This is a genomic window from Streptomyces sp. NBRC 110035 (genome assembly GCF_000829695.1).
Lineage (GTDB): Bacteria > Actinomycetota > Actinomycetes > Streptomycetales > Streptomycetaceae > Streptomyces.
Map to the genome: position 1 here is coordinate 1 of NZ_BBNN01000019.1, position 113278 is coordinate 113278.

Sequence of the window (113278 nt, forward strand, 5' to 3'; positions counted from 1 at the left end):
CTGGTGCACGTCGACATCAAGAAGCTGGGCAACATCCCCGACGGCGGCGGACACAAGGTCCTGGGCCGGCAAGCAGGCCGCAAGAACCGCAAGAACGCCGGTTACAGCTACCTGCACACCGCCGTCGACGACCACTCCCGCCTCGCCTACAGCGAGATCCATACAGACGAGAAGAAGGAGACCGCCACCGGCTTTTGGACCCGGGCCCAGGCGTTCTTCACCGAGTGCGGGATCACCGTCGAGCGCGTGCTGACCGACAACGGCTCCTGCTACCGCTCACGCGACTGGCGCGACCTGCTCACCGCGGCCGGGATCACCCACAAACGCACCCGGCCCTACCGCCCGCAGACCAACGGCAAGGTCGAACGCTTCAACCGCACCCTCCTCGACGAATGGGCCTACGCCCGCCCCTACCGGTCAGAAGCCGAGCGCCGCGAAGCGTTCCCGCAGTGGCTGCACACCTACAATCACCACCGCGGACACACCGCGCTGAAGGGCCAACCACCCGCCAGCCGCGTCCCCAACCTCACAGGGCAATACATCTAGGTCCCCCTCCCACCCCCGGGTCAACAACCACACCGGAAACCGCGGGCGACACGGTGAAGTCCGCCCGTGTGCGGGGCAGCCCGCAGGGCGGCGGGACCGGCGGGCGGTGACCCGACGCGGGGGAACCGCGGTGCGGTGGGTGGGGACTGCGGTGCGGGACACGGGGTGCCCGTACCCCGCGGACCGAACCGGCCGGGGTCAGCCGACAGGTCGGGGCAGGACGCCGCCCTCCTGCTCGCGCACCGCGTCGAGGGCTGCCCACTGCTCGGTGCCGAGGGTCGCGAGCGCGGCCGGGAAGACGCCGTCCTGTTCCTTGAGGATGTGGTCGCGCAGTACCGCCATCGCTTCCATCAGCCGGTCCGGCCAGGCCGGGTCGCCGGCGGTGCCCCCGTCGGCGGCCTGGGCCAGCACCTCGTCGACGTGCCGGTGTTCCGCCTCCAGGGCGGCGATCTGCTCGGGGAAGTCCTCGGCCATGGAGGGAAACAGGCCGCGCTCCTCCACCCGGGTGTGCGGGCCCAGCACGGCCTCGATCTCCCGGGCCACCCGTGTCATCCGGGGCACGTCGCCGGCCTCGTGGGCGGGGCGCAGGTGGCTGATGAGGCGGACGACCTCGTCGTGCTCACGCGTCAGCTCGTCGATCGACGCCAGGGACTGGCAGCCGCAGTACTCGCACACGGGTCTTCTCCTCTGCCTCTTCCTCGGTCCTGGCGACGGCTTCGGCGGATCCGTGAGGTCGGGGTCCGCCGGGGTCCGCTTCCTATGCGGCGGACCTGGCGTGGCGGCTCCCGGCCGGCGGCTTGTCCCGGTGCCCCTCGGCCGCGGCGCGGACACCGGTGAGGGTGTAGGCCAGCGCGGCGGCGGACACGACCGCGAGCAGCACCAGGCCTGCGGCGTACGTCCCGTAGGCGCCGTACAGGGAGCCCATCACCAGCGGCGGCAGGAAGCCGCCGAGGCCTCCGGCGGCGCCGACGACGCCCGTGACGGAGCCGACCTGGCTGGCCGGTGTCAGCTGTGCCACCAGGGCGAAGGTCGCCCCGCTGCCCGCTCCGAGCGCGGCCGCCATGGCCAGGAAGGCGAGGGTCCCGGCCGGCGCCAGCGGCGGGGTGAACGACTGGACGAGCGCACCGGCCACGACCACGGCGAGGGAGCCGGCCAGCACCCGGACCGTGCCCAGCCGGTCGGACAGCCAGCCGCCCATCGGGCGCATCGCCACCGCGAGCAGGACGAACCCGGCCATGCGGTTGGCGGCGTCGGCCTGGGTGAGGTCGTAACCGGTCTTGAGGTACACCGGCAGGTAGACGGAGAAGGCGACATAGCCGCCGAACGCGACCGCGTAGAGCGCGGACGCCTGCCAGGTGATGCCGAGCCTCATGGTGCCGGCCAGGCGGCGGGCCGGCGGCTCGGTCGGGACGGTGCGGCCCGGGGCGTCCCGCATCAGCAGCCAGGCGATCACGGCGTACGCGGCCAGCACCGCGGCGGTGATCAGGAACGGTGTCTCCATGCTGCTCGCGTCGACCAGCTTCACGGTGGTGAGGGCGCTGATGGCGGTGCCGCCCATGCCGGCGCCGAAGACGCCGATGGCCAGGCCGCGCCGCTCGGGCGGGAACCAGGCGTTGACGAACGGCACCCCGACGGCGAAGGCGGTGCCGCCGATGCCGAGGAAGAAGCCGCCGATCAGCAGCGCGGCAAGGGAGGAGTGCCCGGCCAGGCCCAGATGAAGAACGGGCACGATGGTGGTCGCCGAGACGATCGGGAACATCACGCGGCCGCCGAACCGGTCGGTGAGCGCGCCGACCGGGATGCGTCCCAGGGAGCCGACCACGACCGGTACCGCGACGAGCAGCGACTGCTCGAACGACGTCAGGTCGAGGCTGTCCTGGAAGCGCGGGGCGAGCGGGCTGAGCAGGGCCCACGCCCAGAAGTTGACGGCGAAACCGACGGTGGCCAGAGCCAGCATCAGCCAGGCCCGGCCGGACACCGGGGCGCCCGACGGCGGGCTGCCGTTCTTCGACTTCGACGGCTGGACCATGCTGTCCGTCCCTTCCCTCTCACGGTGGTGCCGGGGCACCGGGGTCGCACGGAGCCCGCAGGCCCTTCGCCTGCGGGCCGGAGCCCCGGGAACCACTGTCCGGGGACGGAGCCCTGCGTCCCCAGGGACCATGGGTCCCTGCCGTCCCGGCAGAGGGTCCCTCCGGTCGGGCCCGGTCGTCCCGTCGTCCCGCGTCCGGCGTCCCTGCACCGATGCGCCCACCAGTTCCCTCCGGGGTGGTCCGTGAAACAACGGCCGTGACCGGTCACGGCCGTTGGTGGACCGGGCGGCGCGGACGTGAGACCTGCACAGGGCCGAACGGACCTGCGCAGGTGCCGGTCAGTGCCCCTGCCCGGGATCCGGGCCGGGATCCGGGCCGGTGCCGGAAACCGGGTGGGCCGACGCGCGCGGTGTGCGGCCGCCGCCGATGCCCGGGCCGGTGCCGTAACCGAAGCGGATCAGCAGCTGCGGGCGGCACCGCTCTCTCGTTCCCGCCATGGCCGCCCGCAGGTCCGGCCACTCCATGGCCTGGTGCAGCATCGAGGTGCGCACTCCGCGCCGGGTCGCCGTGAGCAGGACACGTTCCAGGGCCTGCCCCGCCCTCAGCCAGTCCTCCGGCCGGTCGTGGGAGGTCCACAGCAGGGCGACCTGCGCATGGCGTTCGAACCGTACGGCCGGGAGTCTCGGCACGGGCAGCACGCCGGTGAAGTCGCGCACCGGCATCCTGCCGGACGCGTCCTGCGGTCCCAGGGCGGTCAGGGGGATGCCGTAGGGGGTGCGTTCCCCCGGGGGCGTGACCCAGGTGCGCATTTCGTCGGTGCTGGCCGGGTCGGTGGCGTTGCGGATCTCGGCGGCCTCCGTCAGGTGCAGCAGGCGTCGGGTGCCCATGATGTCGGGGACGTCCAGGTGGGCCCCCTCGGCGCGGGCCGCGCCGGTCATCTCGGTCACGACCGGGTCCGGCACCGGGCGGCCGGTGAACGGCATCCTGCTGGTGTGGCGGCGTTCGACCGCCTCGTACAGCTCGCGCAGGGAGAGCTGTACGTCCGTGGTGGGGGCGGTGAGTTGCACCGTGGCCAGCAGGTCCGGATCGTCCGCGGCGGGGCGCAGCCGGACGACGGGAACCCAGCCGAGGTGTTCCGCGGCCACCCGGAGGTTGAACACGGCCGCGCCCACCGACATGTGCTGGGCGCGTCGCAGGGGGTCCGCGGCCGGCAGCCGGCGCCGGCGGTCGGCCCGGACCTGGACCGTCCCGCTGTCCGGGTCCAGGCCGAACCGCCAGGGCTGCGTGTTGTGGATCGACGGGGCCGCCACGGCTGCGGCCAGCAGGGCGTGCACGGCTGCGGCGTCGAGTTCCCGGGTCTGCATCATGGCATCACGGCTCCTTCACAACGGATCCTCGGGAAAACTCTCCCTCTCCTGGGTCAACCCTGTGCCGGAGAACCGCCCCGGGAGGAGGGTTGACCGGCCCCACAACGCGGGCCGTACGGCCTGGTCGGGCGGCGGGCGGCGGTGTCCGGCTCCCGCGGGTCGCGGTCGGGCACGGCCTCGGCACGGCAGTGGAGGCAGGCCGGAGGACAGGCCCGGGTGGTCTCCCGGATGACGGTGAACGGCCGCTCCCCGGCGGCGGGTCGCGGCCCGGACCGCGGTGCCCACCGGGTGCCCGCTCACGGTGCGTCCCCTCCCCGCACCCGGGGTTCCGGGCCGCCCCGAGCACTGCGTCCGGCCGCCCTGGAGTCGGGGCAGACGAGGCGGGCGGCCGGACCGTGGCCTCGCCGGACCGTGCGCGCCCGGCGTCGCGGGCGACAGCGGTGGAATCGCCCTCCGGAACCCGGCCTGGGACGGTCGATGTGGTCGTGCACGGGACACCTCCGGATCGGTCGCCGTCAGCATCCACCCGCCGCCTCGGCCGGCAGGGCGGCCACGGGTCTTCGCCGGCAGGGCCGTTGGTCCCTGTCCCGGGTGTGCTCCGAGGGCCGTACGGTCCCCCGGTGGGGCCCTCCGGGCCCAGGTGGCCGAGGTGCGCGCGGCCTAGCGTTCGTGACCATGGAGAACGATCGAAACGCAGGGCCGCATCGGTCACGTGCCGCCCGTGACTGGCCGTTGGCGACCCGTCGGCTGCTGACCCGCCGGGAGGTGTCGGCCGACGGCCGTGCCGTGTTCGGCGAGGGCGACCCGCGGTGGGAGGGCTTCTACCGGGACCGGTGGTCGCACGACAAGGTGGTGCGCTCCACCCACGGCGTCAACTGCACGGGGTCCTGCTCGTGGATGGTGTACGTCAAGGACGGCATCATCACCTGGGAGCACCAGGCCACCGACTACCCGTCGATCGGCACGGACTGCCCCGAGTACGAGCCGCGCGGCTGCCCGCGCGGGGCGTCGTTCTCCTGGTACACCTACTCGCCGAGCCGGGTCCGTTACCCGTACGTGCGCGGCGCACTGCTGAAACCGTGGCGCGAGGCGCGGAAGCGACTCGGTGATCCGGTGGCGGCGTGGGCGGAGATCACCGGTGATCCGTCGAAGGCGCGGGCCTACAAGCGGGCCCGCGGCAAGGGCGGTCTGGTGCGCGCCGACTGGGACGAGGTCGCCGAGCTGGTCGCCGCCGCCCAGGTGCACACCGTCAAGGCGTACGGCCCCGACCGCGTCGCGGGCTTCTCGCCGATCCCGGCGATGTCGATGGCGTCCTTCGCGGCCGGGGCCCGGTACCACTCGCTGATCGGCGGCACTCTGCTGTCGTTCTACGACTGGTACGCCGACCTGCCCATCGCCTCGCCGCAGGTGTTCGGCGACCAGACGGACGTGCCGGAGGCCGCCGACTGGTGGAACGCCGGTTACCTGATCATGTGGGGTTCCAACATCCCCGTCACCCGCACACCCGACGCGCACTTCCTGACCGAGACCCGCTACAACGGCACCAAGGTCGTCGCCGTCAGCCCGGACTACGCCGACAACGTCAAGCACGCCGACGAGTGGCTCGCCCCGCACCCGGGCACCGACGGGGCACTGGCGATGGCCATGGGCCACGTGGTCCTGCGCGAGTTCCTGGTCGACCGCGAGGTGCCCTACTTCCAGGACTACCTGCGCACGTTCACCGACGCGCCGTTCCTGGTCACCCTGCGCGAGCACCCGGAGGGCGGTCTCGTCCCGGACGGGTTCCTGACCGCCGCCGACCTCGGTCACGAGGTGGAGAACGCCGACTCCAAGACCGTCCTGCTGGACGCGGCGACGGGTGAACCCGTGGTCCCGGGCGGCTCGCTGGGTTTCCGCTGGGCCAAGGCCGAGCAGGGCCGCTGGAACCTCGACCTGGGCGACGTGGTGCCCGGTCTGAGCCTGCTGGAGCGGGCCGAGGAGACGGCGACGGTCGCACTGCCGCGCTTCGACGAGGGCGCCACCGAGGGCGGCGGCAGCATGGTCCGCGGCGTCCCCGTGCGCCGGGTCGGCGGGCGCCGGGTCACGACCGTCTTCGACCTGATGCTCGCCCAGTACGGGGTCGAGCGGCCCGGTCTGCCGGGCCACTGGCCGTCCTCGTACGAGGACGCGGACCAGCCGTACACCCCGGCCTGGCAGGAGACGATCACCTCCGTCCCCGCCGAGCAGGCGGCCCGGATCGCCCGCGAGTTCGCCCGCAACGCCGAGCGCACCAAGGGCCGTTCGATGATCGCTCTCGGGGCGGGCACCAACCACTGGTTCCATTCCGACACCATCTACCGGGCCTTCCTGGCGCTGACGACCATGACCGGCTGCCAGGGCGTCAACGGCGGCGGCTGGGCGCACTACGTCGGCCAGGAGAAGGTCCGCCCGGTGACCGGGTTGCAGCACCTGGCCTTCGCGTTCGACTGGCAGCGGCCCACCCGGCACATGGCGGGCACGTCGTACTGGTACCTGAACTCCGACCAGTGGCGCTACGAGGCGTTCGGGCCCGACGAGCTGGCCTCCCCGCTGGGTGAGGGTCGGTTCAAGGGGAAGGCGTTCGCCGACTGCCTGGCGCAGGCGGTGCGGCTGGGCTGGACGCCGGGGCATCCGGGTTTCAACCGCAACCCGCTCGACCTGACGGACGAGGCGAGGGCAGCGGACCGGCCGGTCGCCGAGCACATCGTGGACGAGCTGAAGTCGGGGCGGCTGCGGTTCGCCGCCGAGGACCCCGACGACCCGGCCAACTTCCCCCGTGTCCTGACCGTGTGGCGGGCCAACCTGCTGGGCTCCTCCGGCAAGGGCAACGAGTACTTCCTGCGCCACCTGCTGGGCACGGACGCGGCCGTCCGCTCCGAGGAGACCCCGCCCGAGGGGCGTCCGAAGGAGGTGGTGTGGCACGACGAGGCACCCGAGGGCAAGCTCGACCTCCTGGTCACCATGGACTTCCGGATGACCTCCACCGGCCTGCTCTCCGACGTGGTCCTGCCGGCCGCCACCTGGTACGAGAAGGACGACCTGTCCAGCACGGACATGCATCCCTTCGTGCACGCCTTCACCCCGGCCATCGCGCCGCCCTGGCAGGCCCGCACCGACTACGACAGCTTCCTCACCCTCGCCGACCGGTTCAGCGACCTGGCCGCCGAACACCTCGGCACCCGCACCGACGTCCTGCCGGTGCCGCTGCTGCACGACACCCCCGACGAACTGGCCCAGCCCGGCGGGGTGGTCCGGGACTGGAGGGCCGGGGAGTGCGAACCGGTCCCCGGCCGCACCATGCCCAAGCTGGCCGTCGTCGAGCGGGACTACACCGCGATCGCGCAGAAGATGCGCGCCGTCGGCCCGCTGCTCGACACCCTGGGTACCACCACCAAGGGGGTCACCGTCCACCCCGACCAGGAGGTCGACGAGCTGCGCCGCCGCTGCGGCACCGTCCGTGACGGAGTGGCCGCCGGTCGGCCGTCGCTGGCCACCGCCTCCGACATGTGCGAGGCCATCCTGGCCCTGTCCGGCACCACCAACGGGCGTCTGGCCACCGTGGGCTTCCGCGAACTGGAGCGGCAGACCGGCAGCACGGGCCTGGTGGAGCTGTCCGCCGAGCGCGAGGCCGAGCGGATCACCTTCGCCGACACCCGCACCCAGCCGCGCTCCGTCATCACCTCGTACGAGTGGTCGGGCTCGGAGACCGGCGGACGCCGCTACTCCCCCTTCGTCATCAACACCGAGCACAAGAAGCCCTGGCACACCCTCACCGGACGCCAGCACTTCTTCGTCCAGCACGACTGGATGACCGAACTCGGCGAGCAACTGCCCGTCTACCGGCCCCCCCTGAACACACCGCGGCACTACGGCGACGAGCACCTGCGCCAGGACGGCCGGGCCGAGGTCACGGTCCGCTACCTGACCCCGCACTCGAAGTGGTCCATCCACTCCAACTACCAGGACAACAAGTACATGCTCGACCTGTCCCGCGGCGGCCCCACGATCTGGATGTCCCTCCAGGACGCCGAGAAGATCGGCGTCAAGGACAACGAGTGGATCGAGGCGTACAACCGCAACGGCGTCGTCGCCTGCCGGGCCGTGGTCACCCACCGGATGCCCGAGGGCACCGTGTACATGTACCACGCCCAGGACCGCAACGTGAACGTGCCCAGGACCGAGGTCAGCGGCAAGCGCGGCGGCATCCACAACTCCTTGACCCGGCTGCTGCTCAAGCCGACCCATCTCGCCGGCGGCTACGCGCAGTTCACCTACGCCTTCAACTACTACGGCCCGACCGGAAACCAGCGCGACGAGGTCACCGTCATTCGCCGCCGCAGCCAGCAAGTGGAGTACTGACATGCCCCGTGGCGAAGCCACCGTCGGACGAGTGATGGCCCAGGTCGCGATGGTGATGAACCTCGACAAGTGCATCGGGTGCCACACCTGCTCGGTCACCTGCAAGCAGACGTGGACCAACCGCACCGGCGTCGAGTACGCCTGGTTCAACAACGTCGAGACCAAGCCCGGTGTCGGTTACCCCCGCCGCTACGAGGACCAGGAGCAGTGGAAGGGCGGCTGGATGCTCGACAGGCGCGGTCGGCTGGTGCTGCGCTCCGGCGGCCGGGTCAAGCGGCTGCTGTCGCTGTTCTCCAACCCCGACCTGCCGTCCATCGAGGACTACTACGAGCCGGTCACCTACGACTACGACAACCTGATCACCGCCCCCGCCGGGCCCGACATGCCCGTCGCCCGGCCCCGCTCGGTCCTCACCGGCAAGCCCACCGAGATCACCTGGGGGGCCAACTGGGAGGACGGACTCGGCGGTGCCCCTCAGAACGCCGGCGCCGACCCCAACCTGTCGGGCGAGTGGGCCGAGAAGGTCAAGTTCGAGTTCGAGCAGACCTTCCTCTTCCACCTGCCCCGGCTGTGCGAGCACTGCCTCAACCCCGCCTGCGTCTCCGCCTGCCCGTCGGGCGCCATGTACAAGCGGGTGGAGGACGGCATCGTCCTGGTCGACCAGGACAAGTGCCGCGGCTGGCGGATGTGCGTGACGGCGTGCCCGTACAAGAAGGTGTACGTCAACCACGCCACCGGCAAGGCCGAGAAGTGCACCTTCTGCTTCCCGCGCATCGAGGCCGGCCAGCCCACCGTCTGCTCCGAGACCTGCGTCGGCCGGCTGCGCTACCTCGGCCTGGTCCTGTACGACGCCGACCGTGTCGGTGAGGCGGCGGCCACCCCGGACGGGAGGGACCTGCTGGATGCCCAGCGCGACGTCTTCCTCGACCCGTCCGACCCCGGGGTGATCGCGGCAGCCCGCGCGTCCGGCATCCCCGAGGACTGGCTGGACGCGGCCCGGCGCTCCCCGGTGCACGCGCTGGTGTCGAAGTACAGGGTGGCGCTGCCGCTGCACCCGGAGTACCGCACCCTGCCGATGGTCTGGTACGTGCCTCCGCTCTCTCCCGTGCTCGACGCGGTCGACGCGGCCGGCGGCAACCAGGACGACCCCGACCACGTCTTCGCCGCCGTCACCCGGCTGCGCATCCCGCTGGAGTATCTGGCGGAACTGTTCACCGCCGGGGACACCGATGTCGTCGCCGGGGTGCTGATGAAGCTCACCGCGCTGCGCTCGTACATGCGTGAGCGCACCCTCGGTGAGGAGGGCGACGAGGGTGCGCTGAAGGCCGTGGGACTCACCGCACGGGAGGCACAGGACCTGCACCGGCTGCTGGCCGTCGCCAAGTACGGGGACCGCTACGTCGTTCCCGCCGCCCACAAGGAGGACGCGGCGGCGATCTCCGCCGTGGAGGACCGCTGCCCCGTGGAGACCCCGGGCGAGGCAAAGGCCGGTGAAGGCCGCCGCGTCATGCTCGGTATCCCCTCCCTGCGACGCCGCACCACCGATGCTCCCGCCGGAGGCCGTCCGTGACCCCGCTGCGCGCCCTGATCCGTCCCTCCGCCCGCCGCCGCCCCGCGCCGATGACGCCCGAGGAGACGGAGCAACGAGCCCTGCTGCTGCGGCTGGTGTCGCTGCTGCTGCAGTACCCGGACGCCGAGCTCGCCGCCGCCCGGCGGGTGCTCGCCGCCACCGTCGAGGCGCTGGAGCCGTCGCCCGCCGCCGAGCGCCTGGCCGAGTTCACCGCCTGGTTCACCGGCCAGGAGCCGGACGCTCTCCAGCGGCACTACGTCGAGACCTTCGACCTGCGCCGCAGGAGCAGCCTCTATCTCACCTACTACCTGCACGGCGACACCCGCCGCCGGGGCATGGCCCTGCTGACGCTGGCCCAGCGGTTCCGTGCGGCGGGCTGGGACACCGACGGCGGCGAACTCCCCGACCACCTCCCCGTCGTCCTGGAGTTCGCCTCGCTCGCCGGGCCGGGTGCCGGCGAGGCACCGCTGCGGCAGCACCGCCGCGGCCTGGAACTGATCCACCACGCGCTGACCGACTCGGACTCGCCCTACCGGCACGTGCTGGCCGCGCTGCTCACCCTGCTCCCGCCGCCCACCGGGGCCGACCTGCGGGCGGTGGCCGAACTCGCCGCCCAGGGCCCACCCGACGAGGACGTGGGCCTCGACCCTTACGGGGCCGGGGAGTTCGCGCCGCCGGACGCGCTCGTCCCGCCCGCGCAGGCCGACCCCACGTTCGTGCCGCCGGTGCCGTCGCCGCCCGTCCAGGTCCCGCCCGTCCCGCCCCGCCGTCCCGAAGGTTCGCGATGAACGCCTCCGCAGCCGACCTCCTCCTGTGGGTCGCCGTCCCCTACGTCTGCTTCGCCGTGTTCGCCGTCGGCCACGTCTGGCGCTACCGGCAGGACCAGTTCGGCTGGACCTCGCGCACCAGCCAGCTCCTGGAGCACCGCTGGCTGCGCTGGGGCAGCCCGCTCTTCCACCTCGGCGCGTTCATGGTGATCGGCGGGCACGTCGTGGGGCTCGCCGTCCCGGCGTCGTGGACCGAGGCCGTCGGCATCGACGAGCACACCTACCACAACGTCGCCGTGTGGGCGGGTTCGGTGGCCGGCGTCGCCATGGTCGTCGGGCTGGGCATGCTGTCCGCCCGGCGGTTGCTGGCCCCGCGGATCCGCCCCACCACCGACCGCAGTGACAAGGTTCTCTTCCCGCTGCTCGCGGCGACCGTCCTGCTCGGCATCGCCGCCACCGCCGCGCACAACGTCCTCGGAGAGGGCTACGACTACCGCTCCACCCTCTCCGTCTGGTTCCGCGGCCTGTTCGCTCTCACCCCGAAGCCCGAGGCGATCTCCGGCGCCCCGCTGCTCTTCCAGCTGCACGCCCTGACCGCCTGCCTGCTCTTCGCGGCCTGGCCGTTCACCCGCCTGGTGCACGTGTGGAGCGCGCCGATCGGCTACCTCATCCGCCCGTACGTGGTCTACCGCCGCCGCACCGGCCGCCCGGTTGCCGCCGCCGCGCCGGGCACCCGGCGGCGGTCCCGTACCCGCCCCTCCGGGCGTGCGGCGTGAGCCGCGAACCGGACACCGCTCCTCCGGCGGTGTCCGCCGGCCCGGCCCGCCCGACCGGCGCGGGCCGGCGGGCCAGCGGGGACATGCCGGTCACCGGGACCGTCGGCCGGCCCGCCTCGTTCCGGCTCACCGTGGACGACTGGCGGACGCCGACGGATCCGTCGTACGTGCCGGCGTGCGGCATCAGCCCGGTCGTCGGCTGCGGCAGTGTCATGTCCGGTCCGCAGAAGAGCCTGTTCGGCTTTCCCGTCATGCTGCTCGGACGGGGCGCGTTCGCCGCCGTGGCCGCCCTGGGCGTCGCCGCCCTCACCGGCACCCGCTTCCACCGGGCACGGTGGCTCGCGCGGGGCACCGGGGCGGCGGCCGGCGTGGTCTTCGTCCACTGGCCGACCGCTCAGTCACTGCACGAACTCGACAAGCTCCGTCCCTCCTGTGCCGTGGCCTGGGTCGTCACCATCGCCCTGTTCCGGTACGTCGCCGTGCACTGCCTGGACCGGGGCCTCGTCCCGGCGCCCCGGCTGGTGCGGGAGGTCGTCCGGGACACGCACCGGATGCTGCCGGGCGCCTGGTACGGCGTGGTCGCCGTACTCGTCCCCACCCGCTTCCGGCCGTACCGGAGCACCTTGCCGTAGTGCTCGGACTCCCCCGGTCCGTCACCGGGCCGGATGCGCGGATCCCCGCCGATCAGTACGGTGACGTCCGGGTGTTCGACCTTGGAGACCCTGGAGAGAGTGGCCCGACCGCCGATGGCGCGGGTCACCGGGTGGTGGAGGCGGCGGCATGGCCGGCAAGAAGGTGACGAAGCTGTCCCGTGCGGCGTACGAGAGCGAGCTGCTGCGGCTGCAGACGGAGCTGGTGAAGCTCCAGGAGTGGGTGCGGGCGGAGGGGGCCCGGCTGGTCGTCGTCTTCGAGGGCCGGGACGCCGCGGGCAAGGGCGGCACCATCAAGCGGGTCACGGAGCACCTCAACCCGCGCGTGGCACGCATCGCGGCCCTGCCCAGGCCGACCGAGCGCCAGCGCACCCAGTGGTACTTCCAGCGCTATGTCGAGCACCTGCCGGCCGCCGGCGAGATCGTGCTGTTCGACCGCTCCTGGTACAACCGCGCCGGCGTCGAGCGGGTCATGGACTTCTGCACGAAGGAGGAGTACCAGCGCTTTCTGCGCCAGTGCCCGATCTTCGAGCGGATGCTGGTGGAGGACGGGATCCTGCTGCGCAAGTACTGGTTCTCGGTGAGCGACACCGAGCAGGAGGCACGGTTCCGCAAGCGGCTGGAGGATCCGCTGCGCCGCTGGAAGCTGTCGCCGATGGACCTCGAGTCGATCAACCGCTGGGAGGCGTACTCCCGGGCCAAGGACGCGATGCTGGTGCACACCGACATCGCCGAGGTGCCGTGGTACATCGTGGAGAGCGACGACAAGCGCCGCGCGCGACTGAACATGATCGCCCACCTGCTGGGCACGGTGCCCTACCAGGAGGTGGAGCCGCCGGTCATCGAGCTGCCGGAGCGTCCGCCGTCCACCGGCTACCAGCGCCCGCCCCGCGACCTCCAGACGTACGTCCCGGACCACACGGCCGGGCTCTGACCCGGGACCGGACGACGTGACCGGGTGACGCCCCCGGCTGTCCGGGCCTTCACCCTCTTCGTGCATGATCGGTGCCAGCCCCTCGACCTTCATGACGGGGAGGCGACCCACCGGACCTCGAAGGAGATGGCCTTGTCCCTCTGGGAGGCGCTGGCGGTCTTCGCCGCCGGAATCGGCGCCGGCACCATCAACACCATCGTCGGCTCGGGCACGCTGATCACGTTTCCCGTCCTGCTCGCCACCGGGCTGCCCCCGGTGACCGCCACCGTGTCCAACGCCCTCGGGCTGATCCCCGGTTCGGTCAGCGGCGCCATAGGCTACCGGGCGGAACTCAGGGGCCGGCGCCGTCTCGTCCTGCGGCTCGGCGCGGCCTCGGTGGTCGGCGGACTCGCCGGGGCGATGCTGCTGCTCACGCTCCCCGCGACCGCCTTCGAGACGATCGTCCCCGTGCTGGTCGCGCTCGCGCTGGTCCTCGTCGTGCTCCAGCCCCGTATCTCCGCCCGCGTCCAGCGCCGCCGTGCGCGCACGGGCACGGCCGCCAAGGCCGACGGCGGCCCCGTCCTCTTCGGCGGGCTCCTGCTCGCCAGCGTCTACGGCGGCTACTTCACGGCGGCCCAGGGGATCATCTACCTCTCCCTGATGGGCATGCTGCTCGACGACACCCTCCAGCGTCTGAACGCCGTCAAGAACGTCCTCTCCGCCGTCGTGAACAGCATCGCGGCCCTGTTCTTCCTGTTCGTCGCCGACTTCGAGTGGACCGCCGTCCTGCTCATCGCCGTGGGCTCGGCGATCGGCGGCCAGGTCGGCGCGAAGGTGGGGCGCCGGCTTTCCCCGCGCATCCTGCGGACCTTCGTCCTCGTGGTCGGTACCGTCGCCATCGTCCAACTGCTCCTGCGCTGAACCGCCACATGGCGCCACTTGACACCGTCCGGCACCACTCCATGGCCTCCAAGGCTTCACGAGCAGGCAGGGCGCCCCCACGAACCGAGTCATCCTCTTCACGTTTCCGCAGGCAGGAACACCAGACTCGGACCCTCCGTCCCGCAAAGCGCCACCCGGGCTTGCGTGTGGCGCCATCGTGATGTCACGACGACGCCATGGATCTCACCCCGTACGTCGACACCATCCGCCGCGAACTCGCGGTGGCCGCCGAGGCCGGCGGCGACGAAGCCCGCGAGCTGGCCGAGAGGCTCACCGCTCCCCTGGGGTCGGCGGCCCGACTGACCCTGCTCAACGTGCTCTCCGCCGCGATGGACGAGATCACCCGTGAACTCGCTCCCGGCTCGGTCGACGTACGGCTGCGCGGGCTCGACCCCGACTTCGTGGTGACACCGCCGCCCACCGACGACGGCGCCCCCGCGGAGCCGGCCGCGCCCGTGGAACCGCCCAGGGCACCGGCCCCGGCCGACGGCGACGAGGGCGGCACCGCCCGCGTCAACCTCCGCCTGCCGGCCCACCTCAAGGCCCGTGCAGAGGAGGCCGCGGCCCACGAGGGCCTGTCGGTCAACGCGTGGCTGGTGCGCGCCGTGTCGGCCGCGGTCGACGGCGGCACCCGGCCACGCACGACGGAGACGACCAGGACCGTCGGGCAGAGCTTCACGGGCTGGGTGCGCTGACTGCGCCCCACCCGCACCACCCCACCGCGCCACTCCACCCCATCAGCGGGGACGGTCCGAAGACCCAAGAGGACGGGACAGCCATGCCTTCTTTCGACACTTCCGAACCGATCTCGGCCACGGCGCGCGTGGAGGCCGGTTCCATCCGGTTCACCGCGGGCGACCGAGCGGACACCGTCGTCGAGGTGCACCCCCGCGCCCCGAAACGGACCAGGACGTCCGGGCGGCCGACCAGACCGAGGTCACGTACGCGAGCGGCGTACTGACCGTCAGGACCCCCCAAGCCCAACCTGCTCGGCCGTACCGGCACCGTCGACGTGACGGTCGAACTGCCCGCGGGCTCGCGCGTCGACATGACCGGCGCCTGGGCCCAGGTGCTCGGCGAGGGCCGGCTCGGCGAGGTCCGTGTGAAGGTCTCGTCCGGCGACGTCCGCCTCGACACGACCGGGCCGCTGCAGCTGACCGCGTCGCACGGCTCGATCACCGTGGAGCGGGTCGAGGGCACGGCCGAGATCACCACCAGCTCCGGCAGCCTGCGCGTCGGCCCGGTCGACGGCCCCGCCGTCCTGAAGAACTCGCACGGCACCACGACCGTCGGCGCCGCGACCGGCGAACTGCGGGTGAGGGGCGCCAACGGCGACATCGAGATCCGGCGCGCCGAGGACTCGGTCACCGCCACCACCGCCCACGGCACCTTGCGCGTGGGCGAAGTGGCCTGCGGCACGGTTTCACCGACCCGGCCGCGTACCGGTCGGCCGCCGTCGCCCTGCGCGAGGCCACACGGGACGACGAGGCGCTGGCCCTGCGGATCTCCAGCAGCGGCAGCCAGCGCGAGCTGCGCTCCGTCCTCGACCGGCTGGACCCGGCCGGCATCGAGGCGGACGAGCTGACCGTGCACACCCCCGACCTCGACGACGTGTTCTTCGCCCTGACCGGCCCGGCCGACGTCACCGACCAGCCCAAGGAGAACGTCCGACGAGCACCCTCTCCCTCGCCCTCCGCGACTCGAACACGATGCTGCGCCGCAACCTGCTGCACGCGCGCCGCTACCCGTCCATGACCCTGAACCTGCTGCTCACGCCGATCATGCTGCTGCTCTTCGTCTACGTCTTCGGCGGCGTGATGAGCGCGGGCATCGGCGGCGGCGCCGACCGCTCCGAGTACATCGCCTACATCGTCCCGGGCATCCTGCTGATGACCATCGGCAGCACCGTCATCGGGGCCGCGGTGTACATCTCCATGGACATGACCGAGGGCCTCGTCGCCCGCTTCCGCACCATGGCGGTCCACCGCGGTTCCGTGCTCGTCGGGCGCGTCGCCGGCAGCGTGCTGCAGGCGGTCGTCGGCGTGGTCCTCGTCGGTGCCGTCGGCGTGGCCATCGGCTTCCGGTCCACCGACGCCACGGCCCTGGAGTGGCTGGCGGCGTTCGGGCTGCTCGCGCTGTTCGCCCTGGCGTTCACCTGGATCGCGGTCGGCATGGGCCTGGTCGGCCCGAACGCCGAGGCAGCCAGCAACAACGCGATGCCGCTGATCTTCCTGCCGCTCGTCTCCAGCGCCTTCGTCCCGGTCGGCGCGATGCCGTGCTGGTTCCGGCCCGTCGCCGAGTACCAGCCCTTCACCCCGGCCATCGAGACCCTGCGCGGACTGCTGCTCGGCACCCAGATCGGCAACAACGGCTGGATCGCGATCGCCTGGTGCGTCGGCCTGTCCGTCCTCGGTCACCGCTGGTCGAAGGCGGTGTTCGGCCGCGACCCGAAGTGACCGCGCGGACGGCCTCCCGCGGTTCGTCCCACCTGCCCGGGGGCGGCGTACTCCGACACCGCGTCGGTGTACGCCGCCTCTCCGGCGTTCTCGACGCCCACCCCGGCGCAGACCTCGAACAGGGCCTTCCCGGGCCTCTCCCAGGACCCCTGGGGCGCTCCAGGCGCAGCACCTCGTGCGTGAACGAGCGCCGGGGCCGACGGACCGGTCACCCGTCCGAACGGGCTGGGCAGGGCTTGGGGGGCGGGCGGTCGCCGGGACGGGAAGTGCGGTGCTGCCCATGGCCCACGGGGGAGGGAGAGGGACCCACGGGCACCTGCCCCCCGGGGTCCCGAGCGGGACGGTCCACGGCGACAACCGGCTTCGGCCCTCTCCCGCGGAGCCGGTCACGTCGCAGCAAGGGCCGTTCGACGAGGAGGTACGAGGCGAGGGCCGCCGCGACCGTCACCGCGAAGCCCGCCGGGAGCAGCCGGCCGCCCTCCACCCCGAGGTCGTGGAGCAGCCGGATGACGGGGTAGTGCCACAGGTACATCCCGTAGCTGAGGTTGCGTCCCACCCATGCCGGCGCGGAGACCGACAGCAGACGGGAGGGCCACGACCGGGGACACAGTTCCATGGCTGCCACCACACCGGCCGTCAGAACGGCGGCGGCCAGGAATCCGACCGTGTACCACACGGGGTTCCACGCGCTCGCCCCGGTGATCGGGACCTGCCAGGCGATCAGCCCCAGCAGCGCGAGCGCGGGCCAGCACAGCCGCCCCGCCCATCGGCGCAACAGCGCCAGCCGGGGATCGTCTGCGCGCAGCCGGGCCAGGACCAGGGCCAGCAGGGCACCGACGAGGAGCTGGTCGACGCGGGTGTCGGGGCCGTTGTAGATGCGGTGCGCCGCCGTGGGATCCCAGAGCACCGTCCGCCAGAGCACCGGCAGGACGCACAGCACCGCGACCCAGCCCAGCACCGTCCGCGCCCCGGTGCGCCGCAGCAGCACCAGCAGCAGGAGCGGCCAGACCAGATAGAACTGTTCCTCCACCCCCAGGGACCAGGTGTGGCTGAGCGCCGCGGTGAGGTCCGAGTACGGCCCGGGTTCCCCGGCCCGGACGAGATTGACCACCGAGGCCGCGGCCAGCACGGCCGCCGTCCACGCCCCGTCGAACAACGGCAGGGGGAACGCCACCGACAGCAGAGCGGTGACCGCGCACACCACCAGCAGTGCCGGCCCCAGTCGCAGCCAGCGCCGACGGTAGAAGGACCGCAGGCCGATGCGACCGGTTCGCGCGTACTCGGCCACCAGCAGCCGGGTGATGACAAAGCCGCTGAGCGTGAAGAAGACGTCCACGGCCACCGCGCCTCCGGGCACCGCGCCCGGCTCCACGTGATAGACGATCACCAACACCACCGCGACCGCCCGCAACCCGTCCAGCCCTGCCACCCGCCCGCCCCGCGGTGCCGACGGAAAACCCCGCCCGCCGCCTCCTCGCCGCTCCGCCGACGAGGGAACGCGGGCCGGCGACGCTCGCGTGCCCTGGCTCCGCTCCGTGGCCCCGTACGCCGCGCTCGGATGGGGAATGCTCATCAAAGCGGCGTCTGCCCAGGCCCGGCGGAGAGCACACCTTTTTCTCGCCTCCCCCACCCGATCGACGCCGCCCCTCCTCACCGCACGGGGTGGTTTCCGCCCGGGTCAGACGTGTGCCGCGGGCCGGCCCGGCGTGAGCGGCCGCGGCGTTCCGGGACGGTCCGGCGGCCGGCCCTCAGGTTCCCCCGGCGTCGACGCCCCGGTCATCGGCGACGGGTTCGCCGGTACCGTCCGCTCGTGTGCCCTCGTCGGGCCGTTCGCCGGTGCCGTCCCCGGCCGGTCCTCCCACGTCGGGAACCTCCTGCCGTATCTTCTCGTCAAGGGATTCACCCTCGTACTGCTCGGACGCCGTGGTGCCGGTTTTGGTGACACCCAGCGGTCCTTCCGGCGGGGAGTAGCCCTCGTCCAGCATGTCGTCGTAGGTCCGCTCGCCCACGGCGTTCTGCAGGTCCAGCGGGGACGCGTCCTCCTGCTCCTCATTGCCGCCGGTGGGCTGGTGGACGTCGTCCGCCATGTTCTGATCGCTCATGTTCGCCTTCCGCCCGTGATCGGTTCACGCTTCCGTCAGGGACAGCGAGTACCCGGCCCATGGCCCCTGTAGCGTGATCGTCCCGGGAGCGACGTGCCGTCGCCGCCGGTTGGGCGTGCTGTCCGCATATGAGTGATGTTGGGTGTGGCGCACCGGCGGCAGGCCGCCGAGGGCGCGCGGCGAAGCACGGCCGTCACCCAGCGGAGGACCGGGCTCTCCTCGGCTGTGCGGGCGGAAGCGGGCCGGCCTCCTCCCCCCCCTGTGTGGTGGGTGAACCTCCGATGGATGCCGCGATGGCCGCCCTGCTCGGGGACAGTGGCGCGTTCGGGGGGCTGCTGTACGTGCTGCCACCGGGCGGAGATGCTCTGTGGCTGGTGATGGTGGCCGGGATTCCGCAGGAGTTCGCGGCTCCGTGGAGGCGGGTCGCGCTGACCGATCCGATGCCGGTGGCGGACGCCGTGCACGAGCGGCGCCTGGTGTGGATCGCCGGTCAGGAGGACATGACCCGCCGATACCCGCGGCCGGCGCTCGTACTGCCGTACGACTTCACACTGTCGGCCGCCCCGGTCGCTTCCGGCACGGCGCTTCAAGGCGGACTGGTACTGCTGTTGCCCGGGGAGCGCCCACCGCAGCCCAGCACTCAGGAGCGCGACATCATCGAGACGGGCTGCCGCCGCTTGGGCACCCTCCTGCAACAGGCGGCGGACCGCGACGATCCGCTCCTGTCCGCCGGCCGGCCGCGGACACTCCCGCCGCCGGCCGGGCCCGCTGCCTCCTCCGCCGAGGAGGCAGCGGCCTCGGCCTTCGCCGACCGTCTGCCGGGCGGATCCTGCGGACTGGACATCAACGGCCGCATCACCTTCATCACCCGGGCCGGGGCCGACCTCGTCGGTGCCGACCGGGCCGACCTGGTGGGTTCCCTGCCCTGGGAGGTGTTGCCGTGGACGGACGTCCCCCAGGTCGAGGACCGCTACCGGGCGGCCCTGGTCAGCCGTCGGCCACAGGCGTTCACCGTCCTGCGCCCGCCGGATGTGTGGCTGGACTTCGAGCTGTACCCGGACGCTTCCGGCATCAGCGTCCGCATCGCTCGCGGTGACCCGTCCGGCGATGCTCCCCCGCCGCGGTCCGTGGCCGCCGCCGGTCCCAGTCGTGCCAGCGTGCTGTACCACCTGATGCATCTGGCCGCCACCCTCACCGAGGCGGCGGGCGTGCAGGATGTGGTCGAGCAGACCGCCGACCAGTTGCTGCCCGCTCTGGGCGCGCAGGGCATGGTGCTGATGGCTGCCGAGGACGGCCGCCTGAGGGTCCTCGGTCACCGGGGCTACCGCGCCCGGCTCGTGGACCGTTTCGATGCCGTTCCGCTGAGCTCGGACATTCCCGGCAGCAAGGTTCTGACCACCGGTGTCCCGGATTTCTTCGCGGACTTCGCCGGCCTGCGGCGCGCCTACCCGCTCACCGTGCACGAGGACGGGATGGCCTCCTGGGCCTTTTTGCCGCTGATCGCGTCCGGCCGTCCCATCGGCTCCCTCCTCCTCGCCTACAGCCGGCCCCGTCTCTTCCCGCCCGCCGAGCGCGCCGTTCTCACCTCACTGGCCGGTCTGGTGGGGCAGGCCCTGGACCGTGCCAGGCTCTACGACGCCAAACACCGGCTCGCCCGCCGCCTGCAGTCCGACCTGCTGCCGCGCGCTGCCCCGGGTCGCCGGTCTGAAGGTCGCCGCCCGCTATCTGCCCGCTGCCCGGGGCCTGGGCATCGGCGGCGACTTCTACGACCTGATCCGCCTCGACGCGCACACCGCCGGCGCCACCATCGGCGACGTGCAGGGTCACAACGTGGACGCCGCGGCGCTCATGGGGCAGGTCCGCACCGCCGTCCACGCCCACGCCACCGTGGGCGCCTCCCCCGACCACGTGCTGGCCGGCGCCAACCGTCTGCTCACCGACCTGGACCCCGGCCTGTTACGAGCTGTGTCTACGTGCACCTCGACCTCGCCACCCACCGTGCGGGCCTGGCCACCGCCGGCCACCCGCCTCCCCTTCTGCGCCACGCCGACGGACGCACCGAACTCATCGACGTCCCCCCGGGCCTCCTGCTCGGCATCGCCCCCGACGTCCTTTACCCGACACGGGAGTTCCCCCTGCCGCCCGGCTGTGTGCTCGCCCTGTACACCGACGGGCTCGTCGAGGCCCCCGGCGTCGACCTCGACGACGCGACCGCGGCCCTCGCCGGGCTCCTGGAAGACACCGATCCCACCGACCTCGACGCCATGGCCGATGCCCTCATGCGGCATGCTCCCAGCCCTGACGACGACATCGCCCTGCTCCTCATCGGCATCGGCGAATGACGCGAGGACCACCGCGTCGTCCTCGGTGTCCCGCCCACCGGCGCCCGTCCCAGCCGTGTCCGTCGCACCAGCCGGTCGGGCCGCGGTGGTGCCGGCGTTCAAGGCGTCGCCAGGCCGCCCGTGAGCTTCCGGAGGAGGGCTCAGCCGGGCCGCCGGCCCGTTCGTCCGCCCGGCACCGCAGGTGTGCCGGTGCGACGACGAGGGCGGCGACGTCCACCCTGCTCGGACGGCCACGCTCCACGCGGAGGCGGGGAACGGATCCTGCCGGCACCGGCGCGGGCGCCTCCCCTCGTCGGGCCGGACGGGTGCCGGAAGGCCGACCCGTCTGACGCCGGGACCGGCCCACGGTCACGGACCACGCCCGTTCACGGATCGACGGACGACGGGGCACCTCACCCGCGTGAGACGAGCTGCGGCGCCGAAGCGACGGACCGCACCACGCCGCCGCCCGAAGGACGAACCGGGCGGCGGCGTGGTGGGGTCGGTCAGGCCGCGGCGGCCGCCGGCGTGCAGCGCTCGGCGTCGTCCAGCCACTCGATCAGCGAGGTGCGGGCGCGGGCGACGCGTGAGCGCACCGTGCCGATGGGGCAGTCGCTGACACTCGCCGCCTCCGCGTAGGGAAGGCCCACCACCTGGGTGAGGACGAATGCCTCCCGGCGGTCGTCCGGAAGCGTTTCCAGGAGTTCGACGAGGGCGATGCCGTCGTCGAAGCCGGGCAGGCCGCGCGGCTGGGTGCGTTCGGCGGCCGACTGCCAGTCGTCCGTGTCCGCCAGGCGCGGCCGGGAGGACGCGTGGCGAATGCTGTCGACCACCGCACGGCGGGCGATGGACAGCAGCCAGGTGCGGGCCGAGGAGCGGCCCTCGAAGCGGTGCAGGCCGCCCAGGGCCCGCAGGAACGTGTCCTGGGCCAGATCGTCGGCGCTTTGGGGGTCGGCGCCGAGGAACGTCACGTAGTGGCGGACGTCCCGGTGCAGGGCGCGGACGAAGCGTTCGACAGCGTCGGGGTCGCCGCTGCGGGCGGCGAGCGCCCATGCGGTGATCGAGTCGTCTCTCGGCACTTCTCCTGATTCTTCGCGTGCTGAAGACAGGGCAGGTGTGATCACCTGGTGTCTCTCCTTCTCGGGGATCCGGGGACCGGCGTCCGTACCGGCGCGCGGAACAGCGGGCGGCACGGTGCAATCCGGTGAAGGGGTGGACGGCCGGGCGCGGGAGTGCGCGGCCGATGCCCGAGGCGGGAGCCGACGGCTCGTCGTCCTCGTGGACGGCCTCGGGAAGCCGGCTGTCATCAGGCGACAGCGGTCTCCACGGGCGGTCCCCGGGAAATGATCACGTGGGTGAGGAGGAGCCGTCGCGGCGCGTGGCCCGAGCGGCCCCGGCGGGCGCGGACGCGCGGCCGGTGCGGCGGCTCGGGCAGCCGCAGGATCAGGCGCAGCGGCGCGACGAGCCGGCCCGCGAGCACCCGCAGGATGCGGAAGGCGGCACGCTCGCCGTGGGCGAGCCACAGGCCGCACAGCAGCGCGGCCAGCAGGTGGGCGGCGAGCATGCCGGTCGAGGACATGCCGCCCGTGCCGTGGTCCGGAAAGTGCGCCGCCCCCGTGTGGTCCGCCGACGCCATGGAGTGCAGGGCACCCGTCGGGTGCTGCGTGGGTCCCATGGAGGCCGGCATCGTCTCGCGCTCCGCGCCCGGCCCCCCGTGCGAACCGCCCACCAGGTGGTCCAGCCACCGCCGGACGAGCGTTCCGCCACGGGACGTTTCCGGATGGACGGCTGCCTGCGTGAGCGAGAACCACGCGTGGAGTACGGCCTGTGCGGCGACCGTGAGGGACCCGACCAGGGCCGGCCCGCGCTCCCGGCCGGCCGCCAGGCCTTGCCGCCGGTGGCCGCCGCCCCCACGGCCATGGCCCACCAGGGCACCGCGGTCTTCGACATCATGACGTGGCCCAGGGAGGTGAGCAGCACGCAGACGGCCGCGAACACGGCGGCCCTGAGCGCGCGAGAACACCCCCAGCAGTCATGGCGGCCTCATCCTCGCAGTCCGGGTCTCACGCGTCACGAGAAGGTACGCAAAGGCCCCCGGGTCCCGACTCAACCCGGTCACCGTGACACAGGCCACAGCGACCGGCCGGACCTCACGGGTCGTTCCTGCCGCCTCCTGCTGAGGGCCCGGGAAGCGCCGCCGGGACGAAGCGTCGCCGGGGAGGGAGGCCGGCGGCGGAGTGGGGTCCGGGCTACGGACGAAAGCCGCTCGGCGAGGACGGACGCGGACATGACCGCGCTGCTGACGTGCGCCGTGGCCTTCTCCACGGGGCGGCTGCCCCTGCTCGGCGCCCGCGGACCGCGCCCGGTGGACGACCCGGACGTGTCGCCGGCCGGGCCTGGCCTGACCACGACCACCGGCTTCGGCGCGGCGGCCGTGCTCCCACCGCCCGGTGGCCGCCCGGTCGATGGCTCGCAGGCCGGACTCGGAGCCGTCGGCGCCGGCGACCGGGGGCGGGTCACCCCGTCCTCAGAGGGCGTTCATCCAGATTTTCTCCTGAATGCGGCTTTCATTGCTGCCCTAATTTGGGGCCTTTGATCGCGTGCGCAACATTTACACTGCATCCGACAGGGAGGAGCGGTATCCATCTCATCCGCTTCCATGCTTGGAAGTACGTCTGATTTGAGAATGCCCCGGACTCTCCCAACGATCGGCGGAACGCTGCCTTCCGAGCATCGATGTGATCGATCTTGGGCGTGAGTCAGCGCAAGCCGTACCCCAGCGACCTGTCCGACGCCCGATGGGCCTTGATCGAGCCGACCTTGACGGCCTGGCGACAGGCCCGGCTCGACCGCCGGCCCACGGGTGCGCCGGCCAAAGTCGAACTGCGCGATGTGTTCAACGCGATCCTCTACGCGAACCGCACCGGAATCCCCTGGAAATACCTCCCCCACGACTTCCCGAGCCACGGCACCGCCTACTTCTACTACGCCGCCTGGCGCGACGAGGGAATATTCGAACAGCTCAACTACGACCTCGTCGGCCTCGCCCGGGTGAAGGATGGGCGCAAGCCCGAACCGACGGCCTCCGTGATCGACACCCAGAGCGTGAAGACCTCCTCCAACGTGCCTGTGACCAGCCAGGGAACGGATGCGGCGAAGAAGATCGTCGGCAGGGAGCGAGGCATCCTCACCGACACGATCGGGCTCCTCCTCGCCGTGACCGTCACCGCCGCGAGCCTCTCCGAGAACGCTGTAGGAATTCGCCTTCTCGACCGGGCCAAGGAGGCCTATCCGACCATCTCCAAAAGCTGGGTCGACACCGGCTTCAAGAACGCCGTCATCGAGCACGGAGCCGGCCTCGGAATCGACGTCGAAGTCGTCAACAGAAACCCAGGCGTTCGCGGATTTCACGTAGTCAAAAAGGCGCTGGGTAGTGGAGCGAAGCATCGGATGGATCATGATGCACCGCCGCCTTGCCCGCGACTACGAGACGCTGCCCTCCAGCTCCAAAGCCATGATCCACATCGCCTCGATCGACAACCTCGTCAAGCGTATAACGGGCGAAGTCACACCCACCTGGCGAGGAGCCTACTAGGAGATAAAGGGCAATTCATCTAGATCAAACGCCCTCTCAGTCTCCCGTGCCGAGGTCGAAGACGATGCGGGCCTTGACATGACCGCGCAGGACCTCGTCGATGGATTCGTTGACGGCGGTGAGCGGGCGGGTCTCCTGGATGACCTTCGTCCGGTCGGCCGCGTGGAGCTGGAAGACCTCGGCGAGGTCCTGGCGGGTACCGACGATGGAGCCGATCACGGAGGTGCCGTTGAGCACGGTGTCGAAGATCGGGACCTGGATGGTGCCGTGGGCGGGCAGGGCGACCATGACGAGCTTTCCGCCGCGTCGCAGGCCGGAGTTGACGGCTTCGAAGGCGGCCGGGTTCACGGCGAGGGCGAGGGCGGCGTGGGCGCCGCCGTGCCGCTTCAGCTCCGCGCCGACGTCCTGGGTGCGGGCGTCGATGAGGATGTCGGCGCCCAGCTCCCGGGCGAGTTCGAGCTTGTCGTCGGTGACGTCGATGGCGGCGACGGTGGCGCCGGCGATCTTCGCGTACTGCACCGCCAGGTGGCCCAGTCCGCCGACGCCGGAGATGGCGACGAGCTGGGCGGGCCGGACACCGGCGACCTTCAGGGCCTTGTAGGTGGTGACGCCCGCGCAGGTCAGCGGGGCGGCGTCGACGGCGCTGACGCCCTCGGGCACGGGCTGGGCGAAATCGGCCCGGGCCAGCATCTTCTCGGCGTACCCACCGTCACAGCCGTAGCCGGTGTTGACCTGACTCTCGCACAGCGTCTCCCAGCCGGACAGGCAGTGCTCGCACCTTCCGCACGCGCTGCCGAGCCACGGCACGGCGACCCGCTGACCGACGGCGAGGTGGGTGACGCCCTCGCCGAGCTCCTCGACGAGGCCGACGCCTTCGTGGCCGGGTACGAAGGGCGGGGTGGGCTTGACGGGCCAGTCGCCGTGCGCGGCGTGGATGTCGGTGTGGCACAGCCCGGACGCCTCGACGCGGACGCGGATCTGCCCGGGGCCGGGCTCGGGGTCGGGACGCTCCTCGATGACCAGGGGCTTACCGAATTCCCGTACGACCGCTGCCTTCATGATGTCCTCGCTTCTCTTTCGGGGTGAGAGTGCCTCAGCCGTGTGCGACAACGGCGACGGGCGCAGTGGAGTGGTGCAGCACCGCGTGGGTGACGGCACCGATGTGGACGCCGGCGGGGTTGCGGCGCACGCGCCGGCCGACGACGACGAGGGAGGCGTCCCGGGAGGCGTCGATCAGGAGGTCGGCGGCGCTGCCCGGGCGGGACACTTCCACGACCTCGACGTCCGGGTACTTCTGCCGCCAGGGACGCAACGCCTCGGCGAGTACGCCGGCCCTCTCGCGGGCGAACTCCTCGTGGGGCTCGAAGCCCGATCCCCTGGTGTAGACGGCATAGGGCGACGTGTTCCAGCCCTGCACGACGTGCAGCCCGGTGGTGCGGCGCTGTGCCTCCTGGAAGGCGAAGGCGATGACGGTGTCGTCGGGGCTGCCGGTGTCGAGGCCGAGGACGACGGGCCGGAAGGCGGTGGCGGCGGACGGAACGCCGGCGGGGCCCACGACGTGCTCGTCGGCGGCCTGTTCCCCGGTGCGCACGAGGACCACGGGCACCTCGGTGCGGGCGACCACGGACTGCCCGACGGACCCGACCAGGAAACCACCGAGCCCGCTCAGCGCGCGGGAACCGAGGGCCAGCAGTTCGGCGTCGCGGGCGGCTTCCACGAGGACGTCGGAGGGCGTACCGGCGCGTTGCTCGGTGCTCACCTCGACTCCGGGGTGGCTCAGCCGCAGGTTCTCGGCGGACTCGCGGGGGATGCGCTCGGTCCAGTGCTGGTGGGCCTCGGCACCCGGGACCGGGGCTTGCGCCATGGCTTCCGGCACCGGCTGCCACACGTGGACCAGCCTGACCGGCAGGCCGCGCAGCTTCGCCTCGCGGGCCGCCCATTCGGCGGCGGCCCGGCTCTCGGCGGAGCCGTCGAGCCCTACGGTGATCGTGCGGGCCATGGGGTCCTCCTCCTGTGTCGGGTGGTCTGTTCTCAGCATCTTGTCCGGCGGGCTCTCGGGGCAGGGGCCGCTGGTCCCCGGCGGGGGCCGACCGGCCCCATCGGCACACCGCTGCGGTGACGTTCGGCGCGGCCCTCCGCTGCCGCGGACGAACGGGAGCCAAACCCACAGCCGTCCCGGGCCGGGGGTACCGCCGGCGGAGGTGACGGCGAGGACGACGAGCAGCACGGGTGGACCAGGTGGTGGACGGCGAACGGGTTCGCCGGCCTGCTCGGGGAGCCGTCCGACAGGTGCCGGGCCGGTGGCCACCGGATCCTCCGCATCAGCTGTCGTCCGGCGGACGACAGCGGTGGACACGGGCTGCGCACGACGCCGTTCACACCGTCGCGACCAGACTCCCACTCCGTCGGCACCGGCCGGTGAGGGCTTCCGGGAACCGCTGCTCCCCTTCCCGGAGCAGCTGTCCCGGTGGGGTGCACGGGACCGCACCCGGGCCTTTTGCCCCGGTCAGTGGACCACCAGACCGTGTTCCCGGAACTGGCCGCGGACCCGGTCCACCAGTGCCGCGTCGGGGGCCGGGGTGTCCCGCAGGGGGAAGGGGACGTTCAGGGCGTCGTACTTGGCGGCGCCGAGCTTGTGGAACGGCAGGATGTCGATCCGTTCGACGCTGCCGAGGCCCGCGAGGAAGGCGGCGAGTCCGTCGATCGCCTCCGGGTCGTCGGTCCAGCCGGGCACCAGCACGTACCTGACCCACATGCGCTTGCCCAGCCGGTCGAGGCGGGTGGCGAAGTTCAGGGTGGGGCCGAGTTCGCCGCCGGTCAGCTTCCGGTGGGTCGTGACGTCGAAGGACTTGATGTCCAGCAGCACCAGGTCGGTGTCGGCGAGGAGTTCGTCCGTGGCGCGGGCGCCGAGGAAGCCGGAGGTGTCGAGCGCGGTGTGCAGTCCTGCCTCCTTGCAGCGGCGCAGGACGGCGCCGGTGAGCGCGGGCTGGAGCAGGGGTTCCCCGCCGGTGAGGGTCACCCCTCCTCCGGCGGTGGTGATGAAGGCCCGGTACTTGTCGATCTCGGCCATCACCTCGTCGACGGTGGCCCGCCGGCCGTCGCGCATGTGCCAGGTGTCGGGGTTGGCGCAGTACAGGCAGCGCAGGGGGCAGCCGCTGACGAAGAGGACGAACCGGGTCCCGGGACCGTCCACGCCGGTGGACAGGTCCCAGGAGTGGATCCGGCCGGTGACCGGTCCCGTGGTCATGGCTCTCACAGTGATCCGTGGAAGGTGCGGCTGATCACGTCGAGCTGCTGCTCACGGTTCAGGCGGACGAAGTTGACGGCGTACCCGGAGACCCTGATCGTCAGCTCCGGGTACTTCTCCGGGTGCTCCATGGCGTCCTCCAGCACGGCCCGGTTCAGGACGTTGACGTTCATGTGGAAGCCGCCCGAGGACGTGTAGGCGTCGAGGATGCCGACCAGGTGGCCGGCGCGTTCCTCGGGGACGTGTCCCAGCCCTTCGGGGGTGATGGTGATGGTCAGGGAAATGCCGTCGCGCGCCTCCTCGTACGGCAGCTTGGCCACCGACAGGGCCGAGGCGGCCACCCCGTGCCGGTCGCGGCCGTTCATCGGGTTGGCGCCGGGTGCGAAGGGCTCTCCGGCACGGCGGCCGTCGGGGGTGTTGCCGGTGTGCTTGCCGTAGACGACGTTGGAGGTGATGGTCAGCACGGACTGGGTGTGCTCGGCGTCGCGGTGGGCGGGGTGCTTGCGGACCTTCGCCATGAACGACTCCACCAGGTCGACGGCGAGCGCGTCGACACGGTCGTCGTTGTTGCCGTACGCCGGGAACTCGCCCTCGGTCGCGAAGTCCACGGCCAGTCCCGTCGCGTCGCGGAACACCTTGACCCGCGCGTGCTTGACGGCGGACAGACTGTCCACGGCGACGGAGAGACCGGCGATGCCGCAGGCCATGAAGCGGTGGACCGGATAGTCGTGCAGGGCCATCTCAATGCGCTCGTAGGCGTACTTGTCGTGCATGTAGTGGATGACGTTGAGCGCGTCGACGTATGTCTGCGCGAGCCAGTCCAGGATCCGGTCGTACGCGGCCGACAGCTCGTCGTAGTCGAGGTACTCACCGGTCAGCGGCGGCGTCCTGGGGGCGATCTGGTCGCCGGTCATCTCGTCCCGGCCGCCGTTGACGGCGTAGAGCAGGGCCTTGGCGAGGTTGACACGGGCCCCGAAGAACTGCATCTGCTTCCCGACCGCCATGGCGGAGACACAGCAGGCGATGGCGGTGTCGTCGCCGGTGCGCGGGCGCATCAGGTCGTCCGACTCGTACTGGACGGCGCTGGTGTCGATCGAGACCTGGGCGCAGAACTCCTTGAAGCCGTCGGGCAGCCGGGGCGACCAGAGCACGGTCAGGTTGGGCTCGGGGGCCGGGCCGAGGTTGTACAGGGTCTGCAGGAAGCGGAAGGAGGTGCGGGTGACCAGGGGCCGGCCGTCGGCGCCGAGGCCGCCGATGGACTCCGTCACCCACGTCGGGTCGCCGGAGAACAGCGTGTCGTACTCGGGGGTGCGCAGGAACCGCACGATGCGGAGCTTGATGACGAAGTCGTCGATCAGCTCCTGGGCGCGCCTCTCGTCGAGGAGCCCCTCGTCCAGGTCCCGCTGGAGGTAGACGTCCAGGAAGGTGGAGGTGCGGCCCAGCGACATCGCCGCACCGTTCTGTTCCTTCACCGCGGCGAGGAAACCGAGGTAGAGCCACTGGACCGCCTCGTGCGCGGTGGCCGCGGGCCGGGAGACGTCACAGCCGTACGTCGCCGCCATGCGGGTCAGCTCGCCCAGTGCCCGGATCTGCTCGGCCAGTTCCTCGCGGTCGCGGATGACGTCCGCGGTGGACGGCCGGGCGTCCAGCAGGACGCGTTCGGCGCGCTTGGCCTCGACGAGCCGGTCCGTGCCGTAGAGCGCGACGCGCCGGTAGTCGCCGATGATCCGCCCGCGGCCGTAGGCGTCCGGCAGGCCGGTGATGATGCCGACCTTGCGGGCGGCGCGCATCGTGGGCGTGTAGGCGTCGAAGACGCCGTCGTTGTGGGTCTTGCGGTAGGTCCCGAAGACCTTCGACACGAAGGGGTCGGCCTCGTGGCCGTAGGCCTTCAGACCGTTCTCCACCATACGCAGACCGCCGTTCGGCATGATCGCCCGCTTCAGCGGGGCGTCGGTCTGCAGACCGACGATCAGCTCACGGTCACGGTCGATGAAGCCGGGAGCGTGCGAGGTGATCGTGGACGGGGTGGCGGCGTCCACGTCGAGGATGCCCCTGCGCCGCTCCTCGGGGAACAGGGCGCTGACCTTCTCCCAGACCGCGCGCGTGCGGTCCGTGGGGCCGGTCAGGAAGGAGGCTTCGCCTTCGTAGGGTGTGTAGTTGGCCTGGATGAAGTCGCGCACGTCGATGCGCTCACGCCAACCTCTTCCGGCGAACCGACGCCAGGCGTCGGCGGTCCGGGGGCCGGCTGTCACCGTCGCGGTCATCACAGGTCCTCTCGTCGAACGAACGGTCTTCTCACCGACGATGCTCGCCGTCCGGGCCGACGGCGGGCAGTGCCGGACAGGGCACGGGGCGGGCCCCGTCCGGCCCGGGGCCGCCGGGACCTTCGGCCCCGGGCCGCGCACCGCGGCGCAGGGCTCTCCTCCCCGATCGGCCGCCTTCGGACGTCTTCGTGCTTCCTCTCCGCGAAGGCCGAGGGGCCGCACAGCCCTGCTGTGAGTCCTTTCGCCCCTGCGGGGCAGAGGGCGGCACCGGGGCCGGTCGGCCCCCGGTCGGGACTGCCGGTACCTCGCGCGGAGCATGCCGGTGTTCGACGCTGGAAGGACCACGCCCCACAGCCGAGGAGCGCAGCGTCATGGCTCGTTACGTGTACGACTTCACCGAGGGCGGCCGTGACATGGTCGACCTGCTCGGTGGCAAGGGTTCGAACCTGGCCGAGATGACCCGGCTCGGACTGCCGGTGCCGCCGGGGTTCACCGTCACCACCGAGGCGTGCCGGGCCTTCCTGGCCACCGGCGGCGAGCCTTTGGGCATGTGGGAGGAGATCTCCGAGCACCTGAGGGCTGTCGAGACCGCCGCGGGAAAGCTGCTCGGTCAACCGGACGACCCGCTGCTGCTGTCCGTCCGCTCCGGCGCCAGGTTCTCCATGCCCGGCATGATGGAGACGATCCTCGACATCGGGCTCAACGACGAGTCCGTTCTCGGGCTGGCCGAGGTCTCCGGCAGCGAGCGCTTCGCCTGGGACTCCTACCGCCGTCTCGTGCAGATGTTCGGCAGCACCGTCATGGGCGTCGCCCCCTCCCGGTTCGAGCGGGCCATCACCCTGCTCAAGGACCTGCGCGGGGTCCCGGACGACGTGCACCTGGACGCCGGTGATCTCACCCAGCTCGTGGAGACGTACAAGAACCTCATCCATCTGGAAACCGGCGAGTACTTCCCGCAGTCGCCCGCCGAGCAGCTGCGCCGGGCGGTCCTGGCGGTCTTCGAGTCCTGGAACGGCGAACGCGCCCGGCTGTACCGGCGGCGCGAGCACATCGCCGACGATCTGGGCACCGCCGTGAACGTGCAGCGCATGGTGTTCGGCAACCTCGGGCCGGACTCCGGCAGCGGTGTCGCCTTCACCCGCGACCCGGCCACCGGGCGCCCCGGCCTGTACGGCGACTACCTGCCCGACGCCCAGGGCGAAGACGTCGTCGCCGGGATCCGCAGCACCGCGCCCCTGACCGAGCTGGAGCGCCTGGATCCCGGGTCCTACGGCCGGTTGCGTGCGCACATGGAGACCCTGGAGCGGCACTACCGCGACCTGTGCGACATCGAGTTCACCATCGAGCGCGGCACCCTGTGGATGCTGCAGACCCGGGTGGGCAAGCGCACCGCCGAGGCGGCTTTCGCCCTCGCCGCCGAACTGGCCGACGAGGAACTCATCACTGCGGACGAGGGCCTCACCCGGGTGAGCGGTGAGGGACTCGCCCGGGTGATGTTCCCGCGGTTCGACGCCTCGGCGACCGGTGATCCACTCGCCCGTGGTCTCCCGGCCTCGCCCGGTGCCGCGGTCGGCGTCGCGGTCTTCGACTCCGCCGAGGCGGTTCGACGTGCCGCCGCCGGCGAGAGGGTGGTCCTCGTCCGTCAGGAGACCACCCCCGACGACCTGCCCGGCATGATCGCCGCGCAGGCGGTGCTCACCAGTCGCGGCGGCAAGACGAGCCACGCCGCCGTCGTGGCGCGCGGTATGGGCAAGGTCTGCGTCTGCGGTGCCGAGGAGCTCTCCGTGGACCTCGGGGCTCGGCGCTTCACCGCACCGGACGGCACCGTCGTCGAGGAAGGCACGGTCCTGTCCGTGGACGGCACCACGGGTGCCGTGTACCCGGGATCCGTTCCGCTGGTGGACTCGGCCGTCATGCGTTTCCTGGAGGCCGGTGCGGGCGACCGGGGGACGACCGGTGTGGTCGACGCGGTGGCCCGTGCCCTGGCCAGGGCCGACACCGTGCGGCGGCTGGAGGTGCGGGCCAACGCCGACACCCCTGAGGACGCCGCCCGCGCACGCCGGTTCGGCGCGCAGGGCATCGGCCTGTGCCGCACCGAGCACATGTTCCTCGGCGAACGCCGCAAACTGGTCGAGGAGATGATCCTGGCCGACACGGACGCCCGGCGCGACCGGGCGCTGGCAGCCCTTCTGCCGCTCCAGAGGGAGGACTTCACGGGCATCCTGGAGGCGATGGACGGTCTGCCGGTCACCATCCGTCTGCTGGACCCGCCGCTGCACGAGTTCCTGCCGGACCGCACCGAACTGGCGGTGCGGATCGCCGCCGCCGAGGCCCGGGGCGGCCTGCCGGACGCACACGACGTCGAGCTGCTGACCGCGGTGAACCGCATGCGCGAGGAGAACCCGATGCTCGGGCTGCGGGGCGTGCGCCTCGGCCTGGTGGTCCCCGGCCTGGTCGCCATGCAGGTCCGGGCGATCGGTGAGGCCGTCGCGCACCGTCTTCTCGCCGGTGGCACTCCCCGGGCGGAGATCATGGTCCCGCTGGTCGGGGACGTCCGAGAACTGCGGATCGTCCGGGACGAGGTACAGCGAGTACTGACCGAGGTCTCCGAGACGTCGGGGGTGCCGGTCACATGCCCCGTCGGCACCATGATCGAGCTGCCCAGGGCGGCGCTGACGGCAGGCCGGATCGCCGAGGAGGCGGAGTTCTTCTCCTTCGGCACCAACGATCTCACCCAGACCACCTGGGGGTTCTCCCGTGACGACGTCGAGGCCGAGTTCTTCCCCGCCTACCTCGACAAGGGCGTCTTCCCCGCCTCCCCGTTCGAGACGCTCGACCGGGACGGCGTGGGCCGACTGGTCCGGATCGCCGTCGCGGAAGGCCGCGCCACCCGGCCGGACCTGAAGATCGGCGTCTGCGGCGAGCACGGGGGGGATCCCGACTCGGTGCACTTCTTCCACACCGCCGGACTCGACTACGTCTCCTGTTCCCCCTTCCGGGTCCCGGTGGCACGGCTGGAGGCCGGGCGGGCGGCGCTGGAACGGACCGATGCGAGCGACAGCAGGTGAGCGGGGCTCTCGGCCCCGGTTCCGGGGCCGGCCGCCCCTGGGGCCGGGACACGGCACGCGGCAGGCTTGAGGCGTGCCGGAACGATCACGAGGAGTGGATCGCATGACTGCCAAGGGCATCGGTGTCCGTGGCCTCGACGCCACCGTCCGGGTGCGCGCCGAAGGCGACGTGGACGAGGAGTCCCTCGCCTACGTCCGGGAGAAGGTCGGCGCCGCTCTGGGCCGTCCCGGCCTGCCGCCCGCCAGCGGCGAAGTGCGCGTCGTCAGAGCCACGGCCCACCACGTCGAGCTGCCCTGGTCCGCCGGCGCGGAGATCCGGGTGGGACACCACCTCGTGGTCGTCCATGCCCGCGAGGCGAGCGCCCGGGAACTCGCCGACCGGTTGCAGGACCGGCTGCGCAGCAACACGGACCGTGCCACACACCACGGGGACGCCACCCGCAGGACGGCCACGCCGCCCCCGTGGCGCGGCGGTCCGGAGCAATAGGCGCCTCGGGCGCCCGACCTGGCGGGGAGTCAGGGCCGTCACGGCCCCCTCCCCGCCGTGCTCGTGAAGGAGGAACCACCGTGCCCACTCGCACCATCGGTGAAGTGATGACCAGGAACGTCGTGCAGGCACGCCGGACGACACCGTTCAAGGAAGTCGTCCGGCTGCTCGACCACCACCGGATCAGCGGAGTGCCGGTGCTCGACGCCGACGACAAGGTTCTCGGAGTGGTCTCCGGAACCGACCTGGTGCGCGCACAGGCGCACCGGGCGGGTTCCGGGCCGGTGCGCGCCGTCACGGCGGCGGACGTGATGTCGAGTCCCGCGGTCACCGTGCACCCGGAGCAGACCGTCCCGGACGCGGCCCGGCTGATGGAGCGCCGTGGCGTCGAGCGGCTGCACGTGGTCGACGAGGAGGACCGGCTCATCGGCATCGCCACCCGCCGGGACCTGCTCCGGGTCTTCCTGCGCACGGACGACGACATCCGCCACCAGGTGACCGAGGAGGTCCTCGTCGGTGTCCTGGGACTGCCGGCCGAAGCCGTCCGCGTCTTTGTCCGCGACGGTGTCGTCACCCTCGACGGCCGGGTGGAGCTGCGCAGCCAGGTCCCCGAAGCCGTCCACGCCGCATGGCGGCTGGAGGGCGTCGTCGAAGTGATGAACGCTCTGACGTTCCGCGTCGACGACTGCGCACCGCCCGCCGGGGCCGGTGGCACCGAAGTCCCGTGACCGACTCGGCCGACGGGCATGCGGGCCTGTGCGAGGTCCGGGCCGACAGGCCCTGCCGGCCCGGGCCGGACGGGCTCGGAAGGGGACCTTCGGCGCCTGCGGCGGCACCGGGTTCCACAGGACAGTGGAGTCAGGGAGGGGCACCGGTCCCCTGCGGTGCCCCTCCCGTCCCGACGCCGCCGCATGTGCACGGCGCCATCCGACACCGGAGGCAGACCACCATGACCCGACAGGGCTCGCGGACCGCGGCCACGACCGGCATCGAGGCCCCGTCCGACACCGCGGTCGCCGTGGACCGTCTGGTCACGGCAGGCCTCAAGGCACTCGCCGACTACGAGAGCCTCACCCAGGAGCAGGTCGACCACATCGTGAAGAAGGCGTCGGTCGCCGCCCTGGACCAGCACACCGCGCTGGCCCGCCTGGCGGTGGACGAGACCGGGCGGGGGGTGTTCGAGGACAAGGCGGCCAAGAACATGTTCGCGTGTGAGCACGTCACGCACAGCATGGGCCGCATGAAGACCGTCGGGGTCATCGCCCGCGACGACATCGAGGACATGGTCGAGATCGCGGAACCGGTGGGCGTGGTGTGCGCGATCACTCCCGTCACCAACCCGACCTCCACGACGGTATTCAAGGCGCTGATGGCCCTGAAGACCCGTAACCCGGTCGTGTTCGCCTTCCACCCCTCCGCCCAGCGGTGCAGCGCCGAAGCCGCCCGGGTCGTACGTGACGCGGCCGTCGCCGCGGGAGCGCCGGAGCACTGCGTGCAGTGGGTCGAGCAGCCGTCGGTCGAGGCCACCCGCATGCTGATGCGGCACCCGGGCGTCTCGCTCGTCCTCGCCACCGGAGGCAACGCCATGGTCAAGGCCGCCTACTCGGCCGGCAAGCCCGCCCTCGGTGTGGGTGCCGGCAATGTCCCCGCCTACGTCCACAAGAGCGCGAAGCTGCGCCGGGCCGTCAACGACCTGGTGCTGTCGAAGTCGTTCGACAACGGCATGATCTGCGCCTCCGAGCAGGCCGTCATCCTGGACACCGACATCTACGACGCGGCACTCGCCGAGTTCCGCACCCTCCACGCCCACCTGGCCACCCCGCAGGAGAAGGCGAAGCTGGAGTCCTTCCTGTTCCCCGCCACCGGCGGCTCGGGCGCGGGCTGCGAACCCAAGGTCAACGCCACGGCCGTCGGCCAGAGCCCGGCCTGGATCGCCGAGCAGGCCGGATTCTCCGTACCGGAGGAGACCTCGGTCATCCTGGTCGAGACGGAACGCGTCGGCCCGGACGAGCCGCTGACCAGGGAGAAGCTCTGTCCCGTCCTGGCCGTGCTCCGGGCCGGGGACGAGCAGCAGGGCTTCGGCCTGGCCGCGGACATGGTCGCCTTCCACGGCCAGGGCCACAGCGCCGTCATCCACACCGAGGACCGCGCCCTGGCGGAGGCGTACGGCACGCGCATGAAGACCGTGCGGATCATCGTCAACGCCCCTTCCTCGCAGGGCGCGATCGGCGGCATCTACAACGGCCTGCTGCCGTCGCTGACCCTCGGCTGCGGCTCCTGGGGGAGCACATCGGTGTCGAACAACGTCTCCGCCGCCCAGCTCCTCAACGTCAAGCGGGTCGGTACCCGCCGCAACAACCTGCAGTGGTTCAAGGTCCCGCCGAAGATCTACTTCGAGCCGCAGGCCATCCGCTACCTGACCTCCATGCCGGACGTCCACCGCGTCACGATCGTCACCGACGCGACCATGACCCGCCTCGGCTTCGTCGACCGGATCACGCGGGTGCTGCAGCGGCGTCGTGAGCCGGTGACCGTACAGATCATCGACAACGTCGAACCCGAGCCCAGCATCGACTCCGTGCAGCGCGGTACCGGCCTGATGCGGGACTTCCGCCCCGACACGATCATCGCACTGGGTGGCGGATCGCCCATGGACGCGGCGAAGGTGATGTGGCTGCTGTACGAGCAGCCCGACATCGACTTCGCCGACATGCGGCAGAAGTTCTCCGACATCCGCAAGCGCGCCTTCCGCTTCCCGACCCTGGGCAGGCTGGCCCGCCTGGTGTGCGTGCCCACCACTTCCGGAACCGGCGCCGAGGTCACCCCATTCGCCGTCATCTCCGACCCCGCCACGGGTAAGAAATACCCGCTGGCCGACTACGCGCTCACCCCCAGCGTGGCGATCGTCGACCCCGCTCTCACCGCCGCCCTGCCCCGGGCGCTGGCCGCCGACAGCGGCTTCGACGCCCTCACCCACGCCATCGAGTCGTACGTGTCCGTCTACGCCAACGACTTCACCGACGGCCTCGCGCTGCACGCGATCCGCCTGGTCTTCGAGCACCTGGAAGCGGCCGTCAACGACCGCGACGGGTCACCGGAAGCACGCGAGAAGATGCACAACGCCGGCACCATCGCGGGCATGGCCTTCGGCAACGCCTTCCTCGGCATCGTCCACGCCATGTCCCACACCCTCGGCGCGACCTTCCACATCGCGCACGGCCGCACCAATGCCGTGCTGCTCCCGCGCGTCATCCGCTACAACGGCACCGTCCCGACGAAGCTCACCGGCTGGCCCAAGTACGAGAACTACCGTGCCCCCGAGCGCTTCCAGGACATCGCCCGCACCCTCGGACTGCCGGCCGCCACCCCGGCCGAGGGCGTGGAGTCCCTGGCCGTGGCCGTCGAGCGCCTGCGCGACGCCGTCGGCATCGAGCCGACGTTCGAAGCGCTGGGAGTCGACGAGCGGACCTTCCTGGACGCTCTGCCGCAGCAGGCGCTCAACGCCTACGAGGATCAGTGCGCACCGGCCAACCCCCGCATGCCGATGCTGGACGACATGCAGGGAATCATGCGCAGCGCCTATTACGGCTGAGTGCGGTCGGCCGACGACCGCCGAAGCCGGCCGGGCACCACCCCGCTTCCGTACCGCCTGCCGCCGGCCCGTTCGTGGCAGAAGAAGGCGTGGGCCTGTGCGCGTGCCGTTGGCGGAGATCGCCGACGGACAGTGCCGGCCCCCCGGTCGTACCCGCTGATGACGACATCCGGCTCCTGTCGAGGTCCGCCTGCGGCGAAGACCACCGCGCCGGGGTCCCGGGCGCCGGTGCTCCCCCGGCCCGACGTCAACTGCGGAGCCCGGCCCGCCGACGCCGAGCCGCTGACCGGCCGAGCCGTGAGGGGTCCCGGCCGCCCCTACCGTCCAGTGGGACCGCCGGCCGCGGTGTTCCACGATCACGCCGTGGCCACCCGGACCGACCTGCCGCTCCCGGACCGCCGGCTGTTTCGGCGACGGTCCGTCACAGCCTGGACTCCGACCGGCTCGTGCGTGGTGGACGGTGGCCCGGAAAACGTCGACGGACAGGCGGTCGGAGCGATGCCTGCGGAGCATCCGTCAGGAAGGGTCCTGCTGTGCTGCTCGGCGGGTCGAGCGACGGCGCAGCCACAGGGGGAGGACGTACCAGGACAGCGCGAACCACAGCATCACCGCGCCGACAAGCAGCTTCGCCATGAGGCCCGGCAGGACGACGTGCAGGATCAGCAGCAGGGTGCAGCCGATCGTCACGGCCAGGAGAGCCATGCCGCACATCATGAGCCGGTGCGCCACCTCCACCATCTCGTCCTTCATGCGCTGCCCGGCCAGGAAGCGGTGGATCGACACCGGTGCTATCAGGGATGCGGTCGCCGCCGCGCCCGACACCACCGTGATGACGTAGACGATGTGGTCGAACGTGCCCAAGTCGTGGAACAGGGGCGTGAAGGCGACGCTGAGCAGGAAGCCGAAGAGGATCTGGACTCCCGTCTGCGCGACGCGTGTCTCCTGCATGATCTCGTTCCACCGGCGATTGACGCGCTCACGTGGGGTCTCCGACGCCTCGTCCCCCGGAGAGGTGGCGTGATCGCCGCACCCACCGCATCGGCCGGTCTCCGCTTCCGGCCGATCGGTCGACTCCACCGCCAGGCTCATGTTTCCTCCCGTTCCGAACCTCCGTCTGCCCGCCCTGCTTCGTTGCATGCCGGCAGCAACCGGATGCCACCCGGCCCTGGTCGGGAACGTGAGCAGGCGGACAGGTCGGAAATCCGGCCGGGCCGGAAGCTGCGCGCCTCCCCCGGCACCTACCGCTTCCCGGTGAGTGTGCGGGGCGTCCTGGATGCGGGAGGCGGAGACCCGCCTACCGGCCGCGAGGCCGGCACCCGGCGTCACCGCGCCCGCTCAGGCGCTCCGACCGGGGGCGGCGCGACAGGCTGCCGTCCCGGGTTGCGCTGACTGCGAGTCAGGCTGACCGGGGGACTGCCGCTCGGGCGCGGTGGCGGGGGCCCTGCGCCCAGGTGGGGACGGCGACGTTCATGCCGTTCGTGGCGTGGTGGGCCGGGCGGAGGCAGCGGATGGCTGCCCGCCGGCGCATCACCGGCACCACACGAGGGACTCACGTGGTGCCGGCCCGTCCCTGTTCAAGGCCCTGCTGGCTTGCGGTCCGCCTCCGGCGGTGCCGTGTCGGCGAGGCAGGTCGGCACCGTGACGGTCCAGGCGTTCGAGAACCGCTGGAGTGTTTCGGGTGATGTGCGTGCGCGGCAGCGACGAAGCCGCCGGGAGGATCGCGGGTCGCAGCCGTCTCAGGCCGCTGCCGTGGGGTTCGCCGATTCGGCGGCGCGTCGGTGTTCGGCGTTGATGCGCTGGGCTTCTTCGAGCTGGTCCTCGAGGATGACGATGCGGCAGGCGGCCTCGACGGGGGTGCCCCGGTCGACGAGTTCCCGGGCACGGGCGGCGACGCGCAGTTGGTAGCGGGAGTAGCGGCGATGGCCGCCCGGAGAGCGGAGCGGGGTGATCAGCCGGGCTTCTCCGACGGCGCGGAGGAAGCCCGGGGTGGTGCCGAGTATGTCGGCGGCCCGGCCCATCGTGTAGGCGGGGTAGTCGTCGTCATCGAGACGGCCGAACGAGTCGTCTGCTGTCATCGCACCTCTCTGTGGAATGCATGGAGGGGCCCTGGTGCCAATGGCACCAGGGCCCCGAAGGAACTGCTACACCATCTGCCGGCCCTGGTACTGCGCCGGCCTTCTGTTTCCGCGGACCCGACCTGAGCGCTGCCGGGGGTGCGGGGATCGCGGTTGCTCGACCGGAGACCACCTCACTATCGATGTCCTGCGGTACCCGGGCTCGGACTTCCGCCCGGGCGATCCTGATGGCGCCTGGCTCCTCCGTTTCTTCCCTCTGGGATCGATCACTTACCTGTTGCCGGTACTGCTTTCCTACGTACTGCTGGTGGTGCGAACTGCTCCGGCCTGGAAACCCACTGCCGAACTTCCCGGTGCGCGCGTCCGCAGCCGACGCCTTCACCGAGGTACTGCTCACTGACTTCGCTGCTGGGTACTGCTCACGGCGGCCCCTGATCACCGCGGGCCACCCGGTCCGGTCGTCAGCCCCGTCGCCGTCCTGCAACCGCTCTGGCTTCGGAACTCCACCACCGCACCGTCCTGCGTACGGCAACTGCGTGCACTGCTCCCGCCAGTTCATGTCTGCCGGGCCTTGCCGATCTCGACTACGAGAGAAACCATAGCCACACCACCACCCAATGTCTACTCCCACCGATGCAGATTTCCGCGTGTTCGACGGTGAGGCAATCGAGCCTGCCGGGTTGAGGAGGTGCCGGGGTGGACTGATGGAGGGGACCGACGGTGCGCCGCCCCGCTCGCACCCTGCCGCCTCTTCGCAAGGCGACGGGGAGAACGCCGGACTCCCCCGCCCGCCACCGCCGGCACTCAGGCGGTTGACGGTTCAGCGGAGTCTTCCTCGCGGTTTCAGCGGTACCGGCCGGCAGCTCGGGAGCAGGCAGGGGGGCTCCGTCGTATTTCTCTGCCGATTCAAACCAGGGCGGCGCGATGTGCGACCCCCAGGGGTCGCACATCGCGTTGTGGCCGGTGTGTTATCAGTCCTTGTCGTTGTAGCCGTTGTGATCGCCGTTACCGCCACGACCGTTGCCGTCGTGATCGTTGTGATCACCGTTACCGCCACGACCGTTGCCGTCGCGATCGTCGTGATCACCGTTACCGCCACGACCGTTGCCGTCGCGATCGTCGTGATCACCGTTACCGCCACGACCGTTGCCGTCGTCGCAGTCGTTGTCCCACCCGGAGCGGTCGTCCTCGCAGTACTGGCTGTGACTGTAGCCCTGAGAGGAGGCCGAAGCGGTGCCTGCTGTGCCGACGGCGACACCGCCGGCCATCAGCAGCCCTGCGGCTGACGCCGCGGCGAGGCGCCTCGCGCGTTGTGTTCGCATGGGAAATACCTTTCGCTCCATCGTCTCCCTCGTTCCGAAAGGGAGTACGGGAATGGATGGCCGCAGCCGCAAACAAAAGTTGCGACAGGGGCTTTGCACGTCACTGCATGCCGATCCGGTGCACGGGCTCGACCGCCGATGCCTCCAGGGCGCCCGTCGGTACACGCGGGCGATTACTGTGGCCTTGGTCCGCTCGGTTCGGGAACCAGTCGGCCGGTCGGGCGTGCCGTGCTTACGGCATTCACTCAGTGAGCCTAGTCACGCATCGGCACATCAGCATCTCGGGAGACCCATCGCGTTCAGCCGTCACCGCGGGACCCGGACCACGCCCTTCTGATCACCGAGCCCCCGAAGACCGCCGCTCGCGACGAAGCTGCGAAAGGAGTGCGCCCATCACAGCCGACGAGGCGTCAGGCAAGTCGGCGTCAGGCCGGCAAGAGTACGGGCACGGCCACTCACGGACGGTCGCTCCGGCGACGCCCGACCACCTCCAGCCCACCGACGACCAGAAGTCAAACATTCCCGCAAGGTCAGCGGATTCTCCCTCGCGGTTTCAGTGGCACCGGCGGCAGTTCGGGGGCCGGCAGCGGGGCGCCGTCGTACCCCTTCACCTCGCCGAAGCGGGTGCCTTCCGTCCAGTCCCGGCGGGCCTGTTCGATCTCTTCCTGGGTCCGGCCGATCCAGTTCCAGAACATGATCAGTTCCTCCTCGAACGGCTCGCCGCCCAGGAGCATCACGGACGCGTCGGACTCGGCGCGCAGGGGCAGTGCGTCGCGGCCGCAGCCGAGGTAGAGCATCGAACCCGGCAGTACCGGTACGCCGTCCACATGGACCTCGCCGGACATCGCGAGGACGGCGTACTCGAAGTCGCGCTCCAGCGGCAGGCGGACGTCCGCACCGTCGGACAGGGACAGGTCGGCACCGACGATCGGGGTGTACGCCGTGCCGGGCGAGGTGGCGCCGTCGAGACTGCCGAGAACGAGTGTGGCGTCGGCCCCCGGCGCCGTGACGACCGGCAGGTCGGCGTGGTGTTCGAAGTGGGGGTCGGTGTGACGGTGGCCGTCCGGGAGGGCGACCCAGAGCTGGGCGCCGTGCAGGAAGCGGGCGTGCGGGCGAGGGCTCTCCTCGGAGTGGCTGATCGCCCTGCCGGACGTCATCAGACCCAGTTCGCGCGGGCGGATCATCTGGAGGCTGCCCGTGGAGTCGCGGTGCAGGACCTCGCCCTCGTGCAGCCAGCTCACCGTCTGCAGACCCATGTGCGGGTGCGGGGCCACCTGCATGCCGGGCTCGCCGGCGATGTCGTCGGGACCGTAGTGGTCGACGAAGCACCAGGCGCCGACCATGCGCCGCCCCAGGTTCGGCAGCAGCCGCCGGACCTCACTGGACTCCCCGAGCCCGACCTTTCGGGGACTGAGGAGTTCACGCACCGGCTCTGCCACCACGAAGCCGCGCCCACCGCACAGGGAGGGAACGGCCTCCCGCTCGAGATTGCTCATGCCGCACAACTTAGCCCTGCGGGCCAATGCGTCCATCAGGCGCCGCGCCACGTGGAAGGCGGCGGGAGGCGTTGCGGCAGCCGGTGACCCTCCGGCTCGTCGCCGTGACCGAGGGGGCCGGTCGACCGCGCCCGTCCGGCCGGGGACACCAACGGCGCCCTGAGGGCCGGCCGCCCGGAGGCCGGCGGCGTGATCGACGGGCTGATCGGCGCGGAACCGCCGGCCCCGGACGAGGGCTCTCCGGTGCGGATCACGGATGCCGGCAGGAAACGGTACGACACGACGGACGCCGAGACCAAGGCGATCGCCGCCAGGGTCTACGCCGGCATTCCGTCCGATGAACTCGTTGCCGTCGGACGGGGGCCGGCGCTCCTCACGGGGCGGGTCAGCCGGGAGCCGACCGCCGAGGCCGCCACCCCGGGCCATTAGTGGAATATTCAAGCAACCCCGTCCGTTGTCGGCGGCGAAGGAGGTCACCAGTGGACACCACGTACTACTACGACCACGGGACCCCGGCCGAGCGCTGGGAGCGTGCCGGGCTGTTCTTCGATGCCAAGGACTACACCGCCGCGGCGCGCGTCCTGAGCGGCCTGGTCGAGGAGGTGCAGGAGCAGACCGGACCGCGGCTGCTGTTGGCGCGCTCCTACTACCACTCGGCCCAACTGCGCCGCGCCGAGGCCGAGTTGCGCGTCATCGTGGAGCGCGATCCGGTGGAGCACTACGCCCGGCTGATGCTCGGCCGCACCCTGGAGCGGCAGGGGCTGAGCGAGGAGGCGAATTCCCACCTGCGGATCGCCGCCGCCCTGGCGGGCGACTTCGACGACGACTCCGGCGGCGTCGACCTCGAGTTCGACCCCGCGTAGGCAGCGGGCCCGTGCACGGACCGGCCTTGTGCAGTGAGGTCACGCGCGCCGGTGCCCGGTCCTTCCCCACCGGGGGAGGCCGGGCACCGGCGCGCGCCGGTTCGCCCGGACATACGGTTCGCCAGGATGTGCGCTCCGGCTACTGCGTCCGCGTCGCCCCGGCCGGTTCGCCGCCCTCGACTCCCCCGGCCTTTCCGGCTTCCCCTGCTCCCCCGGCCCCCGCCTTTCTCCGGCCCCTCCGGTGCGCGAGCTCTCCGAGGACGATGTCGACGGCGAGGAAGGCGGCCAGCGGAAGGCCGAGCAGCGGGACGAAGTAGCCGACTGCGGCGGTCGACGCCATGAGGGGGACGAGGATGTACGGCGGGACCTGCTGCCAGGCGCCGCGCGGGATCGGCCGGCCGAAGGACGAGCCCCGGCCGCGCTGCCACCACATCCGGTAGCCCCACAGGATCAGCAGGATCAGCGAGGCGGCGAGCAGCATCAGCGCGATCTGGTTGGGCAGGCCGAAGAGGCTGCCGGTGTGCAGGTCGATGCCCCAGCGGCTGAGCTTGGCGAGCACCGGGAAGTCGGCCCACCGTACGACGTCGGTGACCTGCCCGGTGGCCGGGTCGACTGCGACGGCGTCCTGCTTCTCGGGCCAGCTGCGCTGGATCTGCTTGACGACGTACGCGGAGTCCGCGTCGGCGGGCGGGACGATCTCCACCGGGTTGTCGAGCCGCTCGGCCCGTGCCGCCGCGAGGACCCGGTCGAGGCCGACCCCGTGCGCCGCGTCGCCCCCGGTGCCGCCGGCCGTGTCGTGCTCCGCGTGTTCGCCGCCCGCCGCCGCCGACACCGCGGGCGTTTCCTGGCCGAGCGAGGTGCGCAGGTCGGCGATGTTGGCGCCGGTGTACGTGGACCAGGTCAGCCCGGTCGCGGAGAGGAAGAGGAAGCCGACCGCGACCCAGGCACCGATGCCGCCGTGCAGACCCAGCGTGCGCCGTCGGCCGCTGGTCCCGCGGATCCTGCGCAGGGCGCGGCGGCGGGAGAACCACAGCACCAGGCCGCCGCCGGCGATCACCCACAGCCAGCTGGCCGCGAACTCGCTGTAGAGGCGGCCCGTTTCGCCGAGGTGCAGGTCGCGGTGGAACTCGTCGATCCAGGTGCGCAACGGCAGCGCGCCGCTGGAACCGTACTGCTCGAGCGCACCGCGCACCTCCCCGGTGTACGGATCGACGAACACGGCGAGGGTGTGGTTCGGGTCCACGCCCGCGATGCCGGACAGCATCACCCTGGTCGTCGCGCCCGCCTCGGGCGAGGGACGTACGGCGGAGACCGTGCCCTCGGGGTGGGCCTTGCGGGCGGCGGCGACCTGTTCGGAGATCGGCAGTTCGCGGTCGCCGACGGGGACGGTCAGCTCATAGTCGTAGACGATCTTCTCGGCCTGGAAGGACACGGCGTACAGCAGGCCGGTGAGGGCGGCGACGAGCAGGAACGGGGCCACCACCACGCCCGCGTAGAAGTGCAGGCGCAGAATCAGGGGGCGCAGGGTGCTCCAACCGGTTCCCTGCCGTGCGGGGGCGGGGGGCCGGAGTGCCTCGTCCGTGGTGGTCGAGGGAGTGGTGGTCATCGGTGGGCTTCTCCCGGGGGGGCGACTTGACGGCCGTGATGCTGCTCCAGTGGTCGGAGCGACGGGACACCCGGTTCCCGGAGGGGCGTGTGACCTGCGCCACTCATGACGGCGGCCGTCCGGCCGGCCCATGGCATCCTGGCGCGATGGGAACTCCGAACGATCGTGTGCCCCTGGCCGACCGGGTCGAGCGACTCGTCGCCGGTGACGGGCCGTTGCCCCTCGTCGCGGCCGGGGACCCGGTGCTGCGGCGGGTGTCCGACCCCTTCGACGGCCAGTTGGACTCCGCGCTGCTGGCCCGGTTCGTGCAGGCGCTGCGGGTCACCATGCGCGCCGCGCCGGGGGTCGGGCTGGCCGCGCCGCAGGTCGGGGTGGGGCTGCGGATCGCGGTGATCGAGGATCCGGCGCCCGTCCCCGAGGAGGTGGCGGTGGCGCGCGCTCGGGTGCCCCAGCCGTTCCGGGTGCTGGTCAATCCGGTCTGCACACCGGTCGGCAGCGGACGGGCGGCGTTCTTCGAGGGGTGCCTCAGCGTGCCCGGGTACCAGGCGGTGGTGACGCGGCACGCCGAGGTGAGGCTGACCGGGCAGGACGAGCACGGGCGGTCGGTGGACGAGGTGTTCGGCGGCTGGCCCGCCCGGATCGTGCAGCACGAGACGGATCACCTCGACGGCACGCTCTACCTCGACCGGGCCGAGCCGCGCTCGCTGTCGTCCCATCAGGCGGTTGCGGAGCGCTGGACGCAGCCCACCCCGGCGGATGCCGCGCGGGCACTGGGTTTCGAACTCCCGTGAGCGGGCTCGGGCTCGGGCTCGGGGAGAGGGTGGGGCCCCGGGCCGGGCCCGGGGCGGGGCAGGAGAGCCCGCCCGGGCCCGGCCCGGTCCCTCAGGCGTCCCGGTACGCCTCCAGCAGACGGAGCCACACCTCACTGATCGTCGGATAGGACGGGACCGCGTGCCACAGACGGGCGACCGGCACCTGGGCGGCGACCGCGACGGTGGCCGAGTGGACGAGTTCACCCACGCCGGGGCCGACGAAGGTGACGCCGCGCAGAGTCTCGCTCTCGAGGTCGACGACCATGCGGGCGCGGCCCTTGTAGCCCTCGCCGTACAGACCGGCGCCCGCGACCGAGGCCAGGTCGACGTCGACGGCGCGGACCCGGTGCCCCGCCTCCTCCGCCTCGGCCAGGGAGAGGCCCACCGAGGCCGCCTCCGGATCGGTGAAGACCACCTGGGGGACGGCGTCGTGGTCGGCGGTGGCGGTGTGCGCGCCCCACGCCTGGCCGGCCACCGGCTCCCCCGCTGCCCTGGCGGCGATGGCGGCGCCCGCGACACGTGCCTGGTACTTGCCCTGATGGGTGAGCAGGGCACGCTTGTTGACGTCACCGACCGCGTAGAGCCAGTCCTGACCGGTCACTCGGAGGCTGTCGTCCACGGTGAGCCAGGAGCCGGGTTCCAGGCCGACGGTCTCCAGGCCGATGTCGTCGGTGCGCGGGGCACGGCCGGTGGCGAAGAGGATCTCGTCGGCCTCGATCCGCTCCCCCGTGTCGGTGACGACCACGACGACACCGTTCTCCCTGGTCACCGAGGTGGCGGAGGTGCCGGTACGGAGGTCCACGCCGGCTTCGGTGAGCGCCTCGGCGACCAGTTCCCCGGCGAAGGGCTCCATACGGGGCAGCAGGCCCTTGCCGCGTACCAGGAGTGTGACCCGGGAGCCGAGCCCCTGCCACGCCGTGGCCATCTCGGTGGCGACGACACCGCCACCGACCACGACCAGTCTGCCGGGCACGGCCTGGGCGCTGGTGGCCTCCCTGCTGGTCCAGGGCGCGACCTCGTCGAGTCCGGGCATGCCGGGCAGCAGCGCACGGCTGCCGGTGCAGACGGCGACGGCGTGCCGGGCGGTGAGGACGCGCCGTGTTCCGTCGGCGGCGGTGACGGCCACCGTGCGCGGGCCGGTGAGCCGCCCGACGCCGCGGTGGAGGTCGGCACCGACGGACTCCAGCCACTGCACCTGGCCGTCGTCCTTCCACTGGGAGGTGTACTCGTTGCGGCGGGCCAGGACCGCGCCCGCGTCGAGCGCCCCCTGCACCGACGCGCTCAGGCCGGGAAGGCGGCGGGCGTCGGCGCGCGCGAGGACGGGGCGCAGCAGGGCCTTGCTGGGCATGCACGCCCAGTAGGAGCACTCGCCGCCCACCAGTTCGCTCTCCACGATCGCGGTGGTCAGCCCCGCCGCGCGCGTGCGGTCGGCGACGTTCTCCCCCACGGGCCCGGCACCGAGCACGACGACGTCGTAGTGGAGGGTCTCCGACTCCGGCGATTGCGATTGCGTCTGTGTCATGACGCCAGTCTGGTGGGTGGTGTGGCCGGTGGCCACATGGGTAGGGGCGCGGAATACGTGACCCGACGGCCGTGGTTGTACCGGCATCCCGCCCCGACATCAGGAAGAGGGACATACGCAATGAGCAGGACCGTGGAGCTCACCAAGGAGAACTTCGACCAGTTGGTCACGGAGAACGAGTTCGTTCTGATCGACTTCTGGGCGTCCTGGTGCGGACCGTGCCGTCAGTTCGCGCCGGTGTACGACAAGGCGGCGGAGGAGAACCCGGACCTGGTGTTCGGAAAGGTGGACACGGAGGCGCAGCCGGAGCTGGCCGCGGCCTTCGACATCCAGTCGATCCCGACGCTGATGATCGTCCGCGATCAGGTGGCCGTGTTCGCGCAGCCGGGCGCGCTGCCGGAGGCCGCGCTGACGGACGTCATCGGCCAGGCCCGGAAGCTGGACATGGACGAGGTCCGCAAGTCCATCGCCGAGCAGCAGGCGGCGCAGGGCGACGGCAAGGCGGACACCTAGAACCGGGGCGGGCGACCGCCCCGGTTTTGCGACTAGAACGGGTACCGGGCGACGTCCCCGCGCACGGTGGTCCAGCGCACCTCGGTGAACGCCTCGATGTTGGCGTCTCCTCCGAAGCGGGAACCGGTGCCGGAGGCGGCGACGCCGCCGAACGGGGCAACGGCCTCGTCGTTCACGGTCTGGTCGTTGATGTGCACGATCCCCGTAGGAATGCGCTCCGCCAGGTCCAGGCCGCGGGCCGCGTCCCGGGTGACGATGCCCAGCGAGAGTCCGTAGGGGCTCGCGGCGGCCAGGGCGGCGGCCTCGTCGGCACTGCCGAAGGGCCGTACGGGTGCGACGGGGCCGAAGACCTCCTCCGCGTAGGCGGGTGTGTCGTCGTGGGTGTCCGCGAGGACGGTGGGCCGGTAGAAGAGCCGGTCGTGGGCGCCGCCCGCGGCGAGTGTCGCGCCGCCGGCCGTGCTGGACTCGACGAGGGCGTGCACCTTGTCGAGCTGCCCCTGGTCGATGAGCGGGCCGAGATGGACCCGGTCGCGGTGCGGGTCGCCGACGGCGAGCGAGTTCGCCTTGGCGGCCAGCCGCTCCACGTACTCGTCGTAGAGCGAGGCGTGCACCAGGTGGCGTCCGGTCGTCATGCAGATCTGGCCCTGGTGGAAGAACGATCCCCAGGCGGCCGTGGAGATCACCGCCTCTATGTCGGCGTCCTCGAGCACGACCAGCGCGGAGTTTCCGCCGAGTTCCAGGTGGGCCCGCTTGAGGTGACGGCCTGCGGCCTCGCCGACGTGCCGGCCCGCGCCGGTGGAGCCGGTGAACGAGATGACGGGGATCCGTGGGTCGGCGACGAGTGCCTGGCCGGTTTCGGTGCCGCCCGGCAGGACGTGCAGCAGTCCTTCGGGCAGCCCCGCTTCGGTGAACACCGCGGCGAGCGCGAGTCCGCCGCAGACCGCGGTGCGCGGGTCCGGCTTCAGGACGACCGCGTTGCCGAGCGCGAGGGCCGGTGCGACGGAGCGGATGGACAGGATCAGCGGTGCGTTGAACGGGGCGATGACGCCCACCACACCGACCGGCACCCGCCGCGTGTAGGACAGCCGGGGCCCCTCGGTGGGCAGCACCTGTCCGACCGGGCGGGAGGCCAGGGCCGCGGCCTCGTAGCACTCCTGGGCGGCGACGTGCAGTTCGAAGTCCGCCTTGCCGGGGATGCTGCCGGACTCGCGGACCAGCCATTCCCGCAGCTCGTCGGCGTGCGCGGCGAACAGGTCGCCGGCCTTGCGGAGCACCGCGGCACGCACGAAGTGCGGGGCCCCGGCCCACTCGGTCTGTGCGGCGCGGCCCGCTTCGGCGGCGGCCCCCACATCGTCACCGGTGGCGAGGGTGACGGTGGCCAGCTGTTCGCCGGTGGCGGGTTCGGTGACGATGCGGTCGGGTCCCGAGAGGGGGCGGGCCTGCCAGGTCGTGGGGTCGAGCAACGGCATATGACGGCTCTCCGATCGGTCGCCGGGGCCCCGCGCGAGCGCGAGCCCGGTTGTCCTTGCACCTACCACGTGGTTGAGCACACACCATCCCGGTCACGCCGCATCCGGGGCGCAGGACGTCCGGCCCATGCCCCGGTACGGAGGTGGGCTCCCGTCCACCGGGACGGGCCGGCTTCCCCCCATCATGCGACGAGGTGATCGCGCACCGCATGCCCACCGGCCCCGCACCGGCCCGCGCCGCCCCGTGTCAGCCGGACTCCCGCTGGATCACCGATGCGCCCAGCACCTTGTGCGACTCGGGGGCGGCGGCCGGATCGCGCACCGCGCGGTCGACGAGTTCGGCGAGCTCGGTGCCGGACGGCACCTCGAGGTGGACGGTGGTCAGCCGGGGCCGCAGCAGCCGGCCCAGCATGAGGTTGTCGGCACCGACCACGGCCGTTTCCTCGGGGACGCGGACGCCGGCGTCCTGCAGGGCCCGCATCAGCAGCATCGCGTACTCGTCGTTGTACGTGAACACCGCGTCGAGGCCGAGGGCGCGCCAGCGGGCGGCGAGCCGTGTGGCGGCGCCCTCGTCGTGGGCGAGGGGCAGTTCGGTGACCGTGGCGTCGGTGCCGTGCAGGGCGGCCCGCACTCCCGCGAGCCGGGGCGCGGAGAACGCCTCCAGGCCGGGCTCGCGCGGGACGACGACGCCGATGCGGCGCCGGCCCCGGTCGAACAGGTGGGCTCCGGCGCCGTGGCCGACGACGTCGTGGTCCATCAGCAGGGCGTGCGCACCCTCGACGGTTTCCGGTCCGAGGGTGACCACGGCCCGCGCGCCGGAGCGTTTGAGGACGGCGACGCCCCGGGGGCCGAGTCCTGAACCGGGGACCAGCACGGCCACGGGACGCAGCTCGGCCCAGGCGCGGGCGGCCTCGTCGTCGTGGACGCCGACGGTGCCGTACTGCACGACGGTGTAGTCGAGGCGGCCGAGCGCCACCTGGAGGTCGTTGATGAACTGGCTGTAGACCGGGCCGACCGGGAAGGCCGGGGCAGGCATCAGCACCATGCGGCTGTGCCCGGCGCGTAAGCTGCGGGCCGCCGCGTGCGGCACGTACCCGAGTTCCCTGGCGGCCTCGCGGACACGGCGGCGGGTGGGCTCACTGATCCGGACGGCGTCGGCGTTGTTCAGGACGTAGGAGACGGTCGCGCGCGACACGCCCGCCAGGCGGGCCACGTCGGCGCTCGTGGGCACCGCGCCCGGCAGGGGGCGGGCGGGCACGGGTTGCGCGGGCACGGCACCTGCGGGCACGGAGCACGTCGGTGCGGTGGATGCGGGCGCGGGCGGGTTCGGTATCTGCACCATGACGTAACGCATCCTTGCAGAAGCGTGAACGGGCCCTTCGCCCGGGGGAGTTGAGTGCGTGACGCACCGCGTCCGCCGCAGTTCAGGACGGTCTTGCCGGTCCGGCGGCCGGGCGGACGCGGATGCCCGGCCCCGGGTCAGCGGGCGGCCGCGGCGGGCGCCGTCAGACGGTCGACGACGTCCACCCACGCGGTTTCCAGCCGCGGCAGCGGCATCCCGCACTGCCGGGTCAGGTGGTGCACCAGCGCGGGGTCGAGCTGGGCCATCAGGGTGTGGGCGAGGAGGTCGCAGTCCGCATCAGGGACCGCCGCGCGCAGCAGCAGCGTCACGTGCCGGTGCAGCACACGATAGGGCGGGTTGGTGAAGCGGCGGTCGGCGCAGGGCTGGGCGGCGAGCTGAAGATCCAGCTCGTCGGCCGTGCGGCGCAGCATGGCGGCGCCGAAGGCCCGCAGCCGCTCGGCGGGCGGCGCGCCGGGGCCCAGCGGCGGGGGGCCGCTGAGGAAGGCTGCCTGGAACTTCTTCTCGGAGTGGTCGAGCAGGGCCGTCAGCAGTCCGGTGCGGTCGCCGAAGCGACGGAAGACCGTCCCCTTGCCCACCTGCGCCGCCGCGGCCACCGCCTCCATGGTGAGACCGTCCGCGCCGCGCTCGGCGACCAGCAGAGCGGCGGCCTCCAGGAGCCGGGCACGGTTGCGCGCGGCGTCGGCCCGCAGGCAGGGCTCGTCGGGCTCGACACCGAGTTGCAGCAACTCCTGCGGTCGGACTGGCTCCTGCGGCATCGGGGCGGGCGGCGGGACAGGGGACATGAGGCCAGCGTAAAGCATCGGGAAGAAATTGGACCGCGGTCCGCTTGGAGTGCTAGAAACGTAACCGGACCCCGGTCCGGATGATTGCGGCAATGTTTCGCCGGCGGCCTCGCCCTGCGTTCCACCCGGTGATTCACCCTGCCCGCCGTCCCCCGTGCCACACCTTCACACCCCCAGGAGTTTCGTATGTCTGTTCGCATCCTTGCTCTCGTAGGCAGCCTTCGTTCCGGTTCGCACAACCGTCAGCTCGCGGAGGCCGCGGTCAAGTTCGCGCCCGAGGGCTCCGAGATCGTGCTCCACGAGGGACTTGGGGAGATCCCGTTCTACAACGAGGACATCGACGTCGAGGGCACCGTCCCGGCCGCCGCCGCCCGGCTGCGCGAGGCCGTGGCGGGCGCCGACGCCCTGCTGTTCTTCACTCCCGAGTACAACGGCACGATCCCGGCCGTCCTGAAGAACGCGATCGACTGGCTGTCCCGCCCGTTCGGCGCCTCCGCCCTCGGCCAGAAGCCGGTCGCCGTGGTCGGCACCGCCTTCGGCCAGTACGGCGGTGTCTGGGCGCAGGACGAGGCCCGCAAGGCCCTCGGTATCGCGGGCGGGAAGGTGATCGAGGACATCAAGCTCTCCATTCCCGGCTCCATGACCCGTTTCGCCGGGATCCACCCCGCCGACGACTCCGAGGTGGCAGGCCGGCTCACCGAGGTCGTCGTCCGCCTGAACAGCCACGCCACCGCGGCGACCGCCGCCTGACGGGACCCGGCGTGACCGTGCCCGAGGCGCCCGGAGGGGCCGGAGGGGCCGGAGCCGTGGGACCGCGGCTCCGGCCCCTCTGTGGGCGTGCGTCCTGTCCGGCGCCTCGGTTCAGACCACCACCGCCGCACGTTCCTCGCGGTGGATCGGTGTCCGCGTGCCGGTCAGCGGCGCGCCCGTGCCGCCCCGGCGGGCCGCGACGATCTCCGCCGCGATGGACACGGCGGTCTCCTCCGGCGTGCGCGCCCCGAGATCGAGGCCGATCGGCGACCTGAGCCGGGCCAGCTCCCGCTCGCTCACACCCGCCTCGCGCAGGCGCCGTTCCCGGTCCACGTGGGTACGGCGCGACCCCATCGCCCCGACGAACGCCACCGGCAGCGCCAGCGCCAGCGCCAGCAGCGGCACGTCGAACCTGGCGTCGTGGGTGAGCACGCACAGCACCGTGCGCCCGTCGGTGACGGTGGTACGCAGGTAGCGGTGCGGCCAGTCGACGACGATCTCGTCCGCCTCCGGGAAACGTGCCCGGGTGGCGAACACCGGCCGGGCGTCGCAGAGGGTCACGCGGTAGCCGAGGAACTTGCCGGCCCGCACCAGCGCCGCCGCGAAGTCGACCGCACCGAAGACGATCATGCGGGGCGGCGGCTGCGCCGACTCCACGAACAGGGTCACCCCGCCGGGGCAGTGCGATCCGTCCGCCGAGAGGCCGACGGTGCCGGTGCGTCCGCCGTCCAGCAGGGCCCGTGCCTCGGCCACCGCCGTACGGTCCAGCTCCGGATGTCCGGCGAGGCCGCCCTCGTACGACCCGTCGGGGCGGACGAGCAGCACGCCGCCGAGCAGTTCGGCCGGGCCGCGGACGACCCGGGCGAGCGCCGTGGGCCCGCCGTCGGCCACCGCGGACAGAGCCGAGGAGAGCACCTCGCGGGCGGGGGCGTGCGCGCCGACCGGGGTGACCATGATGTCGATGATCCCGCCGCAGGTCAGACCGACCGCGAAGGCGTCCTCGTCGCTGTACCCGAACCGCTGGACCCGCGTCCCGCCGTCCGCGAGCGCCTCCGCGCACAGCTCGTACACCGCTCCCTCGACGCAGCCGCCGGAGACCGAGCCGATCACCGTTCCCTCATCGTCGACGGCGAGCGCCGCGCCGGGCCCTCGCGGTGCGCTGCCGCTCACGGAGACGACGGTGGCGACGGCGAACTCCCTTCCCTCGGCGAGCCATCGCCGCAGCTCGTCGGCGATGTCAAACATGCGGCCCGCCCGCGGTGAGGATCCGGTCCGGCCGGATGGGCAGGGTCCGGTGCCGCACTCCGGTCGCGTGCCAGACGGCGTTGGCGACGGCCGCCGCGACCCCGACGATGCCGATCTCGCCGATGCCCTTGATGCCGACCGGGTCGTCGGGGTCCGGGTCGTCCACCCAGTACGCCTCGACGAGCGGTACGTCGGCGTGACTGGCGATGTGGTAGCCCGCGAGGTCACCGCAGTAGTGGGAGCCCGAGACCCGGTCGCGGATCCCTTCCTCGTGCAGGGCCATGGAGATGCCCCAGATCATTCCGCCGACGAGCTGGCCACGCGCGGTGAGGGGGTTGACGATCCGCCCGGCGGCGAAGACTCCGAGCAAGCGGCGCACCCGCACCTCGCCGGTGGTGACGTCCACGGCGACCTCGGCGAACTGCGCCCCGAAGGAGTGCCGTTCCACCTGCGCCAGGGCACCGAGGGCCGCGGTGGTGTCGGAGCGTACGGTGATGCCCTCCGGCGGGATGCCCTCCGGGGGAATGCCTGTCCCCGGCGCGAGGCGTTCCCGCAGTTCGTCGGCGGCGACGGTGATCGCCCAGGCCCAGGAGCGGGTTCCCGTGGAACCGCCGGCGATCATCGCGGGACCGAAGTCGCTGTCACCGATCCGCATCCGGATCCGCGCGGGCGCCACCCGGAGCACGTCGGCGGCGACCAGGGTGAGCGCGGTACGGGCCCCGGTGCCGATGTCGGCCGCCGCGATCCGCACGGTGAAGGTGCCGTCCGCCTCTGCCGTCACCGCGGCCGTGGAGGGGCCGGCGCCCGCGGGGAAGGAAGCTGCGGCCGTGCCGGTGCCGATCAGCAGGTTCCCCTCCCGGCGCAGGCCGGGTCGCGGGTCGCGGTCGGCCCAGCCGAAGCGGCGGGCGCCCTCCCGGAAGCAGGCGTCGAGGTTGCGGCCGCTGAACGGCATCCCGGAGACCGGGCCCCGGTCGGGTTCGTTGCGCAGGCGCAGCTCGATCGGGTCGACGCCGCACCGCTCGGCAAGTTCGTCGAGCGCCGCCTCCAGCGCGAAGGCTCCCGGGGCCTCGCCCGGCGCCCGCATCCAGGTCGGTGACGGCACGTTCAGCCGCAGTGCCTCGTTCGCGGTGCGGTGGGCGGGGGCGTCGTACATCACCCGTGCCACGCCGGCGCTGGGCTCGACGAACTCCCAGACCGTCGACGTCTGGCTGAGCGAGCGGTGCTCCAGGGCGCGCAGCCGGCCGTCGGCGCCGGCGCCGAGCCTGATCCGCTGGGCGGTGGGGCTGCGGTAGCCGGTGAGCGAGAACATCTGACGACGGGTCAGGACAACGCGGACCGGGCGCCGCAGCGCGGTGGTGGCCATCACCGCGGACACCTGGTGGGCGCGCAGGCCCTTGCTGCCGAAGCCGCCGCCGATGTGCTCGGAGCGCACCCGCACGGCGGACGGGTCGAGGGAGAACATCCGGGAGAGTTCGTCGGCGACCCAGGTGGTGCCCTGGTTGGAGTCGACGACCTCGAGCCGCCCGCCGTCCCACAGGGCGGTCGCCGCGTGCGGTTCCATCATGCTGTGGTGCTCTTCGGGGGTGGTGTACTCGACGTCCACGACATGGGTGGACGCGGCGAGTTCGGCTTCCAGGTCGCCCTTCTCCGTCACCCCGGGCATGTGGCCGTCCACCGGATACGCCTCGGGGCGCTCCCCGTGGAACTCGATGTCGTGCGGCTCCTGTTCGTACGTCACGACGAGCGCCTCGGCGGCCTCGCGGGCCTGCTCGGAGGTCTCGGCGACGACGAGCGCGACGGGCCAGCCGGCGTGCGGGATCCGGTCGTTCTGGAAGACGGCGGCGGTGGGGTCCGGCGGGACGCCCAGCAGGCCGACGTAGTCGAGGTGGAGGCGCGGGGCGTTGCCGTGGTGCAGCACGGTGAGCACACCGGGCATCGCGAGCACGGGGGCGGTCTCGACGGAGCCGATCCGGCCGCGGGCCACGGTGGACAGCACCAGCCAGCCGTGGGCGAGGCCGGTGAAGGGGATCTCGCCCGCGTAGCGGGCGGCTCCGGTCACCTTGTCACGGCCCTCCACGCGGGTGTGTGCGGTGCCCACCGCGCCCGTGGGGGTGGCCCGGTCGGTTGTGGTGGCGGTCATCGGGCGGTCTCCTCGGCGAGTTCGGACAGGACGGCCACCGCGAGGTTGCGCATGAGGGTCACCTTGTACGCGTTGCCGGGCAGCGTCCGGGCCCCGGCCAGTTCGGCGTCGGCGGCCGCGGCGAAGCGGTCGGCGGACGCCGGGGCCCCGTTCAGCACGTGTTCGGCCGCGTACGCCCGCCACGGCCGGGACGCGACCGCGCCGAAGGCGAGCCGCGCCTCGCGCACGACACCGTCGCTGATGTCGAGGGCGGCGGCGACGGAGCCGATCGCGAAGGCGTACGAGGCGCGTTCGCGCACCTTGCGGTAGCGGGAGCGGGAGGCCGACGGCACGGGCGGCAGCGTGACGCCGGTGATGAGCGCGCCCGGCGGCAGGGCGGTCTCCCGGTGCGGGGTGTCGCCGACGGGCAGGTAGAAGTCGGCGAGAGGCACCTCGCCTGCTCCGTCGGCGGTCCGATACGAGACGACGGCGTCGAACGCGGCCAGTGCCACCCCCATGTCGGAGGGATGGACGGCGACGCAGTGCTCGGAGGCGCCCAGGACGGCGTGGTTGTGGTGCTCGCCCTCGACGGCGGGGCAACCACTGCCGGGGAGGCGCTTGTTGCAGGGCCTGGTCACGTCGGCGAAGTATCCGCAGCGGGTGCGCTGAAGCAGGTTCCCGCCGACGGTGGCCATGTTGCGCAGTTGCCCGGAGGCTCCGGCGAGCACCGCCTGGGCCAGCGCCGGGTAGCGTCGGCGGACCTCGGGGTGGGCGGCGAGATCGCTGTTGGTCACGGTGGCACCGATGCGCAGTCCGCCGTCACCGGTCGACTCGATGTGGTCCAGGGGGAGCCGACGTATGTCGACGAGCCGCGCGGGGCGTTCGACGCCGGTCTTCATCAGGTCGACGAGGTTGGTTCCGCCACCGAGGTAGCGGGCGTCGGGGTCGGCGTCGAGCAGGGCGACCGCGCCGGGGACGTCCTCGGCGCGCCGGTAGTCGAACTCCCTCATGCGGCAGCCTCCTCGGTGGCTCCGGCGGTTGTGACGTCTTCGGGGGCGCCGGCGCCCCCGGGGCTTTCGGCAGCGGCGCGGGCGACGGCCTCGACGATCGAGACGTAGGCGCCGCAGCGGCACAGGTTGCCGCTCATGCGTTCGCGGATCTCCTGCGGGGTCAGCGGCGGCGGTCCCGCTTCGGGCCGTACGTCGTCGGTGACGGCGCTGGGCCAGCCCGCTGCGTGCTCCTCGATGACGGCGACGGCGGAACAGATCTGGCCGGGTGTGCAGTAGCCGCACTGGAGGCCGTCCAGGTCGAGGAAGGCCTGCTGCACGGGGTGCAGCCGCTCCCCCTCGGCGAGGCCTTCCACAGTGGTGATCTCCCGGTCCTCCGCCGCCACGGCCAGTTGCAGGCAGGAGAGGGTCCGACGGCCGTCGACCAGGACCGTGCAGGCGCCGCACTGCCCCTGGTCACAGCCCTTCTTGGTGCCGGTCAGATCGAGGCGCTCACGCAGGGCGTCGAGCAGGGTGGTGCGGGGGTCGACGGACAGCACGTGCTTCTCGCCGTTGATGTTCAGGGTGACGCTGCTGGACGTCGAGGGGGGCATGAACAGCCTTCTTTCGCGGATCCGTGCAGGCCTGCGGGGCCCTCGGGAGGCGGACGGAAAGGAATCGGTCAGAAGGTCGGCAGGGGGATCTTGCACACGGACCGGGAGCGCCGGCGCCGGCCGTCCGCGGGCACACCTGCCCGCTCTCCCGCACCGTCCGCGGTCACCGATACGATGTGCCGAAGCGGACGGTTGTCCGTTACCGGAAATTTAGTGGACAGCTGTCCGCTTAGCAAGGACGGGTTTCGGCCACGCCCGGAAGGAGGACGGACGAATGGGTCAGGACACGGGGCAGACGCCGGGCGGCGAGGACAAGCCTCAGGACAAGCCCGTACCCCCGCGCGCGCAGGCGCCCCTGCGGTCGGACGCGCAGCGCAACCGCGAGCGCATTCTGGAGGTCGCCCTGGTCGAGCTGACCCGGTCGGCCGACACCCCGCTGAGCGTGATCGCCAAGAGGGCGGGCGTCGGCCAGGGCACGCTCTACCGGAACTTCCCCAGCCGGGAGGACCTCGTCCTGGAGATCTACCGCCACGAGATGCGCCAGGTCGCCGACAGCGCTGCCCGGCTGCTGGAGACCCGGGAGCCCGACCATGCCCTGCGCGAGTGGATGGACCGGCTCGCCCGGTTCGCGATGACCAAGGCCGGGCTGGCCGACGCCATCAGGCAGGCCACCGGCGCGCCGGGCGGCCCGGCGAAGCCGGGACCCAGCCCCGTGATCGAGGCGGCCGGCCTTCTGCTGCGCGCCTGCGAGGAGGCGGGAACCATCCGGCCCGGAGTGACCGTGGACGACATGCTGCTCGCGATCGGCGGCCTCTGGCAGCTGGATCCCACCGCGGACTGGCAGCCGAGCGCCACCCGGGTGCTGGACATCGTCATGGACGGGCTGCGCGCCGGGGCGCCCGGACGGCGGTAGGCGCGGACAGCCGGTGACGGCGGGACCGGAGGCCCTCTGCGCGACGTGACGGCCGGAGGCTGTGCGCGTGGCGGGTGCTCCGGCCGGGAGTACGGCCCGGTTCGCGTATCGGCCCCGCCGACATGACCGCCGCCCTCGTCGGCACCGCCCTCGTCCCGGCGGCCTGCGGGAGGTCCTGGAGACAGTCGGCTGCGCCGCGGGAGATGCCCCGTTCCCCTCACGGCCCCTCTCGCATTGCGGGTTCTTCGGCCTGCGGCTGAGATGGACGGCAGGCCACGGCACTCCCGCGGGGTCCGCGGGGCACGGTGCGGGCGCCTCCACGAAGGACCTCGGCCCCGCTCCCCCACGCCGTGCCCGCACGGCGGCCGCCCAGGACCCGGCCGCGGTCCACCGTGATTGCTCCCGCCCGACCGGGATACACGGGTTGCCCCGGGACTCCGCCGGGCCGGATTGGCTCAGCGGCTCCGGGGCACGCGACCTACCGGGGCCGGGCGGTCCGGAGCCGGTGCTCCGGGTCTCCGGGTCCGTGTCGTGCGGAGCCCGGCACGTCACAACCGAACGACGAAAGGCAGACCCATGACGGACACCTCGCCTGCCACCACGACGGACTCCGGTGCCCCGGCGGAGAGTGACGAGCACTCGCTCACCGCGGGCGCGGGAGGTCCGGTACTGCTGCAGGACGCCTACCTGATCGAGCAGATGGCCCAGTTCAACCGGGAGCGGATCCCCGAACGCCAGCCGCATGCGAAGGGAAGCGGCGCTTTCGGCTATTTCGAGGTGACCCACGACGTGAGCGCCTACACGAAGGCGGCCGTCTTCCAGCCGGGCACCCGCACCGACCTGCTCATCCGCTTCTCGACCGTCGCGGGCGAGCGTGGCAGCCCGGACACCTGGCGCGACCCGCGCGGCTTCGCGGTGAAGTTCTACACCAGCCAGGGCAACTACGACATGGTCGGCAACAACACGCCGGTGTTCTTCGTCAAGGATCCGATGAAGTTCCAGCACTTCATCCGGTCGCAGAAGCGCCGGGCGGACAACAACCTGCGCGACCACGACATGCAGTGGGACTTCTGGACCCTCTCACCGGAATCCGCCCATCAGGTCACCTGGCTCATGGGGGACCGCGGCATCCCGCGCACCTGGCGCCACATGAACGGCTACACCTCCCACACCTACATGTGGATCAACGCCGACGGTCAGCGGTTCTGGGTGAAGTACCACTTCAAGACGGACCAGGGCATCGAGTGCTTCACCCAGCACGAGGCCGACCAGATGGCATCCGCCGACACCGACTACCACATGCGGGACCTCTTCGAGCACATCCGTGACGGCGAGTACCCGAGCTGGACCCTGTATGTGCAGGTCATGCCGTACGAGGAAGCCGCGGGTTACCGGTTCAACCCGTTCGACCTGACCAAGGTGTGGCCGCACGGCGACTACCCCCTCGTCCCGGTCGGCCGCATGACACTCGACCGCAACCCGACCGACAACCACGCCGAGATCGAACAGGCCGCCTTCCAGCCCAACAACCTGGTCCCGGGCATCGGCCCGAGCCCGGACCGCATGCTGCTGGCGCGGCTCTTCTCCTACGCCGACGCCCACCGTCACCGGATCGGCGCCAACTACCAGCAGCTCCCCGTCAACGCCCCGGTCGTCGACGTCCACACCTACTCCAAGGACGGCGCGATGGCCTACCGGAAGACGACCGATCCGGTCTACGCGCCGAACTCCAAGGGCGGTCCCGCCGCCGATACCGGGAACTACGGCACCCCGCCCAGCTGGGAGACCGACGGGGCCATCACCCGCACCGCCTATGTCAGCCACGCGGAGGACGACGACTGGGGACAGCCCGGCACCCTGGTGCGCGAGGTCATGGACGACGCCGCACGCGACCGGCTGGTGGACAACGTCGTCGGCCACCTCCTCAACGGCGTGAGCGAGCCCGTACTCCAGCGGGCCTTCGAGTACTGGTCGAACATCGACAAGACCATCGGCGACCGCATTGCCCGGGGCGTGCGCGCGAAGGCGGACGAGAAGGACCCCAAGGCCGCCGCACAGGCCAACCCGGCCCGGAGCTCCATGCAGGACAAGGCCTGACGCCTTCGGCGAAGGGCCAGGGGCCGTCCTGGGGTCCCGCCCCGGTGCGGGGCATGCGCCCGCAGCGCATGTCCCGCACCCGCACACCCCTCACCCTCACCCTCACCTGCACGCACGCGCCGAGGCCGGCACCGCGCAGGAGTACCGGCCTCAGGCGACGGCCGTCGGCGCGAGCTCCCGCAGTTCCCGCAGCGCGGCCTCGACCGCAGGGCGGGCGTGGCCGCCCCCTCGGGTGCAGGTCAGCAGTTTGCGGTGCGGGTCGCCCGCGCAGCGTACGCGGGTGACCGGCAGGTGCGGGGACAGCTGGGCCAGCCGCGGGATCAGGGCGACGCCGAGCCCGTGCGCGACGAGATGAGCGGTGACGTTCCAGTCGAGGGCGTGGTGGACGACGTCCGGGGTGAACCCGGCGGCACCGCAGGCCGACATCACATGCTGCCGGCAGGGGCTCTCCGGCACCGGCACGATCCACGGTTCACGCGCCGCCTCCTCGAGGCCGGCCCGCTCCCGGCCTGCCAGCGGATGCCCTTCGGGAACCACCAGGTCGAACGGGTCGTCCAGCAGCGGTTGTTGGTCGAAGCGCGCGTCGCTCAGCGGCGGGTTGTGCGGGGTGGCCTCGACGATCGCCAGATCGGTGGCCCCCTCGAAGAGCAGGTCGAAGCTCTTCGGTACCTCCGTCTCCAGAATCCGTACCGTCAGCCGCGGGTGGCGGGCGCCCAGCCGGGCCGCCACCGGGGCCAGCAGGACCGAGATCGCCACCGGGAACCCGGTGACCCGCAGCAGTCCGGTGGGGGCGCCATGGTCGGCCCGCAGGTCCAGCTCCGCCTGTTCCCAGCGGGCCTCGATGGCGTCGGCGTGCGCGAGCAGGCTCTCGGCGGCCGGGGAGAGCCGTACACCGCGCCCCTGCGGTTCCAGCAGGTCGACGCCCAGGTCGCGGGCGAGCTGGCGGATCTGCTGCGAGGCGGCGGACGGGGTGAAGTGCAGGGCGCGGGCGGCCGCGGTGACCGTGCCGTAGTGGGCGACCGCCCTGAGGACATGCAGCCGGCGGAGGTCAATCATGTAGCTCAGGCTTAACGGTCGGATCCACAAAGTCAACCTGGACGTGTACGGAGAATGCGACGCACCCTGGTCCGTGTCACGACGGCCCACCGGGCCATGCCGTCCCGGGAGCCGAGCACTTGGGAAGCCGAGGAGCCACCATGACCAGCGCGCACAAAACCACCGGCACGACAGGCGTCGTCTGCCCCTACTGCGGATGGCCGGACGACGCCGAGCCGTTCCAGCTGGTCTCACGGCACGGCACCGCCGACGGCAGCACCGTGTGGACCCGTTGCGGCTGCGGCTCGCTCCAGGTCCGTGCCGTCGACGGCCGCGGCACCCGCGTCGTCACCCGCAGCAGGCCGCCCGCCGGCATCCCGCCGGCCCGGACGTGCGGGACACGCGGCTGAGCGGGCCGGGCCGTCCGGCCCGCTCAGCCGCCCGGCTCCGGACGGATCAGACCGCCCCGGGGACTTCCTCCGTGACGCCGTTGAGGGGGGAGTCGGGGTCGGTGCCGTAGGGGCGGGTGATGACTTCCAGGCCATGGCCCGCCGGATCGGGGAAGTACACGCCGTGGCCGCCGTCGTTGCGGTTGACGCGCCGCGGGTGACGGCCGTGCGGATCGGCCTGGATGGGGATCCCGTCGTCCACGAGCCGGGCGAGGACGGGGCCGAACTCGTCCTCGGAGACGAGGAACGCGTAGTGCTGCATGGGGATGTCGGCGTCGATGGTCGCGAAGTCCAGGGTGACGCCGTTGGCCGTCGTCACCGGAAGGAACATCCCGGCCGGCTCGCCGACCTCCAGGCTCAGGATCCGGGCGAGGAAACGGGCGGACTTCTCCCGGTCGCGGGTGAGAACGATGGTGTGGTTGAACTCGACTGACACTGTTTCAATGCCTCCACGGGCATCCGCGGCGCCTCCATGCCTCACCCGACCGGTGACCGACACGCGATGCCGCACCGGCATGGTAGTCACCTGCGCCGGGGTCGTCGAGGCGTTTTCCACGAGGGCGGCGGGCCGTCGCCCCGTCGGCACCGTCCCGACATCTGTCAGGGGCCCGTCGACCGTGCTTCTCCCCAGGGTGCCGAGCACGGACCGCGTCGGCCGACCTCTGATCCGGGCCGCGCGAACAACCCGCACCGTCGCATGTCCGGGGACGGAATGAAGAACCTGACGCGCCGCACCGCCACCGCGCTTGCCGCGACCGAAGCGCAGGGCGACCGGGTCCAGGCGGGCGCGCTTGGCCCCGGTGCGGCCGCCGTCCGCCGGGGTTCCGGTGTCCTCGCCGAGGTCGAGCCGCAGCTTGGCGAAGGCCGGGTAGCCGATGTGACAGTTCACCGCGGAGCGGGTCAGATCACGGCAGGACTCCAGGGGGCGCAGCCCCTGGGCGATCTCCCCGGCACCGGGCAGCGCCGCGTCGGACGGATCGCGCAGCAGCGGTTCGCAGAGGGCGACGAGGACGAGGTAGTACTTCGCCGTCGGATCCAGCGCGAAGGGGTGGACCGTCTGTTCGCCGAGGCCCTGCGCGGACCGCTCGCCGAGGTAGGCGTGCTGGGGGGCGAACACCTTGGAGGCGGCGGTCTTGGTCAGGGCGGGCAGCACCACCCGGGAGAACTCGAAGAGCACGGGTGCGCCGAGCCGGCCCGGGGCCACGGTGATGTACTCGCCGGCGCCCTCCAGGTTCTCCACCACGTAGGACACGCTGCGGCTGAAGTTGGACAGCCGCCAGTGGTCACCGGCCGCCTCCAGCTGTCCGGCCCGGCGGGAGATTCCGGGATCGTCCAGCGTGATGGACGATCCCCCGCCGACGGCCGGCCCCCGCCCGAGGTCGACGACGTCGCCCGGTCCGAGGTGGAGCAGTCCGGGCTTGCCGGAACGGCCCGCCGGGCCCGGCCCGTGCTCCGGCGGCCGCGCGGGTTCCGGCAACTGGACAATGATCGTTTCCACTGCGTCTCCCCCGATCGGCCGCCGGATCACCGGAATTGCAGGGGCGGGAGATGCGCAGGGCCGAGGCGCGCGCCGGTATCGGGCGGGCGCCGTCAGTCCGCCCACAGGTCTGCGCTGTCGCACACGTCCGCGTTCATGTTGCGCTCCATCATCCGCAGGGCGGCGTCCGCCAGGTCGGCGTGGATGTGGGCGACGGCGTCACGGGGGACGGTCACCTCGATGGCACGGATGTGGGCATCGAGCGAGGAGTACAGCACGCACTGTTCGGTCACCTGGCCGCACAGCACGAGCCGGTCGGCGCCCTGCTCGTGGAGCAGGTGGTGCAGCGGGGTCTCGAAAAAAATCGAGTGGCGGGCCTTGACCACGAAGAGGGAGGAATCCGTCGGCCGCAGCGGTTCGACGAGATCCGCGTGCGGTCCCGAGAGGGCCTTGTCGAGCAGTTCGCCGTGGTGCGACCGCCACTGTCCGAAGTTGTCGTTGACGTAGATCACCGGCACGTCCCGCCCCCGGGCCCGCCGCAACAGGCCGGAGATGACGGGGACCACCGATCGTGCGGCCGGTATCAGCAGCTCGGCGTCGGCATGATCATAGGTGTTGATCATGTCGATGACGATCAGTGCGGTCTTGCCCATCTCGCAGGGCCCTCTCGGACGGAACTCGATCGGGTCTCGCGGCAGGGCCCGGCCGTCCCTGCCGGACCCCACCGGAACCGGGGTACCCGCTGGGAGCGCCTTCAAGCGCCGGTACGCCTCATCAGGGCCGTTCGGCCCTAGTCCGGCGGGTTCGCTCCGTCGACGATGGACTGATGTTTCCCAGCGATGGTTTCCGCGCGCTCGACCGCCAGGAGTGCCTGCGCCTGCTGGCCGAGGTGCCGGTCGGTCGCGTCGTGTACACCCGGCAGGCCCTGCCCGCCGTCCTCCCGGTCAACTTCTCCCTGGACACGGACGACTCCGTGCTGCTGTGCACCTCGCGGGACTCCGACCTGGTGCGCGCGATCGACGGTGTCGTGGTGGCCTTCGAGGCCGACGACTTCCAGCCCGGACGCCGGTCCGGCTGGAGTGTGGTGATCACGGGCCGGGCGGCCGTGGTGACCGATCCCGCCGAGCACGAGCGGCTGCTGCGGACCGGTCCCGACACCTGGATGCCGATGCGGGACGGGGTGTTCGTGCGGATCGAGGCCGGGATGGTCTCGGGACGGGAACTCACGGGTCTGCGCGTCCGCGGCACCGCGTGAACGGCCCGAACGGTTCGGACGGCGTGGGGCCACCGCTGCCGCACGGCGGTTGATCACGGTCCCCGGGCGTCCCGTACCGTACGCCTGTGACCGAGTACAGCACTGAGGAAGTCCCGGGACGCTTCGGCTCCACCGCCACCGTCGAGGCCGCACCCGGCCAGGTGGGCCGGGTGCGCACGGAGTACTCGCCCGAGTACGACGGCGATCCCGACCCCGGGGAGATCGTCTGGACCTGGGTGCCCTACGAGGAGAACGACGGCCGGGGCAAGGACCGTCCCGTGCTCGTCGTCGCGCGGGAGCCGGCCGGAACGTTCCTGGCGGTGCAGCTGTCGAGCAGGCAGCGCGACGGGGACCGGGACTGGGTGCCGATCGGCAGCGGGCCGTGGGACCGCTCGGGCCGCGATTCGTGGGTCGCCGTCGACCGGGTGCTGCGGCTGCACGAGGACGGCATGCGCCGCGAGGCGTGCGCCCTGGACCGGATGCGGTTCAATCTGGTGCGTCACCGGCTGCGGGAGCGGTACGGCTGGCACTGACTCCTCACGGGGCCGTCGCCGGGCCGGTGAAGGTCCGCTCGAACGCCGTGCGGACCTCCCTTTCGCGCGCGGTCCAGAATTCCGAACACCACGTGCTCGAACGTCCCGGTGAACCGTCCGCCCGGCTCCAGGAGCGCCCGGAACGCGGCCGCCACCTGCGCCGGGTCGTTGCGGAACACCCCGCAGCCCCACGCGCCCGGCACCAGCCGCCGGTAGCCGTGGGCCACGGCGGTCTCCAGCACCCGCTCCGCCCGGACGGCCAGGGCGCGGGGCAGCTCGGCCGCGCGTTCCGGTGCCGTCCGCAGGATCACGCCGGCGTTCGGGGCGGCCGGGGTCAGGAAGCCGGCCGTGCACGGCTCGTCGAGGAGCCGGCCTCGGTCGTCGCGGAAGACGGGTACGGCGGGTGAGTGGATCACCCGGTCGGTGCAGAGCGGGTCGCGGTGGCTCCGGTGGTGGTCGTGGAACCCGGCCGCCCGCAGCAGGCAGACGTACAGGGCGGAGGCGCGGCACAACGCCTCTTCCTGGGCCTGGGCCCCCTTGAGGTGTCCTCCCCCGGATTCCGGGCGGAGGCGAAGTCCGGCCCGGCGGGCCCGCCGGGCGAGCCGTACCGGTCCGCCGCGAGCCGGCGCGCGGCCTCCAGGCTGCTCTCCCCGGTGACCTCGATCCGGTCCCCCGCCGGCCGGAACGCCGAGTGCGGCACCCGCGGCGGCTCCGGCCCGTACGTCCGCGTACCCTCCCGTGCGGCTCCGATCGCCGCCGCCAGGTGCACCTCGCGGCCGTCGGCCGGGGCCCGGTAGAGCCCTGCCGCCACGATCCGCTCGGTCGCGCGGGCGACACCGCGCAGGCGCGCGCTCACACCGCGCCCCCCCGTACGCGCCGTGACCGCGTGCCCCGCGCTCTCCCCCGTGGGGTGGTGCGCCGGCTTTTCCCCGTCGTGCCCATACGGGCATCGTGAGCGATGCTGAGGAGGCGACACAACGGAGTTTCCCTCCCCGGAAGGTCCGGGGAGGCGGTGGAAGGGCCCCTGGAAGAGCCCTCGAGAACGGACGGGACGGACAGGTCACCGACCCGGAACGCCCCGTCGGGCGCTCTTGTGCTGAGCCCGGGGAGGGTTTTGGGTGGACTGGTTGGTGCCCGACCGGCCGAAAGACGCCGGGCGGGCGACATGATGGCATCTCAGGAGGATTCCCCATGTCCGATGCGGCACAGGGCTGTACCGGGCCAGGTCCAGCCGTCACCGAAGCCGAGGTGGAGGCCCTCGTACGAGGCATCTGCTTCAAGACGGGACCACCACGCCGCCTCGGTGTGGAGGTGGAATGGCTCGTCCACGAGCTGCGCACCCCGCAGCTCCCCGTGACACCCGAACGACTCGAAGCGGCCTACGCCGCTCTGCGGACCGTACACCTGGATTCGGCGCTCACCGTCGAACCCGGAGGCCAGCTGGAGCTCAGCTCGCAGCCCGCCGCCTCCCTCATGGAGTGCGTCGGCACCGTCCGCGCCGACCTCGACGCCGTCCGCGCGGTTCTGCGCGAGGACGGGCTCGGCCTCGTCGGCCTCGGCCATGACCCCTGGCACACTCCGCGCCGGTTCCTGCGCGAACCGCGCTACGACGCCATGGAGGCCTGTCTCGACCGCACCGGCCCCGCCGGCCGCGCCATGATGTGCGCGTCGGCGTCCGTGCAGGTGTGCCTGGACGCCGGGTACGAGGAACCCGGCCCCCTCGGTCATGTGCGGCGCTGGTGGCTGGCGCACCAGCTGGGCGCGGTACTCGTGGCCGCGTTCGCCAACTCCCCGCTGGCCGGCCACCGCCCCACCGGCTGGCTGTCCACGCGGCAGCTGCGCTGGACGCAGATCGGCGCCGGCCGCGCGGGGGGCCCCGTGCTGGACTCCGATCCGCGCGGCGCCTGGGCCCGGCACGTCCTGGACGCGCCGGTGATGTGCGTACGGCAGGACGGCGGGCCGTGGGACGTGCCGGAAGGGCTGACCTTCCGCGAGTGGACCAGGTCCGGGGTGCCGCGGGCGCCCACCCGGGAGGACCTCGACTACCACGTCAGTACGCTGTTCCCGCCGGTCAGGCCGCGTGGCCACCTGGAGCTGCGGATGATCGACGCGCAGCCCGGTGACGACGGCTGGGTCGTGCCGCTGGCCGTGACGACGGCGCTGTTCGACGACCCGGAGGCCGCCGAGACGGCCTACCGTGCGGTGAAGCCGCTGGCCGAACGGACCTGCGGCAGGCCCGCGCCGCACAACCCGCTGTGGCGGGACGCGGCCCGCGGCGGCCTGGCCGACCCGGAGCTGCGCGAGGTGGCCGCCGTCTGCTTCGCGGCGGCGCTGCGCGCCCTGCCCGGGCTCGGTGCCACCACCGATGTCGTGGAAGCGGTGGCCGCCCACCAGGACCGCTATGTCGCCCGCGGCCGCTGCCCGGCCGACGACACGCTCGACGCCCTGCGCGCCGGAGCGGTCGCCGCGCACCCGCGGGGCACGCCGGGCGCCCACCCCCGCACCGCACCCCACTCCCCCGGAACTCCCACCTCGTACGCGCACGGAGCGCGTCCGCACGGGAAGGACACCTCCTCATGACCGACCCCGCCCCCGACGCCGAAGCCCTGCGCGAGCGCGCGGTCGCCTCGCTGGTCACCGCGCGCGACCGGACCACCCTGCTGACCAGCTGTGTCGACGGGCCCGATCTCACCGCGCAGCACTCACCGCTGATGTCGCCGCTGGTGTGGGACCTGGCTCACATAGGCAATCAGGAGGAGCAGTGGCTGCTGCGGGCCGTCGGCGGTCAGGAGGCGATCCGGCCCGAGATCGACAGCATCTACGACGCCTTCGAGCACCCGCGGGCCGAGCGGCCGAAGCTGCCGCTGCTGCCTCCCGAGGAGGCCCGCCGGTACGCCTCGCAGGTGCGCGTCCGGGCGCTGGACGTGCTGGAGAGCACCGCCTTCCACGGCGAGCGGCTGACCGAAGCGGGGTTCGCCTTCGGGATGGTCGCGCAGCACGAACAACAGCACGACGAGACGATGCTGATCACCCATCAGCTGCGCACCGGCCCGCAGGCCCTGACGGCCCCGGACCCGGAGCCGGTGCCGCTGTTCACCGGTCCGTCCGAAGTGCTCGTCCCGGGGGGCCCGTTCACCATGGGAACCTCCGACGAGCCGTGGGCGCTGGACAACGAACGTCCGGCACACCGGCGCGAGGTGGCACCGTTCCACATCGACACGACGCCGGTGACGAACGCCGCGTACCAGGAGTTCATCGAGGACGGCGGCTACGACGAGCCACGCTGGTGGACCGCGGAGGGCTGGGCCCACATCCGCCGGAACTCCGTCACCGCCCCGCTGTTCTGGCGCCGGGACGGCGGGCAGTGGCTGCGGCGCCGCTTCGGTGTCACCGAGGCCGTACCGCCCGAGGAGCCGGTGCTGCACGTGTGCTGGTACGAGGCGGACGCGTACGCCCGCTGGGCCGGACGCCGGCTGCCCACCGAGGCCGAGTGGGAGAAGGCCGCCCGGCACGACCCGTCCGGCGACCGCTCGGCGCGTCACCCCTGGGGCGACGCCGAACCCGGCCCGGCCCACGCCAACCTCGGCCAGCGCCACCTGCGGCCCGCGCCCGCGGGCAGCTATCCGGCGGGTGAGTCACCGCTCGGGGTGCGCCAGTTGATCGGTGACGTGTGGGAGTGGACGTCGAGCGACTTCCTGCCCTACCCGGGGTTCAGGGCGTTCCCCTACAAGGAGTACTCAGAGGTGTTCTTCGGGCCGAGGTACAAGGTGCTGCGCGGTGGTTCGTTCGCGGTGGACGCGGTGGCCTGCCGCGGCACGTTCCGCAACTGGGACCATCCGGTCCGGCGGCAGATCTTCTCCGGGTTCCGCACGGCCCGCTCGGAGAGCATCTGATGTGCCGTCATATCGCCTATGTGGGGCCCGAGGAGCCGCTCGGCAGGCTCCTCGTGGACCCGCCGCACGGGCTGTACCGCCAGTCGTGGGCGCCCCGGCACCAGCGGTACGGGACGGTCAACGCCGACGGTTTCGGGGTGGGCTGGTACGCGCCCGGGGACCCGGTGCCGGCCCGGTACCGCAGGGCGGGACCGGTCTGGGCGGATCTGTCGTTCGCCGATCTCGCCCGGGTCGTCCGCACCCCGGCGCTGCTCGCGGCCGTACGGGACGCGACCCTGTCGGGTGCGGACGCCGAGGCCGCGGCGGCTCCGTTCGCCGCGGGGGCCTGGCTGTTCAGCCACAACGGCGCCGTTCGGGGCTGGCCGGGCACGCTCGCACCGCTCGTGGCAACCCTGCCGCCCGAGGACGTCCTGTCCCTGGAGGCCCGCAGCGACTCCGCGCTCGTGTGGGCCCTCGTGCTCGCCCGGCTGCGGGCGGGGTACCCCGGGGAACCGGAGGGGCAGGCGCTGGCCGACACCGTGCTGGAGATCGCCGCGGCGGCCCCCGGGTCCCGGCTCAACCTGCTGCTCACCCAGGGCGACACGATCACCGCGACCGCGTGGGGCGACACGCTGTGGTACCTCGCCCGGCCGGGCGGCGGCACCGTCGTGGCCTCCGAGCCGTACGACGACGATCCGCACTGGCGCGAGGTCCCCGACCGCACCCTGCTGGCCGCCAGCGGCACGGACGTGCTGCTCACGCCGCTCAAGGAGCCGGACGACGTCCTGGCGGGCACCGGCACACCGGCACGACCCGCATCGGCACCACCGAAGGAGCACCGCACGTGAGTCCGTTCCGTCTCACCCGTACCCTGCCCGAGGACGCCACCGGCGCCGCCCTGCGCGCCGACGTCCGCGAGGGCCTGACCGGCAGCCCCAGAACGCTGCCGCCGAAGTGGTTCTACGACGCGCGGGGCAGTGAGCTGTTCGAGGAGATCACCGGACTGCCCGAGTACTACCCGACGCGTGCCGAGCGCGAGATCCTGCTCGCCCGCTCCGGTGAGATCGCCGAGGCGTCCGGTGCCCGCACCCTCATCGAACTGGGCTCCGGTTCCTCGGAGAAGACCCGTCACCTGATCGGCGCGCTGGCCGGACTGCACACCTACGTCCCCGTCGACGTCAGCGAGAGCGCCCTGACCCTGGCGGGCCGGGCACTCGTCGCCGAGCGGCCGGGGCTGAACGTGCACGCCCTGGTCGACGACTTCACCGGCCGTATGGCGCTGCCCGACACCCCGGGTCCGCGCCTGGTGGCGTTCCTCGGCGGCACGATCGGTAATCTGCTGCCCGCCGAGCGGGCCGCGTTCCTGGCCTCCGTGCGGGCGATGCTCGCCCCGGGGGACGGGCTGCTCCTCGGTACGGACCTGGTCAAGGACGAGAAGGTGCTGGTCCGGGCGTACGACGACGCGGCCGGCGTGACGGCCGCGTTCAACAGGAACGTCCTGGCCGTCATCAACCGGGAGCTGGGTGCCGACTTCGATCCGGCCGCCTTCGACCATGTGGCCGCGTGGGACGCCGGGCACGAGTGGATCGAGATGCGGCTGCGCTCACGCGACCCGCAGACCGTGAAGATCCCCGCGCTCGACCTCGCCGTCGACTTCGGTGCGGGCGAGGAGCTGCGCACCGAGATCTCGGCGAAGTTCCGCAAGGAGCGCGTGCGGGAGGAACTGGCTTCCGCCGGACTGGAGTTGGCCCGGTGGTGGACGGATGAGGAGGGACGGTTCGCACTGTCGCTGAGCGTGGCGCGCTGACCGGGGCGCCTGCGGACAGCACCGGCGCCCGCCGGAAGGGGGCCCGGCGCGGGGCGGGCGCGGGGCCCGTACGGGTGCACCGCACCTTGGTACGGGCCGATGCGCGGGTCGAGGAGTGCCGGACATCCGGTGCCCGGGACGGCCCGACGTCTCGCGCCCGGCCACCGCCTCGGGCACGGTGGAGTGACGTGCGACACAGGAGGCGGCTCCCGAACCGGTGGGAGCCGCCGACGAGAGGAGCACCCGCATGTCGAACCACACCTACCGGGTCACGGAGATCGTCGGCACCTCGCCCGACGGCGTGGAACAGGCCGTCCGCAACGGCGTCGAGCGCGCCTCGCAGACCCTGCGCAATCTGGACTGGTTCGAGGTGACCCAGGTGCGGGGCCACCTCGAGGAGGGCCGCATCGCGCACTGGCAGGTGGGTCTGAAGGTCGGCTTCCGTCTGGACGACCCGGCCTGAGCCACCCGCTCCGTGCCCACGGGAGGGCGGGAGGGGTGGTTGCCCGGTCCTCCCCCTCCCGCCCCTGCGCCGCCCCCGGCTCCCCCGACGGGGCCGTCCGGCGGGCGTGCACGACGGTGGATCCCGCCCGCCGGGCGTCCGCGCGGACCGGTTCGTCGTCGTCCACGAGCACCCGGATCTCCCGGGTGCGGGCGAGGCGGCGCGGGGCCGCCGGCTCGGTGTACCGGGCGGGCCGCCGGCCGGCGTCGCCGCGCGTGCGCCCCGGCCCCTCGGGCAGCTCCTGGGTGGCCGGCCACTCCAGCGTGTCGCGCCTGCAGCGCTCGGGACGCCCGGTGAGGTGGACGACGTCGCACTCCCGCACGCTCTCCCGCGCACCGGTGCGAGGCCCTCCGCGAGGGGCGGATCCTCGGGCGCGACGGCGAAGAAGGCGTCCCGGTCCCGCGGCCTGCGCTCCAGGAGCCGCTGCCGGTGCGCGGTGTCGGCGCGGGTGTGGTCCAGGTCGAACACGGCGAGCGGCCGCTTGTCACGGTGGATCACGCCGCCCGGCCCGGACAAGCGGCGCGCTCCCGGTCGTCGTGTCCCGAGGGAATGCCGTGGTCGCCCGGGCGTTGAACCGGAGGTGACCCCGCTGATCTCCCGGACCCGCTTCTCCGTCCTCGACCGCTCCCGCACCCGTGAGGGGCACAGTGGTCCCGAGGCGCTGCGCGACACCGTGCGCCTGGCGCGGGAGCTGGAGGAGTTGGGCTACCACCGGTTCTGGGTCTCGGAGCACCACGGCGTGCCCGGCGTCGCCGGCTCCGCGCCGACGGTGCTGGCCGCCGCCGTCGCCGCGGCAACCCGGACGATCCGCGTCGGTACCGGCGGAGTCATGCTGCCCAATCATCAACCGCTCGTCGTGGCCGAGCAGTTCGGCGTGCTGGAGTCTCTCTTCCCGGGGCGGATCGACATGGGCCTGGGCCGCTCGGTCGGATTCACCGACGGGGTGCGCAGGGCGCTGGGCCGCGGCAAGGAGGACGCCGAGGACTTCGGCGCCCGGATCGACGAGCTGCTCGGCTGGTTCTGCGGCACGTCCCCCACCGGCGTGCACGCCCGTCCGGCCGAGGGCCTGACCGTGCCGCCGTTCGTGCTGGCCATGGGTGAGGGCGCGGCGATCGCCGCCCGCGCGGGCCTGCCCGTGGTCATCGGCGACCTGCGTGGCCGCGACCGGATGCGGCGCGGCATCGACCACTACCGGGAGCACTTCCGCCCGTCCGTCTGGGCGGGCGAGCCGTACGTGGTGATCTCCGGAACGGTCGCCGTGGCCGACACGGCCGAACGGGCCCGCCGGCTCCTGATCCCGGAGGCCTGGTCGATGGCGCATGCACGGACCCGCGGCACCTTCCCGCCGCTGCCGCCCGCCGAGCGGGTCGGGTCGCTCGCCATGACGGCGAAGGAACGCGGCCTGTACGAGTCCGGGCTCGGCGGTCACATCGCCGGTACCAAGGAGCAGGTGGCCGACGAGCTGGAGACGGTGCTCGAGGAGACGGGGGCCCAGGAGGTCCTCGTCACCACCAGCACCCACGACCGTACGGCCCTGCTGGACTCCTACCGGCGGCTCGCCGCGCTGACCGGTCTCACCGGGCCCGCGGACCCCACGGGTGCGGAGGACGGCAGCGCGGTGCGCCGGTGAGCGGACCCACCGGCGCGCTCGCGGTGTGCCGTCCGGTCATGGGCGGCCCCGACGCGGAACGTCGCGGCCCCGTCCGGCGGCGTCGCCCCGCTGCGTGACGTCGTCCGGTACGCCCTCGCTCTCGATGCGCTCCTTGCGGACCCGGCCCCGTACGGTCTCGTTCTCGACGCGCTCCTCCGTGGTCAGCCGCACCCGCTCGACGGGTACCGCCCTGGTCTCCACGACGGGCCGCTCCTCGTGCAGCGTGACCTCGTAGTCGGCCTCACCGATCTCGGCGCCGGACATCGCGGCCTCGCGGTCGGCCTCCGTGATCGGCTCGCGCACCACGCGCACCTCCTCGTGGCGCACGGGCACGGTCTGTTCGACGTCCTCCGTCACGACGTACTTGTGCAGCTTGGCCCGTCCGGTCTCGCGCCGCTCGACGCGGACGTGCATCTCCTCCTCGATACGGGTCATGGACTCGGCGCCCTGCCCGGCCCGCACGCCGGTTCGGCCGGCGGTCGCCGCGGTACCGGCCTTGCCGGTCGTCGCCGACGTGCCTGCCGCGGCCGCCGATGTCGTCCCCGCGGTGGTGGTCGTCCTCGTCGCCGTCCGGTCCTTGCCCGGCACACGGGCGGTGCCGGCGGCACCCGCGGCCCCGGCCTTGCCCCTGCCGGTGTTCTTGTCGGTGCGGACCTCGCCGGAGTCCTTGGTGTCGTCGCGCAGCACACCGCCCCAGTCGATGCCGTAGTAGTCGTACAGCCGGTGTTCCTCCGACTCCGACAGGTGGCCCTGCGAGTCGACGTCGACCTCGGGTGCGCCCTTGATCTTGTCCTTGAGGTACGGGACTTCGAGGTGGTCCTCCACCAGTTCGGCGTCACGGATGGGAATGAACGACTCACTGGTGCCGAACATGCCCGTCTTGACGCTCACCCACTCGGGGCGGCCGCTCATGTCGTCGAAGAAGACATGCTTGGCCTCACCGATCTTGTTGCCTTCGCCGTCGTAGACGGGGTGGTCCAGGAGGATCCTGACCTCATCGCGGGTGATCATCTGGCCTCACCCTCCTTTCAGGTGTCACTCCCGTCCGGTTGTCCTCCTCAGCGCGGTAAAAACTTCATATAGAGAACAAAAGGTACTTAACTTTCGACAGCGCTCACTTCCGGTGATCGCGACCGCCAGTCCTCGCCAGGGTTCCGGGCCGGTTTTCCGGACCGGTTCTCCGACCCGGCCTGCGACCGCGTGTCCGCCCTGGTGTCCGGCCCGCCGCTCCGCCACCCGCACGGCTCGCGGACCGGTCCGGTGGTCCCGTGCCGAACCGTCGTGCGGCTGCGCGGCGGCGGCCAGGGTGCGGCGGTCCGGGTGGCTGCCCGGCGGGATGGCGGCCCGCAGCTCGGCCTCGGCGACCAGGCCCCGGGCCGAGACCACCCGCCACAGGGACGCCACCAGGGTGTCGTCCCCGACGAAGGCCGGGGCGGTGGCGGCTGTTCCGCAGGCGTCCCGGTAGTGGATGCGGACCGGCTGGACCGGGACCCCGGCGTCGAGCGCCGCCTGGAAGGCGGCCCGGCGGAAGGGCCCCTGGCCGCGACCGCACCAGGTGCTGCCCTCGGGGAAGACCGCGACGGCCGAGCCCTCGCCGAGCGCCCCGGTGATCCGGGCGACCGTGTCCGGCAGGGCGCGCAGCCGGTCGCGGTCGATGAACAGGACGCCGCTGCGCTCGACCAGCAGCCCCGCCAGCGGCCACCGCCGTATCTCCGCCTTCGCCAGCATGCGGGCCGGACGGACCCCACCCAGCAACGGGATGTCCAGCCAGGAGATGTGGTTGGCGACGAGCAGCAGCCCGCCGGCGGGTGCGGCGCCGCCGGTGATGCGGACCCGGACCCCGGCGGCCCGTACGATCCACCGGCACCACCGGCCGACGAGGCCCGCCGGGACCAGCCGCCCGACGGGCACCAGCAGGACCCCGGCGAGGACCAGGGCGAGGACCGCGGCCAGTCTCAGCACCGCCCTCGGTACGGCCCGCGTGGCCCCCGTCGGCGCCACGCAGCCGTGCGGGGTGCAGGGAGCACCCGGCAGCCAGACGCTCATTTCGCCGGTGCGAGGGAGAGGAAGTGCCGCAGATAGCGCTGGTCGACCCGGCTCATCGGCAGCAGCACGTACAGGTCGGCGACGCCGAAGTCCGCGTCGTGCGCGGGCTCGCCGCAGACCCAGGCGCCGAGCCGGAGGTAGCCGCGCAGCAGGGCGGGCAGCTCGGTGCGGGCGGCGGGCGCCGCGGCCGGCGGGCGCCACGGGCGCAGGGGACGTACCCGGTACTCCTCGGGGGCGAGGTGCTTGCCCCGGACGCGGTCCCAGGTGGCGGCGGCGAGCGCGCCGCCGTCGGCGAGCGGGATGGAGCAGCAGCCCGCGAGCCACTCGTGGCCCCGGTCGGTCATGTAGCGGGCGATGCCGGCCCAGATGAGGCCGATGACCGCGCCGTCGCGGTGGTCGGGGTGCACGCAGGAGCGGCCGACCTCGACGAGGCCCGGCCGGATCGGGTCGAGGGCGGCGATGTGGAACTCGGTCTCCGCGTACAGGCGGCCGGCGACCGCGGCGCGCTCGGGCGGCAGGAGCCGGTAGGTGCCGACGACCTGGCCGCTCACCTCCTCGCGCACGAGGAGGTGGTCGCAGTAGGCGTCGAAGGGGTCGACGTCCAGGCCCGGCCGGGAGGTGGACAGCAGGGCGCCCAGCTCGCCGGCGAAGACGTCGTGCCGCAGCCGCTGGGCGGCACGCACGTCGTCCTCGTCACGGGCGAGGGTGACGGTGTAGCGGGTGGGTGCCGCGGGCTTCACGGGGTGGTCTACGGTCAGGACGCCGGTCATGGCTCTCTCCTGGTCACGCGCCGGAGCGGGGAAGGTGGGGGACTCCCCTTGTTTCTGCCGACACCGGTTGGCGTGTACGTGACCTGAGCCGGGAGCGCGGATGTGGGAATGCTGAATGCCGGGCGCTGCCGGCCGGCCCCGGACAGCAGACGGGACCGGGGATGAGCACTACTCCCGGTCCCGCCCGTCCGCCCTCTGGCGAACGTTTCCCTGCCGCCCGCACCGGTGGTTACCGGCCGGCCCCCTTGGCCGTGGCGCGCAGCCACTCCCTGTTCATCCCGGTGATGGAGGTCAGCGGGATGCCCTTCGGGCAGGCGGTGGCGCACTCCCCGGCGAGGGTGCAGCCGCCGAAGCCCTCGTCGTCCATCTGCGCCACCATGTCGAGCACCCGCGTCTCGCGCTCGGGCGCGCCCTGCGGCAGCACGTTGAGGTGGTTGATCTTCGCCGAGGTGAAGAGCATCGCGGCGCCGTTGGGGCAGGCCGCGACGCAGGCGCCGCAGCCGATGCACTCGGCGTGCTCGAAGGCGAGGTCCGCGTCCGGCTTCGGGACCGGCGTGGCGTGCGCCTCGGGCGCCGAGCCGGTGGGGACGCTGACGTAGCCGCCGGCCTGGATGATCCGGTCGAAGGCCGTCCGGTCGACGACGAGGTCCTTCACCACCGGGAAGGCAGCCGCCCGCCACGGTTCGACGTCGATGGTGTCGCCGTCCTTGAAGGACCGCATGTGCAGCTGGCAAGTGGTGGTGCGCTCGGGGCCGTGGGCGTCGCCGTTGATGACCAGCGAGCAGGCGCCGCAGATGCCCTCGCGGCAGTCGTGGTCGAAGGCCACCGGGTCCTCGCCCTCGAGGGTGAGCTCCTCGTTGAGGGTGTCGAGCATCTCCAGGAAGGACATGTCGGGCGAGATGCCGTCCACTTCGTACGTGGACATGGCGCCGTCGGCGTCGGCGTTCTTCTGCCGCCAGACGCGCAGGGTGAGCTTCATGCGTAGCTCCGCTGGGTGGGGTGGACGTACTCGAAGACGAGGTCTTCCTTGTGCAGGACGGGGGCGTCGCCGGTGCGGGTGAACTCCCAGGCGGCGGCGTAGGTGAACTCCTCGTCCCGGCGGGCGGCCTCGCCGTCGGGGCTCTGGGACTCCTCGCGGAAGTGGCCGCCGCAGGATTCGGCGCGGTGCAGTGCGTCGAGGCACATCAGCTCGGCGAGCTCGAGGTAGTCGACGATGCGGTTGGCACGCTCCAGCGACTGGTTGAACTCCTCGCCGGTGCCGGGCACCTTGATCCGCCGCCAGAACTCCTCGCGGATCTGCGGGATGCGCTCCAGCGCCTTGCGCAGGCCGGAGTCGGTGCGGGCCATGCCGCAGAACTCCCACATGAGTTCGCCGAGTTCTCGGTGGAACGAGTCGGGGGTGCGGTCGCCGTCGACGGACAGCAGCAGGTTCAGCCGGTCCTCGGTCTCGGCCAGTACTTCCTGCACCGCCGGGTGGCCGGCGTCCACCTCCTCCTTGTGCGGGTTGCGCGCCAGGTAGTCGTTGATGGTGGCCGGGAGGACGAAGTAGCCGTCGGCCAGGCCCTGCATCAGCGCGGAGGCGCCGAGCCGGTTGGCACCGTGGTCGGAGAAGTTGGCCTCGCCGATGGCGAACAGGCCGGGGACCGTGGTCTGCAGGTCGTAGTCGACCCACAGGCCGCCCATCGTGTAGTGCACGGCGGGGTAGATCCGCATCGGCACCCGGTAGGGGTCCTCGTCGGTGATCCGCTGGTACATGTCGAAGAGGTTGCCGTACTTGGCCTCGACGGCCTTGCGGCCCATCCGCTCGATGGCGTCGGCGAAGTCGAGGTAGACGCCCTGGCCGCCGGGGCCGACGCCCCGGCCCTCGTCGCAGACGTTCTTCGCGGCGCGGGAGGCGATGTCGCGGGGCACCAGGTTGCCGAAGGACGGGTAGACGCGCTCCAGGTAGTAGTCGCGCTCGTCCTCGGGAATCTTGTTCGGCGGGCGGTCGTCGCCCTTGGCCCTGGGCACCCAGATGCGGCCGTCGTTGCGCAGCGACTCGCTCATCAGCGTCAGCTTGGACTGGTGGTCGCCGGTGCGCGGGATGCAGGTGGGGTGGATCTGGGTGAAGCAGGGGTTGGCGAAGTACGCGCCGCGCCGGTGCGCCCGCCAGACGGCGGTCGCGTTGGAGTTCATGGCGTTGGTCGACAGGTAGAAGACGTTGCCGTAACCGCCGGTGGCGAGGACGACGGCGTCCGCGAAGTAGGTGTCGGTCTTCCCGGTGATCAGGTCCCGGGCGACGATGCCGCGGGCCCGGCCGTCGATGACGACCAGGTCGAGCATCTCGGTGCGCGGGTGCATCTCGACGTTGCCGGCGGCGATCTGCCTCGAGAGCGCCTGGTAGGCGCCGAGGAGGAGCTGCTGGCCCGTCTGGCCGCGGGCGTAGAAGGTACGGGAGACCTGGACGCCGCCGAAGGAGCGGGTGTCGAGCAGGCCGCCGTACTCGCGGGCGAACGGCACGCCCTGGGCGACGCACTGGTCGATGATCTCGACGGAGATCTGCGCGAGCCGGCGGACGTTGGACTCGCGCGAGCGGAAGTCTCCGCCCTTGACCGTGTCGTAGAAGAGGCGGTGCACGGAGTCGCCGTCGTTGCGGTAGTTCTTCGCCGCGTTGATGCCGCCCTGGGCGGCGATCGAGTGGGCCCGGCGCGGGGAGTCCTGGTAGCAGAACTGAACGACGCGGTAGCCCTGTTCGGCCAGCGTCGCACCGGCGGAACCGCCGGCGAGGCCGGTGCCGACGACGATGACGGTCTGCTTGCGGCGGTTGGCGGGGTTGACCAGCTTGGCCTCGAAGCGGCGCTTGTCCCAGCGCTCCTCGATCGGCCCGGACGGGGCCTTGGTGTCGACGACCGGCTCACCGGTCGGGTACGCGGCATAGGTAGTCATATCAGCTCACCACTCCGGTCATGACGCCCACGGGAACGGCGAGGAAACCGATCGTGAGCAGCAGCGCGAGGACGTTCGCCAGGGCCTTCAGGGCGCGGTCGCGGGCGCGGCTGCCGACGCCGAGGGTCTGGGCGGCGCTCCAGAAACCGTGCCGGATGTGCAGGCCGACGGCGAGCACCGCGACGATGTAGATGACGTTGCCGTACCAGGTGGAGAAGGTGTCCACGACGTTCTGGTAGGGCTTGCCCGCCTCGAAGCCGCCGGAGTGCACGTGGCCGGTGGTCAGGTCGAGGATGTGCCAGACGATGAACAGGGCGAGGATGATCCCGCCCCAGCGCATGGTGCGCGTGGCGTAGCCGGCCCGCGCCTTCTTGTGGACGTACTTGCTGGGGCGCGCCCTGATGTCGCGGCGGCTGAGCTGGTACGCGGAGACGGCGTGCGCGACGACCGCGGCGACGAGCACGACTCGGACCACCCACAGGGCCCACTCGTGGTGCAGGAGGGGCTCGCCCATGGTGCGCAGCCAGTGCGCGTACGCGTTGAACTCGGGCGCGCCGAAGTAGATCTTCAGGTTGCCGAGCATGTGGGCGACCAGGTAGAGCAGCATGATCAGACCGCTGACGGCCATCACTGTCTTCTTGCCGACGGTCGAGTCCCACACGGTGCGTGCCATGGACGGCCGTCGGTCCGTCCGCGTTGCCAGAGCCATGTCACAGCACGCTAGGGCCAAAGGTCCCCATCGGTCCAAGACATGGAACACCTCGTTTCCATAGCCATCTCCTATGAGGCGACTATGCTGGGCCCATGCAGTTCCAGCAGCTCCAGTACTTCGTGGCGGTCTCCGAGACCCGGCACTTCACCCGGGCCGCGGAGAGGGTCCACGTGGCGCAGCCGTCCCTCTCCCAGCAGATCAGGGCACTGGAGCGGGAACTGGGCGCGGATCTGTTCCTGCGGGCCCGCGGGAACATCACGCTGACCGACGCGGGCGAGGCGCTGCTGCCGCTGGCCCGGCGCATCCTCGCCGACGCGGACACGGCCCGGCACGAGGTGCAGGAGCTGGCACAGCTGCGCAGCGGCCGGGTCAGGCTGGGGGCCACCCCCAGCCTGTGCACCGGTCTGCTGCCGGACGTGCTGCGCGCCTTCCACGACCGCTATCCGGGCGTCCGGCTGCTGATCGAGGAGGGCGGCTCCCACGACCTGGTGCGCGAGCTGGCCCGCGGTGCCCTGGACCTGGCCCTGGTCGTGCTGCCCCTGCCGACCCCCTCCCCAGCGCTCACCACGGTGGAGCTGCTGCGCGAGGACCTGGTGGTGGTGTCCTCCCCGGACGCCCCGAAACCCGGACGGGGCCGGCGCACCGTGCGTGTCGCCGACCTGGAGGGCGAGCGTCTGGTGATGTTCCGGCACGGCTACGACCTGCGGGAGCTGACGGTGGCCGCGTGCCGCGCGGAGGGCTTCGAGCCGGACTTCGCGGTGGAGGGCGGGGAGATGGACGCCGTGCTGGGCTTCGTCCGGGCGGGCCTGGGCTTCGCCGTCGTGCCCCGCATGGTCGCCGCGCGGTCCGGTCAGGGACTGCGGGTCACCCCTCTGGCCCACCCCGGCCTCGACCGCACCATCGCCCTGGCCCACCGCAGCGACGTGGCTCCGCCACGGGCGGCCCGGGAGCTCCAGCGGATGCTGCTGGAACGGTGAGCGCCGGCCGCACCGGCCGGTGGCCGGGTGGCCGGCCACCGGCCGGTACTGCACCCGCTGCGCGGCCGGCACCCTCACTGCGCCGCCCCGGCCAGGCCGTCGGCGTGAGGGATTCAGCCCGTCGCGTCCACCAGGGCCAGTTCGTGCAGCCGCTCCGGTGGACCCGGGCGTGCGTAGTACCAGCCCTGGGCGGTGTCGCAGCCGAGGATGCGGAGCTGTTCGGCCTGGGCTCCCGTCTCGACACCCTCCACCGTCACCGCGAGGTCGAGGCTGTGGGCCAGGGAGACGATCCCCTCGACGATCTTGAGATCGACCGGGTCCGCCGGAAACTGCTGCATGCTCTGGGTGAAGGAACGGTCCAGCTTGAGGACACTCACCGGGAGGCGGCGCAGGTTGGCGAGGTTGGAGTAGCCGGTGCCGAAGTCGTCCAGAGCGATGTCGACGCCCATCTCCGCGAGCCGGCGCAGCGGCTTCAGCAGGTCGTCGTCCGCGCCGATCAGCGCCGACTCGGTCACCTCCAGGCACAGCGCGTCCGGCTCCACGCCGGTGCGCTCCAGGATGTCGACGGTGTCCTGGACCAGGCCGGGGTGGGCGAGCTGGCAGGGCGAGAGGTTCACGTTGATGCGCAGCGGGCCGAGCGTGTCCGCGCCGCCGTGCCGCTGCTGCCATGTGCGGGCCTGCCGCACGGACTGCTCGAGCACCCAGCGGCCCAGCGGGACGATCAGCCCGGTGTGCTCGGCGAGCGGGATGAACCGGTCCGGCGACAGCACCCCGTGCTGCGGGTGCAGCCAGCGCACCAGCGCCTCGGCACCCCGGACACTGCCGTCACCGAGGTGGACCAGCGGCTGGTACTCGATGAAGAACTCGCCCCGTTCCAGCGCCGCGGGCAGCGCCGTGGTGAGGCCGTGCCGGGTGATGGCGCGGGCGTCGGACTCCGGGTCGGCGAGCTCGAAACGGTTGCCGCCCGCCGACTTGGCCCGGTACATGGTGATGTCGGCGCTGCGCAGCACCTCCGCCGGACCGCGCTCCCCGGCCGGTCCCTCGACCACGCCGATGCTGCCGCGCACGGTCAGGTCCCTGCCGTCGACGCCGACGGGGGCGAGCAGCGCGTTCATGATGCGGGCGGCGAGTTCGTGGACCGTGTGCTGGGTGTCGGGGCCCGTGGTCAGCGCCACGAACTCGTCGCCGCCGAGCCGGGCGACCATCTCACCGGGCGCGGTGGCACAGGACTGGAGCCGGTCGGCGACCTCGACGAGCAGCCGGTCACCGGCCGCGTGCCCGAGACTGTCGTTGACGGTCTTGAAGCCGTCCAGGTCGAGGTAGCACAGGCCGAAGCGCTGTCCCTCGCCCGCGTTCAGCGCCTTCTCGAGCCGCTCGAAGAAGAACGTGCGGTTGGGCAGACCGGTCAGCGCGTCGTGGGTGGCCTCGTAGCGCAGCCGGAGGTTGAGCAGCCGCCGCTCGGTGGTGTCCTCCATGAGCGCGAGCTGGTACTGCGGTTCACCGTCGGCGTCGCGCAGCAGGGACACCGTGAGGTTGGTCCACAGCACCGTGCCGTCGGGCCGGTAGAACGCCTTCTCGAGGTGGTAGTGCTCGCGCTCGCCGCGTACCAGCTCGTCGTAGAGGGCCCAGGTCTGCGGGGCGTCGTCGGGGTGCGTCCACTCCGGGACACCGCGGCTGCGCAGGCTCTGTTCGGACAGGCCGAACATGCGCCGCAGGGCGGCGTTGACCTGGAGGATGTTGCCCTTGAGGTCGGCGATGCCGATGCCTATGGCCGCGCCCTCGAAGACCGCGCGGAACCTGGCCTCGGTGTCGTGCAGGGCCTGTGCCACCACGCCCTGCGCCCGCAGCGCGGCCTGGGCGATGGCCTCCTGCTCGGCCAGCGTCCGCTCGCGCAGCGCCTGCGCGTATCCGGCGGCCATGGCGTGCTGCACTCTGGCACTGCGCGCCCGCAGGTCCTCGCGGTCGCCGTCGCCGCCGCAGTACAGGACGAGGTAGGCGTCCACGCAGTCCAGGGTCCGGCTGAGCGCCTCCGGGTCGGTGCAGTGTGCCCGGACCAGGGCGGCGCCGACCTCCTTGCCGGTGTCCGGGTCGAACGCCCTCGCCCGTAGCGCCTCGCTCAACCGCCGCGCCAGCGGGAGCAGTTGCTTCTCCAACTCCGGCCGGGTCGACGAGGTCGAGGTCACCGGGAAGACCGCCCGGCTCCAGATCGTCGCGAACCGGCGCAGTCTGTCCTCCGGCCCGTCCGGCTCCGCGCTCACGCGGTACGCCCCACGCCCGCGTAAGCGGAGAAGGCGTAGGGATCCTCGTCCTCCGGTGCGGTGTCCGGCCGCCACTTCGGCATCGGCACCAGTCCGGGTTCCACCATGTCGTACCCCTCGAAGAACCGCGCGATCTCGTCGCGCGAGCGCATGATCAACGGGTTGCGGATGTCCTTGTACACGTCCACCGCGCCACCGGCCCGCTCCGGCGGCAGCGGAATTCCCTCGTACGAGGCATGGGTGAGCATCAGCATACTGCCGGGCGCGAGTGCGTCGCGCAGCTGGGCCACCGCCGCGTACGGGTCCTCCGCGTCGTCCACGAAGTGGAGGACGGCGACGAGCAGCAGCGCCACCGGGCGTTTCAGGTCGATCAGGTGTCCGACCTCGTCACTGCCCAGGATCTCCTGGGGCTTACGAAGGTCCGCGGCGACAACGGCCGCGTCCTCGTTGCCCTCGAGGACGGCCTGGCTGTGCGCGACGGCCACCGGGTCGTGGTCGACGTAGACCACCCGCGCGCCGGGAGCGGCAGCCTGCGCCACCTCGTGCACATTGCCGAACGTCGGGATGCCGGAGCCGATGTCCAGGAACTGGGTGACGCCCTCACCGGCCGCGAACCGCACCGCCCGGCGCAGGAACCCCCTGTTCGCCTGCATGACCTTCGGCAGCCCCGGCATGAACTCCATGGCCCTGCGGGCCGCTTCCCGGTCGACCTCGAAGTTGTGCGAACCGCCCAGGTAGTAGTCGTACATCCGGGAAACGCTGGGCACCGTGATGTCGATGCTCCGCGGGGCCCAGGCGGGACGCTCCATCTATCTCTCCACAGCGTTGGCGATCCGGTGTCCGAGCAGAGGCTACTGATCGCTCGCCAATGGAGCGACCCCAAACGGAAATTGACCATCCGTTCCCGGTCACTGCCTACGGCATGTGCCGAATGGGCAACCGTGAGCACACTACGAAAAGCATGCACGGCATTCCGGAGAGTTCCGGCACCTGAAGAAGCCGGGCGCACACAATGGCGCGACGCACGGAGAAAAGGGCGAGCGGCGCAGGAAAGGTGAAGAGCGCCGGAAATTCCGCGAGTTCCGGTGAATCACGGCAAAACGGTCCGCCTCTCCGCGGGACACGGAGAGGCGGACCGGGGGCCACGGCGCCGGAGGGGAACGACGCCCCGGGGAGGTGGTGCTACTTCTCCGGCGCGCCGACGGGCTCTCCGTCCGGCCGCACCGCGTACCAGGTCCCGCCGACGCCCTGGCCGTTGGTGTCACCGGCGGCCTTGTCGCCCGCGAAGGTGTAGATCGGCCAGCAGTTGATCGTCTGCTGCTCGGCCTTGTTGTCGGGGCGGGTGAAGGTCATGTAGTTCTTCTTCTGGATGCCCTTGGTGTCGTTGATGTCGACCGGCGCCACCGCCGGCCACTTCTCCAGGCAGGCACCGGTACAGGCGGAGACCGGGTCGGGCCAGGCCTCGTCCTTCATGAAGCGGTAGACGGTCCTGCCGTCCTTGTCGACGACGATCTCGCCGAGTTCGGGATCCTCCCGGGTGGACAGGCCGGGCTGCTCGCCGGCCTCCTGCGCCTTCTTGCCCTCGGGGGTCAGCGCGAACCACTTGCCGCCCACGCCCTGGCCCTTGACGTCACCGGCGTTGACGTCCTTGACGTAGTGGTAGGCGGGCCAGCCGTCGACGGTGAGCTGCTTGGTGCCGTCGGCCCGGGTGACCTCACCGAGGAGGGACTCGTCGATGCCCTCACCGGCCGCGGCGTCGTCGGCGAGCACCGGCGGCCAGGTCTCGGCGCAGTCGCCGTCGCAGTTGGACTTGGGAGGCTCGGCGGTGTCCTGGTCGAAGCGGTAGAGCGTGAGTCCGAGCTCGTCCGTCACCAGCTTGCCGAGTTCGGCGTTGCTGGCGACGGCCAGCTTGCCCGCACCGCCGGCCGGGCTCGCGGAGGCCTCCGTGCCGGCCCCGGTGTCGATGCCTCCGAGGTCTCCGGGCGCGGCCGAGGCGCCCACGTTCTGACTGCCGGCCGGCGGCGGGGTGTCCTGACCGCACGCCGTCGTCAGCGTCAGCACCGCCGCGGCGCTCACCACCAGTGAGGCGGTCCGCCAGGAGGTCTTCATCTAAACTCCAGATCATCACAAGGGTGTTGCAGCGCCCTGCTGCGCCGCCGCTCGACGTGGAGTACGCATGAGCGCACCTGCCGTGTTCAACGCGGGTCGATATTTCTTCCGGAGCCCGTTGTTCCTCCCTTTATCACCCGGTCCGTCCCATGCATCACACATCCGCTCGCGCTCTCCCATCGAGTGATCGGCGCAGGATCAAACAGGATTTGCCGGATTTAACTCCATTGGGTTAATCACCCGGAACTGACACGCGTCCCGGCGGAGCGCGGCTCATGATCTCCATCGTGCAAGGACTCGTACCGACCCGATCCGCCCTCGTCGCCAGGGCGTTGGCGACGGCGACGCTGACCTGGGCGCTCACCGGCGCGCCGGGCACGGCGGTGGCCGACGCGTGCGCCTACGCCTCGACGGGCCCGGAGGGAACGGAGGCGGTGGCGGTCGTCGGAAACCTGACCTGGCCACTCCCCCCGGCCTGTTCACCCCCCGCACCCCCGCCCGCACCACCCCCTCCGCCACCCGCGCCCCCGCCCGCACCACCTCCTCCGCCACCCGCGCCCGAACCCACTCCGCCCCCGCCACCACCCGCTCCCCCGCCACCGAAGTCCGAGCCCACCACCACGGCACCCGATCCCCCGCCCCCCTCACCCCCACGCCAGGCCCGCCCGGCGCCACCCCCCGCACGTCCGGCCCCGCCCCTTCCCCCACCTCCCCCGCCGCCACCGAGCCCCTCATCCACCCCGTCGGCCACCCCTGCACCCCGCCCCTCCGTGACGCCCGTGCACTACCCCCGGTACCGCGCCGCGCGTCCGGTCGAGCGGCCGTCCGGTGGTGCCACGTCACCGCTCACCTTCGTCCTGCTCATCATCACGCCCGCGGTCGTCGCCATCGCCGCGCTGCGGCCTCGCTGAGCCCCGGGCCCGCCCGTCCCCGCCGAACCCGACAATCCGCCGTGGAGGCACCTCTTGCCGGAATGGCTCGTTCTCACCCTCGCGATGCTGGCCGTCTGCGTCGTGGTGGTCGTCATCACCCTCGTACGCCACCGCACGGCTCCCGACGACGAGGACCCCAGCGAGACCCCGGACGTCATCGAGTACATGACGATGTGGATCGGCGTGGTGTACGCCATCGTCCTGGGCCTTGCCATCGCCGGGGTCTGGGAGGGACGCAGCGCCGCCCAGGACCACGTACGGGCGGAGGCGGTGGCACTGCACGAGATCTCGGAGCGGGTACGGACCTATCCGGCCGACGTCCGCGACCGCATTCGGGACGATGTCAACGCCTATGTCGGACACGTCGTGACCACCGAGTGGCGCGCCATGGCCGACGACGGACAGGTCACCGGGCGCGGAACCGAGTTGCTCGACCGGATCCGCCGGGACGTCACCGACTACGAACCGCGGACGGACTTCGAGGCCCAGGCCTATCAGCCGCTCGTCGACCAGGTGTCCGCCGCCGACCAGGCACGCGCCGCCCGTGCGGAGTCGACCGGGGAGACCATGCCGGGCGTGGTGTGGTTCGGGCTGATCGGCGGGGCCGTCATCACCATCGGGATGATCTTCGCGCTGCAGATCCGGCGCACCCGGCGGGAACTGGTCCTCGCCGGCCTGTTCTCGGCTCTGATCGCCTTCCTGCTCTTCCTGATCTGGGATTTCGACGCGCCGTTCAGCCGTGGCCTCGCCGCGTCGGCCGATCCGTTCCGCCTCCTGTTCCCCGACGTCGGGAGCTGACCGTTTCGCACCACGGTGGTGGTCCAGAGCTGTGCGCCACGCCGTACGTGTCCCCCTTCCGCAGTACCGGTGGTCCCTCCTTCGGCCCACAGGAGTGACCCGTTCGCGCGACTGCGATCGCGCCACCCGGCGCGGTTTCCTAGCGTTTCGGACATCGAGCCGCATTCCTGAGCGCGGGCGGAACAGGTCCGCCGCTGCTCCTCGGGACCCGGAGGACTCACCATGCACGCGATACGCGTCGCTTCCGCCACACCCCTGGGCGTCAGCGCCCCGGCCCTCGCCGTCGCGCCGGGTGCCGTCGCCGTGGGCGGCGATGTCACACCGTCAGGCTTCGGTGTCCGGCCCGCCCTCGTCGAGCCCGGCGACCGGGTCACTCTGTGGGTGGACCGGGCAGGCGGCGGGTGCGAGGGACACGGGACGGTCCCCTCGCCGGTCTTCGACACGGTGACCGTCCCGGGGGAGCGCTCGAAGGCGACGGCGGAGGTGTACCGGGACGTCGGGCCCGGCGCGGTCCACCAGGTGGCGTTCACCTGTGAGGGTGTCACCGGCACCACCAGTCCGGCCGTCTCCGGTGGCCGCCCCGTACCGCTCCCCTCTCCGCTGCCCGTGGAAGCCGGGGGCGCGACCGGGTACCCGAGGGGGGTGGTGCACGCCGGGGAGGGCGGCACTCCGGCCGGCCTCGCCGTGGGCGGGGCCGGGCTCGGCGCCGCACTCGTCACGGGCCCGGTGGACGCCGTGTACCGCTTCACCCGCCGTGACGGTGCACGGGACGGCACCTGACGGCCCCACACGGCTGCGCCCCGGACCCGGTCGGGGATCCGGGGCGCGGCCTCCAGTCACACGTGCGAAACGGCCGCCGGGAAGGGCTGGGATCAGAACTGCTTCTCGGCGCGGCGGCGCATCCAGAAGACACCGCCGGCGGCGGCCGCGGCGGCCACCAGTCCACCGCCGATGGCCATGTCGGTCGGGGTCGCACCGTCGGTGCTGCTGCCGCCGAGGCCACCGCGGACCCCGCCGATGACGGTGAAGGCGGCGGGCCGGGTCAGGCTGCGGCCGGAGCAGTGCACCGTGATGTCGTACGAGCCGGGGCGGGCGTCGTCGTCGATGGTGGCGGTGCCCTTCGCGGTGTCGCCGGAGCCGTGGACCGGAGTCAGGTTGGTCCTGGGGAAGGCGTTGGACGTGGCGTGGCCACCGTTGGGGCAGCCGTCGACGGTGATGGTCAGCTGGCCGCCACGGGCGATGACGCTGGGCAGGGCGACGATGTTGGACGGGCTGGGGACCCGGCCGCCGTCCGCGACGGCGGCCGGGGCGGCGAGCCCGAGGACGGCGACCGCGGCGCCGGCGGACGCCAGGGCACGTGACTTTCGCATGTGTTCCTCCGCGGAAGGCGCCCCGGGGCCGGTCCCCGGTCGATCGGCGAGAAAGCGCCTCCCAGGAAGACCCTCAGTTGCCCTGTCCCGGCGCGCATTTCGGCGATGGTCCGTCCCGGTGAGGCGATGGTCCGCCCACCTCCGTGGTTTCGGATATCACCGCAGGTCACTGACCGTCAGAGGATCTTCGTTCGGCGGCACCCCGGATGGCTCACCGATCACCGCGCGGCCACCCGTTCGCCTCTTCCCCGTCGCCGGTTCCCTGCGCCGCCTCTAGCGTTTCTGCCATGCGCGACTGATACGGCGACGGCCGTGTCGAGAGGGGAAAAGCGAATGTCTGCTTTCGAACCGGCCGAATTCGAAGAGGAGGCGCGGCGGAAAAAGCGTGCTCCGTGGGGCGTGATAGCGCTGGTCCTGCTCACCGGTCTCGCGCTCATCCGCAACGGTTCGGGGGAGTTCGACGAGGGACCGCCGCAACCCGCCGGTGCCGCCGCCACGGACAGCCGGGTGCCCGGCGCCTCCACGGCCCCGGCGATGCGGCCGCTGCCGTACTCGGTTCCGGGACAGGTCCGGATTCCTGCGATCCAGGTGGACGCGCCGGTGATGGCGGTGGGGCTGGACGCGGAGGGGTGGGTGGACGCGCCGCCGCCCGAGGACCCCAATCTGGCGGGCTGGTTCACCGGTGGGGTCACTCCCGGCGAGAAGGGCACGGCGGTCGTGGTCGGCCACGTCGACAACCATCTGGGCCCGGCCGTCTTCTACGGGCTCGGGGCCCTGAAGAAGGGCAACCGCGTCGAGATCGAGCGCAAGGACGGAAAGACCGCGGTGTTCGAGATCTACGGCATCGAGGTCTTCGCGAAGAACGACTTCCCCGGTGACCGGGTCTACAACTCGAAGGGCGCGGCGGAACTGCGGGTCATCACCTGCGGCGGTGGTTTCACCCAGCAGGACGGTTACGACGGGAACGTCGTCGTCTTCGCCCGCCTCGCCGGGGTCCGCTGAGCGGCCGGCCCCCTCCGGCCGGGCGGACGGGACCGACCGGAGGGACGGTACGCGCTCAGACGTACTGCCGGCGGGGCACCGTCACCCGGTAGCCGGAGTCGAGCAGTTCGGGCAGATAGGCGCGCAGGGCCCGCACGCTCTGGGAGCGGTCGCCCCCGGCGTCGTGCGAGAGCACCACGACGCCGGGGGCGGCGCCGTTCTCCACCCGGTCGACGATGGTGCGGGTGCCGGGGCTGGTCCAGTCGAGGGTGTCGACGGTCCAGGCGAGCGGTTCCATACCCAGTTCTGCGCCGAGTTGGAAGGTGGCGCGGTTCCAGGCTCCGTAGGGCGCGCGGAACCAGTGGGGTCGCTCGCCGTACCCCTCCTCGATGATGTCGCTGGTGCGTTCCATCTCGAAGCGGATCCTGCCGCGGGTCAGCCGGGTGAGCAGGGGGTGGGACCAGGTGTGGTTGCCGACGACGTGTCCCTCGTCGGCCATGCGGGCGAGCAGGTCCTTGTGGGGGGAGACCATTTCCCCGCACACGAAGAACATCGCGCGGACGTCGTACGCGGCGAGCGTGTCGAGGATGTCCGGGGTGTAGCGGGGGTCGGGCCCGTCGTCGAAGGTCAGCACCATGGTGCTGCCCCGTCCGGACACGCGCAGCAGCGGTGCGCTCCGCACCTGCGTTCTGCCGAGCAGGGCCTGGTGCGAGCCGTGGCCGGTGAGGGGTCTGAGCCGGTACGCGGAGGGCTTGAGCGGACGGCCTGCGGCCTGGGCTCCGGCGGCGGGCGTGGCGGGACGTGCCGCGTCGGTGCCGGAACCCGTCATGAGGAGTCCGGCCGCGCCGGCCGCCCCCACGACGGCGGCGCCGGTGAACAGGGCCCGGCGCCGCGTGAGCATCTGATCCTTCTGCATGACTCATCAGTCGCCCGCCCGGTGGCGGGTGGATCTCCGCAGCACCGGTACGGCGGGGCCTTTCCACCCGCCCGGCCCAGTACCGCCGCCGTACGGGTGTCCGACAGCCTCGGCGCCGCGACGGGGAAGCGCTCGACGCGGTTCGAACGGGGTACGGACGGCCCGAAGGTGATCGTGGTCGAAGTGGACGGCTCCGGTTCCTCCCTCCGGGCGGCGGCCTACGCCTCCGGCACGGCCCGGCGTCAGCACGCTCTGCCCGCCGTCGTGTACGCGCAGCCGGCGGCGGGCGCGGCGCTCGGGGCGCCGGTGGCGGAGGCGACCGGCGGGATCGCCGAGGACCTGGTGAGGCAGGTCGGGGAGGCGTCCGAGCGGGCGCGGGGGGTTCGACTTCCGCTGGGAGTTCCACACGTTCCGCGGCGAGCCGTACAACGACATGGTGAAGGCCGCGGGCGGAGCGGCCCTCGTCGCCCCTGAGGCGGCCGGGGTGACACCGCGGTCCCGCGCGGCCGGGGCCCGGACGGCCGGATTCCGGCGGTCGGTGCTCCCGGGACCGCCGGGCGGCGCCCGCGGCGAGGACGACGGTGACCGCCTTCGGGCCGTCCGGCGTGCGGGAACGGTCGCCAGGACCGTTCGTCGAACCGTTCGTCGACGCGATCGACCGTCCGCCGCACGCCGTTGTGCGCTCTCTGTCCCCGGCGGGCGCCGTACGTTGCCATACCGCCATGACGGCCGGAATGACACTCATGAACGGGACAACCGCCGAACACGAACTCGCCGCCCTGCAACGCGAGCACGGCCGGCCCCTCTTCGCGCTGCTGCTCCGGCTCTGCGACGGGGACCGGCAGCGCGCCGAGGACCTCGTCCAGGAGACGCTGGTACGCGCCTGGCAGCATCCCGAGGCGCTGCGCGCCGACGACTTCGAGTCCGTACGGCCCTGGCTGATGACCGTGGGCCGGCGGCTCGCCATCGACGCGCGGCGGGCCCGGCAGGCCCGGCCGCCCGAGGTCGGCGACGCGGTGCTGGAGAACGCGCGGGTGATCTCCGACCACGCCGAACGGGCCGCGGCGGCGCTCGACGTCCGCCAGGCTGTGAAGACTCTCACTCCGGAGCACCGTGAAGTCCTGGTGCTCGTGTACTTCCAGGGGGCGAGTGTGGCGGAGGCCGCGGCGGCCCTGGGGATACCGCCCGGTACCGTGAAGTCCCGCGCGTACTACGCGCTGCGCGCCCTGCGCCGGGTGCTTCCCGGATACGCTGCCGACCTGCGGTGAAACCGGCGGCCGGGTCAAACCTCCGTAAAGTGCCTTGCCGACCACCCCCGTCGGGTAATCGGCTGTCCTCATCCGTGCTGCGGACCGGGGGCCCGTGTTCGGGCGACGCGCACGTACCGGAGGAGGGCTGGAAGGGATGCCGCGCAGAGGTCAAGAGAGCACCGACGGCACGGGCGACGGCGAACTGGCCGTCCCCATGGCCTGGTTGTACGCCGAGTACATCGCCGACGAACTGCTGCGCAGCGGCGATCTGATGCCGCCGACGTCCTTCGAGTTCCGGGCCGGACGGGAGGCGCTGGCGCTGACCGTCTTCCTGTCCGACACCGACGGCGAGCTCTCCGGCATCCGGGTGATCACCCGGCTGGAGACCTGGCTGTCGCTGACCGCGTACGACCAGCCGTGGCAGGAGTGGGTGGGGGAACGCCTGGCAGACCTGACCGCGGAAGCCGCCACCGCGACCGCCGCCGTCCGGGCCCCGGTGGATCCCGACCTGGAGCTCGCCCGGTCGGCCTGGCGGTGGCTGCGGGAGACGGAGCTGCTGGCACCCGATCTGAACGCGGTGCCGGGCGGCCTCGCGGGGGCCGGGGAGGACGAGGGGCCGAAGGTGTGGACGCCCGCGTGGCAGCTCGGGCTGCCGCTCGGGCACCTCGCCATCCACCTTTTTTAGTTTTCCGCCGAGTCGGACCAATCCGCGGGCCGGAGGGCTCCGAACCCTTTGGTTACGATTCGGCATGCGGCTTGAGTGAATCGACTGCCTGGTACGTACCGGTGGGAGCAAGGAGTAACCCCACCCACACCCAACGGCACGAGGATTCGGCATGAGGTCCCTGGAAAGGCATCGCGACGTCGGCGCGTACGCGCTCGGCGTGCTGGACGAGGCGGAGGCCTTCCGCTTCGAGGACCACCTCATGGAGTGCCCCAGCTGCGCTGCACAGGTGACCGAATTCGGTGCGACGACACGGCAGTTGATGCTGTATCGGCGCTCCACCCCGCCGCTGACGCACCCGATGCCCAGGCCGGGCCCGCGGATGCTGGACCGGCTGCTGTCCGAGGTGGCGGTCCGCAACCGGGCGGTGCGCCGTCGGCTGCTGTTCGCACTGGCCGCCTCGGTGGTGCTCGCGACCACCGCGCCGGCGCTCGCCGTGCTGTCGTCGGGCGGCGGCGGGCGGGCGCCCGCGAGCATCGTGGCGACCGATGAGCGGTCCGGGGTGTGGGCGGAGATCACGACGGCGGACGAGGACTGGGGCAGCCGGCTGCAGCTGAAGGTCAAGGACGGCGCGGGGCCCCGGGTCTGCCGGCTGGTGGTGGTGGGCCGGGACGGCTCCGAGGAGACGGTGACCAGTTGGAGCGTGCCCCGTCACGACGCCCGCCCCAACACCATGACGGGCGGCTCCACCCTGCACACCGGGCAGGTCGACCGCTACGAGCTGCGCTCCTCCGACGGCGAGCACCTGGTGACGCTGAAGCCCGGGTGACACCGGGAGGAATCCCCGGAACCCCCGCGGTCACCGGCCCCGGCACGGACCGGACGCGATCTCGCGGACGGTGTCGCCGCGCACCGGGCACGCCCCGCCGGCGCTGCCGTGGCCCCTCGGTCCGCTCTTCTTCGCGGTCCCCGGCCGTCCGGCGGGGGTGGCCCGCAGCGCCTGGGCCCCGGGACGCTCCGGCATCCCTCCGGGGTGCCGCCCCGGACCGGTCAGCGGGAGCCGCGTCCCGTGCCGTCGGCGTCGGCGGCGCGGGCACCGTCACCGGGGTCGTGGTCGGAGGTCCTGGTCACCGAGAACTCGCACCACACGCATTTGCCTCCGCCGCGTGCCTCCACGCCCCACTCGTCCGCGAGCGTCTCGACCAGGAGCAGGCCCCGTCCCGAGACGCCCGACTCCCCCGCCTCGCGGCGGCGCGGCAGGGCGCTGGAGGAGTCGGCCACCTCCACGCGCAGCCGCCGCTCACCGCCGGTGAGCACCCGGAGGGTGACGACGGCGGCCCCCTCGGTGTGCATCAGGGCGTTGGTGATCAGCTCGTCGGCGGCCAGTTCGATCTCGTCGGCGCGGTTCCCGGTGCCCCAGGCACCGACCCCGGCGCGGACCATGCGCCGGGCCTCGACGAGGGCCTCGGGATCACCGGGGGCCACGTGCTGCTGCAGCCGGCCTCCCGCACGCGGGCTGTCCGGCGGGCGGCGGCGCAGCAGGAGGAGGGCCACGTCGTCGTCCACGCCGCGCTCCTCGGCCACGTCGATGAGCCGGTCGGCCAGCTCGCGTACGTCGTCGGGGCCGGTGGTGACGAGCGCGGAGAGGGTCCTGATGCCGTCGTCGAGGTCGGCGCCGGGCTGCTCGACCAGGCCGTCGGTGCACAGCAGCAGCACGTTGCCGGGGTCCAGTTCCATCGTCCCGACCGGGTACTCCAGCCGGTCGAACTCGGCGGACAGGCCGAGCGGCAGCCCGCCCGGCACGTTGACGCGGTGGCAGACGCCGTCGGCACGCCGGACGAGCGGGTCGATGTGGCCGGCCCGGACCACCTGGAGGACACCGGTGGACAGGTCGGCCTCGGCGTACAGGCAGGTCGCGGAGCGGTCGGTGTCGAGTTCGTGCAGGAAGACGGAGGCGCGGGCCATCACGGTGGCCGGCGGGTGCCCTTCGGCGGCGTAGGCCCGGAGCACGATACGCAGCTGGCCCATGACGGAGGCGGCGTGGGTGTCGTGGCCCTGGACGTCGCCGATCACGGCGCCGACCCGGCCCCCGGGCAGCGGGATCAGGTCGTACCAGTCGCCGCCGATGTCCCGGCCGAGGCCGCCGCCGATGCTGGCCGCGCGGTAGCGGACGGCGACGTCGGCGCCGGGCACGCTGGGGATGGTGCGGGGCAGCATGGCCTGCTGGAGTCCCTGCGCGAGGTCCATCTCCTGCTCGTAGAACATGGCCCGCTGCATGCTCTGGGCGATGCTGCTGCACAGGGCGACGAGGATGTTGCGTTCCTCGGGGGTGAAGCCGCGCCGGTCGTTGTAGAGCAGGCCCATGGCGCCGATGGGGCGGGTCTGGACGATGAGCGGCAGGTAGGCCGCCGAGGTGATGTGCAGGTCGGTGAGGTGCGGCCACAGCACCGGGTAGCGTTCGGCGAACTCCTCCGGCGACTCGATGAAGCGCGGGCTCAGGGTCCGTACGGCCTCGCTCATCGGGTACTGCTCGTCGATCCGGGTGATGCGGGTGCCCGGGACGAAGCTGCCGGCGGGCCCTTCGGCGACCAGCCGGATCCGGCCGGCCTCGACCAGGCCCATGACGAGGCTGGTGGCGCCCAGATGGGTGAGGCCGTGGGTGTCCTTGACGACGTCGATGACGTCCTGCACGGTGCGGGCGTGCGCGAGGGCGGCCGTGGTGAGCTGGACGATGTTGGTCTGCCGGCGCAGGGCGCTCTCCTGGGAGGCCCGTTGCCCTCCGGCCTCGCTTCTGGCCTCGTCGTCGCCGAGCTCCTCCGTGGCGTCCCGGACGATGCCGAGGATGTGGCGGGGCCGTCCGGTCGCGTCCCGGCCGATGTAGCCACGGACGTGGGTCCAGGACAGGGTGCCGTCGCGGCGGCGGACCCGGAAGTAGACGCCGCAGTTCTCGCTTCCGTCCTTCAGTGCCTGGGAGACGGCGGTGTCCAGGCGCACGGCCTCGGCGGGCGGGATCCGGGTCGCCAGCACGTCGGGGGCGTTGGATTCGCCGGGGCGCAGGTCGAAGAGGTCACGGGCCTGGGCGTCCATCAGCATCACCCGGGTGTCCAGGTCCCAGTCGAACCTGCCCATGTGGTTGAGCGCCAGGATCGGATCCGGGTCGTCCGGCCAGTCCTCCGGGAGTGACAGGGCGCTCGCTCCCCGATCAGCCATGGACCCACCTTGTCAGGATTCGCCCGATTCTTCGACCGGTGTGCCCCGGAGCCCGCGGGGCGGACAATGGGCGGGAAGGGAGCGCGCCCCTGTGGACTGGTTCACCGCGTCCGACTACTGGCTGAGCCGGCTGGTCTTCCAGCGGGCGCTGGCCGGGCTGTACCTGGTCGCCTTCCTGACGGCGGTGCTGCAGTTCCGTGCGCTGATCGGCGAGCGCGGGATGCTGCCGGTGCCCCGGTTCGTGGAGCGGACCCCGTTCGCGCGGGCGCCCGGTCTGTTCCAGGTGCGCTACTCGGACCGGTTCTTCGCGGGGTGCGCCTGGACGGGCTGTGCGGTGTCGGCGGCGCTCCTCGCGGGGGTGGACTCCTGGCTTCCGCTGGGGGCCGGGATGCTGCTGTGGCTGGTGCCGTGGGCGTTGTACCTGTCGATCGTCAACGTCGGGCAGACCTGGTACGCCTTCGGCTGGGAGTCGCTGCTGCTCGAGGTCGGCTTCCTCGCGGTGTTCCTCGGCAACGACGAGGTGGCGCCGCCGGTGGTCGTCCTGTTCCTGCTGCGGTGGGTGCTGTTCCGGGTCGAGTTCGGCGCGGGGCTGATCAAGATGCGCGGCGACGCCTGCTGGCGCAGGCTCACCTGCCTGGACCATCACCATGAGACCCAGCCGATGCCCGGGCCGCTGAGCTGGTTCTTCCACCATCTGCCGAAGCCGCTGCACCGACTCGAGGCGGCCGCGAACCATGTCACCCAGCTGGTCGTGCCGTTCCTGCTGTTCGCTCCGCAGCCGGTCGCCACGGCCGCCGCCGCGCTGATGGTCCTCACGCAGCTGTGGCTCGTACTGTCGGGCAACTTCTCCTGGCTGAACTGGATCACGATCGCGCTGGCCCTGTCGGCGGTCGCGTTCCCCGTGTCGGTGTTCCCCGCCGGCCCGCCGGACACGGCCGGCGCCCCGCTGTGGTACGTGGTCGTCGTCCTGGCGGTGTCGGCGCTGCTGCTCGCCCTCGGCTACCACCCCGTGCGCAACGTGCTCTCCCGCCGCCAGGTGATGAACCGGTCCTTCGACCCGCTCCACCTGGTCAACAGCTACGGGGCGTTCGGCAGTGTCAGCCGGATCCGCTACGAGGTGGTGATCGAGGGCACCGCGGACGACAAACCCCGGAAGGACTCGGACTGGCGGGCGTACGAGTTCCGGGGCAAACCGGGTGATCCCCGGCGCTGGCCACGCCAGTTCGCGCCGTACCATCTGCGGCTCGACTGGATGATGTGGTTCGCCGCGCTGTCGCCGTCCTACGCCGGGCCGTGGTTCGGCGCGCTGGTGGAACGGCTGCTGGAGGGGGACCGCGACACGCTGCGGCTGCTGCGCGGCTCCCCGTTCCCGCCGGACGCGCCGCCCCGGTACGTACGCGCCCGGCTGTTCCGCTACCGGTACACGACCTGGCGCGAGCTGCGGGAGACGGGGGCGTGCTGGGAGCGGACGCATGTGCGCGAGTATCTGCCGCCGACCCGGCTGACGGGGGCGGTTCACAGAGCGTAGACGCGGGTGGCGGTGGCGCCGAAGACCTCCTCTCGTCCGGTGGCGTCGAGGTCCGCGGTCAGTGTGCGGGCGGCGGCCAGGACGTCGCCGTAGGACGCGGCGAGGGTGCACACCGGCCAGTCCGAACCGAACATCAGCCGTCCGGGACCGAAGGCGTCCAGGACGACGTCGGCGTACGGGCGCAGCTCGTCGACGCTCCAGGTGGCCGGGGCGGCCTCGGTGACCAGGCCGGAGAGTTTGCAGACCGTGTTCGGCAGCGCGGCCAGGGCGCGGACGTCACGGGCCCAGGGTTCGAGCCGGCCCGAGGCGACGGGCGGCTTGCCGGCGTGGTCGAGGACGAAGGTGAGCCGGGACAGCGAGGCCGCCGCGCGGACGCAGGCGGGGAGCTGGTGGGGCTGGACCACCAGGTCGTAGACCAGGCCCGCGTCGGCGACGGCGGCGAGGGAGCGCTGCACGTCGGTCCGCAGCAGCCAGCCGGGATCGGGCTCGCTCTGGACCTGGTGCCTGATGCCCTTCAGGAACTGTCCGCCGGGCTGTTCGCGCAGCCGGGCCAGCTCGTCGGCGAGGCCGGGGCGGGTGAGGTCGGTCCAGCCGACGACCCCGGCGACCAGGTCGTGCGCGGCGGCCAGGGCCAGCAGTTCCGGGGTCTCCTCGTCGACGGTGACGGTCTGGACCAGGACGGTGCGGCGCACACCGGCCGCGCGGGCCTCGGGAAGCAGGTCGTCCATCGTGAAGTCGCGTCGCAGGGACCGGAGCCGGGGGCCAGCGATCCAGTCCTGGTCGCGGACGGACAGGTCCCAGACGTGGTGGTGCGTGTCGACGACGACCGCGTCGGGAGGCAGGTCGGCAGGGGTCACGGCGACTCCCCCGCCCGTTCCTCGGCCGGGACGGGGGCCTCGGGCGGCAGAAGGCCGGTGGTGCGCAGCTCCTGCCACAGGGCGGCGGGTACGGGGGCGGTGAACTGGTCGGCGCAGTCGTGGACTTCGGCCGCCGAGCGGGCTCCGACCAGGACGCTCGCGACAGCCGGGTGGGCGGCGCAGAAGGCCAGGGCGGCGGCGCGCAGGGTGGTGCCGTGGCGTTCGGCCGCCCGGTGCAGCCGCCGGGCGCGGTCCAGCAACTCCTGTGGCGCGCTGCCGTAGTCGTAGGTGGCGCCCGGCTTCGGGTCGGCGAGCAGGCCGGAGTTGAAGGCGCCGCCGATGACCACGGAGACGCCGCGTTCCTGCGCGGCGGGCAGCAGGTCTCCCAGCGCGCTCTGGTCGAGCAGGGTGTGGCGGCCCGCGCACAGGACCACGTCGACGTCGGTGTCGCGGACGAAGCGGGTGAGCATACGGGTCTGGTTCATGCCCGCGCCGATCGCGCCGACCACGCCTTCGGAGCGGAGCCTCTCCAGCGCCGGATAGCCCTCACGGAAGGCCTGTTCGGCGTGGTCGTCGGGGTCGTGGAGGTGGACGACGTCCACGCGGTCGAGGCCGAGGCGCTCCAGACTGGCCTCCAGACCGCGCCGTACTCCGTCGGCGCTGAAGTCCCAGACCCTGCGGTGGGTCGCGGGCACGGCGAATCCGTGGGCCAGGTCCTGTGGAGGCCCGTCGCCGCCGGCGCCGGCGGGTTCGAGGAGGCGGCCGACCTTGGTGGACACCGTGTACCGGCTGCACGGGAGGGCGCGCAGGGCGGCGCCGAGGCGGCGTTCGGACAGGCCGAGGCCGTAGTGCGGGGCGGTGTCGAAGAAGCGGATGCCGCGCTGCCAGGCGGCCTGCACCGCCTCGTGCGCCGTGTCCTCGCCGACCTCGGTGTACAGGTTGCCGATTCCGGCGGCGCCGAAGGCCAGGGGGGTGACCTCGACGCCGCTGCGGCCGAGCCGGTTCACCGGGCGGCCGGGCGCAGCCGCAGGCCCTGCATGCCGCCGTCGACCGCGAGGGCTGTTCCGGTGGTGGCACCGGACAGCGGGCTCGCCAGGTGGGCGATGGCCGCGGCGACCTCGGTGGCCGTCACGAGGCGGCCGGTGGGCTGGCGGGCCTCGAGTGCGGCGCGTTCGGCGGCGGGGTCGTCGGCCGCGTCGAGCAGGCGGCCGATCCAGGGCGTGTCGACGGTGCCCGGGGTGACGCAGTTGACGCGGACGCCCTCGTGGACGTGGTCGGCGGCCATGGCGAGGGTCAGGGAGTGGACGGCGCCCTTGGTCGCGCTGTACAGGGCCCGCTGGGGCAGGCCCGCGGTGGCGGCGACGGAGCAGGTGTTGACGATCGCCGCGTGTGCGGACGCCCGCAGGTGCGGCAGGCAGGCGCGGGCGGTGCGGACCATGCCGAGGACGTTGACGTCGAAGACGTGGTGCCACTCCTCGTCGGAGTTGGTCTCGACGGTGCCCCGGGCACCGATGCCGGCGTTGTTGACCAGCACGTCGAGCCCGCCGAGGCCGGTGACGGCGGCGGCCACCGCCGCGCGCAGCGAGGCGTCGTCGGTGACGTCGGCGCGGTGTCCGGTGAGGGGCGCCGCGACGCCGGACGGGTCCAGGTCGAGGACGGCCACCCGGGCGCCGCGCGCGGCGAGGAGGTCCGCGGTGGCCCGGCCGATGCCGGAGGCGCCGCCGGTCACCAGGGCCGTCAGCCCTTCGAAGTCGCTCATGCCGCCCGCTCCTTCTCATGCATCGTGCCGGACGGGTCCGTACCGGGCCGGGTGCCCGGGTCGGCGGCCCAGAAGGCACCGTCGGGGTAGGTGTACCGGGCCAGGGACTCGGGCCGCATGGCGGCCGAGAAGCCCGGTGCGGTGGGTGCCGTGTAGTGACCCCGGCGGATCACCACGGGGTCGAGGAAGTGGTCGTGCAGATGGTCGACGTACTCGATGACCCGGTCCTCGGTGGTGCCGGAGAGGGCCACGTAGTCGAACATCGACAGGTGCTGCACGAGTTCGCACAGCCCGACGCCGCCGGCGTGCGGGCACACCGGCGCTCCGTACTTGGCGGCGAGCAGCAGGATCGCGAGGTTCTCGGGGACCCCGCCGACGCGGGCGGCGTCGATCTGGACGATGTCGAGGGCGCCGGCCTGGAGGAACTGTTTGAAGACGATCCGGTTGGGGGCGTGCTCGCCGGTGGCCACCTTCACCGGGGCGACGGCCCGCCGGATCGTCGCGTGGCCGAGCACGTCGTCGGGGCTCGTGGGCTCCTCGATCCAGTACGGGTCGAACGCAGCGAGCGCCTTCGTCCAGCGGATCGCCTCGTCCACGTCCCAGCGCTGGTTGGCGTCGATCGCGATGCGGATGCCGGGGCCGACGGCCGCGCGGGCTGCCCTGCAGCGGCGGATGTCGTCCTCGATGTCGGCGCCGACCTTGAGCTTGATCTGGCGGAAGCCGTCGGCGACCGCGCGGACGGCGAGCCGGGTCAGCTTGTCGTCGTCGTAGCCGAGCCAGCCGGGTGAGGTGGTGTACGCGGGGTAGCCGTGCGCCAGCAGCCGGGCCGTGCGTTCCCCGGCGCCCTCACGGCCACGGCGCAGGAGGGTCAGGGCCTCCTCGGGGGTGAGGGCGTCGGTGAGGTAGCGGAAGTCGATCTGCCGGACCAGCCATTCGGGTTCGGCCTCGGCGAGCAGCCGCCACAGCGGTCTGTCCGCGCGTTTGGCGGCCAGGTCCCAGACGGCGTTGACGACCGCGCCGATCGCCATGTGCATCACGCCCTTCTCGGGTCCCAGCCAGCGCAGCTGGCTGTCGCCGGTCAGGTCGCGGTTCAGGACGGCGGGGTCGGCGCAGAGCTCGTCGACGGGCCGGCCGACCAGGTGTCCGCGCAGCGCCTCGATCGCGGCGACCTGTACGTCGTTGCCCCGCCCGATGGTGAACGCGAATCCGTGCCCCTCGTGCCCGTCGGCGGCGTCGGTGCGCAGGACGACGTAGGCGGCCGAGTAGTCGGGATCGGGGTTCATGGCGTCGGAGCCGTCGAGTTCGCGCGAGGTGGGGAACCGGACGTCGTACGTGTCGACGGCGGTGACACGGGCGGGGGTCGGGGGCACGAAGGGCCTTTCGGTGGGTGGCAGAAGCGGCACGTGGTCGTTCCTGGCGCATATTTATCAGACCACTTACCGGATGCGACACCTCCGAGGCGCGATTTCTCCCCCTCTGCACCCTCAGTGGTCCGACCACCATGAGGGCTAGACTGCGCGCACCGGCGACGGGAGGAGGGGCGTGGACGCGACCGCGACCGGGGACACGGGCACCGGCCCGGCCCCGCGGAAGGGCACCGTGACGCAGCGCGCCATCGAGCGGATCAAGGAGATGATCCGCGAGGGGCGGCTGCAGCCGGGCGAGCGGCTGCCCACCGAGCGCGATCTCGCCGTCCGGCTGGGCATCTCCCGCAGTTCGATGCGGGAGGCCGTCCGCGCACTCACGGTGCTGGGCGTGCTCGAGGCCCGGCACGGCTCGGGCATCTACGTGACGCGGCTGGAGGCCGGTGACCTGCTGGAGACCTTCGGGGTCGTGGCGGACCTGTCCCGGGGGCCGCGCCTGGTCGAGCTCCTCGAGGTGCGCCGGGCGCTGGAGTCGACGGCGACCGCGCTGGCCGCCGCGCGGATCGCACCGGACCAGCTGGCCGAGGTCGCCGGGCACCTGGCCGCGATGAACGCCACCGACGACCCGGAGGAGATCCTCGCCCACGATCTGGCCTTCCACCGCGAGATCGCCGCCGCGGCGGGCAACGGGACGCTGGCCGCGATCCTGGACGGTCTGTCGTCCCGCACCTTCCGGGCCCGGGTCTGGCGCGGCTACCAGGAGGAGGGGGCCTTCGCCCGTACCCGTCGCGAGCACGCCGCGATCCACCGCGCCCTGGCCGCCCGCGACCCGGAGGCCGCGCGAGCGGCGGCAGCGGCCCACGTGGGCGAGGTCGAGCAGTGGCTGCGCTCCCAACTGGACGGCTGAGCAGCCCGGTTGTTGCGGTGATCGGCTGCGCACCACTATGGTCGGCCGGGTGACTGCCGGGTCGGCCTTGGGCCACACACGAAAGACGCTCCCGGCCTCGGCGTGAGCCAGGCGGGGGTGTCCCCGCTCGCGCCCGGCCGAGGACGGCGCTCCTCCCGCGCCCCGCCCTCCTCTCCGCGTTCCTTTCCCGCTCCCCGCCGCGCCCCGCGCGGCGTCCCCGACGGAAACCGACCCCCGGAGACCAGACAGCCATGCCCGAGACGTCCACCACGACCGTCCAGTTGGACCACACCGTCGTCCTCGCCCGCGACCGCCGCCTGTCGGCGGAGTTCCTCGCCGTGATCCTGGGGCTGGAGGTCGGCGCCCCCTTCGGCCCGTTCCTGCCCGTCGACCTGGGCAACGGCGTGACCCTCGACTACTACGAGCAGCGCGACGAGCCCATACAGTCGCAGCACTACGCGTTCCTCGTCCCCGAGGACCGGTTCGACACGATGATCGCCCGCCTGGGGGCGGTCGGGGTCACCTACTACGCCGACCCGCACCACACCGAACCCGGCCGGATCAACCGCCTCTTCGGCGGTCGCGGCGCCTACTTCGACGACCCGGACGGCCACAACCTGGAGATCATGACCCGGCCCTACGCCCGCCCCTGAGCCAGGCCGCCGGCCGGCTCACAGCGCCCGGTACATGACGTGCAGACCGACCCGTCCGTGCCGGGGGTGCTCGTACGCCCCGGGGACCGTCCCGAGGACCGTGAAACCGAGGGAGGTCCACAGCCGTACGGCGGGGTTGGTCTCGACGACGGCGTTGAACACCATGCCCCGGTAGCCGGCCGCGCGGGCCTCGTCCAGCAGGTGCCCGGCGAGGGCGCGGCCGTGTCCCCGGCCGGCGTGGTCGGGGTCGACCATGAAGCCGGCGTTGGCGATCCGGGCCGCCGGACCGCCGTAGTTCGGGGTGAGGTAGGCGGAGGCGACGACCGCTCCGGCGCCGTCCTCGACGACGTACACCTGTTTCGCCGGGTTCATCCACAGGACCCGGGCGGCCTCCTCGGAGGTGTCCGGGTCCCAGGTGTACGTCTCGCCCGCGGCGACGATGCGGTGCCAGAACGGCCATATGCGTGGCCAGTCGTCGGCGACTGCTTCCCTGATCGGCATGGACGCGAGTCTGGCACGCTCCCGCACCCGGCGGTCACGCGGGGCGGGGAGGGCGGGTCCGGCGTCAGTCGACGCTGGGCAGGATATGGGGCTCGGCGAGGTCGTCCTCGTAGCCCGCCAGGCGGATCGGGGCCGACCTGGCCCACACGTCGAGGCTGCCGAGCTCGCCGGCCGGACGGCCCGCTCGCTCGGGGCGTTCCTTGACGGGCTGCTCCGCGTTGGTCTTCTCCGGTGTCACCGCGCACTCCTTATGTGTCGGTCACCCTCGGGACGTGCCGCGCCGGTCCTGCCGCGCCTGCGTCGTACGTCCGCCCGGGCATGAGGGGAAAGCCGTTCGGACGCGGTGGCGCCGGTTGATCGTAGGAGAGCAGGCCGCTGTGAAGCGGCGTGTCCCATGACGGACCGGTGGGTGTGGGTAGGACCCTTTACTGCTGCCCGTCCGCCTCAGATTAGCCAAATGAGCGGACCCCTGCTCGATGGGGCTGAAAACTCGATGTAACGATCTCCTGCCGGACCGTACTCGTTCCACCCCCATATGCCGCTATTTCACCATCGGAGCCGCTGCAACCGATCACTCGATCGGACTACAGGGGTGTCCACGTTTTCGAGAAGGTCGCACGATCACGGCGCAGTTCAGGTCCTGTTGGCCGGCACGCAAGCTCGTCATGGTGGTCTGCCGTACGGCAGAACGGCTGTCTTCCAGGAGGACCGGCGCATGGAGCTGCGCAGTGTCGAGGAGCTGATGGACCTGCTGTACGCCTGCCGGGGCGCCCGGGACGTCCCGGTTCCCGGCGGGGCCCCGGTCGACGCGTACGACCATGCCCTGCGGACCGCCGCGCTGCTGCGCCGGAGGCGCCCCGCCGACAAGGAGCTTCAGGCGGCGGGGCTGGTCCTGCCGGTCGGCCGGCTGCTGCAGCCGGGCGGGCCCTCCGACCGGGCCGCGGACGCGGTGCGCGCGCTGCTCGGCGGGCGGGTGGCGGAACTGGTCCGCCACCGGCCCCGGCACGGTCTCCGGGGCGAGGAGGACGACCTCCTCGCCCTGCGCACGGCGGACGAGGAGGCCCGTACCGCCTGCTTCGACGCCGGGGTCCTGGAGGACTGGCGCACGGTGCTGGAGCTGCTGGCGGCCCGCACCTCCCGGCTCGGCGCGGTGGACTGACTCCCCGCCGCCTCCGCCGGACGCCGGGCGGCCGCGTCACCACCTGCCGGGCGCGTAGTCCTTCAGGAAGACGCCGTACAGGTCCTCGCCCGCCTCGCCGCGCACGATGGGGTCGTAGACGCGGGCCGCGCCGTCGATCAGGTCCAGCGGGGCGTGGAAGCCGGCGTCCGCGAGGCGGATCTTGTCGGGGTGGGGGCGCTCGTCGGTGATCCAGCCGGTGTCGACGGCCGTCATCAGGATGCGGTCGTTGTCGAACATCTCCTGGGCGCTGGTACGCGTGAGCATGTTCAGGGCGGCCTTGGCCATGTTGGTGTGCGGGTGGCCCGCGCCCTTGTAGCCGCGGTCGAAGACCCCCTCCATGGCGGAGACGTTCACGATGTACGTCCGCTTCGCCGCGGCGGCCGCCATCGCCGGGCGCAGCCTGCTGATGAGCAGGAACGGCGCCGTCGAGTTGCACAGCTGGACCTCGAGCAGCTCGACCGGGGTGACCTCCTCGACCGTCTGCACCCAGCTGTTGGTGTCGTGCAGGTCCGGAACCAGACCGCCCGCGTCGATCGCGGTGCCCGCCGCGATCCGCTCCGGGGAGGCCGACCCGGAGACCAGGGCGAGGCCGGTGACGTCCTGCGCGGTGAGCGCGCCGGAGCCCGCGACCGGGAGCTCGGCCACCGCGCCGGAACCGAAGCCGCCGATCACCTCGGCGGCGGGCAGCTCACCGGCGGGCAGCGGCGCGGACTCGGCGGCGACCAGCTCGCCGTAGGCCTGCGGGGAGCGCCGTACGGTCTGCGCGGCGTTGTTGATCAGGATGTCCAGCGGACCGGCGGCGGACACCGACTCGGCGAGCGCGACCACCTGGGCCGGGTCGCGCAGGTCGATGCCGACGATCTTCAGCCGGTCGATCCACTGGTCGCTGTCGGGCTGCGCCTTGAAGCGGCGAACGGCGTCGTTCGGGAAGCGGGTCGTGATGGTGGTGTGGGCACCGTCGCGCAGCAGCCGCAGCGCGATGTACATGCCGATCTTGGCCCGGCCGCCGGTGAGCAGCGCGCGCTTGCCGGTGAGGTCGGCGCGGGCGTCCCGGCGGCTGCGGTTCTCGGCGGCGCACTTCTGGCAGAGCTGGTGGTAGAAGTAGTCGACCTCGACGTACCGCTGCTTGCAGATGTAGCAGGAGCGGGGGCGCTGGAGTATCCCCGCGATCGTGCCCTCCTCGGTGCGGGACGAGGGCAGGATGCCTTCCGTCTCGTCGTCGATGCGCTCGGCGGAGCCGGTGGCGGTGGCCTCGGTGACCGCCTTGTCGTGGGCGGTCTTGGCGGCCCGGCGCTCCTGGCGGCGGCGCTGCTTGACCATGCGGTAGATGTGCGAGGTGGCGCGGCGGACCGTGATCGCGTCCGGGTGGTCGACGTCGATCGTGTCGAGTTCCGCGAGCACGTCGAGGCACACGGCCAGCCGCTCCGGGTCGATGCCGGGCCCGTGCGCCACCACGTCCTCGCGCGCCACGGTGTCCCCGTGGGCCGCCGTGTCCGTGGCCCGGGGGCCGTCCTCTGTCACCGTCATCGCCGTTGCCGTTCCTGGTCTGCCGTGGCGGCGCTCCGGTCGCGCCCGCTGTCGAACGGGCGATTTTACGGAGCACCGGGCCGCAGCGCCAAACCCGTACCGGCCTGCGGCCGGGGTCGCGGACGGTGAGGGGCGCGGTGGTGGACGGTGAGGGGCGCGATGGTGGACGCGGCGACGGCCGGTCAGGCGTCGCACGCGGTGAGGAGCGTCTCCACCTCCTCGGTCACCGCGGCGGCCAGCCGGTCGAGGTCGGGGACGGCGGTACCGTCGGCGACCAGTCCGTAGTGGACGTGTCCGCGGTAGGTGGAGACGGCGACCGCCAGGGAGTGCCCGGGAGCGAGCGGCGCGAAGGGGAAGACGGAGCCGAGCGGGTCGCCGCCGAGCCGCAGTCCGAAGCCGGGCAGCGGCACGCTGGTGACCAGGACGTCGAACCAGAGCCGGGCCGCCTGGCCGAGCAGTGGTCCGCCGAGCCGGTGGCCGAGCGGCGGAACGTGGTCGGCGAGCAGGGCGACGGCGCCGGCGCCCCGGTTCGGTCCCGCGTCCTTGTTGCGGTCCATGGCGGTGCGCACCAGGGCGAGACGGGCGAGCGGTCGCGCCTCGTCGACCGGAAGCCTCGTCAGGTAGCCGGAGAGCCGGTTGCCCTGGGGATGCGCGGTGCGGGGACGGCGCCGGGAGACGGGGACGAGGGCTCGCGGGGCGACACCCTCACTGCCGTCGCCGCGCTCGTCGAGCCAGCGGCGCAGGGCGCCGGCGACGACGGCGATCAGCACGTCGTTGACGGTGCCGCCGACGCTCTTGCGGATCCGGTGCACGTCGTCGAGGTCGAGGACCACCCCGGCGGTGCGGCGGGTGCCGCTGGGTTCGCAGGTGAGCGCGGGCGACGAGCGCACGTCGAGGGTGGAGCGGGCGACACAGGCGCCGATGTCCAGGGCCCGGCCCGCGTCGGACAGGGCTCCGCGGACGAGGCCGGGCACGTCCCGCACGTCCGGGAGCAGTCCGCGCGGGGGCGCGGCGGGGCGCGGCCGGGGGGTGGGCAGGTCCATCGGGTCCATCAGGGCCGCGGCGAGGGTGAGGGCCCGCAGTCCGTCGGCGAGGGCGTGGTGGAACTTGAACAGGACGGCGAAGGAGACGCCGCCCTCCCCCGGCAGCACATGGGCCTCCCAGGGCGGCCGGGTGCGCTCCAGGGGGCGTCCCATGAGCCGGCCCGCCGCCGCGTGGAAGTCGGCGGCGGGGGCGTGCAGCCGGACGTGGTTCAGCGGATCGAAGCCGGGGTCGGTCTCCCGTTCGGCGCCGCCGAAGGCGAGCGTCTGGCGCAGCGCGGAGCCGAGCGGCCGGCGGAGGGCGGCGCCGAGCGCGGTGGCGGACGGGCGGCGCAGGACCGACGGGGAGGAGGGGCCCCAGGCCAGGGGCCGCCACACGTCGCGGATGCGCATGCGCAGGCCGGGCACGGCGGCGGCGCGGGCGGCGAGCAGATCCGCGGCATGGGCGGCCGCGGCGGGCGAACGGGCCGAGAAGACCCCGAGGGCCCCGAGATGCATGGGGTGCTCGGCGGACTCGATGTTCCAGAACGCCAGGTCGAGAGGAGCGAGCGGGTCTGCGTTCACGGGCTTGCCTCGCGTCGACGACGGGGGGACCAGCAGTCAACCGTCCGTGACCGATTACGGTCAAGTACGATCACGCCACACACAGTTAACATCAGATTACGTCTCCGCCCCTCCCGCCGGTTCGGCGGGAGGGGCGGAGCCCGGGGGGCGGACGGGGTCACCGCCGTCCGGCCGGGACCTCCCGACGGAGCGTCAGAAGGCTTTCCCGGAAAGCCGTACCGGGCGGCATCCGGCGCGCCCTTCGGGAGGGAACCCGCAACGGCACCCGGGGCACGAACGCCACCCGGACGGGTGCGGGCCGCCGGAGGAACCGCTCACCTCGCGGCGCCCTGTGCCGGGCACCCCGCGGGCCGCGCGCGCGAGGCGTCCCGGATCAGGGCGTCATGGGCGGCCCTCACCCGGGCGACGTCCGGCTTCAGTACGCGCCGGTCGTAGGTGAGCAGGCCGTTCAGCTCGCCCTCCACGTCCGAGATCTGCGTGTACACGGCGCCGTTGCTGCCCCGGCAGACCAGGGCCCGTACCTCGTCGAGCTTGGTGAGGTAGTCCTCGGTGTAGGTCTCCGGGTCGACGTCGACGTACGACTGCTGGACCGCCCAGGCGTGGCCGGGCACCGCGAGGCCGAGGCCGCCGTACTCACCGGTGACCAGGGCGCGCCGTCCGTCCGGGCCCGGTGGGAGCGCCGGGCTGGGATAGCCGTGTTCGTCCATGATGTCGCCGGCGTTGCCGTCGGCGCCGAGGTTGAGTCCCGACTGGTTGTTGACCAGGCGCGACGGATCCCAGGCCTTGGCCTGTTCGGCGATGCGGCCGATGTCGTACTGGCCCCAGCCCTCGTTGAAGGTGACCCACATGACGACGGACGGGCTGCTGAGGTGCTCGTCGATCATCTGCTTCATCTCGCGCTCGTAGCGGGCGCGGGAGGAGGCGTCGGGGTTCACCCCGGCCCTCATGGAGGGCATGTCCTGCCACACCATCAGTCCCAGCCGGTCGGCCCAGTAGAACCAGCGGTCCGGCTCGACCTTGATGTGTTTGCGCACGGAGTTGAACCCGAGTTCCTTGTGCACGCGCAGGTCGTACGCGAGAGCCTCGTCGGTGGGTGCGGTGTGCAGACCGTCGGGCCAGAAGCCCTGGTCGAGGGTGGCCATCAGGAAGACCGGTTCGCCGTTGAGGACCGTACGCGGCACCCCGTCGATCTCCTCGACGGCGATCGAGCGCATCCCGAAGTAGCTGCCGACGCGGTCGGCGCCGACGGTAACCTCGAGCCGGTACAGGAACGGGTCGTCGGGGGACCACAGCCGCGGGTCCGCGATCCTCAGGTCCAGCGGCTCCCCGGTGCGGCCGGTCGCCGTGGCGACCCTGCGCCGTCCGTCGTAGGCGGTCGCCCTGACGGGTACGCCGTCGCGGACGCCCGCCGCCTCCACGGTGAGCCGTTCGCCGGGCACGTCGGGCACCAGCTTCAGGGAGTCGACGTGATCACGGGCGACCGGCTCCATCCAGACCGTCTGCCAGATGCCCGAGCTGGGCGTGTACCAGATGCCGCTGGGGTCCAGGCGCTGCTTGCCGAGCGGCGGGTTCTCGCCGTTCGCGGCGTCGGTGGGGTCGTACACGCCGACGATGAGTTCCTGGCTGCGGCCGGGCTTCAGCGCGTCGGTGACGTCGGCGCTGAATTTGTCGTACCCGCCCTCGTGGGCGGCGACCTTCGTGCCGTTGACGTACACCTCGGACCGCCAGTCGACCGCGCCGAAGTTCAGCCGCAGCCGCTTGCCGGAGCCGATGCGCCAGTCGCGGGGGACGGTGAAGGTGCGGCGGTACCACATGCGGTCCTCGTGCCGCTGGATGCCGGAGAGCCGGGACTCCACCGGGTACGGGACGAGGATGCGCTCCCCCAGCGTCTTCCCGACGGGCGGCCGCTCTCCCTCCTCGGCGGCGGCGAACTGCCACTGCCCGTTGAGGTTGCGCCACTGGTCGCGGGTGAGCTGGGGGCGGGGGTACTCGGGGAGGGCGTTGTCCGGGCCCACTTCCTCGGCCCACTCGGTGGCGAGTTCGTGGGTGGAGCGGTTGGGCCCGCTGCTCATGAACACGTCCACGGGGTTGCCGTCGGCGGTGGCCAGGCCGCCCCGGCCGTCGTAGCGGACGTCGGCGGTTCCGCGCGCGGTGCCCGTCCTGTTGCCGACGACGGGTTCGCCGAGCGTGACGAGCAGGGCCCTGGGGTCGGCCGGGTCCCGCTCGGCGCCGGTCAGCGGCCACTGCGCACCGCCGATGACCGCGTCGACGTGGTCGGTGAGTTCGGCCGGGGGCTCGGCGAGCGGGCGCGGGAAGTCGAGCTTCAGGGTGCGTCCGGATCCGAGGACGGTGGCGGCGAGGGCGCCGTCGTAGTCGAAGCCGTCCGGCAGCCGGAACGCGGACTGCGGTACGGCTTCCTTGGTGCCGCCGGGCTCGGTCCAGCGCAGGTGGAGGTTGGAGCCGCCGTAGTGCTCGAAGTACTCGACCTTGATGTCGTGGGCCCGGCCGGCGGTCAGCTCGATCGGCTCGGCACTCTGTTCGCGGTCCCAGTCGTCGACCCAGTGGTCGATGGCGAGCCGGCCGTCGACCCACAGCCGGAAGCCGTTGTCTCCGATGATCGAGAAGGTGTGCGCGCCGGTCTCCTCCGGCACGATCTTCCCGGTCCAGCGGACGCTGACGTCGTCCGACCGGCCGGTGGTGAAGTTCAGCCGCGGCTCCAGGTTGTCGAAGTCGAGGTGCGGGTCGAAGGCGGTGGCCTTGAGCTCGTGGAAGTCGAAGGCGCCGGAGGCGGACTGCGTGTAGTACTCGCCCTTCAGTCCGTGGATCTCCACCGGGTCGTCCTCGGCCGCGGTCGCGGCCGGGCCGGTGGCGGTGAGCCCTGTGACTCCCAGCGCGGCGGCCAGGAACAGGGTGAAACGGTCTCTGAGTCGTCCGATGCGCACGGATCCTCCGTCTGTGAGGAAGGTGACGGCTCTCTGCTCGGTTCGCGTGCTCAGTGCTCGGTTCGCGTGCTCGGTGTTCTGTTCTGTGCGTTGTGTGTGGCTGTACAACGTTGTCACGAACAGTACTTGGCATAACAGCACGGTTTCCGCCGCTCGTCCAGGGACATGACAAAGGCCCCGGTGGTCGCACCGACCGGGGCCCGCCCCTCCCGCACCACCGCGCCCGTCCTGCCGGCGGGCGCGGGCGCTACGGCACCAGTTGTCCCTTGCCGAGGGCGATCACCCCGCTCTTGGAAACCGTGTACAGCTCCGCGTCCCGCTCCGGGTTGACGCCGATGGTCGCGCCGGGCGGTACCTCCACGTTCTTGTCCAGGACGGCACCGCGCACCACCGCGCCCCGTCCGATGTGCACGTTGTCGTGCAGTACCGAGCCCTGGACCACGGCCCCCTGGTCGATCACCACACCCGGTGACAGCACGGACCGGGTGACCTGGCCGCGGATCAGGCAGCCGGCGCTGATGATGGACTCGCCCGCCATGCCGCCGGCGTTGAACCGGGCCGGCGAGAGCTGGCCGGAGTGGGTGTAGACGGGCCACTGCCGGTTGTAGAGGTTGAAGGCGGGGCGCTCGGCGATCAGGTCCATGTGGGCCTCGTAGTAGGCGTCCAGTGTGCCGACGTCCCGCCAGTAGCCCTGGTCGCGGCTGGTCTCGCCGGGCACGTGGTTGGAGCTGAAGTCGTAGAGACAGGCCTCGCCCCGCTCGGTGAGCTGGGGCAGGATCGAGCCGCCCATGTCGTGCACCGAGTGCTCGTCCTCGGCGTCCCGCTGGAGCGCCTCGACGAGGGCCTTGGTGGTGAAGACGTAGTTGCCCATGGAGGCGAAGACGCGCTGGGGGTCGCCCTCGAGGCCCGGAGGATCGGTGGGCTTCTCCAGGAAACGCTCCACGGTCCGGCCGTCCGGGCCCGGGGTGATCACGCCGAAGGAGGAGGACTCGGCGCGCGGCACCCTGATCCCCGCCACCGTGACGCCGGCACCGCTTTCGATGTGCTGGGCGAGCATCTGGCGCGGGTCCATGCGGTAGACGTGGTCGGCGCCGAACACCGCCACGTACTCCGGCCGCTCGTCGTACACCAGGTTCAGCGACTGGAGGATGGCGTCGGCGCTGCCCAGGTACCAGCGCGGGCCGAGCCGCTGCTGGGCGGGGACGGGGGTGACGTAGTTGCCGAGCAGGCTGGACATCCGCCAGGTGGTGGTGATGTGCCGGTCCAGCGAGTGCGACTTGTACTGGGTCAGCACGCAGATCCGCAGGATGTCGCCGTTGACCAGGTTGGACAGGACGAAGTCGACCAGCCGGTAGGTGCCGCCGAAGGTGACCGCCGGCTTGGCGCGGTCGGCGGTCAGGGGCATCAGACGTTTGCCCTCGCCGCCCGCCAGCACGATTCCCAGGACCGAAGGACCACCACGACGCACGGCCGCTCCCCTCACGCCGAATTTCCCCATCCATGCCCCCGGGCGGCTGCCGCTAAGCCTGTTTGCGGATCTCCTCGTAGAGCAGGACCGTACGGCGGGCCACCGCGTCCCAGCCGAACTCGCCGACCGCGCGCTCCCGCCCGGCCCCGCCCATCCGCCGGGCGGCCTCCGGGTCGCCGACGACGGAGTCCAGAGCCCGCGCGAGGCCCTGCTCGAAGGCGTCGTCCACGGGGACGAGCACTCCGGTCACGCCGTCCTCCACGACCTCGGGAATGCCGCCGACCCGCGAGGCGACCACGGGGGTGCCGCAGGCCATCGCCTCCAGGTTGACGATGCCGAGCGGCTCGTACACCGACGGACACACGAACGCGGCGGCATGGGTGAGCAGCTGGACCACCTCGGGGCGCGGCAGCATCTGCGGGATCCAGTGCACGCCCGCGCGCACCCGGCTCAGTTCCTCGTACAGCTCGCGGAACTCCCGCTCGATCTCCGGGGTGTCGGGGGCGCCCGCGCAGAGCACGACCTGCGCGGCCGGATCGATGCCGCGCACCGCCCGCAGCAGTTGGGGCACGCCCTTCTGCCGGGTGATGCGGCCGACGAACAGGACGTACGGCCGGGACCGGTCGAGACCGATCCGGTCCAGCGCTTCGGTACCGGGGTCGGGCCGGTACAGCCGGGTGTCGATCCCGTTGTGCACGACGTGCACCCTGGCCGGGTCGAGGGCCGGGTAGCAGCCGAGGATGTCCTCGCGCATGGCGGCGGAGACGGCGATCACCGCGTCGGCGGCCTCGACGGCGGTGCGCTCGGCCCACCCCGACAGGGCGTAACCTCCGCCGAGCTGTTCGGCCTTCCAGGGACGCAGGGGTTCCAGCGAGTGGGCGGTCATCACGTGCGGAATGCCGTACAGCTCCTTGGCGAGGTGGCCGCCGAGGTTGGCGTACCAGGTGTGGGAGTGGACGAGTTCGCGGCCCTCGAGCGCCGCCGCCATGGCGAGGTCCACGGAGAAGGTGCGCAGCGCGTCGTTGGCGCCGTCGAGGGCGGTCCAGGGGCGGTGGCGCCGCACGCCGTCGGTGCGGCCCTCACCCCAGCAGTGCACCTCCAGGTCCACCAGGGGGCGCAGTTCCCGGGCCAGGAACTCGGCATGGACGCCCGCGCCGCCGTACACGTCCGGGGGGTACTCCCGGGTCAGTAGTCCCACTCGCACCCGCGGACCCCCTGTCTGAAAGGACGTTGCCCTCATGGTCACCCGGACGGGGCGCCCGGGGAAGGGCGTCCCGGGCGGGACCACGGAACCGGGCGGTACCGCGGAGTGTTCCGCGGTACCCGGAGTACCGCGGGAATGCCGGCACGAAGCCCCCCGGGGGAAGCCGTCAGGGTCCGTCCGCCCCGTCGTCCTCCCGGGTACCCACCCAGGGGATGACGGGGGCGTCTTCGTACTCCATCGGCAGTAGGACTCATTGGGTGCTCAGGGACGACGACGGGAACACCGGAAAAAGGCATCGTGTTGTCCATGAAAGCCGACTGTTCGCCGCGCCGGGGTCGGCGCCCCGGTCTCCCGCAGAGGAGCTGCCGATGAGCGCCCTCGCGTTGTCCGTGCTGCTGTCGTTCGTCTCCGCCGTGGCGTACGCGGGCGGAGCGATCGTGCAGGAGCGGGTCGCGGTCTCCTCACCCGGTGAGCAGTACGCGCCGCTGCGCCGGCCGGCCTGGTGGGCGGCGGTCGCGCTGAACGGCCTCGGCGGTCTGCTGCACGTGGTGGCGCTCGCCTACGGCCCGCTGAGCGTGGTCCAGCCGCTGGGTGCGCTGACGATCGTGTTCGCGCTGCCGATGGCGGCGCTGTTCGTCGGCCGCAGGGCGGGAGCGACGGCGTGGCGCGGTGCCCTCATGGCGACCGTCGGTCTCGCCGGTCTGCTGTCCCTGGTCGGCGCGTCCGACGCGCAGTCCCTCGACACCGGCCGGCGGGTGGCGGTGGCGCTGACCACGGCTGTCGCGGTCGTCGCCCTGATGGTCGCGGCCCGGACCGCGCAGCGGCACCCGGCGGTGCGCAGCATCCTGCTCGCCGTCGCCTCCGGTATCGCCTTCGGCATGTCGTCCGTCTTCACCAAGACCGTGGCGGTGGACTGGGCCGACGGCGTCTCGGCGGGGGACGTGCCGTCCCTCGCGGTGATCGGTGTGCTGGCCACGGCCGGCCTGCTGCTCTCCCAGGCCTCCTACCGGGGCGCCGGACTCGCGGCTCCGCTGGCCACGCTGACGGTGGTGAACCCGGTGGTCGCGGCGGCGGTCGGCCTCACGATGTTCGGCGAGACCTTCCGCTACGGCGCGACCGGCACGGCGCTCGCACTGAGCTGCGGCGTGGTGGCGGCCGGCGGTCTGATCCTGCTGACGACGGAGCGGCTGGCCCGCGAGCAGCAGCAGGCGGGGAGCGCCGGGGCGAACTCCCCGGTGGAGCCGGCCGGCTCGAGGTCTTCCCTGGTCGCTGCGGTCGCCCCGGCGGCTGCGGGTGGTGCGGTTGCCGGCCCGGTCGCTCCGGCGGTGGGGGTCGCGAGGGCCGGAATGGCGGCCGACGGGCAGTTCTCGAGGACGGCGGGTGCCGATTCGCTGTCCGGTTCCGTCGAGCGACTGCTGCACTCCGAGCTCGCCCGGGACGTACGTGCACGGGTGCCCGCCCCGGCCGCCGCGGGCTGCGCCCCGGCGGTCGGGGCCGCGAGGCCGTTGCCGCCGGCGTTCGCGTACGCGCCCTTCCACGGCGGCCCGTACCTCCCGACGCGCGTGCCGGACCGGCACCGCACGCGCGTCACATCCTGACGCCGCCCGCCCTCAGGTAGGCGACCGGGTCGATGTCCGATCCGAAACCGGGCCCCGTCCGCACCTCGAA

95 protein-coding genes and 9 pseudogenes (1 of these 104 cut by a window edge) are annotated in these 113278 nt (G+C 72.4%); 49 read left to right on the forward strand and 55 right to left on the reverse strand.

Annotated features, from left to right (window positions below):
• Positions 1–546 (forward strand): IS481 family transposase (locus TU30_RS08455; protein ID WP_042166689.1); only part of this gene is annotated, 546 nt, incomplete at its 5' end.
• Between the two features lie 198 nt (positions 547–744).
• Here the strand turns inward: TU30_RS08455 and TU30_RS08460 are convergent.
• The 3 genes from TU30_RS08460 to TU30_RS08470 form a co-directional block, all read right to left on the reverse strand.
• Positions 745–1221: a hemerythrin domain-containing protein gene (locus tag TU30_RS08460; RefSeq protein ID WP_042166691.1), complete on the reverse strand. Its 477-nt coding sequence runs from the start codon at positions 1219–1221 to the stop codon at positions 745–747.
• An 82-nt stretch (positions 1222–1303) separates the two neighbouring features.
• Complete coding sequence (locus TU30_RS08465; protein ID WP_042166692.1) at positions 1304–2575, reverse strand: MFS transporter; 1272 nt, start codon at positions 2573–2575, stop codon at positions 1304–1306.
• 339 nt (positions 2576–2914) lie between these two features.
• Positions 2915–3940: a nitroreductase family protein gene (locus TU30_RS08470; protein WP_042167116.1), complete on the reverse strand. Its 1026-nt coding sequence runs from the start codon at positions 3938–3940 to the stop codon at positions 2915–2917.
• Positions 3941–4618: 678 nt separating this feature from the next.
• Here TU30_RS08470 and TU30_RS08475 point away from each other — a divergent pair.
• The 11 genes and pseudogenes from TU30_RS08475 to TU30_RS08520 all read left to right on the forward strand — a co-directional run bounded on the left by TU30_RS08475 (position 4619) and on the right by TU30_RS08520 (position 16394).
• The gene (locus tag TU30_RS08475; RefSeq protein ID WP_042166696.1) at positions 4619–8320 is read left to right on the forward strand and encodes a nitrate reductase subunit alpha; all 3702 of its coding nucleotides are present in this window, start codon (positions 4619–4621) and stop codon (positions 8318–8320) included.
• A 1-nt stretch (position 8321) separates the two neighbouring features.
• Positions 8322–9890: a nitrate reductase subunit beta gene (gene narH, locus TU30_RS08480; RefSeq protein WP_042166700.1), complete on the forward strand. Its 1569-nt coding sequence runs from the start codon at positions 8322–8324 to the stop codon at positions 9888–9890.
• On the forward strand, positions 9887–10678 hold the full coding sequence (narJ, locus tag TU30_RS08485) for a nitrate reductase molybdenum cofactor assembly chaperone (protein WP_042166701.1): 792 nt from the start codon (positions 9887–9889) through the stop codon (positions 10676–10678). Before narH ends, narJ begins: the two co-directional genes overlap by 4 nt.
• A complete protein-coding gene (gene narI, locus TU30_RS08490) occupies positions 10675–11433 on the forward strand; it encodes a respiratory nitrate reductase subunit gamma (RefSeq protein WP_042166702.1) in 759 nt (252 codons plus the stop codon). The genes narJ and narI overlap by 4 nt, the downstream gene beginning before the upstream one ends.
• On the forward strand, positions 11430–12065 hold the full coding sequence (locus tag TU30_RS08495) for a vitamin K epoxide reductase family protein (RefSeq protein WP_042166703.1): 636 nt from the start codon (positions 11430–11432) through the stop codon (positions 12063–12065). Before narI ends, TU30_RS08495 begins: the two co-directional genes overlap by 4 nt.
• Positions 12066–12213: 148 nt before the next feature.
• Complete coding sequence (ppk2, locus tag TU30_RS08500; RefSeq protein WP_042166704.1) at positions 12214–13017, forward strand: polyphosphate kinase 2; 804 nt, start codon at positions 12214–12216, stop codon at positions 13015–13017.
• 126 nt (positions 13018–13143) lie between these two features.
• The gene (locus TU30_RS08505; RefSeq protein WP_176726286.1) at positions 13144–13917 is read left to right on the forward strand and encodes a sulfite exporter TauE/SafE family protein; all 774 of its coding nucleotides are present in this window, start codon (positions 13144–13146) and stop codon (positions 13915–13917) included.
• Between the two features lie 197 nt (positions 13918–14114).
• Entirely contained in the window at positions 14115–14633 is a 519-nt protein-coding gene (locus TU30_RS08510; protein ID WP_042166709.1) for a toxin-antitoxin system HicB family antitoxin, read from the forward strand.
• A gap of 83 nt (positions 14634–14716) precedes the next feature.
• A pseudogene (locus tag TU30_RS08515) lies at positions 14717–15361 on the forward strand (DUF4097 family beta strand repeat-containing protein); the annotation flags it as partial.
• Positions 15349–15609 (forward strand): annotated as a pseudogene (locus tag TU30_RS37015) (ABC transporter); the annotation flags it as partial. The pseudogenes TU30_RS08515 and TU30_RS37015, both read left to right, overlap by 13 nt.
• A 38-nt stretch (positions 15610–15647) precedes the next feature.
• Complete coding sequence (locus tag TU30_RS08520) at positions 15648–16394, forward strand: ABC transporter permease (protein WP_042166711.1); 747 nt, start codon at positions 15648–15650, stop codon at positions 16392–16394.
• Between the two features lie 208 nt (positions 16395–16602).
• Here TU30_RS08520 and TU30_RS08525 read toward each other — a convergent pair whose 3' ends face one another.
• Together TU30_RS08525 and TU30_RS08530 are read right to left on the reverse strand one after the other, a co-directional pair.
• Positions 16603–17823, reverse strand: coding sequence for an acyltransferase (locus TU30_RS08525; RefSeq protein ID WP_234307811.1), 1221 nt, complete (start codon positions 17821–17823; stop codon positions 16603–16605).
• Positions 17824–18142: 319 nt separating this feature from the next.
• Positions 18143–18496 carry a hypothetical protein gene (locus TU30_RS08530; RefSeq protein WP_042166713.1) on the reverse strand — a complete coding sequence of 118 codons (354 nt, stop codon included), beginning with the start codon at positions 18494–18496 and terminating at the stop codon, positions 18143–18145.
• A 281-nt stretch (positions 18497–18777) separates the two neighbouring features.
• On the opposite strand from TU30_RS08530, the pseudogene TU30_RS08535 reads away from it, so the two are divergent.
• A pseudogene (locus TU30_RS08535) lies at positions 18778–20838 on the forward strand (SpoIIE family protein phosphatase).
• Here TU30_RS08535 and TU30_RS38250 read toward each other — a convergent pair.
• From TU30_RS38250 to TU30_RS08545, 3 genes and pseudogenes are all read right to left on the reverse strand, one after another.
• Entirely contained in the window at positions 20819–21229 is a 411-nt protein-coding gene (locus TU30_RS38250; RefSeq protein ID WP_078878173.1) for an acyl-CoA carboxylase subunit epsilon, read from the reverse strand. The pseudogene TU30_RS08535 and the gene TU30_RS38250 overlap by 20 nt on opposite strands.
• Positions 21230–21323: 94 nt before the next feature.
• Positions 21324–21941, reverse strand: a complete 618-nt coding sequence (locus TU30_RS08540; protein ID WP_042166715.1) for a sigma-70 family RNA polymerase sigma factor — start codon at positions 21939–21941, stop codon at positions 21324–21326.
• A gap of 182 nt (positions 21942–22123) precedes the next feature.
• Positions 22124–22815, reverse strand: a pseudogene (locus tag TU30_RS08545) (hypothetical protein).
• Between the two features lie 289 nt (positions 22816–23104).
• Here TU30_RS08545 and TU30_RS08550 point away from each other — a divergent pair.
• Together TU30_RS08550 and TU30_RS33825 are read left to right on the forward strand one after the other, a co-directional pair.
• Positions 23105–23413, forward strand: a complete 309-nt coding sequence (locus TU30_RS08550; protein ID WP_042166717.1) for a hypothetical protein — start codon at positions 23105–23107, stop codon at positions 23411–23413.
• 158 nt (positions 23414–23571) lie between these two features.
• Positions 23572–24412, forward strand: a pseudogene (locus tag TU30_RS33825) (IS5 family transposase).
• Between the two features lie 36 nt (positions 24413–24448).
• On the opposite strand, the gene TU30_RS08560 reads toward TU30_RS33825, so the two are convergent.
• The 4 genes from TU30_RS08560 to pflB form a co-directional block, all read right to left on the reverse strand.
• Positions 24449–25471: a zinc-dependent alcohol dehydrogenase gene (locus TU30_RS08560; RefSeq protein ID WP_042166721.1), complete on the reverse strand. Its 1023-nt coding sequence runs from the start codon at positions 25469–25471 to the stop codon at positions 24449–24451.
• A gap of 34 nt (positions 25472–25505) precedes the next feature.
• Entirely contained in the window at positions 25506–26411 is a 906-nt protein-coding gene (locus TU30_RS08565; protein WP_042166723.1) for a universal stress protein, read from the reverse strand.
• Positions 26412–26918: 507 nt separating this feature from the next.
• Positions 26919–27659: a pyruvate formate-lyase-activating protein gene (pflA, locus tag TU30_RS08570; RefSeq protein ID WP_042166725.1), complete on the reverse strand. Its 741-nt coding sequence runs from the start codon at positions 27657–27659 to the stop codon at positions 26919–26921.
• A 5-nt stretch (positions 27660–27664) separates the two neighbouring features.
• Positions 27665–29923, reverse strand: a complete 2259-nt coding sequence (pflB, locus tag TU30_RS08575) for a formate C-acetyltransferase (RefSeq protein ID WP_042166727.1) — start codon at positions 29921–29923, stop codon at positions 27665–27667.
• 371 nt (positions 29924–30294) lie between these two features.
• On the opposite strand from pflB, the gene ppdK reads away from it, so the two are divergent.
• The 4 genes from ppdK to adhE all read left to right on the forward strand — a co-directional run bounded on the left by ppdK (position 30295) and on the right by adhE (position 37070).
• The gene (gene ppdK, locus TU30_RS08580; RefSeq protein WP_042166729.1) at positions 30295–32991 is read left to right on the forward strand and encodes a pyruvate, phosphate dikinase; all 2697 of its coding nucleotides are present in this window, start codon (positions 30295–30297) and stop codon (positions 32989–32991) included.
• Between the two features lie 103 nt (positions 32992–33094).
• Positions 33095–33478, forward strand: coding sequence for a hypothetical protein (locus TU30_RS08585; RefSeq protein ID WP_042166731.1), 384 nt, complete (start codon positions 33095–33097; stop codon positions 33476–33478).
• Between the two features lie 107 nt (positions 33479–33585).
• On the forward strand, positions 33586–34206 hold the full coding sequence (locus TU30_RS08590; RefSeq protein WP_042166733.1) for a CBS domain-containing protein: 621 nt from the start codon (positions 33586–33588) through the stop codon (positions 34204–34206).
• A 221-nt stretch (positions 34207–34427) separates the two neighbouring features.
• Positions 34428–37070 carry a bifunctional acetaldehyde-CoA/alcohol dehydrogenase gene (adhE, locus tag TU30_RS08595; RefSeq protein WP_042166735.1) on the forward strand — a complete coding sequence of 881 codons (2643 nt, stop codon included), beginning with the start codon at positions 34428–34430 and terminating at the stop codon, positions 37068–37070.
• A gap of 516 nt (positions 37071–37586) precedes the next feature.
• On the opposite strand, the gene TU30_RS08600 is transcribed toward adhE, so the two are convergent.
• From TU30_RS08600 to TU30_RS08615, 4 genes are all read right to left on the reverse strand, one after another.
• Positions 37587–38159, reverse strand: coding sequence for a DUF6328 family protein (locus TU30_RS08600; protein ID WP_042166737.1), 573 nt, complete (start codon positions 38157–38159; stop codon positions 37587–37589).
• A gap of 647 nt (positions 38160–38806) precedes the next feature.
• Positions 38807–39145 carry a MerR family transcriptional regulator gene (locus TU30_RS08605; RefSeq protein WP_042166740.1) on the reverse strand — a complete coding sequence of 113 codons (339 nt, stop codon included), beginning with the start codon at positions 39143–39145 and terminating at the stop codon, positions 38807–38809.
• A 971-nt stretch (positions 39146–40116) separates the two neighbouring features.
• A complete protein-coding gene (locus TU30_RS35950) occupies positions 40117–40467 on the reverse strand; it encodes a hypothetical protein (RefSeq protein WP_158719305.1) in 351 nt (116 codons plus the stop codon).
• Positions 40468–40997: 530 nt separating this feature from the next.
• Positions 40998–41963 (reverse strand): pirin family protein, encoded by a 966-nt coding sequence (locus TU30_RS08615; RefSeq protein WP_042166744.1) that lies wholly within the window; start codon positions 41961–41963, stop codon positions 40998–41000.
• 189 nt (positions 41964–42152) lie between these two features.
• Here TU30_RS08615 and TU30_RS32835 point away from each other — a divergent pair, with 189 nt between their 5' ends.
• Positions 42153–42392 carry a hypothetical protein gene (locus tag TU30_RS32835; protein ID WP_052479760.1) on the forward strand — a complete coding sequence of 80 codons (240 nt, stop codon included), beginning with the start codon at positions 42153–42155 and terminating at the stop codon, positions 42390–42392.
• Positions 42393–42442: 50 nt separating this feature from the next.
• On the forward strand, positions 42443–42826 hold the full coding sequence (locus TU30_RS08625) for a tetratricopeptide repeat protein (protein ID WP_042166745.1): 384 nt from the start codon (positions 42443–42445) through the stop codon (positions 42824–42826).
• Between the two features lie 139 nt (positions 42827–42965).
• Here TU30_RS08625 and TU30_RS08630 read toward each other — a convergent pair whose 3' ends face one another.
• Positions 42966–44432: a PepSY domain-containing protein gene (locus TU30_RS08630; protein ID WP_078878174.1), complete on the reverse strand. Its 1467-nt coding sequence runs from the start codon at positions 44430–44432 to the stop codon at positions 42966–42968.
• 146 nt (positions 44433–44578) lie between these two features.
• On the opposite strand from TU30_RS08630, the gene TU30_RS08635 reads away from it, so the two are divergent.
• Entirely contained in the window at positions 44579–45223 is a 645-nt protein-coding gene (locus TU30_RS08635; protein ID WP_042167132.1) for a peptide deformylase, read from the forward strand.
• Between the two features lie 91 nt (positions 45224–45314).
• Here TU30_RS08635 and TU30_RS08640 read toward each other — a convergent pair whose 3' ends face one another.
• A complete protein-coding gene (locus TU30_RS08640) occupies positions 45315–46766 on the reverse strand; it encodes an NAD(P)/FAD-dependent oxidoreductase (protein WP_042167134.1) in 1452 nt (483 codons plus the stop codon).
• Positions 46767–46886: 120 nt separating this feature from the next.
• On the opposite strand from TU30_RS08640, the gene trxA reads away from it, so the two are divergent.
• Positions 46887–47279 carry a thioredoxin gene (trxA, locus tag TU30_RS08645; RefSeq protein WP_042166749.1) on the forward strand — a complete coding sequence of 131 codons (393 nt, stop codon included), beginning with the start codon at positions 46887–46889 and terminating at the stop codon, positions 47277–47279.
• Between the two features lie 32 nt (positions 47280–47311).
• Here trxA and TU30_RS08650 read toward each other — a convergent pair whose 3' ends face one another.
• The 3 genes from TU30_RS08650 to TU30_RS08660 all read right to left on the reverse strand — a co-directional run bounded on the left by TU30_RS08650 (position 47312) and on the right by TU30_RS08660 (position 50893).
• Positions 47312–48748: an aldehyde dehydrogenase family protein gene (locus TU30_RS08650; RefSeq protein WP_042166751.1), complete on the reverse strand. Its 1437-nt coding sequence runs from the start codon at positions 48746–48748 to the stop codon at positions 47312–47314.
• A 247-nt stretch (positions 48749–48995) separates the two neighbouring features.
• Entirely contained in the window at positions 48996–50090 is a 1095-nt protein-coding gene (locus TU30_RS08655) for a LacI family DNA-binding transcriptional regulator (RefSeq protein ID WP_370626596.1), read from the reverse strand.
• 137 nt (positions 50091–50227) lie between these two features.
• Positions 50228–50893 carry a TetR/AcrR family transcriptional regulator gene (locus TU30_RS08660; RefSeq protein ID WP_042166753.1) on the reverse strand — a complete coding sequence of 222 codons (666 nt, stop codon included), beginning with the start codon at positions 50891–50893 and terminating at the stop codon, positions 50228–50230.
• 186 nt (positions 50894–51079) lie between these two features.
• Between TU30_RS08660 and TU30_RS08665 the strand changes: the two genes are divergently transcribed.
• The gene (locus TU30_RS08665) at positions 51080–51643 is read left to right on the forward strand and encodes an NAD(P)H-dependent oxidoreductase (RefSeq protein WP_042166755.1); all 564 of its coding nucleotides are present in this window, start codon (positions 51080–51082) and stop codon (positions 51641–51643) included.
• A 111-nt stretch (positions 51644–51754) separates the two neighbouring features.
• Here the strand turns inward: TU30_RS08665 and TU30_RS08670 are convergent, their stop codons facing one another.
• The 4 genes from TU30_RS08670 to TU30_RS08685 are packed head-to-tail and all read right to left on the reverse strand — an operon-like array spanning position 51755 to position 56607.
• A complete protein-coding gene (locus TU30_RS08670; protein ID WP_042166758.1) occupies positions 51755–52888 on the reverse strand; it encodes an XdhC/CoxI family protein in 1134 nt (377 codons plus the stop codon).
• Complete coding sequence (locus tag TU30_RS08675; protein ID WP_042166760.1) at positions 52881–55028, reverse strand: xanthine dehydrogenase family protein molybdopterin-binding subunit; 2148 nt, start codon at positions 55026–55028, stop codon at positions 52881–52883. Before TU30_RS08675 ends, TU30_RS08670 begins: the two co-directional genes overlap by 8 nt.
• The gene (locus tag TU30_RS08680; RefSeq protein ID WP_042166763.1) at positions 55025–56017 is read right to left on the reverse strand and encodes a xanthine dehydrogenase family protein subunit M; all 993 of its coding nucleotides are present in this window, start codon (positions 56015–56017) and stop codon (positions 55025–55027) included. Before TU30_RS08680 ends, TU30_RS08675 begins: the two co-directional genes overlap by 4 nt.
• Positions 56014–56607 carry a (2Fe-2S)-binding protein gene (locus TU30_RS08685; protein WP_042166765.1) on the reverse strand — a complete coding sequence of 198 codons (594 nt, stop codon included), beginning with the start codon at positions 56605–56607 and terminating at the stop codon, positions 56014–56016. The genes TU30_RS08680 and TU30_RS08685 overlap by 4 nt, the downstream gene beginning before the upstream one ends.
• A gap of 274 nt (positions 56608–56881) precedes the next feature.
• Here TU30_RS08685 and TU30_RS08690 point away from each other — a divergent pair, with 274 nt between their 5' ends.
• Positions 56882–57520, forward strand: coding sequence for a TetR/AcrR family transcriptional regulator (locus TU30_RS08690; RefSeq protein WP_078878176.1), 639 nt, complete (start codon positions 56882–56884; stop codon positions 57518–57520).
• A 576-nt stretch (positions 57521–58096) separates the two neighbouring features.
• Positions 58097–59617: a catalase gene (locus TU30_RS08695; RefSeq protein ID WP_042166767.1), complete on the forward strand. Its 1521-nt coding sequence runs from the start codon at positions 58097–58099 to the stop codon at positions 59615–59617.
• Between the two features lie 150 nt (positions 59618–59767).
• On the opposite strand, the gene TU30_RS08700 is transcribed toward TU30_RS08695, so the two are convergent.
• Positions 59768–60673, reverse strand: a complete 906-nt coding sequence (locus tag TU30_RS08700; RefSeq protein ID WP_042166769.1) for a LysR family transcriptional regulator — start codon at positions 60671–60673, stop codon at positions 59768–59770.
• A gap of 140 nt (positions 60674–60813) precedes the next feature.
• On the opposite strand from TU30_RS08700, the gene TU30_RS08705 reads away from it, so the two are divergent.
• A complete protein-coding gene (locus tag TU30_RS08705; RefSeq protein ID WP_042166771.1) occupies positions 60814–61062 on the forward strand; it encodes a hypothetical protein in 249 nt (82 codons plus the stop codon).
• A gap of 46 nt (positions 61063–61108) precedes the next feature.
• Here TU30_RS08705 and TU30_RS33835 read toward each other — a convergent pair whose 3' ends face one another.
• The 3 genes and pseudogenes from TU30_RS33835 to TU30_RS08720 form a co-directional block, all read right to left on the reverse strand.
• The gene (locus tag TU30_RS33835) at positions 61109–61537 is read right to left on the reverse strand and encodes a VOC family protein (RefSeq protein WP_042167139.1); all 429 of its coding nucleotides are present in this window, start codon (positions 61535–61537) and stop codon (positions 61109–61111) included.
• A 318-nt stretch (positions 61538–61855) separates the two neighbouring features.
• Positions 61856–62599, reverse strand: a pseudogene (locus tag TU30_RS08715) (serine/threonine protein kinase); the annotation flags it as partial.
• A 92-nt stretch (positions 62600–62691) separates the two neighbouring features.
• Entirely contained in the window at positions 62692–63231 is a 540-nt protein-coding gene (locus TU30_RS08720; protein WP_042166773.1) for an isochorismatase family cysteine hydrolase, read from the reverse strand.
• Positions 63232–63404: 173 nt separating this feature from the next.
• Here TU30_RS08720 and TU30_RS08725 point away from each other — a divergent pair, with 173 nt between their 5' ends.
• Positions 63405–63833 (forward strand): pyridoxamine 5'-phosphate oxidase family protein, encoded by a 429-nt coding sequence (locus TU30_RS08725; protein ID WP_042166776.1) that lies wholly within the window; start codon positions 63405–63407, stop codon positions 63831–63833.
• An 86-nt stretch (positions 63834–63919) separates the two neighbouring features.
• Positions 63920–64366 (forward strand): type II toxin-antitoxin system PemK/MazF family toxin, encoded by a 447-nt coding sequence (locus tag TU30_RS08730; protein ID WP_042166778.1) that lies wholly within the window; start codon positions 63920–63922, stop codon positions 64364–64366.
• A 4-nt stretch (positions 64367–64370) separates the two neighbouring features.
• Here TU30_RS08730 and TU30_RS08735 read toward each other — a convergent pair.
• A pseudogene (locus tag TU30_RS08735) lies at positions 64371–65222 on the reverse strand (TIGR02452 family protein).
• Between the two features lie 335 nt (positions 65223–65557).
• On the opposite strand from TU30_RS08735, the gene egtA reads away from it, so the two are divergent.
• The 5 genes from egtA to TU30_RS08760 all read left to right on the forward strand — a co-directional run bounded on the left by egtA (position 65558) and on the right by TU30_RS08760 (position 70508).
• On the forward strand, positions 65558–66946 hold the full coding sequence (gene egtA / locus TU30_RS08740; RefSeq protein WP_078878177.1) for an ergothioneine biosynthesis glutamate--cysteine ligase EgtA: 1389 nt from the start codon (positions 65558–65560) through the stop codon (positions 66944–66946).
• Positions 66943–68259 (forward strand): ergothioneine biosynthesis protein EgtB, encoded by a 1317-nt coding sequence (egtB, locus tag TU30_RS08745; protein WP_042166780.1) that lies wholly within the window; start codon positions 66943–66945, stop codon positions 68257–68259. Before egtA ends, egtB begins: the two co-directional genes overlap by 4 nt.
• Positions 68259–69086 (forward strand): ergothioneine biosynthesis protein EgtC, encoded by an 828-nt coding sequence (egtC, locus tag TU30_RS08750; RefSeq protein WP_042166782.1) that lies wholly within the window; start codon positions 68259–68261, stop codon positions 69084–69086. Before egtB ends, egtC begins: the two co-directional genes overlap by 1 nt.
• On the forward strand, positions 69083–70045 hold the full coding sequence (gene egtD, locus TU30_RS08755; protein WP_042166784.1) for an L-histidine N(alpha)-methyltransferase: 963 nt from the start codon (positions 69083–69085) through the stop codon (positions 70043–70045). Before egtC ends, egtD begins: the two co-directional genes overlap by 4 nt.
• A gap of 247 nt (positions 70046–70292) precedes the next feature.
• The gene (locus TU30_RS08760) at positions 70293–70508 is read left to right on the forward strand and encodes a dodecin (RefSeq protein WP_042167145.1); all 216 of its coding nucleotides are present in this window, start codon (positions 70293–70295) and stop codon (positions 70506–70508) included.
• Between the two features lie 52 nt (positions 70509–70560).
• On the opposite strand, the pseudogene TU30_RS37020 reads toward TU30_RS08760, so the two are convergent.
• Positions 70561–71045 (reverse strand): annotated as a pseudogene (locus TU30_RS37020) (hypothetical protein); the annotation flags it as partial.
• Positions 71046–71127: 82 nt separating this feature from the next.
• Between TU30_RS37020 and TU30_RS08765 the strand changes: the two are divergent.
• Entirely contained in the window at positions 71128–72177 is a 1050-nt protein-coding gene (locus tag TU30_RS08765) for an LLM class flavin-dependent oxidoreductase (protein WP_042166786.1), read from the forward strand.
• A 36-nt stretch (positions 72178–72213) separates the two neighbouring features.
• Here TU30_RS08765 and TU30_RS08770 read toward each other — a convergent pair whose 3' ends face one another.
• From TU30_RS08770 to TU30_RS08795, 6 genes are all read right to left on the reverse strand, one after another.
• A complete protein-coding gene (locus tag TU30_RS08770) occupies positions 72214–73209 on the reverse strand; it encodes a DUF2382 domain-containing protein (RefSeq protein WP_042166787.1) in 996 nt (331 codons plus the stop codon).
• 24 nt (positions 73210–73233) lie between these two features.
• Positions 73234–74244, reverse strand: coding sequence for a 1-acyl-sn-glycerol-3-phosphate acyltransferase (locus TU30_RS08775; RefSeq protein ID WP_078878178.1), 1011 nt, complete (start codon positions 74242–74244; stop codon positions 73234–73236).
• A complete protein-coding gene (locus TU30_RS08780; RefSeq protein WP_042166789.1) occupies positions 74241–75014 on the reverse strand; it encodes a GNAT family N-acetyltransferase in 774 nt (257 codons plus the stop codon). The genes TU30_RS08775 and TU30_RS08780 overlap by 4 nt, the downstream gene beginning before the upstream one ends.
• A 229-nt stretch (positions 75015–75243) precedes the next feature.
• On the reverse strand, positions 75244–75993 hold the full coding sequence (locus tag TU30_RS08785) for a succinate dehydrogenase/fumarate reductase iron-sulfur subunit (protein ID WP_042166790.1): 750 nt from the start codon (positions 75991–75993) through the stop codon (positions 75244–75246).
• Complete coding sequence (locus tag TU30_RS08790; RefSeq protein WP_042166792.1) at positions 75990–77939, reverse strand: fumarate reductase/succinate dehydrogenase flavoprotein subunit; 1950 nt, start codon at positions 77937–77939, stop codon at positions 75990–75992. The genes TU30_RS08785 and TU30_RS08790 overlap by 4 nt, the downstream gene beginning before the upstream one ends.
• Position 77940: 1 nt before the next feature.
• Entirely contained in the window at positions 77941–78648 is a 708-nt protein-coding gene (locus TU30_RS08795) for a succinate dehydrogenase (protein ID WP_078878179.1), read from the reverse strand.
• A gap of 95 nt (positions 78649–78743) precedes the next feature.
• Between TU30_RS08795 and TU30_RS08800 the strand changes: the two genes are divergently transcribed.
• The gene (locus tag TU30_RS08800) at positions 78744–79628 is read left to right on the forward strand and encodes a LysR family transcriptional regulator (protein ID WP_042166801.1); all 885 of its coding nucleotides are present in this window, start codon (positions 78744–78746) and stop codon (positions 79626–79628) included.
• A 113-nt stretch (positions 79629–79741) separates the two neighbouring features.
• On the opposite strand, the gene TU30_RS08805 is transcribed toward TU30_RS08800, so the two are convergent.
• From TU30_RS08805 to TU30_RS08815, 3 genes are all read right to left on the reverse strand, one after another.
• Positions 79742–81886: a bifunctional diguanylate cyclase/phosphodiesterase gene (locus TU30_RS08805; protein WP_042166805.1), complete on the reverse strand. Its 2145-nt coding sequence runs from the start codon at positions 81884–81886 to the stop codon at positions 79742–79744.
• Positions 81883–82695 (reverse strand): SAM-dependent methyltransferase, encoded by an 813-nt coding sequence (locus TU30_RS08810; RefSeq protein ID WP_042166807.1) that lies wholly within the window; start codon positions 82693–82695, stop codon positions 81883–81885. The genes TU30_RS08805 and TU30_RS08810 overlap by 4 nt, the downstream gene beginning before the upstream one ends.
• Before the next feature lie 373 nt (positions 82696–83068).
• Positions 83069–83995: an SCO0930 family lipoprotein gene (locus tag TU30_RS08815; protein ID WP_042166814.1), complete on the reverse strand. Its 927-nt coding sequence runs from the start codon at positions 83993–83995 to the stop codon at positions 83069–83071.
• A 779-nt stretch (positions 83996–84774) separates the two neighbouring features.
• On the opposite strand from TU30_RS08815, the gene TU30_RS37960 reads away from it, so the two are divergent.
• From TU30_RS37960 to TU30_RS08830, 3 genes are all read left to right on the forward strand, one after another.
• A complete protein-coding gene (locus TU30_RS37960) occupies positions 84775–84906 on the forward strand; it encodes a hypothetical protein (protein ID WP_042167149.1) in 132 nt (43 codons plus the stop codon).
• Between the two features lie 54 nt (positions 84907–84960).
• Positions 84961–85725, forward strand: coding sequence for a DUF4239 domain-containing protein (locus tag TU30_RS08825; RefSeq protein WP_042166817.1), 765 nt, complete (start codon positions 84961–84963; stop codon positions 85723–85725).
• 222 nt (positions 85726–85947) lie between these two features.
• Entirely contained in the window at positions 85948–86505 is a 558-nt protein-coding gene (locus TU30_RS08830) for a hypothetical protein (protein WP_042166820.1), read from the forward strand.
• A 92-nt stretch (positions 86506–86597) separates the two neighbouring features.
• On the opposite strand, the gene TU30_RS08835 is transcribed toward TU30_RS08830, so the two are convergent.
• The gene (locus TU30_RS08835) at positions 86598–87095 is read right to left on the reverse strand and encodes a hypothetical protein (RefSeq protein WP_042166822.1); all 498 of its coding nucleotides are present in this window, start codon (positions 87093–87095) and stop codon (positions 86598–86600) included.
• Between the two features lie 333 nt (positions 87096–87428).
• Here TU30_RS08835 and TU30_RS08840 point away from each other — a divergent pair, with 333 nt between their 5' ends.
• A complete protein-coding gene (locus TU30_RS08840; protein ID WP_042166825.1) occupies positions 87429–88097 on the forward strand; it encodes a class F sortase in 669 nt (222 codons plus the stop codon).
• A 55-nt stretch (positions 88098–88152) separates the two neighbouring features.
• Here the strand turns inward: TU30_RS08840 and TU30_RS08845 are convergent, their stop codons facing one another.
• On the reverse strand, positions 88153–88992 hold the full coding sequence (locus TU30_RS08845; protein ID WP_199816833.1) for a polysaccharide deacetylase family protein: 840 nt from the start codon (positions 88990–88992) through the stop codon (positions 88153–88155).
• A gap of 96 nt (positions 88993–89088) precedes the next feature.
• Here TU30_RS08845 and TU30_RS33850 point away from each other — a divergent pair.
• From TU30_RS33850 to TU30_RS08860, 4 genes and pseudogenes are all read left to right on the forward strand, one after another.
• A pseudogene (locus TU30_RS33850) lies at positions 89089–89440 on the forward strand (universal stress protein); the annotation flags it as partial.
• 274 nt (positions 89441–89714) lie between these two features.
• Complete coding sequence (locus tag TU30_RS08850) at positions 89715–90260, forward strand: sigma-70 family RNA polymerase sigma factor (protein WP_042167152.1); 546 nt, start codon at positions 89715–89717, stop codon at positions 90258–90260.
• Positions 90261–90396: 136 nt separating this feature from the next.
• Positions 90397–90927 carry a hypothetical protein gene (locus TU30_RS08855; protein ID WP_042166827.1) on the forward strand — a complete coding sequence of 177 codons (531 nt, stop codon included), beginning with the start codon at positions 90397–90399 and terminating at the stop codon, positions 90925–90927.
• Between the two features lie 151 nt (positions 90928–91078).
• A complete protein-coding gene (locus tag TU30_RS08860; protein ID WP_042166829.1) occupies positions 91079–91735 on the forward strand; it encodes a zf-HC2 domain-containing protein in 657 nt (218 codons plus the stop codon).
• Between the two features lie 221 nt (positions 91736–91956).
• Here TU30_RS08860 and TU30_RS08865 read toward each other — a convergent pair whose 3' ends face one another.
• The gene (locus tag TU30_RS08865) at positions 91957–94116 is read right to left on the reverse strand and encodes a SpoIIE family protein phosphatase (protein ID WP_078878181.1); all 2160 of its coding nucleotides are present in this window, start codon (positions 94114–94116) and stop codon (positions 91957–91959) included.
• 91 nt (positions 94117–94207) lie between these two features.
• Here TU30_RS08865 and TU30_RS08870 point away from each other — a divergent pair, with 91 nt between their 5' ends.
• Entirely contained in the window at positions 94208–95644 is a 1437-nt protein-coding gene (locus TU30_RS08870) for a lipase maturation factor family protein (protein WP_042166832.1), read from the forward strand.
• Here TU30_RS08870 and TU30_RS08875 read toward each other — a convergent pair.
• From TU30_RS08875 to TU30_RS08890, 4 genes are read right to left on the reverse strand one after another with little or no spacing between them, the layout of a single operon-like run.
• The gene (locus tag TU30_RS08875) at positions 95632–96501 is read right to left on the reverse strand and encodes an amidohydrolase (RefSeq protein WP_234307812.1); all 870 of its coding nucleotides are present in this window, start codon (positions 96499–96501) and stop codon (positions 95632–95634) included. The genes TU30_RS08870 and TU30_RS08875 overlap by 13 nt on opposite strands.
• Positions 96498–97508 carry an aldo/keto reductase gene (locus TU30_RS08880; protein ID WP_042166834.1) on the reverse strand — a complete coding sequence of 337 codons (1011 nt, stop codon included), beginning with the start codon at positions 97506–97508 and terminating at the stop codon, positions 96498–96500. The genes TU30_RS08875 and TU30_RS08880 overlap by 4 nt, the downstream gene beginning before the upstream one ends.
• A complete protein-coding gene (locus TU30_RS08885) occupies positions 97505–98260 on the reverse strand; it encodes an SDR family NAD(P)-dependent oxidoreductase (RefSeq protein WP_042166836.1) in 756 nt (251 codons plus the stop codon). The genes TU30_RS08880 and TU30_RS08885 overlap by 4 nt, the downstream gene beginning before the upstream one ends.
• A complete protein-coding gene (locus tag TU30_RS08890) occupies positions 98257–99630 on the reverse strand; it encodes an enolase C-terminal domain-like protein (RefSeq protein WP_042167157.1) in 1374 nt (457 codons plus the stop codon). The genes TU30_RS08885 and TU30_RS08890 overlap by 4 nt, the downstream gene beginning before the upstream one ends.
• A gap of 172 nt (positions 99631–99802) precedes the next feature.
• Between TU30_RS08890 and TU30_RS08895 the strand changes: the two genes are divergently transcribed.
• Positions 99803–100531 (forward strand): FadR/GntR family transcriptional regulator, encoded by a 729-nt coding sequence (locus TU30_RS08895; protein ID WP_042166840.1) that lies wholly within the window; start codon positions 99803–99805, stop codon positions 100529–100531.
• 251 nt (positions 100532–100782) lie between these two features.
• Positions 100783–101184 carry a VOC family protein gene (locus TU30_RS08900; RefSeq protein WP_042166848.1) on the forward strand — a complete coding sequence of 134 codons (402 nt, stop codon included), beginning with the start codon at positions 100783–100785 and terminating at the stop codon, positions 101182–101184.
• 18 nt (positions 101185–101202) lie between these two features.
• Here TU30_RS08900 and TU30_RS08905 read toward each other — a convergent pair whose 3' ends face one another.
• A complete protein-coding gene (locus tag TU30_RS08905) occupies positions 101203–101685 on the reverse strand; it encodes a GNAT family N-acetyltransferase (RefSeq protein WP_042166851.1) in 483 nt (160 codons plus the stop codon).
• Positions 101686–101749: 64 nt separating this feature from the next.
• Positions 101750–101923: a hypothetical protein gene (locus tag TU30_RS35260; protein ID WP_107068403.1), complete on the reverse strand. Its 174-nt coding sequence runs from the start codon at positions 101921–101923 to the stop codon at positions 101750–101752.
• Between the two features lie 477 nt (positions 101924–102400).
• Between TU30_RS35260 and TU30_RS08910 the strand changes: the two genes are divergently transcribed.
• On the forward strand, positions 102401–102844 hold the full coding sequence (locus TU30_RS08910; RefSeq protein ID WP_042166855.1) for a hypothetical protein: 444 nt from the start codon (positions 102401–102403) through the stop codon (positions 102842–102844).
• Positions 102845–102880: 36 nt separating this feature from the next.
• On the opposite strand, the gene TU30_RS08915 is transcribed toward TU30_RS08910, so the two are convergent.
• From TU30_RS08915 to glgA, 5 genes are all read right to left on the reverse strand, one after another.
• A complete protein-coding gene (locus tag TU30_RS08915) occupies positions 102881–104392 on the reverse strand; it encodes an SDR family NAD(P)-dependent oxidoreductase (protein ID WP_042166857.1) in 1512 nt (503 codons plus the stop codon).
• A 182-nt stretch (positions 104393–104574) separates the two neighbouring features.
• Positions 104575–105996, reverse strand: coding sequence for a wax ester/triacylglycerol synthase family O-acyltransferase (locus tag TU30_RS08920; protein WP_042166859.1), 1422 nt, complete (start codon positions 105994–105996; stop codon positions 104575–104577).
• 314 nt (positions 105997–106310) lie between these two features.
• Complete coding sequence (locus TU30_RS08925) at positions 106311–108938, reverse strand: glycoside hydrolase family 2 (RefSeq protein WP_042166861.1); 2628 nt, start codon at positions 108936–108938, stop codon at positions 106311–106313.
• Positions 108939–109185: 247 nt separating this feature from the next.
• Positions 109186–110406: a glucose-1-phosphate adenylyltransferase gene (glgC, locus tag TU30_RS08930; protein ID WP_078878182.1), complete on the reverse strand. Its 1221-nt coding sequence runs from the start codon at positions 110404–110406 to the stop codon at positions 109186–109188.
• Between the two features lie 52 nt (positions 110407–110458).
• Positions 110459–111610, reverse strand: a complete 1152-nt coding sequence (glgA, locus tag TU30_RS08935) for a glycogen synthase (protein ID WP_042166865.1) — start codon at positions 111608–111610, stop codon at positions 110459–110461.
• 368 nt (positions 111611–111978) lie between these two features.
• Between glgA and TU30_RS08940 the strand changes: the two genes are divergently transcribed.
• Positions 111979–113208: a DMT family transporter gene (locus TU30_RS08940; protein WP_042166867.1), complete on the forward strand. Its 1230-nt coding sequence runs from the start codon at positions 111979–111981 to the stop codon at positions 113206–113208.
• Here TU30_RS08940 and TU30_RS08945 read toward each other — a convergent pair.
• Positions 113198–113278 carry the end of a transglycosylase family protein gene (locus TU30_RS08945; RefSeq protein WP_042166869.1) on the reverse strand. 1197 nt of this gene lie beyond the right edge of the window, so the window shows 81 of its 1278 coding nt (coding positions 1198–1278); its start codon lies off the right edge, out of view — the gene reads right to left on this strand; the stop codon is at positions 113198–113200. The genes TU30_RS08940 and TU30_RS08945 overlap by 11 nt on opposite strands.

What these genes read in the sequence shown, in the direction of transcription:
- pflB (WP_042166727.1), bottom strand. Translation starts at nt 29,923, where the DNA reads ATGACCGCGACGGTGACAGCCGGCCCCCGGACCGCCGACGCCTGGCGT.
- TU30_RS08905 (WP_042166851.1), bottom strand. Translation starts at nt 101,685, where the DNA reads ATGCCGATCAGGGAAGCAGTCGCCGACGACTGGCCACGCATATGGCCG.
- TU30_RS08670 (WP_042166758.1), bottom strand. Translation starts at nt 52,888, where the DNA reads ATGTTTGACATCGCCGACGAGCTGCGGCGATGGCTCGCCGAGGGAAGG.
- narI (WP_042166702.1), top strand. Translation starts at nt 10,675, where the DNA reads ATGAACGCCTCCGCAGCCGACCTCCTCCTGTGGGTCGCCGTCCCCTAC.
- TU30_RS08845 (WP_199816833.1), bottom strand. Translation starts at nt 88,992, where the DNA reads ATGCAGAAGGATCAGATGCTCACGCGGCGCCGGGCCCTGTTCACCGGC.
- TU30_RS08660 (WP_042166753.1), bottom strand. Translation starts at nt 50,893, where the DNA reads ATGTCCCCTGTCCCGCCGCCCGCCCCGATGCCGCAGGAGCCAGTCCGA.
- TU30_RS08860 (WP_042166829.1), top strand. Translation starts at nt 91,079, where the DNA reads ATGAGGTCCCTGGAAAGGCATCGCGACGTCGGCGCGTACGCGCTCGGC.
- TU30_RS08770 (WP_042166787.1), bottom strand. Translation starts at nt 73,209, where the DNA reads ATGATCACCCGCGATGAGGTCAGGATCCTCCTGGACCACCCCGTCTAC.
- TU30_RS08675 (WP_042166760.1), bottom strand. Translation starts at nt 55,028, where the DNA reads ATGACCGCCACCACAACCGACCGGGCCACCCCCACGGGCGCGGTGGGC.
- TU30_RS08780 (WP_042166789.1), bottom strand. Translation starts at nt 75,014, where the DNA reads ATGACCGGCGTCCTGACCGTAGACCACCCCGTGAAGCCCGCGGCACCC.
- TU30_RS08550 (WP_042166717.1), top strand. Translation starts at nt 23,105, where the DNA reads ATGACCGCGCTGCTGACGTGCGCCGTGGCCTTCTCCACGGGGCGGCTG.
- ppk2 (WP_042166704.1), top strand. Translation starts at nt 12,214, where the DNA reads ATGGCCGGCAAGAAGGTGACGAAGCTGTCCCGTGCGGCGTACGAGAGC.
- TU30_RS08800 (WP_042166801.1), top strand. Translation starts at nt 78,744, where the DNA reads ATGCAGTTCCAGCAGCTCCAGTACTTCGTGGCGGTCTCCGAGACCCGG.
- TU30_RS08700 (WP_042166769.1), bottom strand. Translation starts at nt 60,673, where the DNA reads ATGATTGACCTCCGCCGGCTGCATGTCCTCAGGGCGGTCGCCCACTAC.
- TU30_RS08795 (WP_078878179.1), bottom strand. Translation starts at nt 78,648, where the DNA reads ATGGCTCTGGCAACGCGGACGGACCGACGGCCGTCCATGGCACGCACC.
- TU30_RS08655 (WP_370626596.1), bottom strand. Translation starts at nt 50,090, where the DNA reads ATGGTGCAGATACCGAACCCGCCCGCGCCCGCATCCACCGCACCGACG.
- TU30_RS08850 (WP_042167152.1), top strand. Translation starts at nt 89,715, where the DNA reads ATGACGGCCGGAATGACACTCATGAACGGGACAACCGCCGAACACGAA.
- TU30_RS08940 (WP_042166867.1), top strand. Translation starts at nt 111,979, where the DNA reads ATGAGCGCCCTCGCGTTGTCCGTGCTGCTGTCGTTCGTCTCCGCCGTG.
- pflA (WP_042166725.1), bottom strand. Translation starts at nt 27,659, where the DNA reads ATGACCACGGGACCGGTCACCGGCCGGATCCACTCCTGGGACCTGTCC.
- egtB (WP_042166780.1), top strand. Translation starts at nt 66,943, where the DNA reads ATGACCGACCCCGCCCCCGACGCCGAAGCCCTGCGCGAGCGCGCGGTC.
- TU30_RS08725 (WP_042166776.1), top strand. Translation starts at nt 63,405, where the DNA reads ATGTTTCCCAGCGATGGTTTCCGCGCGCTCGACCGCCAGGAGTGCCTG.
- TU30_RS08760 (WP_042167145.1), top strand. Translation starts at nt 70,293, where the DNA reads ATGTCGAACCACACCTACCGGGTCACGGAGATCGTCGGCACCTCGCCC.
- TU30_RS08810 (WP_042166807.1), bottom strand. Translation starts at nt 82,695, where the DNA reads ATGGAGCGTCCCGCCTGGGCCCCGCGGAGCATCGACATCACGGTGCCC.
- TU30_RS08840 (WP_042166825.1), top strand. Translation starts at nt 87,429, where the DNA reads ATGTCTGCTTTCGAACCGGCCGAATTCGAAGAGGAGGCGCGGCGGAAA.
- TU30_RS08530 (WP_042166713.1), bottom strand. Translation starts at nt 18,496, where the DNA reads ATGAGCGATCAGAACATGGCGGACGACGTCCACCAGCCCACCGGCGGC.
- TU30_RS08600 (WP_042166737.1), bottom strand. Translation starts at nt 38,159, where the DNA reads ATGAGCCTGGCGGTGGAGTCGACCGATCGGCCGGAAGCGGAGACCGGC.
- trxA (WP_042166749.1), top strand. Translation starts at nt 46,887, where the DNA reads ATGAGCAGGACCGTGGAGCTCACCAAGGAGAACTTCGACCAGTTGGTC.
- TU30_RS08605 (WP_042166740.1), bottom strand. Translation starts at nt 39,145, where the DNA reads ATGACAGCAGACGACTCGTTCGGCCGTCTCGATGACGACGACTACCCC.
- TU30_RS08590 (WP_042166733.1), top strand. Translation starts at nt 33,586, where the DNA reads ATGACCAGGAACGTCGTGCAGGCACGCCGGACGACACCGTTCAAGGAA.
- TU30_RS08720 (WP_042166773.1), bottom strand. Translation starts at nt 63,231, where the DNA reads ATGGGCAAGACCGCACTGATCGTCATCGACATGATCAACACCTATGAT.
- TU30_RS08510 (WP_042166709.1), top strand. Translation starts at nt 14,115, where the DNA reads ATGGATCTCACCCCGTACGTCGACACCATCCGCCGCGAACTCGCGGTG.
- TU30_RS08855 (WP_042166827.1), top strand. Translation starts at nt 90,397, where the DNA reads ATGCCGCGCAGAGGTCAAGAGAGCACCGACGGCACGGGCGACGGCGAA.
- TU30_RS08695 (WP_042166767.1), top strand. Translation starts at nt 58,097, where the DNA reads ATGACGGACACCTCGCCTGCCACCACGACGGACTCCGGTGCCCCGGCG.
- egtC (WP_042166782.1), top strand. Translation starts at nt 68,259, where the DNA reads ATGTGCCGTCATATCGCCTATGTGGGGCCCGAGGAGCCGCTCGGCAGG.
- TU30_RS08685 (WP_042166765.1), bottom strand. Translation starts at nt 56,607, where the DNA reads ATGCCCCCCTCGACGTCCAGCAGCGTCACCCTGAACATCAACGGCGAG.
- TU30_RS08585 (WP_042166731.1), top strand. Translation starts at nt 33,095, where the DNA reads ATGACTGCCAAGGGCATCGGTGTCCGTGGCCTCGACGCCACCGTCCGG.
- TU30_RS08665 (WP_042166755.1), top strand. Translation starts at nt 51,080, where the DNA reads ATGTCTGTTCGCATCCTTGCTCTCGTAGGCAGCCTTCGTTCCGGTTCG.
- TU30_RS08885 (WP_042166836.1), bottom strand. Translation starts at nt 98,260, where the DNA reads ATGAGCGACTTCGAAGGGCTGACGGCCCTGGTGACCGGCGGCGCCTCC.
- TU30_RS08680 (WP_042166763.1), bottom strand. Translation starts at nt 56,017, where the DNA reads ATGAGGGAGTTCGACTACCGGCGCGCCGAGGACGTCCCCGGCGCGGTC.
- TU30_RS08640 (WP_042167134.1), bottom strand. Translation starts at nt 46,766, where the DNA reads ATGACACAGACGCAATCGCAATCGCCGGAGTCGGAGACCCTCCACTAC.
- TU30_RS08785 (WP_042166790.1), bottom strand. Translation starts at nt 75,993, where the DNA reads ATGAAGCTCACCCTGCGCGTCTGGCGGCAGAAGAACGCCGACGCCGAC.
- TU30_RS08915 (WP_042166857.1), bottom strand. Translation starts at nt 104,392, where the DNA reads ATGACGGTGACAGAGGACGGCCCCCGGGCCACGGACACGGCGGCCCAC.
- TU30_RS08635 (WP_042167132.1), top strand. Translation starts at nt 44,579, where the DNA reads ATGGGAACTCCGAACGATCGTGTGCCCCTGGCCGACCGGGTCGAGCGA.
- TU30_RS08465 (WP_042166692.1), bottom strand. Translation starts at nt 2,575, where the DNA reads ATGGTCCAGCCGTCGAAGTCGAAGAACGGCAGCCCGCCGTCGGGCGCC.
- TU30_RS08775 (WP_078878178.1), bottom strand. Translation starts at nt 74,244, where the DNA reads ATGAGCGTCTGGCTGCCGGGTGCTCCCTGCACCCCGCACGGCTGCGTG.
- TU30_RS08520 (WP_042166711.1), top strand. Translation starts at nt 15,648, where the DNA reads ATGCTGCGCCGCAACCTGCTGCACGCGCGCCGCTACCCGTCCATGACC.
- TU30_RS08650 (WP_042166751.1), bottom strand. Translation starts at nt 48,748, where the DNA reads ATGCCGTTGCTCGACCCCACGACCTGGCAGGCCCGCCCCCTCTCGGGA.
- TU30_RS08615 (WP_042166744.1), bottom strand. Translation starts at nt 41,963, where the DNA reads ATGAGCAATCTCGAGCGGGAGGCCGTTCCCTCCCTGTGCGGTGGGCGC.
- TU30_RS35950 (WP_158719305.1), bottom strand. Translation starts at nt 40,467, where the DNA reads ATGCGAACACAACGCGCGAGGCGCCTCGCCGCGGCGTCAGCCGCAGGG.
- narH (WP_042166700.1), top strand. Translation starts at nt 8,322, where the DNA reads ATGCCCCGTGGCGAAGCCACCGTCGGACGAGTGATGGCCCAGGTCGCG.
- TU30_RS08560 (WP_042166721.1), bottom strand. Translation starts at nt 25,471, where the DNA reads ATGAAGGCAGCGGTCGTACGGGAATTCGGTAAGCCCCTGGTCATCGAG.
- TU30_RS08910 (WP_042166855.1), top strand. Translation starts at nt 102,401, where the DNA reads ATGGAGCTGCGCAGTGTCGAGGAGCTGATGGACCTGCTGTACGCCTGC.
- TU30_RS08690 (WP_078878176.1), top strand. Translation starts at nt 56,882, where the DNA reads ATGGGTCAGGACACGGGGCAGACGCCGGGCGGCGAGGACAAGCCTCAG.
- TU30_RS08830 (WP_042166820.1), top strand. Translation starts at nt 85,948, where the DNA reads ATGCACGCGATACGCGTCGCTTCCGCCACACCCCTGGGCGTCAGCGCC.
- TU30_RS08705 (WP_042166771.1), top strand. Translation starts at nt 60,814, where the DNA reads ATGACCAGCGCGCACAAAACCACCGGCACGACAGGCGTCGTCTGCCCC.
- ppdK (WP_042166729.1), top strand. Translation starts at nt 30,295, where the DNA reads ATGGCTCGTTACGTGTACGACTTCACCGAGGGCGGCCGTGACATGGTC.
- TU30_RS08900 (WP_042166848.1), top strand. Translation starts at nt 100,783, where the DNA reads ATGCCCGAGACGTCCACCACGACCGTCCAGTTGGACCACACCGTCGTC.
- TU30_RS08835 (WP_042166822.1), bottom strand. Translation starts at nt 87,095, where the DNA reads ATGCGAAAGTCACGTGCCCTGGCGTCCGCCGGCGCCGCGGTCGCCGTC.
- egtA (WP_078878177.1), top strand. Translation starts at nt 65,558, where the DNA reads ATGTCCGATGCGGCACAGGGCTGTACCGGGCCAGGTCCAGCCGTCACC.
- adhE (WP_042166735.1), top strand. Translation starts at nt 34,428, where the DNA reads ATGACCCGACAGGGCTCGCGGACCGCGGCCACGACCGGCATCGAGGCC.
- TU30_RS08470 (WP_042167116.1), bottom strand. Translation starts at nt 3,940, where the DNA reads ATGCAGACCCGGGAACTCGACGCCGCAGCCGTGCACGCCCTGCTGGCC.
- TU30_RS08475 (WP_042166696.1), top strand. Translation starts at nt 4,619, where the DNA reads ATGGAGAACGATCGAAACGCAGGGCCGCATCGGTCACGTGCCGCCCGT.
- TU30_RS08505 (WP_176726286.1), top strand. Translation starts at nt 13,144, where the DNA reads ATGGCCTTGTCCCTCTGGGAGGCGCTGGCGGTCTTCGCCGCCGGAATC.
- TU30_RS08815 (WP_042166814.1), bottom strand. Translation starts at nt 83,995, where the DNA reads ATGAAGACCTCCTGGCGGACCGCCTCACTGGTGGTGAGCGCCGCGGCG.
- TU30_RS08865 (WP_078878181.1), bottom strand. Translation starts at nt 94,116, where the DNA reads ATGGCTGATCGGGGAGCGAGCGCCCTGTCACTCCCGGAGGACTGGCCG.
- TU30_RS08790 (WP_042166792.1), bottom strand. Translation starts at nt 77,939, where the DNA reads ATGACTACCTATGCCGCGTACCCGACCGGTGAGCCGGTCGTCGACACC.
- TU30_RS08630 (WP_078878174.1), bottom strand. Translation starts at nt 44,432, where the DNA reads ATGACCACCACTCCCTCGACCACCACGGACGAGGCACTCCGGCCCCCC.
- TU30_RS08565 (WP_042166723.1), bottom strand. Translation starts at nt 26,411, where the DNA reads ATGGCCCGCACGATCACCGTAGGGCTCGACGGCTCCGCCGAGAGCCGG.